87 protein-coding genes, 1 tRNA gene, 2 pseudogenes and 1 riboswitch are annotated in these 87,395 nt (G+C 31.3%); of the genes and pseudogenes, 69 read left to right on the top strand and 21 right to left on the bottom strand.

Translation table 11 applies throughout. The annotated features are described in order from the left end of the window. Positions 1–116: 116 nt before the first annotated feature. The 4 genes from HMPREF3125_RS07250 to graF all read right to left on the bottom strand — a co-directional run bounded on the left by HMPREF3125_RS07250 (position 117) and on the right by graF (position 3,506). Positions 117–923, bottom strand: a complete 807-nt coding sequence (locus tag HMPREF3125_RS07250) for an energy-coupling factor transporter transmembrane component T family protein (protein WP_070452814.1) — start codon at positions 921–923, stop codon at positions 117–119. Then, positions 916–2,319 carry an ABC transporter ATP-binding protein gene (locus HMPREF3125_RS07245; RefSeq protein ID WP_070452811.1) on the bottom strand — a complete coding sequence of 468 codons (1,404 nt, stop codon included), beginning with the start codon at positions 2,317–2,319 and terminating at the stop codon, positions 916–918. Before HMPREF3125_RS07245 ends, HMPREF3125_RS07250 begins: the two co-directional genes overlap by 8 nt. A 12-nt stretch (positions 2,320–2,331) precedes the next feature. Then, complete coding sequence (locus tag HMPREF3125_RS07240; RefSeq protein WP_017637047.1) at positions 2,332–2,907, bottom strand: ECF transporter S component; 576 nt, start codon at positions 2,905–2,907, stop codon at positions 2,332–2,334. 86 nt (positions 2,908–2,993) lie between these two features. Next, positions 2,994–3,095: riboswitch (TPP riboswitch) on the bottom strand. Between the two features lie 276 nt (positions 3,096–3,371). Continuing rightward, positions 3,372–3,506, bottom strand: coding sequence for a glycopeptide resistance-associated protein GraF (gene graF / locus HMPREF3125_RS12895; RefSeq protein ID WP_017637048.1), 135 nt, complete (start codon positions 3,504–3,506; stop codon positions 3,372–3,374). A 154-nt stretch (positions 3,507–3,660) separates the two neighbouring features. On the opposite strand from graF, the gene auxA reads away from it, so the two are divergent. From auxA to ptsP, 5 genes are all read left to right on the top strand, one after another. Next, on the top strand, positions 3,661–4,959 hold the full coding sequence (gene auxA / locus HMPREF3125_RS07235; protein ID WP_029055534.1) for a lipoteichoic acid stability factor AuxA: 1,299 nt from the start codon (positions 3,661–3,663) through the stop codon (positions 4,957–4,959). 270 nt (positions 4,960–5,229) lie between these two features. Further along, entirely contained in the window at positions 5,230–6,402 is a 1,173-nt protein-coding gene (locus HMPREF3125_RS07230; RefSeq protein WP_070452807.1) for a class I SAM-dependent rRNA methyltransferase, read from the top strand. A 57-nt stretch (positions 6,403–6,459) separates the two neighbouring features. Next, on the top strand, positions 6,460–7,002 hold the full coding sequence (locus tag HMPREF3125_RS07225) for a hypothetical protein (protein ID WP_017637707.1): 543 nt from the start codon (positions 6,460–6,462) through the stop codon (positions 7,000–7,002). A gap of 155 nt (positions 7,003–7,157) precedes the next feature. Further along, on the top strand, positions 7,158–7,424 hold the full coding sequence (locus tag HMPREF3125_RS07220) for a phosphocarrier protein HPr (protein WP_017637706.1): 267 nt from the start codon (positions 7,158–7,160) through the stop codon (positions 7,422–7,424). A 1-nt stretch (position 7,425) separates the two neighbouring features. Further along, the gene (gene ptsP, locus HMPREF3125_RS07215; protein WP_070452804.1) at positions 7,426–9,144 is read left to right on the top strand and encodes a phosphoenolpyruvate--protein phosphotransferase; all 1,719 of its coding nucleotides are present in this window, start codon (positions 7,426–7,428) and stop codon (positions 9,142–9,144) included. Between the two features lie 67 nt (positions 9,145–9,211). Here ptsP and HMPREF3125_RS07210 read toward each other — a convergent pair whose 3' ends face one another. Further along, positions 9,212–9,442: a glutaredoxin family protein gene (locus HMPREF3125_RS07210; RefSeq protein ID WP_017637704.1), complete on the bottom strand. Its 231-nt coding sequence runs from the start codon at positions 9,440–9,442 to the stop codon at positions 9,212–9,214. Between the two features lie 199 nt (positions 9,443–9,641). Here HMPREF3125_RS07210 and HMPREF3125_RS07205 point away from each other — a divergent pair, with 199 nt between their 5' ends. From HMPREF3125_RS07205 to HMPREF3125_RS07195, 3 genes are all read left to right on the top strand, one after another. Continuing rightward, a complete protein-coding gene (locus tag HMPREF3125_RS07205) occupies positions 9,642–10,997 on the top strand; it encodes a cytochrome ubiquinol oxidase subunit I (protein ID WP_070452801.1) in 1,356 nt (451 codons plus the stop codon). Further along, complete coding sequence (locus HMPREF3125_RS07200; protein WP_017637702.1) at positions 10,994–12,010, top strand: cytochrome d ubiquinol oxidase subunit II; 1,017 nt, start codon at positions 10,994–10,996, stop codon at positions 12,008–12,010. The genes HMPREF3125_RS07205 and HMPREF3125_RS07200 overlap by 4 nt, the downstream gene beginning before the upstream one ends. 117 nt (positions 12,011–12,127) lie before the next feature. After that, positions 12,128–12,787 carry a potassium channel family protein gene (locus HMPREF3125_RS07195; protein WP_017637701.1) on the top strand — a complete coding sequence of 220 codons (660 nt, stop codon included), beginning with the start codon at positions 12,128–12,130 and terminating at the stop codon, positions 12,785–12,787. Positions 12,788–12,964: 177 nt separating this feature from the next. On the opposite strand, the gene rnjA is transcribed toward HMPREF3125_RS07195, so the two are convergent. The 3 genes from rnjA to def all read right to left on the bottom strand — a co-directional run bounded on the left by rnjA (position 12,965) and on the right by def (position 15,978). Continuing rightward, positions 12,965–14,653 carry a ribonuclease J1 gene (rnjA, locus tag HMPREF3125_RS07190; protein ID WP_070452798.1) on the bottom strand — a complete coding sequence of 563 codons (1,689 nt, stop codon included), beginning with the start codon at positions 14,651–14,653 and terminating at the stop codon, positions 12,965–12,967. Continuing rightward, positions 14,653–14,871 (bottom strand): DNA-dependent RNA polymerase subunit epsilon, encoded by a 219-nt coding sequence (locus HMPREF3125_RS07185; RefSeq protein ID WP_017637699.1) that lies wholly within the window; start codon positions 14,869–14,871, stop codon positions 14,653–14,655. The genes rnjA and HMPREF3125_RS07185 overlap by 1 nt, the downstream gene beginning before the upstream one ends. 555 nt (positions 14,872–15,426) lie before the next feature. After that, on the bottom strand, positions 15,427–15,978 hold the full coding sequence (gene def, locus HMPREF3125_RS07180) for a peptide deformylase (RefSeq protein WP_017637698.1): 552 nt from the start codon (positions 15,976–15,978) through the stop codon (positions 15,427–15,429). A 311-nt stretch (positions 15,979–16,289) separates the two neighbouring features. Here def and HMPREF3125_RS07175 point away from each other — a divergent pair, with 311 nt between their 5' ends. From HMPREF3125_RS07175 to HMPREF3125_RS07115, 13 genes are all read left to right on the top strand, one after another. After that, a complete protein-coding gene (locus HMPREF3125_RS07175) occupies positions 16,290–16,916 on the top strand; it encodes a YkyA family protein (RefSeq protein ID WP_029055529.1) in 627 nt (208 codons plus the stop codon). A 172-nt stretch (positions 16,917–17,088) separates the two neighbouring features. Next, positions 17,089–18,201: a pyruvate dehydrogenase (acetyl-transferring) E1 component subunit alpha gene (gene pdhA, locus HMPREF3125_RS07170; RefSeq protein WP_017637696.1), complete on the top strand. Its 1,113-nt coding sequence runs from the start codon at positions 17,089–17,091 to the stop codon at positions 18,199–18,201. 3 nt (positions 18,202–18,204) lie between these two features. Next, positions 18,205–19,182, top strand: coding sequence for an alpha-ketoacid dehydrogenase subunit beta (locus HMPREF3125_RS07165; protein ID WP_070452795.1), 978 nt, complete (start codon positions 18,205–18,207; stop codon positions 19,180–19,182). A 63-nt stretch (positions 19,183–19,245) separates the two neighbouring features. Then, positions 19,246–20,559: a dihydrolipoamide acetyltransferase family protein gene (locus HMPREF3125_RS07160; protein WP_070452792.1), complete on the top strand. Its 1,314-nt coding sequence runs from the start codon at positions 19,246–19,248 to the stop codon at positions 20,557–20,559. Positions 20,560–20,563: 4 nt separating this feature from the next. Further along, a complete protein-coding gene (lpdA, locus tag HMPREF3125_RS07155; RefSeq protein ID WP_017637693.1) occupies positions 20,564–21,970 on the top strand; it encodes a dihydrolipoyl dehydrogenase in 1,407 nt (468 codons plus the stop codon). A gap of 166 nt (positions 21,971–22,136) precedes the next feature. Beyond that, positions 22,137–22,412 carry a UPF0223 family protein gene (locus tag HMPREF3125_RS07150; RefSeq protein WP_017637692.1) on the top strand — a complete coding sequence of 92 codons (276 nt, stop codon included), beginning with the start codon at positions 22,137–22,139 and terminating at the stop codon, positions 22,410–22,412. Positions 22,413–22,540: 128 nt separating this feature from the next. After that, a complete protein-coding gene (locus tag HMPREF3125_RS07145; RefSeq protein WP_017637691.1) occupies positions 22,541–23,080 on the top strand; it encodes a helix-turn-helix domain-containing protein in 540 nt (179 codons plus the stop codon). A 13-nt stretch (positions 23,081–23,093) separates the two neighbouring features. Beyond that, positions 23,094–24,188, top strand: a complete 1,095-nt coding sequence (locus tag HMPREF3125_RS07140) for an ABC transporter ATP-binding protein (protein ID WP_070452789.1) — start codon at positions 23,094–23,096, stop codon at positions 24,186–24,188. Beyond that, positions 24,181–24,984 carry an ABC transporter permease gene (locus tag HMPREF3125_RS07135; RefSeq protein ID WP_017637689.1) on the top strand — a complete coding sequence of 268 codons (804 nt, stop codon included), beginning with the start codon at positions 24,181–24,183 and terminating at the stop codon, positions 24,982–24,984. The genes HMPREF3125_RS07140 and HMPREF3125_RS07135 overlap by 8 nt, the downstream gene beginning before the upstream one ends. A gap of 5 nt (positions 24,985–24,989) precedes the next feature. Continuing rightward, on the top strand, positions 24,990–25,802 hold the full coding sequence (locus HMPREF3125_RS07130) for an ABC transporter permease (RefSeq protein ID WP_070452787.1): 813 nt from the start codon (positions 24,990–24,992) through the stop codon (positions 25,800–25,802). After that, the gene (locus tag HMPREF3125_RS07125) at positions 25,799–26,872 is read left to right on the top strand and encodes an ABC transporter substrate-binding protein (protein WP_029055524.1); all 1,074 of its coding nucleotides are present in this window, start codon (positions 25,799–25,801) and stop codon (positions 26,870–26,872) included. The genes HMPREF3125_RS07130 and HMPREF3125_RS07125 overlap by 4 nt, the downstream gene beginning before the upstream one ends. A gap of 72 nt (positions 26,873–26,944) precedes the next feature. Then, positions 26,945–28,078, top strand: a complete 1,134-nt coding sequence (auxB, locus tag HMPREF3125_RS07120; RefSeq protein ID WP_070452784.1) for a lipoteichoic acid stability factor AuxB — start codon at positions 26,945–26,947, stop codon at positions 28,076–28,078. 137 nt (positions 28,079–28,215) lie between these two features. Further along, positions 28,216–28,719: a DUF4064 domain-containing protein gene (locus tag HMPREF3125_RS07115; protein WP_017637685.1), complete on the top strand. Its 504-nt coding sequence runs from the start codon at positions 28,216–28,218 to the stop codon at positions 28,717–28,719. Positions 28,720–28,873: 154 nt separating this feature from the next. Here the strand turns inward: HMPREF3125_RS07115 and HMPREF3125_RS07110 are convergent, their stop codons facing one another. After that, positions 28,874–30,220, bottom strand: coding sequence for an Nramp family divalent metal transporter (locus HMPREF3125_RS07110; protein ID WP_017637684.1), 1,347 nt, complete (start codon positions 30,218–30,220; stop codon positions 28,874–28,876). 137 nt (positions 30,221–30,357) lie between these two features. Continuing rightward, positions 30,358–30,972 carry a YktB family protein gene (locus HMPREF3125_RS07105; RefSeq protein WP_017637683.1) on the bottom strand — a complete coding sequence of 205 codons (615 nt, stop codon included), beginning with the start codon at positions 30,970–30,972 and terminating at the stop codon, positions 30,358–30,360. A gap of 166 nt (positions 30,973–31,138) precedes the next feature. On the opposite strand from HMPREF3125_RS07105, the gene HMPREF3125_RS07100 reads away from it, so the two are divergent. Next, positions 31,139–31,957 carry an inositol monophosphatase family protein gene (locus tag HMPREF3125_RS07100; protein ID WP_070452782.1) on the top strand — a complete coding sequence of 273 codons (819 nt, stop codon included), beginning with the start codon at positions 31,139–31,141 and terminating at the stop codon, positions 31,955–31,957. Between the two features lie 153 nt (positions 31,958–32,110). On the opposite strand, the gene HMPREF3125_RS07095 is transcribed toward HMPREF3125_RS07100, so the two are convergent. Further along, entirely contained in the window at positions 32,111–32,302 is a 192-nt protein-coding gene (locus HMPREF3125_RS07095; RefSeq protein ID WP_070452779.1) for a DUF5325 family protein, read from the bottom strand. 99 nt (positions 32,303–32,401) lie between these two features. On the opposite strand from HMPREF3125_RS07095, the gene typA reads away from it, so the two are divergent. Continuing rightward, complete coding sequence (typA, locus tag HMPREF3125_RS07090; protein WP_017637680.1) at positions 32,402–34,249, top strand: translational GTPase TypA; 1,848 nt, start codon at positions 32,402–32,404, stop codon at positions 34,247–34,249. Positions 34,250–34,329: 80 nt separating this feature from the next. On the opposite strand, the gene HMPREF3125_RS07085 is transcribed toward typA, so the two are convergent. Continuing rightward, on the bottom strand, positions 34,330–34,509 hold the full coding sequence (locus HMPREF3125_RS07085) for a DUF2197 domain-containing protein (RefSeq protein WP_017637679.1): 180 nt from the start codon (positions 34,507–34,509) through the stop codon (positions 34,330–34,332). Further along, entirely contained in the window at positions 34,510–34,992 is a 483-nt protein-coding gene (locus HMPREF3125_RS07080) for a hypothetical protein (RefSeq protein WP_017637678.1), read from the bottom strand. A 148-nt stretch (positions 34,993–35,140) separates the two neighbouring features. On the opposite strand from HMPREF3125_RS07080, the gene HMPREF3125_RS07075 reads away from it, so the two are divergent. From HMPREF3125_RS07075 to HMPREF3125_RS07065, 3 genes are all read left to right on the top strand, one after another. Then, the gene (locus tag HMPREF3125_RS07075; RefSeq protein ID WP_070452776.1) at positions 35,141–35,416 is read left to right on the top strand and encodes an Fpa/YlaN family protein; all 276 of its coding nucleotides are present in this window, start codon (positions 35,141–35,143) and stop codon (positions 35,414–35,416) included. 310 nt (positions 35,417–35,726) lie between these two features. Then, complete coding sequence (ftsW, locus tag HMPREF3125_RS07070; RefSeq protein ID WP_017637676.1) at positions 35,727–36,950, top strand: cell division peptidoglycan polymerase FtsW; 1,224 nt, start codon at positions 35,727–35,729, stop codon at positions 36,948–36,950. A gap of 319 nt (positions 36,951–37,269) precedes the next feature. Beyond that, positions 37,270–40,722 carry a pyruvate carboxylase gene (locus HMPREF3125_RS07065; protein WP_046466560.1) on the top strand — a complete coding sequence of 1,151 codons (3,453 nt, stop codon included), beginning with the start codon at positions 37,270–37,272 and terminating at the stop codon, positions 40,720–40,722. A 54-nt stretch (positions 40,723–40,776) separates the two neighbouring features. On the opposite strand, the gene HMPREF3125_RS07060 is transcribed toward HMPREF3125_RS07065, so the two are convergent. Beyond that, positions 40,777–41,694 carry a COX15/CtaA family protein gene (locus tag HMPREF3125_RS07060; protein ID WP_017637674.1) on the bottom strand — a complete coding sequence of 306 codons (918 nt, stop codon included), beginning with the start codon at positions 41,692–41,694 and terminating at the stop codon, positions 40,777–40,779. Positions 41,695–41,940: 246 nt separating this feature from the next. Between HMPREF3125_RS07060 and cyoE the strand changes: the two genes are divergently transcribed. The 12 genes and pseudogenes from cyoE (at position 41,941) to hisIE (ending at position 51,268) form a co-directional block, all read left to right on the top strand. Then, positions 41,941–42,852, top strand: coding sequence for a heme o synthase (gene cyoE, locus HMPREF3125_RS07055; protein ID WP_017637673.1), 912 nt, complete (start codon positions 41,941–41,943; stop codon positions 42,850–42,852). A 27-nt stretch (positions 42,853–42,879) separates the two neighbouring features. Next, the gene (locus HMPREF3125_RS07050) at positions 42,880–43,341 is read left to right on the top strand and encodes a DUF420 domain-containing protein (protein ID WP_029055516.1); all 462 of its coding nucleotides are present in this window, start codon (positions 42,880–42,882) and stop codon (positions 43,339–43,341) included. Positions 43,342–43,537: 196 nt separating this feature from the next. After that, positions 43,538–44,581, top strand: a complete 1,044-nt coding sequence (locus tag HMPREF3125_RS07045) for a CAP-associated domain-containing protein (protein ID WP_046466562.1) — start codon at positions 43,538–43,540, stop codon at positions 44,579–44,581. A gap of 19 nt (positions 44,582–44,600) precedes the next feature. Then, a complete protein-coding gene (locus tag HMPREF3125_RS07040; protein WP_017637670.1) occupies positions 44,601–45,035 on the top strand; it encodes a YlbF/YmcA family competence regulator in 435 nt (144 codons plus the stop codon). Between the two features lie 246 nt (positions 45,036–45,281). Then, positions 45,282–46,100 carry an ATP phosphoribosyltransferase regulatory subunit gene (locus HMPREF3125_RS07035; RefSeq protein ID WP_046466563.1) on the top strand — a complete coding sequence of 273 codons (819 nt, stop codon included), beginning with the start codon at positions 45,282–45,284 and terminating at the stop codon, positions 46,098–46,100. Between the two features lie 30 nt (positions 46,101–46,130). Then, positions 46,131–46,745 carry an ATP phosphoribosyltransferase gene (gene hisG, locus HMPREF3125_RS07030; RefSeq protein WP_070452773.1) on the top strand — a complete coding sequence of 205 codons (615 nt, stop codon included), beginning with the start codon at positions 46,131–46,133 and terminating at the stop codon, positions 46,743–46,745. Further along, positions 46,738–47,976, top strand: a complete 1,239-nt coding sequence (hisD, locus tag HMPREF3125_RS07025; RefSeq protein WP_029055512.1) for a histidinol dehydrogenase — start codon at positions 46,738–46,740, stop codon at positions 47,974–47,976. Before hisG ends, hisD begins: the two co-directional genes overlap by 8 nt. Before the next feature lie 59 nt (positions 47,977–48,035). Next, positions 48,036–48,614, top strand: a pseudogene (gene hisB, locus HMPREF3125_RS07020) (imidazoleglycerol-phosphate dehydratase HisB). Next, positions 48,611–49,189 (top strand): imidazole glycerol phosphate synthase subunit HisH, encoded by a 579-nt coding sequence (gene hisH, locus HMPREF3125_RS07015; protein WP_070452770.1) that lies wholly within the window; start codon positions 48,611–48,613, stop codon positions 49,187–49,189. The pseudogene hisB and the gene hisH overlap by 4 nt, the downstream one beginning before the upstream one ends. Then, complete coding sequence (gene hisA, locus HMPREF3125_RS07010) at positions 49,182–49,886, top strand: 1-(5-phosphoribosyl)-5-((5-phosphoribosylamino)methylideneamino)imidazole-4-carboxamide isomerase (RefSeq protein WP_029055509.1); 705 nt, start codon at positions 49,182–49,184, stop codon at positions 49,884–49,886. The genes hisH and hisA overlap by 8 nt, the downstream gene beginning before the upstream one ends. Beyond that, positions 49,883–50,641 (top strand): imidazole glycerol phosphate synthase subunit HisF, encoded by a 759-nt coding sequence (gene hisF / locus HMPREF3125_RS07005; RefSeq protein WP_070452767.1) that lies wholly within the window; start codon positions 49,883–49,885, stop codon positions 50,639–50,641. Before hisA ends, hisF begins: the two co-directional genes overlap by 4 nt. Then, positions 50,638–51,268, top strand: a pseudogene (gene hisIE / locus HMPREF3125_RS07000) (bifunctional phosphoribosyl-AMP cyclohydrolase/phosphoribosyl-ATP diphosphatase HisIE). Before hisF ends, hisIE begins: the two are co-directional and overlap by 4 nt. 73 nt (positions 51,269–51,341) lie before the next feature. Here hisIE and HMPREF3125_RS06995 read toward each other — a convergent pair. Next, on the bottom strand, positions 51,342–52,262 hold the full coding sequence (locus HMPREF3125_RS06995; RefSeq protein ID WP_029055507.1) for a glycerophosphodiester phosphodiesterase family protein: 921 nt from the start codon (positions 52,260–52,262) through the stop codon (positions 51,342–51,344). Positions 52,263–52,532: 270 nt separating this feature from the next. Between HMPREF3125_RS06995 and HMPREF3125_RS06990 the strand changes: the two genes are divergently transcribed. Further along, positions 52,533–52,784 carry a YlbG family protein gene (locus HMPREF3125_RS06990; protein WP_017637661.1) on the top strand — a complete coding sequence of 84 codons (252 nt, stop codon included), beginning with the start codon at positions 52,533–52,535 and terminating at the stop codon, positions 52,782–52,784. Positions 52,785–52,810: 26 nt separating this feature from the next. Here the strand turns inward: HMPREF3125_RS06990 and HMPREF3125_RS06985 are convergent, their stop codons facing one another. Next, positions 52,811–53,200: a DUF7147 family protein gene (locus HMPREF3125_RS06985; protein WP_017637660.1), complete on the bottom strand. Its 390-nt coding sequence runs from the start codon at positions 53,198–53,200 to the stop codon at positions 52,811–52,813. Between the two features lie 68 nt (positions 53,201–53,268). Between HMPREF3125_RS06985 and rsmD the strand changes: the two genes are divergently transcribed. Together rsmD and coaD are read left to right on the top strand one after the other, a co-directional pair. Continuing rightward, positions 53,269–53,811, top strand: coding sequence for a 16S rRNA (guanine(966)-N(2))-methyltransferase RsmD (rsmD, locus tag HMPREF3125_RS06980; protein ID WP_029055506.1), 543 nt, complete (start codon positions 53,269–53,271; stop codon positions 53,809–53,811). A gap of 1 nt (position 53,812) precedes the next feature. After that, complete coding sequence (gene coaD / locus HMPREF3125_RS06975) at positions 53,813–54,298, top strand: pantetheine-phosphate adenylyltransferase (protein WP_017637658.1); 486 nt, start codon at positions 53,813–53,815, stop codon at positions 54,296–54,298. A 59-nt stretch (positions 54,299–54,357) separates the two neighbouring features. Here coaD and HMPREF3125_RS06970 read toward each other — a convergent pair whose 3' ends face one another. Next, positions 54,358–55,500, bottom strand: a complete 1,143-nt coding sequence (locus tag HMPREF3125_RS06970) for a nucleotidyltransferase (protein WP_070452764.1) — start codon at positions 55,498–55,500, stop codon at positions 54,358–54,360. Between the two features lie 126 nt (positions 55,501–55,626). Between HMPREF3125_RS06970 and HMPREF3125_RS06965 the strand changes: the two genes are divergently transcribed. Both HMPREF3125_RS06965 and rpmF read left to right on the top strand, forming a co-directional pair. After that, positions 55,627–56,187 carry a YceD family protein gene (locus tag HMPREF3125_RS06965; RefSeq protein ID WP_070452761.1) on the top strand — a complete coding sequence of 187 codons (561 nt, stop codon included), beginning with the start codon at positions 55,627–55,629 and terminating at the stop codon, positions 56,185–56,187. 78 nt (positions 56,188–56,265) lie between these two features. Beyond that, entirely contained in the window at positions 56,266–56,439 is a 174-nt protein-coding gene (rpmF, locus tag HMPREF3125_RS06960; protein WP_017637655.1) for a 50S ribosomal protein L32, read from the top strand. 57 nt (positions 56,440–56,496) lie between these two features. Here rpmF and HMPREF3125_RS06955 read toward each other — a convergent pair whose 3' ends face one another. Both HMPREF3125_RS06955 and HMPREF3125_RS06950 read right to left on the bottom strand, forming a co-directional pair. Further along, positions 56,497–59,034, bottom strand: a complete 2,538-nt coding sequence (locus tag HMPREF3125_RS06955; RefSeq protein ID WP_070452759.1) for an NEAT domain-containing protein — start codon at positions 59,032–59,034, stop codon at positions 56,497–56,499. A 160-nt stretch (positions 59,035–59,194) separates the two neighbouring features. Then, entirely contained in the window at positions 59,195–60,385 is a 1,191-nt protein-coding gene (locus HMPREF3125_RS06950; protein ID WP_070452756.1) for an NEAT domain-containing protein, read from the bottom strand. Positions 60,386–60,592: 207 nt separating this feature from the next. Here HMPREF3125_RS06950 and isdC point away from each other — a divergent pair, with 207 nt between their 5' ends. From isdC to pheT, 9 genes are all read left to right on the top strand, one after another. Then, the gene (gene isdC / locus HMPREF3125_RS06945) at positions 60,593–61,240 is read left to right on the top strand and encodes a heme uptake protein IsdC (protein ID WP_017637561.1); all 648 of its coding nucleotides are present in this window, start codon (positions 60,593–60,595) and stop codon (positions 61,238–61,240) included. Then, positions 61,240–62,274: a hypothetical protein gene (locus HMPREF3125_RS06940; RefSeq protein WP_070452754.1), complete on the top strand. Its 1,035-nt coding sequence runs from the start codon at positions 61,240–61,242 to the stop codon at positions 62,272–62,274. Before isdC ends, HMPREF3125_RS06940 begins: the two co-directional genes overlap by 1 nt. Then, the gene (gene isdE, locus HMPREF3125_RS06935; protein ID WP_070452751.1) at positions 62,271–63,152 is read left to right on the top strand and encodes a heme ABC transporter substrate-binding protein IsdE; all 882 of its coding nucleotides are present in this window, start codon (positions 62,271–62,273) and stop codon (positions 63,150–63,152) included. Before HMPREF3125_RS06940 ends, isdE begins: the two co-directional genes overlap by 4 nt. A 12-nt stretch (positions 63,153–63,164) precedes the next feature. Then, a complete protein-coding gene (gene isdF / locus HMPREF3125_RS06930) occupies positions 63,165–64,142 on the top strand; it encodes a hemin ABC transporter permease protein IsdF (RefSeq protein ID WP_070452748.1) in 978 nt (325 codons plus the stop codon). Positions 64,143–64,179: 37 nt separating this feature from the next. Continuing rightward, a complete protein-coding gene (gene srtB / locus HMPREF3125_RS06925; RefSeq protein ID WP_017637650.1) occupies positions 64,180–64,908 on the top strand; it encodes a class B sortase in 729 nt (242 codons plus the stop codon). A gap of 16 nt (positions 64,909–64,924) precedes the next feature. Further along, positions 64,925–65,248, top strand: a complete 324-nt coding sequence (locus HMPREF3125_RS06920; protein WP_017637649.1) for an antibiotic biosynthesis monooxygenase — start codon at positions 64,925–64,927, stop codon at positions 65,246–65,248. A gap of 228 nt (positions 65,249–65,476) precedes the next feature. Next, positions 65,477–66,217, top strand: a complete 741-nt coding sequence (locus tag HMPREF3125_RS06915; protein ID WP_070452746.1) for a TrmH family RNA methyltransferase — start codon at positions 65,477–65,479, stop codon at positions 66,215–66,217. 435 nt (positions 66,218–66,652) lie between these two features. Further along, positions 66,653–67,711, top strand: coding sequence for a phenylalanine--tRNA ligase subunit alpha (gene pheS / locus HMPREF3125_RS06910; RefSeq protein WP_070452743.1), 1,059 nt, complete (start codon positions 66,653–66,655; stop codon positions 67,709–67,711). Then, positions 67,711–70,113 (top strand): phenylalanine--tRNA ligase subunit beta, encoded by a 2,403-nt coding sequence (pheT, locus tag HMPREF3125_RS06905; RefSeq protein ID WP_070452739.1) that lies wholly within the window; start codon positions 67,711–67,713, stop codon positions 70,111–70,113. Before pheS ends, pheT begins: the two co-directional genes overlap by 1 nt. 336 nt (positions 70,114–70,449) lie before the next feature. Here the strand turns inward: pheT and rnhC are convergent, their stop codons facing one another. Beyond that, positions 70,450–71,388 (bottom strand): ribonuclease HIII, encoded by a 939-nt coding sequence (gene rnhC / locus HMPREF3125_RS06900; protein ID WP_070452736.1) that lies wholly within the window; start codon positions 71,386–71,388, stop codon positions 70,450–70,452. A 375-nt stretch (positions 71,389–71,763) separates the two neighbouring features. Between rnhC and zapA the strand changes: the two genes are divergently transcribed. From zapA to HMPREF3125_RS06830, 14 genes are all read left to right on the top strand, one after another. Continuing rightward, positions 71,764–72,030, top strand: coding sequence for a cell division protein ZapA (zapA, locus tag HMPREF3125_RS06895; RefSeq protein WP_017637644.1), 267 nt, complete (start codon positions 71,764–71,766; stop codon positions 72,028–72,030). Continuing rightward, complete coding sequence (locus HMPREF3125_RS06890) at positions 72,031–72,552, top strand: CvpA family protein (protein WP_017637643.1); 522 nt, start codon at positions 72,031–72,033, stop codon at positions 72,550–72,552. It abuts the gene before it with no gap. 75 nt (positions 72,553–72,627) lie between these two features. Further along, positions 72,628–74,340: a DNA polymerase/3'-5' exonuclease PolX gene (polX, locus tag HMPREF3125_RS06885; RefSeq protein WP_046466580.1), complete on the top strand. Its 1,713-nt coding sequence runs from the start codon at positions 72,628–72,630 to the stop codon at positions 74,338–74,340. Between the two features lie 9 nt (positions 74,341–74,349). Continuing rightward, positions 74,350–76,698 (top strand): endonuclease MutS2, encoded by a 2,349-nt coding sequence (locus HMPREF3125_RS06880; protein WP_029055494.1) that lies wholly within the window; start codon positions 74,350–74,352, stop codon positions 76,696–76,698. Positions 76,699–76,870: 172 nt separating this feature from the next. Further along, on the top strand, positions 76,871–77,185 hold the full coding sequence (trxA, locus tag HMPREF3125_RS06875) for a thioredoxin (protein WP_070452734.1): 315 nt from the start codon (positions 76,871–76,873) through the stop codon (positions 77,183–77,185). A 131-nt stretch (positions 77,186–77,316) separates the two neighbouring features. After that, positions 77,317–79,101 (top strand): excinuclease ABC subunit UvrC, encoded by a 1,785-nt coding sequence (gene uvrC, locus HMPREF3125_RS06870; RefSeq protein ID WP_070452732.1) that lies wholly within the window; start codon positions 77,317–77,319, stop codon positions 79,099–79,101. A 410-nt stretch (positions 79,102–79,511) separates the two neighbouring features. Continuing rightward, positions 79,512–80,126 carry a succinate dehydrogenase cytochrome b558 subunit gene (locus HMPREF3125_RS06865; protein WP_029055492.1) on the top strand — a complete coding sequence of 205 codons (615 nt, stop codon included), beginning with the start codon at positions 79,512–79,514 and terminating at the stop codon, positions 80,124–80,126. A gap of 53 nt (positions 80,127–80,179) precedes the next feature. Beyond that, a complete protein-coding gene (sdhA, locus tag HMPREF3125_RS06860; protein ID WP_070452729.1) occupies positions 80,180–81,946 on the top strand; it encodes a succinate dehydrogenase flavoprotein subunit in 1,767 nt (588 codons plus the stop codon). Next, a complete protein-coding gene (gene sdhB, locus HMPREF3125_RS06855) occupies positions 81,946–82,779 on the top strand; it encodes a succinate dehydrogenase iron-sulfur subunit (RefSeq protein WP_017637636.1) in 834 nt (277 codons plus the stop codon). Before sdhA ends, sdhB begins: the two co-directional genes overlap by 1 nt. 173 nt (positions 82,780–82,952) lie before the next feature. After that, the gene (gene racE, locus HMPREF3125_RS06850; protein WP_017637635.1) at positions 82,953–83,750 is read left to right on the top strand and encodes a glutamate racemase; all 798 of its coding nucleotides are present in this window, start codon (positions 82,953–82,955) and stop codon (positions 83,748–83,750) included. 15 nt (positions 83,751–83,765) lie between these two features. After that, positions 83,766–84,353, top strand: a complete 588-nt coding sequence (locus tag HMPREF3125_RS06845) for an XTP/dITP diphosphatase (RefSeq protein ID WP_070452726.1) — start codon at positions 83,766–83,768, stop codon at positions 84,351–84,353. Then, entirely contained in the window at positions 84,346–84,864 is a 519-nt protein-coding gene (locus HMPREF3125_RS06840) for a YfcE family phosphodiesterase (protein WP_070452723.1), read from the top strand. The genes HMPREF3125_RS06845 and HMPREF3125_RS06840 overlap by 8 nt, the downstream gene beginning before the upstream one ends. A 110-nt stretch (positions 84,865–84,974) precedes the next feature. Then, entirely contained in the window at positions 84,975–85,412 is a 438-nt protein-coding gene (locus tag HMPREF3125_RS06835; RefSeq protein ID WP_029055488.1) for a MarR family winged helix-turn-helix transcriptional regulator, read from the top strand. Next, positions 85,409–86,233, top strand: coding sequence for an N-acyl homoserine lactonase family protein (locus tag HMPREF3125_RS06830; RefSeq protein WP_070452720.1), 825 nt, complete (start codon positions 85,409–85,411; stop codon positions 86,231–86,233). Before HMPREF3125_RS06835 ends, HMPREF3125_RS06830 begins: the two co-directional genes overlap by 4 nt. Positions 86,234–86,396: 163 nt before the next feature. Here HMPREF3125_RS06830 and HMPREF3125_RS06825 read toward each other — a convergent pair. Beyond that, positions 86,397–86,470 (bottom strand) — tRNA-Arg (locus tag HMPREF3125_RS06825). A 362-nt stretch (positions 86,471–86,832) separates the two neighbouring features. Between HMPREF3125_RS06825 and HMPREF3125_RS06820 the strand changes: the two genes are divergently transcribed. From HMPREF3125_RS06820 to HMPREF3125_RS06810, 3 genes are read left to right on the top strand one after another with little or no spacing between them, the layout of a single operon-like run. After that, positions 86,833–86,967: a beta-class phenol-soluble modulin gene (locus tag HMPREF3125_RS06820; RefSeq protein ID WP_070452719.1), complete on the top strand. Its 135-nt coding sequence runs from the start codon at positions 86,833–86,835 to the stop codon at positions 86,965–86,967. 49 nt (positions 86,968–87,016) lie between these two features. Beyond that, on the top strand, positions 87,017–87,151 hold the full coding sequence (locus tag HMPREF3125_RS06815; protein WP_017637180.1) for a beta-class phenol-soluble modulin: 135 nt from the start codon (positions 87,017–87,019) through the stop codon (positions 87,149–87,151). A gap of 49 nt (positions 87,152–87,200) precedes the next feature. Continuing rightward, on the top strand, positions 87,201–87,335 hold the full coding sequence (locus HMPREF3125_RS06810) for a beta-class phenol-soluble modulin (protein ID WP_070452716.1): 135 nt from the start codon (positions 87,201–87,203) through the stop codon (positions 87,333–87,335). Positions 87,336–87,395 lie beyond the last annotated feature (60 nt).

Here is an 87,395-nt window from a genome sequence, read left to right as displayed (position 1 = left end):
GATTTTTAGTCCAACTTTTGGGGTGCACATCAAAATAGATCACCTTAGTGCTATTATTTTGGGAGTTATTTCCCAGCCTAGTTACTTTTTTATGTGAATTGAATGGATAAAATAAATTATTCTAATTTACCTATACGAACATCATGAATGCCTGTGATAGGAAATGTAGTAGATAAATAATAAGATAGCCCAATAATGACTAATAAACTCAATATAAATATAAGATCTTTATATGAGAAAGGTGCTCTATAGTAATATGTTCTAGGCCCATCTTTAAATCCTTTAGATTCCATTGCAACAGATAATTGATGGGCACGTCTAATATTCTGACTTAATAATGGAATAATTAAATGTTTTAATCGTTTAAATCCTCGATAATTTGATTTATCGATAATTTGGTATCTCATTTTTAAAGAACGTCTTAATTGAATTAATGAACTAATAATTAATGGAATCATTCTTATTGCAGCCATAAATGCATATGCTACTTTAGGTTTGACTTTTAAATGTTGCATTAAACTATAAAAAATCATAACAACTTGTGAAGTTAATGCAATTAGAATACCAAACATAGATACTGTAATCGTACGAAGTGATAAATGAATACCGCGAACAATACTTTCTGTACTAATTTGAATAATTCCAAATTTAAACAATATGTGATTTCCATCACCGTATAAAATCATAAATAATGATGATAGTAAGGCAAAGAATGTAGTTACTAATATAAAAGTACCAGTTATTTTAAATTCAGTTCCATTAAATATAATTAAAAAAATGAACATAAGTGTTACGATATATATCATGAAATCAAAGTTATGAATAAAAATAATAAAGAAAAATAACAGAACACCTAATATAAGTTTGGTAATAATACTAACATCATCTACGAAGGTATGTCGGATTTTCCAGTGTTCAAACATGTTGTTCACCTTCAATCTCTGTTAATTGCTTATTATTAATCGCCCATCTCCTAGTTGGATAGCGCTTAATGATTTCAGGGTCGTGCGTTACCATAATAATGCTTTGTCCTTTAGAAACTCTTTCTTGAAACAGTTCGATTAATTGGAAAGTATTATGGCTATCTAATCCAAATGTAGGCTCATCAAGTAAGATGATGTCTGCATCAGAACTTAACGCTGTTGCAACGCTTAATCGACGTTTTTGTCCCATTGAAATTTCATAAGGGTGTTGATTTTTTACATTAGTTAAATTAAGCAATTCTAATATTTGTAATGTTTTCTCATCTGCATGAGTTGAATCTAAATGATTATAATGAATAAAAATTTCTTCATATACTGAATTAGTAATAAATTGTAGTTCTGGATTTTGATATACAAGATACATATGTTGGGATGCATCTTTGATTTTACGTAATTCTTGATTTTGGTATGTCATTATACCTTTGTATTTAATTAACTGTAATATTGACTCTAATAAAGACGTTTTACCAGTACCATTTTTTCCAGTAATTGTAATCCATTCCCCAGAATTTATTGATAATTGGTCTACTTTAAATAAAGTTTTCTTACTACGAAGTATTTCTCCATCATTAAATTTAAATAATTGTTGTTGTGTAGATGGCGTTATTTTTTTCGGTTCTGGGGCATAATTCCATGCTTTAGGATGCCATACTCCATATTCACTTAGCAGATGTTCAAAATGTTGTAAAATATGTTCTGGACTACCATCAGCGATAATTTGACCTTCATAGTTCATCAATAGGACTCTATCTACATGTTGCCAAATATGTTCTACTTTATGTTCTACAATCAGAACTGTTTGATCTTGCCATAGGTCTATTAGTCGCTGCCATAAATCTTCTGTAGCTTCTACATCTAACATAGCAGTAGGTTCATCTAAAAATAGGGTATCAGCTTGTTGCAAAATTGTTTCTACAATTGCTAGTTTTTGTTTCATGCCGCCACTTAGATGATTAATTTGTGTTGTTTCATTTACATTTAAGTTTACTGAGTTTAATGCATTTTCAATAGCTTCATCCATATCTTTTCTAGGAAGTTGTCTATTCTCTAATACAAAAGCTAATTCTTCATAAACTTTAGGCATACAAAATTGTGTATCTGGATCTTGAAAAATAACGCCATTATGGTCATTGATTTCTAAAGTGTCATATTTCATAGGTAATTCAATTAATTTTGGTACGATGCCACTTAATACATGGAGTAGTGTACTTTTACCAGAACCAGAAGGGCCGAGCAATAATACTTTTTCTTTGTCTTTAATTTCTAAATTAAGATCATCGAATATTTTTCGGTGACCATTTGGGTACTTCAAACGTAAATTTGTAACTTTTAGCACTTTAAAATCCCCTTATAATGAATCGTAGTCATCTTTAGATGCGGGTCTAAATAATTTAGTTACACCAGTTTGATCCAATGCTTTTACTAATAAGTAAGAAAGTAAACCAGATATAATGATGCCACTAAGTGCACGAAAAACAATAAATAAAATTAAATTCCATCCGGCAACTTCGTTTAAATATCCGTAATAGTAATCGACAGGGAATGAAATAAGTGCTGTAACCAATCCAGCTAAAATAGCAACCATAACTGAACGAGATTGATATTTAAAGATAGCGAATACAATTTCGCATGCTAAACCTTGTAAAAGTGCATATACGATTGTCGGAATATCAAATTTCCCCATAACAATTGTTTCACCAGCACCAGCTGCAAATTCAGCGAGTAAGGCGATACCTGGTTTAGGTATAATTAAATAACAAACTACTGCAGCCATAAACCAAACGCCATACGTTAATTGTTCAAGATGTAAGCCAGCAACTTGAGCAACATTGTAAAACAACCACCATAAATTATAAATGATTGCAAAAATAACAGAGATAAGCACTGTCACTAGTATCTCAGAAAGTTTTAAACCTTTTGACATAAAAAACATCCTCCTAAAAAACGCACAACCTTCTCTAGGAAAGTTGTGCGCAAAACATAAGAATATGTCTAAACATACGTTTATATCTTCTGTTAGTTACACTTTCCTACGCTAGTATCTAGCTAGATCAGGTTCAAAGGGTTTGAGGGTTAACCTCATCTCAGTTCAAAACACCCCTAGTGCGTTCATTAATTTAATTTGTCTTTAATGTAAGTTTTTTCGTGAAGAATGTCAAGGCGGTATAGAATATAAAAGTATAAATTGATGTTAATTTAATATACTTTTAGACAACAAATACAATTCAAGAAAAATGAAGATTTTAGAACAATAATTTTAAAAGAAAGGGTATTTCAAATTAATTTATCAAAATAAAAAAAACTATGTAAATAGTATAACCTATCTACATAGCTTTATTTTTAATTCACTACACGTGCCTATCTGTATAATTAAAATTTAGTCAACTATTAGTTTAATGCATCGTCGATATCTTTTTTAGTTTGCTCAATATCATCAGATTTATTTTCTTTTTGCTCTTTTAATTTTTCTTCTGCTTCTTTTGCTTTTTCAGCTGATTTTTTATTTAATTCTTCGTTACTCATAATAAATCCACCCCTAATTGTGTTTTATTTGTTTACATACTACTTTTACCCAGTTATGCTAATATTAAACTTTTCTAGGTCTATAGATGTATTTAGTGATTTATTAAAGACAAGAAGAAGTTCTTCATATATAATAACTTTTGAGGTGAATAGTATGTCTTTTCTTAAGAAACACACCGAGATTATATTTAGTTATATTATCGGTATCGTTTCACTTTTCACAGGACTCATTATATTAATCAATTTACCACTTATTAAACAATTAAATGGTGATAAGAAGGTAAATACTCATGTACATAATATATGGGAATTCCTGAATGCATTTTTCGCTGAAATCATAAAAGTGATGAGTAGATTTATAGGGAGCTTCCCAATAATAAGTGCCATTATCATTATTTTATTTGGTATCTTAGTTATGTTACTCGGTCATACATTATTTAGAACAATTAAGTATGACTATGATATTTCTATTTTCTTCTTAGTTATAGGGATTATGTATTTCCTAATAACTTTAATTCTAATGATGCAAGTATATGGTTTCTTCGGTATCGTATTTATTATTCCATTCATCATTCATATCGGTTATATCGTTTATAAAGATGAATTAAATAGTAATAATCGAAAAAGTCACTATATGTGGATAATCGTATCTTATGGTATCAGTTATCTAATTACACAAATTGCACTGCATGGTCGTATTGACTCAAATGAAATTGAATCTATTGATATTTTAAGTGTGAATACATTCTTTATCATCATGTGGTTATTAGGACAAATGTCTATTTGGAACTTCTTATTCTTAAGACGAGCTTTACCGCTAACGAAACAAGAATTAGGGGAAGAAGAACCAGAATTATCAAGAACAAGTAAAGGTAACGTTTCAAATCAAACTAAAGTTCACTTAAAACAACTTCAAGATAAGACAACAGAATATGCACGTAATACTAGAAGAAGTGTCGATTTAGAAAAAATTAGAACTAAAAGAGATAAGTTTAAAGAAAAAGTTAAAAATATTGTTGATATCCAGGAAGATGATATTCCAAATTGGATGAGAAAACCTAAATGGATTAAACCAATGTATGTTGAAATATTCTGCGGTGTAGTTATTTTCTTCTTTACATTTTTAGAATTCAACAACAGAAATGCCTTATTCTTATCAGGTGAGTGGGAATTATCTCAAACACAATATGTGATTGAATGGGTAACATTGTTACTGCTGTTATTTATTATCATTGTATATATTGCGACAACATTAACTTATTTCTTAAGAGGTAAATTCTATTATCTTCAATTATTTATGGGAAGCATTTTATTCTTCAAATTATTAACCGAATTTATGAATATTATGGTTCATGGATTATTATTATCAGTGTTTATTACACCGACGCTATTACTAATGTTAATTGCAATCATAATTGCATACTCATTGCAATTAAGAGATAAACCAAAATAATACAATTGAAGTTATGCATGAAATAGATATGTATCGTTAACAATAATAATACGTATTTTTGAGCGGGTTACAGTTCCTTCTTATTAAAGATTGAATTGTGATACCGCTCTTTTTTTGTTAGAAAATAGGAGTAAGATGAAAAATTTGTTAAAATAGCGATTGAATTAAAATATTTACTTGTTAGCTTATAAAAATTAAAGTATAAGGCTTAATTGTGAATTTAAATTAATTTCCCGTAGAAATATATTAAAAGAGAGGTAAGTTAAGTATATGAAAATAGCAACTTTAAATAGAGGAAAAGAAACAAAATACCATAATCAATATCCACTAATAGACGAAGATGATATTTATGCACATGATCACCTGAAAGAGGGGGATTTATTCAAATTAGTAGATGGTAGGGAGCAATATATCGCAACCGCTTATGTAGGTCGACAACATAAAGGTTTAGGATGGGTGTTAAGTTATAATCCTTCTGAAGATATTAATACTGCTTTTTTCAAAAGACTATTCGAACAGGCATTGACTGAAAGAGAATATTATTACCATATTGATGGAACAAATGCTTTTAGATTATTTAATGCTGAAGGCGATGGTGTCGGAGGATTAACAATTGATAATTATGATGGGAACTTGTTAATTCAATGGTATTCAAAAGGAATTTATAAGTATCGTTACTATATTTTAGAAGCAATAAAATCAACATTTGAGTATCAATCTATCTACGAAAAAATGCGTTTCAAAGATACAGAGTATACTGGTGGATTTGTTGAAGGAGAACGTCAGACATTCCCAATTGTTATAGAGGAAAATTTCACATTTTATAATGTTGACTTAGAAGATGGATTAATGACTGGTATATTCCTAGATCAAAAAGAAGTAAGGAAAAAATTACGTGATCAATTTTCTGAGGGACGTCATATTTTAAACGTGTTTAGTTATACTGGTGCATTTTCTGTGGTAGCTGCACAAAATGCTTTATCAACAACAAGTGTAGATTTAGCTAATCGTTCAAGAGGATTAACAGAGGAAAACTTTGGACTAAATGCGATGGACCCTAAATCTGAATATATTTATGTTATGGATACATTTGATTTTTACAATTATGCCAAAAGACATGGTCATCAATATGACACAATCGTTATAGATCCACCAAGTTTTGCACGTAACAAGAAAAAAACATTTTCTGTTCAAAAAGATTACGATAAATTAATTGACGGTGCTTTAGACATCTTATCTGAAAAGGGAACATTATTGTTATGTACGAATTCTAGTGTATTTTCACTTAAAGCATTTAAAAATGTAATTAAAACGACTTTAGATAATGCTGAAGTTGAATATGAAATTAAAGAAGTTATGGGATTACCTAAAGACTTTAAAACACATCCTCACTACAAACCTTCAAAATATTTAAAAGCGATTTTCGTAAATATTGAGCATTAATTATTTGTAAACTGGGTATATAGTCTTATTGAATATGATTCTGGGAAGGTGAATTAGATGAGTATTAGAAATAAAATGACTAATAAAGTTACTAATACTGTTGGTAACAGAGTTTTAAATATTGAAGAAATTAAAGAAAAAAGTAATTTACCAGTAACTCAAAGTGAATTACAAGATAGACGAGAATCAGCAGAAAACCTCGTTAAGAAGAAATCTATATTATCATCTGGTATGAGTATTGTACCTATTCCAGGTTTAGATTTTGGTGTTGATATCAAATTAATGAGAGATATCATAAGTGATGTTAACAAAATCTATGGATTAGATCATAAACAAGTTAATTCATTAAGTGATGATGTTAGAGAACGTATTATGTCAGCGGCAGCTATCCAAGGTAGTCAATTCATTGGTAAAAAATTGACAAATGCTTTGATGAAAGTAGTTATCAGAGATGTTGCTAAAAGAACAGCTGCTAAACAAACGAAATGGTTCCCATTTGTTGGACAAGCAGTTTCAGCATCAATTAGTTATTATTTCATGAAAAAATTAGGCCAGGATCACATTGAAAAATGTGAAAAAGTCGTCAAAGATTTACTTTAAAGACTATAAATTGTTATAATTTTGTAGAAATATACTGAAACCGGTTTTAAAGAAATTGAATTTAACTATTGGTTTTGGTAAAGTTAAAGTATAAAAATTTATGTTAGATTGTAAGTATATTGAAGATTCTAACTTATAGAAGGAGAAATAAATTTATGGAACAAAAATCATATGTAATTATCGACGAAACAGGAATTCACGCTCGCCCAGCAACAATGTTGGTACAAACAGCTTCAAAATTTGATTCAGATATTCAATTAGAATACAACGGTAAAAAAGTTAACTTAAAATCAATTATGGGTGTTATGAGTTTAGGTGTTGGTAAAGATGCTGAAATTACAATTTATGCTGACGGTAGCGACGAAACAGAAGCAATTGAATCAATCAGTGATGTCTTATCAAAAGAAGGTTTAACTAAGTAATATGTCTAAATTAATTAATGGTATTGCGGCATCTGACGGTGTAGCAATCGCTAAAGCATACTTAATAGTTGAGCCAGACTTAACTTTTGACAGCAGTGAAACAATCACTGATGTTGAAGGTGAAACTAGCAAATTCAATAACGCTATCGAAGCATCTAAAATTGAATTAACTAAAATAAGAAATAATGCAGAAGTTCAATTAGGCGCTGATAAAGCAGCTATTTTTGATGCACATTTACTTGTTTTAGATGATCCAGAATTAATTCAACCAATCCAAGATAAAATTAAAAATGATAAAGTTAATGCTGCGACAGCATTAAGTGAGGTTACTACTCAATTTATTACTATTTTTGAATCTATGGATAATGAATATATGAAAGAACGTGCTGCTGATATTAGAGACGTTTCTAAACGTGTTTTAGCACATATTCTTGGTGTTGAATTACCAAACCCAAGTATGATTGATGAAAGTGTTGTTATTATTGGTAATGACTTAACACCTTCTGATACAGCACAATTAAACAAAGAATTCGTTCAAGGTTTTGTTACGAATATAGGTGGTAGAACAAGCCACTCAGCAATTATGAGTCGTTCTTTAGAAATCGCTGCTGTTGTAGGTACAAAATCAATCACTAAAGAAGTGAAACAAGGTGATATGATTATTGTCGATGGTTTAACAGGTGATGTTATTATCGACCCTACAGAAGATGAAGTAATTGCTTATCAAAATAAACGTGAACGTTTCTTTGAAGATAAACAAGAATTACAAAAATTACGTGATGCAGATACTGTATCTGTAGATGGTGTTCATGCTGAATTAGCAGCTAACATCGGTACACCAAATGATTTACCAGGTGTAATTGAAAATGGTGCACAAGGTGTTGGATTATATCGTACTGAGTTCTTATACATGGGTAGAGATCAATTACCTACTGAAGAAGAACAATTCGAAGCTTATAAAAAAGTATTAGAAACTATGGAAGGTAAACGTGTCGTTGTTCGTACATTAGATATTGGTGGCGATAAAGAATTACCTTACTTAGACTTACCTGATGAAATGAATCCATTCTTAGGTTACAGAGCGATACGTCTTTGCTTAGCACAACCTGATATTTTCAGACCACAATTACGCGCGTTATTACGTGCCTCTGTTTATGGTAAATTAAATATTATGTTCCCAATGGTTGCAACTATCAAAGAATTCCGTGATGCTAAAGCTATGTTATTAGAAGAAAAAGAAAATCTTCAAAACGAAGGTTATGATGTATCTGATGACATTGAAATTGGTATCATGGTTGAAATTCCAGCAACTGCAGCTTTAGCTGATGTATTTGCTAAAGAAGTTGATTTCTTTAGTATCGGTACAAATGATTTAATTCAATACACATTAGCTGCAGACCGTATGTCAGAACGTGTATCTTATTTATACCAACCATACAACCCTTCAATTTTACGTTTAGTTAAACAAGTTATTGAAGCTTCTCACAAAGAAGGTAAATGGACAGGTATGTGTGGTGAAATGGCAGGAGATGCAACTGCAGTGCCATTATTATTAGGTTTAGGATTAGACGAGTTCTCAATGAGTCCTACATCTATTCTTAAAGCTAGAAGACAAATTAATGGCTTAAGCCAAAACGAAATGTCAGAATTAGCAAATCGTGCTATTGATTGTGCTACACAAGAGGAAGTTATCGAATTAGTTAATAACATTTCAAAATAATATATATTAAAAAGCAACTAGGCCAATTAATTTTGCTCTAGTTGCTTTTTTGTTTGTTCATTCAAGATTATTTAATATTAAAAGCATCATTAATTTTATCCATATCAACTTGATACATAGGTTGGTTATCTAACAATATAAATGGGGTAGCAAACGCATCATAATCCATCATTTCAATACGATATTGATTATTTTTAATGTTTTTTTCTATAAAATCAACATTATTTGCTTTTAGATGATTTTTAACAAATGTACAAGGTGGACAATCGTCTTGAGTATATAATGTTATCTGTGACATCGAAAATTTCCTTTCTCTTAAATTTGTATAGACTTATCTTATAGATAAATTCTTAAAATATCAATGGTGTGAACATTGTGTGTCTTTTAATAAATTTTATATCAAAATTGTAAGCAGATGTATTTTGTTTGTGATACAGAAGATTTATAATTTTAAGTATTGTAAAATATTTAAAATTATAAGTACAAGGTGATTATATATGGAATCAGTAGAAATAAGCCGATTGCTTACAGGTATGACATTAGCAGTACATATCATATTTGCAACAATCGGTGTTGGTATGCCATTAATGTTTGTTATTGCAGAATTTCTTGGTATACGTAATAATGATGCGAATTATATAGCATTAGCAAGAAGATGGTCAAAAGGTTATACAATAACTGTTGCAGTCGGTGTTGTAACAGGTACAATTATTGGCTTGCAATTGTCACTCGTTTGGCCAACATTTATGAAAATGGGTGGTCACGTTATAGCCTTACCATTGTTTATGGAAACATTTGCTTTCTTCTTTGAAGCAATTTTCCTAAGTATTTATCTTTATACATGGGATAGATTCAAAAATAAATGGATTCACTTTTTCATTGGTTTACCAGTGATTATCGGTGGGTCATTCTCAGCATTTTTTATTACGTCAGTAAACTCATTTATGAATACACCTGCTGGCTTTGAAATGAAGAATGGCCGAATGGTGAATGTTCAACCATTAGAAGCAATGTTTAATTCATCATTCATTGTAAGATCATTTCACGTCGTTGCAACAGCTGGTATGACAATGGCATTTGTTCTTGCAGCAATTGCAGCATTTAAGTTATTAAAAAATCGTCACCCAGAGGATAAAACATATCATTTAAAATCTTTAAAAATGACTATGATTGTTGGTTTTATATCAACATTATTATCTATGTTAGCAGGGGACATGTCTGCAAAATTCTTGCATAAAGTGCAACCTGAAAAATTAGCAGCTTATGAATGGCATTTTGATACGCAGTCACATGCTAATTTAGTATTTTTGGGTGTGTTAAACGACAAAACGAAAGAAGTATCTGGTGCTATTGAAATACCTGGGATGTTAAGTTTTTTAGCTGATAATAATACAAAAACAGTAGTAAAAGGACTTAATGATTTCCCTAAAAATGAATTACCACCATTTATCGTCCATTATTTCTTTGATTTAATGGTATCTATGGGTGTATTTTGTTTTATTATTTCTGGAATATACATGTTATTTTTAATCATTAAAAAATTACGCAAGTTTACAACGCATAAAGCAATGCTATACGGTATTTTATTAACTGGACCAGCTTCTATGTTAGCTATAGAGTTTGGTTGGTTCTTAACTGAAATGGGACGTCAACCATGGATTGTCAGAGGATATTTAAGAGTTTCACAAGCAGCGACACAAGCTGGAGGTATAACGCTAGTAACAATTCTATTTGGATTATTATATTTAGTACTTTTAGTAACTTCAGCTTATGTTTTACTAAGAATGTTTAAAAATAAACCGGCAATCAATGATGTTGATCGAGTAATTAAAGAAAGAGGTGATAGCAAATGATGTATTCATATATAGGTATTACAGTGTTATGGATATTTTTATTTTGCTATATCATCGTAGCCTCAATTGATTTTGGTGCAGGATTCTTTGCACTCCACTCTAAAATTACTGGTGATGAAAAGAAAATTAATCACCTTATTGAAAGATATTTAAGTCCAGTTTGGGAAGTAACCAACGTATTTTTTGTATTTTTCTTTGTCGGTTTCGTCGGTTTCTTTCCGGATTCTGTTAAGTATTTAGGAACAGTGCTACTTGTTCCCGGTTCACTTGGAACGATATTGATTTCAATTAGAAATAGTTTTTACGCATTTGAAAATTATGGTCAAGATACTAAATTACCATGGATTGTCTTATATGGTTTAACAGGTTTGTTGATTCCGGCTGCATTAGCGACTGGATTAACGATTTCAGAAGGTGGCTACATAAAAGAAGTTGGTAATCATGTTGATTTGGAATGGGTTCAATTGTTATTAAGTCCTTTCGCATGGTCCGTAGTATTTTTAGCCATTATATCTGTACTTTATATATCTTCAGGATTCCTAACGTTTTATGCTAATAAAGCGAATGATAAACCAGCATACGATTTAATGAGACGTTGGCATATATTTTGGGGACCACCAATGATGATTATTTCATTATTTGTCTTTTTATCACTAAGAGTTCAAAATTCATATCATTTTAATAATGCTGTCTTTAACTATTGGTGGATGTTTGTTATTAGTTTTATATTTTTCTTAATTGCTGGTGCATTAACAATATTTAAGAAAAATCATGGCTTGGCATTTATTATGGTTATTCTACAGATGTTATTTGCCTTTTTCGGATATGGTATCAGTAAATTGCCATATTTATTACAACCATTTGTGAAAATTTCAAGTTCCCATGTCAATGATGAAATGGGTCTAGCACTAGTAATAGCATTTATTTTAGGTTTACTTTTATTAGTTCCATCGTTAATATTATTATTGAGATTATTTGTTTTCGATAAAGATTATGTTGAGGGCAAAAAATAATTTATAAAAGTTTATCAATATATAACAACGGTATTGAATCAATTTTTAAAGTGTTACATTAGTAAGGATTGATTTAGCCGTTGTTATTTAAATGTGTATATATTACGGAGGACAATTATGGAAAAGGAATACGTTGTAATTGGTTTAGGTCGTTTCGGTGGCAGTATTGTTCGTGAACTTAACGCCTTAGATATGGATGTTATGGCTATTGATAGTGATGAAAATAGAGTCAATGAATATAGCGATATTGCAACACATGCAGTTGTTGCAGATACAACAGATGAAGCAGTAATGAAAAGTTTAGGTATAAGAAACTTTGATCACGTTATTGTTGCAATTGGTGAAAATATTCAATCTAGTACCTTAACAACACTTATTTTAAAAGAATTAGGTGTAAAAAAGGTTACTGCCAAAGCACAAAATGATTATCATGCCAAAATATTAAATAAAATAGGGGCAGATACTGTTGTACATCCAGAACGTGATATGGGAAGACGTATTGCACATAATGTTGCAAGTGCCAGTGTATTAGATTATTTAGAATTAGCAGATGAACATTCAATCGTTGAATTAAAAGCTACAGAAAAAATGACTGGACAAACTATCATAGACTTAGATATCCGTGCTCAATATGGAATTAATATTATTGCTATTAAAAGAGGTAAGCAGTTTATAGTTTCACCTGATCCATATTTAAGTATTGAAATCGGGGATATACTGATTATGATTGGACACGATAATGATTTAGGTCGCTTCGAAAAGAATATCGTTAAATAAATAATATTAGTATTAAGTAGGGGTATACTTTACAATTCTAGCACTCAGATGAAGTAGATTAATTTCGATTCATCTGAGTGCATTTTTGTGTTCTAATATTTTATTTTTCCAATACAAAAACTCCCATAAGTAAAATTATCGAAGGATAATTTTTACTTATGGGAGTTTATTATAGAATTATTGATTTTTATTTTCATTAACTTTCATAATAACCGGTAAGATCATTGGTCTACGAGCTGTTTTTTCAAATAAATATGGTTGTAATGTTTCAATAATTGAAGATTTAATTTGATGCCACTGTATATCTTTATTTTGATTTAATTTGGAGATAACATCTGTTTTAATACGACGTTGTGCATCATATATTAATTGACCAGATTCACGCATGTAAACAAAACCTCTTGATATGATATCTGGACCTGAAAGTAATGTATTAGTGTTAAAGTCAATACTAACTACAACGATTACTAAACCTTCTTCAGATAATAATTTACGGTCTCTAATAACAACATTACCTATATCACCGATACCGCTACCATCAACAAGGACATTACCTGAAGGGATTCTACCTGCTTTACGAGCCGAATCATGTGTTAAGGCAAGTACGTCACCTATATCAAAGATAAATACATTCTCTTCATCTACACCACAATCAACACCAGTTTCACCATGTGCTTTCAACATACGGTACTCACCATGAATAGGTAAGAAGTATTTTGGTTGAATTAAACGTAGCATAAGGGACTGGTCTCCACGTGAACCGTGTCCAGATGTATGAATATTAGAAATTTTACTATGAATGACATCTGCACCAGCTTTGTAAAGTGCATTGATTGTACGGTTAATACTTTTTGTATTACCTGGAATAGGTGATGAACTAAATACCACTGTATCTTCTGGGATAATTTTAATTTGTTTGTGTGTACCATTAGCAATACGAGATAATGCTGCCATTGGTTCACCTTGAGATCCTGTACATAAAATAAGTAATTCGTGTTTAGGAATACTATTAATTTTACCTGGTTCTACAAAAGTTTCAGGTGGAGCTTTAATATAGCCTAATTCCATACCAATTTTAATATTATTTTCCATTGAGCGTCCGAATGTGACAATTTTTCTATTGTGTTTAACAGCGGCTTCTACTGCTTGTTGTACACGATAGATATTCGATGCGAAGGTAGCGAATATGATACGACCTTTGCAATTACGGAAAATTTTATCGACATTTTGACCAACTTCACGTTCACTAAGTGTAAAATCTGGTACTAAAGCATTTGTTGAGTCAGATAGGAGACAAAGCACACCTTCTTCACCAAGTTTAGCCATTTTTGCAATGTTAGCTGGTTCACCAACAGGTGTGAAATCAAACTTAAAATCTCCAGTATGAACAATTTTACCTTCTGGAGTATCCACAACAACACCGTATGCTTCTGGGATACTATGAGTAGTAAGGTAGAATGAAATTTCAAAGTGTTTCGATTTAATGACACTATCTTCATTAATTTCGTTCAGTTGAGCAGTACGTAATAAGTTATGTTCTTCTAATTTGTTTCTAATCAATCCTAAAGCTAATGGACCACCGTAAATAGGTACATTAATTTGCTTTAATAGGAAGGGCACACCACCTATATGATCTTCGTGTCCATGTGTTATGAACAGACCAACAATTTTATCTTGGTTCTGTTCTAAGTAAGTGTAATCAGGAATGACATAGTCAATTCCTAAAAGATTATCATCTGGAAATTTAATACCAGCATCAATAATCACGATTTCATTTTTGTACTCAATAGCATAAGTGTTTTTACCAACTTCACCTAAGCCACCAAGTGCATATACACCTACTTCATTTTGATGTAATTGTTTCATTATTCAGCTTTCTCCACACTGAAATGATCTGAAGTTTCTTTTTCGTAATCTAAATGTGCGCCCTCTAATTTAGTGATAAATTCGATATTAAAATTACGGTCTTTTAAATAACGTCTAACTTGTTCTTCAGTTTGTGCTTCAACATAAATTGTTTGTGTGTTTTCACGCACGATTACTTCATCTTTATTATGTTGATAGAATACTTTAAATACTGACATTGATATAATTCCTCCTAAGGGTTGTTTTAAATATTTATTCAAGTCCCTTGGTTTACAACTCGGGTTATTAAAGATAGAAACAATAAAATTCTAATTGATATAACTCTTCAATAAAGCATGCTTCCTTATTTAAAATAAAATACATACCAGCTCAATCTAAATAGATATACAATGATTCTATTTAATTTCACTACCGAGTATGTTTTCCAGGGAAATATTGTCGTTCAAATTTTGAAAAATAGCATTAGTTCACTAAGTTTTCAGTTAATATATATTTTACATGATGTATAAGAAGAAATAAAGCAGTTTTATCTTTAAGTAAAGTGATAAGAAGTGTTTTAAGCGAGAATATTTAAATAATGACTAGTTTTCAAATGGAATTGTTCCACTTTTACTATTAGATATTCGTTTAAATTATAATAGACAGGTATTTAGATACGATGAAGAAATACATAAAATGAGGAGTAGTGGAGTTAAGACTCGTAATAATATTTACAGAAGTTCAGAAATAAAAACTCGTAAGTAAATAATACTTACGAGTTTTAAAATTTCATATTAAACTTCTACTGCATCATTATGTGGTGTTAAAGGATTAGCTTCGTCGATATGATCGTAAAACATTACACCATTTAAATGATCAATTTCATGTTGGAAAACGATAGCAGGGTAACCTTTTAAACGTAATTTAATATCATTACCTTCGATGTCTTGAGCTTTTATTGTTACTCTATTATGACGATGTACCAATCCAGGAATTGATTCGTCAACACTTAAACATCCTTCACCAGTTGGTAAATAAGCTTCTTGGACACTATAACTCATTACCTTTGGATTCACTAACATATAATCATAAGATTTCCCATTACCATCATCAGGTAAATAAACTGCAATCATTCTTTTTGAGACATTAATTTGTGGTGCTGCTAAACCAACGCCTGAGCGTAAACCATATTTATTAGCGATGTCATCATCTTGACTATTAATTAAAAACTCACGCATAGCTTTTAATGTTTCTTTATCTTCATTAGATAAAGGGAAACTTAATTCTTGAGCTTTTTCACGTAGTGTTGGATGACCATCTCTAATTATATCTTTCATTGTTAACATGTTTGACACCTTCCTTAATATAAATATACCAAATTAGATAGGTAGAAGTACATTGATGTAAATTAGATTATTAGTAGAAATACTAAATAAAAGTTAGAATAACATCATAGTCGACAAACTTCTATAAGTAGAAGGTGTAAATTCAAAACTCACTGATACTATATAGTATAATAATTTTATATTATAATATAAACAAAGGCATACTCGTTATATACATGAATAGTTTAGACGGTTTATAATATCGATTTCGTTGATTTATAATGTAGATTTATTTATTATAACAAGCGTACAACTTTGAGGAGGAAACAGAAATGAAATTTAACAAAACGATAGCAGTAGTAGCTACATCGGCTGTTTTGTTAGCAGGATGTACTACAGATAAAAAGGAAATTAAAGCATATGACGATCAAGTACAAAATGCTTTTGATAAAGAAAAACCAGTTACAGATGTAAGTAAAAAAATAAATAAGTTAGAAGAAGAAAAACAAAAGCTATTTAAAAAAGCTAATGATAAAGATCAGCAAACTAGAGAGAAAGCTGCTGATGATATTGTCGAAAATGCAGAAAAACGTGAAAAAGAATTTAAAAAAGAAGAAAAAGCGCTTAATGAGTCTGAAAAAGAATTTAAAAAAGCAGAATCACACATTGATAATATAGACAATAAAGATAAGAAAAAAGAAGTTGAAGAACTAGATAAAGCGATAAAAGATAAATATAAAACACATAGCGACTATGCAAAGGCTTACAAAAAAGCTTTAGGTAAAGAAAAATCACTGTTTAGTTTTATTAATAAAGATGGTGCAACACAAGAACAAGTTGATGAAAAATCAAAAGAATTAAGTAAAGCCTACAAAGATATGAATAAGAAATTTAAAGCGTATTCAAAAGCTATGAACAAGGTAAATAAGGAAAAACAAGACGTAGATCAATTTAAATAATTTGACGATTGATACAGATGTAGGGGAAGTATTAGTACAGTCCTCACATCTGTATCTTTTTATAATAAAACAGAACTTTATGAAATCGTTTAACAGGGTTATTTTTTTGTGATACAATTGTTATGGATAAAATGAATTTCTATTTATAAATGGGAAAGGTATGGTGAATTGAATGGCTCCTAAGTTACAAGCCCAATTCGATGCGGTAAAAGTACTAAATGACACACAGTCGAAATTTGAAATGGTTCAAATTTTAGACGTAGATGGTAACGTTGTAAATGAAGACTTAGTACCTGATTTAACAGACGAAGAATTAGTAGAATTAATGGAAAGAATGGTATGGACACGTATTTTAGACCAACGTTCTATTTCTTTAAATAGACAAGGTCGTTTAGGTTTCTATGCACCTACAGCAGGACAAGAGGCTTCTCAATTAGCTTCTCAATACGCTTTAGAAAAAGAAGACTTTATTTTACCAGGGTATCGTGATGTGCCACAAATTATTTGGCATGGTTTACCTTTAACTGAAGCTTTCTTATTCTCAAGAGGTCACTTCAAAGGAAATCAATTCCCTGAAGGCGTTAATGCATTAAGCCCACAAATTATCATCGGTGCTCAATATATTCAAACAGCAGGTGTAGCATTCGGTCTTAAAAAACGTGGAAAAAATGCAGTTGCAATTACTTATACTGGTGATGGTGGTTCATCTCAAGGTGACTTCTATGAAGGTATTAACTTTGCTTCAGCATACAAAGCACCAGCAATCTTTGTTATTCAAAACAATAACTACGCGATTTCAACACCACGTAGCAAACAAACTGCAGCAACTTCATTAGCTCAAAAAGCTATTGCTGTTGGTATCCCTGGTATCCAAGTTGATGGTATGGATGCGTTAGCAGTATATCAAGCTACTAAAGAAGCTCGTGAACGTGCAGTTGCAGGTGAAGGTCCAACATTAATCGAAACTATGACATATCGTTATGGTCCACATACTATGGCTGGTGACGACCCTACACGTTACAGAACTTCAGATGAAGACGCAGAATGGGAGAAAAAAGACCCATTAGTACGTTTCAGAAAATTCTTGGAAAACAAAGGTCTTTGGAATGAAGAGAAAGAAAATGAAGTTATTGAACGTGCTAAATCAGACATCAAAGCAGCTATTAAAGAGGCTGACAATACAGAAAAACAAACTGTTACTTCTCTAATGGAAATCATGTATGAAGAAATGCCTCAAAACTTAGCAGAACAATATGAAATTTACAAAGAGAAGGAGTCGAAGTAAGCCATGGCACAAATGACAATGGTTCAAGCGATTAATGATGCGCTTAAAACTGAACTTAAAAAAGACGAAGACGTATTAGTTTTCGGTGAAGACGTTGGTGTTAACGGTGGTGTATTCCGTGTTACTGAAGGTTTACAAAAAGAGTTTGGTGAAGATCGTGTATTCGATACACCACTTGCAGAATCTGGTATTGGCGGTTTAGCTTTAGGTTTAGCTATTGAAGGTTTCCGTCCAGTAATGGAAATCCAATTCTTAGGATTCGTATATGAAGTATTTGACTCTGTAGCAGGACAAATCGCACGTACTCGTTTCCGTTCAGGTGGTTCTAAAACTGCACCTGTAACAATTCGTACCCCATTCGGTGGCGGTGTGCATACTCCTGAATTACACGCAGATAACTTAGAAGGTATTTTAGCTCAATCTCCTGGATTAAAAGTTGTTATCCCTTCAGGTCCATACGATGCTAAAGGTTTATTACTTTCTTCTATTAGAAGTAACGATCCAGTAGTATATTTAGAGCATATGAAATTATATCGTTCATTCAGAGAAGAAGTTCCTGAAGAAGAATATACAATTGATATCGGAAAAGCTAATGTTAAAAAAGAAGGTAACGACATTACTATAATCGCTTATGGCGCAATGGTTCAAGAATCATTAAAAGCGGCTGAAGAGTTAGAAAAAGAAGGTTATTCTGTTGAAGTAATTGATTTACGTACAGTACAACCAATTGATATTGATACTTTAGTAGCTTCAGTTGAAAAAACAAATAGAGCAGTAGTTGTACAAGAAGCTCAACGTCAAGCAGGTGTTGGTGCACAAGTAGCAGCTGAATTAGCTGAACGTACAATTTTATCATTAGAAGCTCCAATCGCTCGTGTTGCAGCAGCTGACACAGTATATCCATTTACTCAAGCTGAGAATGTTTGGTTACCAAATAAAAATGATATTGTTGAAAAAGCAAAAGCAACTTTAGAATTTTAATAAATGAATAAAATTTATATTAAATAGTGATTTTTATTATAAAATCTTAGGAGGAAAAAGACCGTGGCATTTGAATTTAGATTACCCGACATCGGGGAAGGTATCCACGAAGGTGAAATTGTAAAATGGTTTGTAAAAGCTGGAGATACAATTGAAGAAGATGATGTCTTAGCAGAAGTTCAAAATGATAAATCTGTTGTAGAAATTCCATCACCAGTTAGTGGTACAATTGAAGAAGTATTAGTTGATGAGGGTACAGTAGCAGTTGTTGGTGATATCATCGTTAAAATTGACGCACCAGATGCTGAAGAAATGACATTTAAAGGTCATCACAGTGATGAATCATCAAGTGATGCACCTAAAGAAGAAGCTCCTCAAGAAGACAATGCTTCATCTCAAGAAAGTCAACCAGCAGCAACTAATGCTCAAGACGTTGAAGTTGATGAAAATAGAACTATTAAAGCAATGCCTTCAGTACGTAAATATGCACGTGAAAATGGCGTGAATATTAAAGCAGTTGCAGGTTCAGGTAAAAATGGACGTATTACAAAAGAAGATGTTGATGCATACTTAAATGGTGGATCAGCTCAAACTACATCTAATGAAAGTGCAGCATCAGATGCTACTTCAGAAGATAGTAACGTTGCAGCAACTCAAACAGTTCCAGAAGGCGATTTCCCAGAAACAACTGAAAAAATCCCAGCTATGCGTAAAGCAATTGCCAAAGCTATGGTTAATTCTAAACACACAGCGCCACATGTTACATTAATGGATGAAATTGATGTTCAACAATTATGGGATCACCGTAAGAAATTCAAAGAAGTTGCAGCTGAACAAGGAACAAAACTTACTTTCTTACCATATGTAGTGAAAGCACTTGTTTCTGCACTTAAAAAATACCCAGCACTTAATACTTCATTTAATGAAGAAGCTGGCGAAATTGTACACAAACATTATTGGAATATTGGTATTGCAGCAGACACAGACAGAGGTTTATTAGTTCCTGTTGTTAAACATGCTGACCGTAAATCTATTTTCCAAATTTCTGATGAAATTAATGAACTAGCTGTTAAAGCACGTGATGGTAAATTAACTTCTGATGAAATGAAAGGTGCAACATGTACAATCAGTAATATCGGTTCAGCTGGTGGACAATGGTTCACTCCAGTTATTAATCACCCAGAAGTAGCTATCTTAGGAATTGGGCGTATTGCTCAAAAACCGATTGTTAAAGATGGAGAAATTGTAGCAGCTCCAGTTCTTGCATTATCATTAAGCTTTGACCACAGACAAATCGATGGTGCAACTGGACAAAATGCTATGAATCACATTAAACGTTTATTAAATAATCCAGAATTATTATTAATGGAGGGGTAAAAAGATGGTAGTTGGAGATTTCCCAATTGAAACAGATACTATTGTAATCGGAGCAGGTCCTGGAGGTTATGTTGCAGCAATTCGTGCAGCACAACTAGGTCAAAAAGTAACAATCGTTGAGAAAGGTAATTTAGGCGGCGTTTGCTTAAACGTTGGTTGTATTCCTTCTAAAGCTTTATTACACGCATCTCATCGTTTTGTTGAAGCACAACATTCAGAAAATTTAGGGGTAATTGCTGAAAGTGTTTCTTTAAACTATGAAAAAGTTCAAGAATTCAAATCATCAGTAGTTAACAAATTAACTGGTGGAGTTGAAGGATTATTAAAAGGTAATAAAGTTGAAATCGTTAAAGGCGAAGCTTACTTTGTAGATAATAACAGTTTACGTGTTATGGATGAAAAAAGTGCTCAAACTTACAATTTCAAACATGCTATTATCGCAACTGGTTCTAGACCAATTGAAATTCCTAACTTTGAATTCGGTAAACGCGTTATCGATTCAACAGGTGCGTTAAACTTACAAGAAGTACCTGGTAAATTAGTTGTAGTTGGTGGCGGTTATATCGGTTCAGAACTTGGTACTGCATTTGCAAACTTCGGTTCAGAAGTAACAATTCTTGAAGGTGCCAAAGATATTTTAGGCGGCTTTGAAAAACAAATGACACAACCAGTTAAAAAAGGCATGAAAGAAAAAGGTGTCGAAATCGTTACTGAAGCTATGGCTAAATCAGCTGAAGAAACTGAAAATGGTGTTAAAGTTACTTATGAAGCTAAAGGTGAAGAACAAACAATCGAAGCTGATTATGTATTAGTAACTGTAGGTCGTCGTCCAAATACTGATGAATTAGGCTTAGAAGAATTAGGTCTTAAATTCGGAGAACGCGGTTTATTAGAAGTTGATAAACAAAGCCGTACTTCAATCGAAAATATTTTCGCAATTGGAGATATCGTTCCAGGTTTACCACTTGCTCATAAAGCTAGCTACGAAGCAAAAGTTGCTGCAGAAGCTATTGATGGACAAGCTGCAGAAGTTGATTACATTGGTATGCCAGCAGTATGTTTCACTGAGCCAGAATTAGCTCAAGTTGGATATACTGAAGCGCAAGCAAAAGAAGAAGGTTTATCAATTAAAGCTTCTAAATTCCCTTACGCTGCAAATGGCCGTGCATTATCTTTAGATGATACTAATGGTTTTGTTAAATTAATTACACTTAAAGAAGATGACACAATCATCGGTGCTCAAGTTGTTGGTACTGGCGCATCAGATATTATTTCTGAATTAGGTTTAGCAATTGAATCAGGTATGAACGCTGAAGATATTGCTTTAACAGTACATGCTCACCCAACATTAGGTGAAATGTCAATGGAAGCAGCTGAAAAAGCGATTGGTTACCCAATCCACACAATGTAATTTAACGAATTAGTTAAATGAGACTGGCAACATAATTGTTGCCAGTTTTTTTATGTTGTCAAAACTATATACAATCTTAGTTTAAAAATATTAAATCAGTTGTTTGTTAAATGCTTGTTCGATAGACTGAATATATATTCTATTAAACATATTGGAGTGAAAAAACATGGAATATCAATATCCCTTAGATATAGACTGGAACAATGAGGAAATGATGTCAGTCATTCATTTCTTTAATCAAATTGAAAATTATTACGAATCATCTGTTAAAGGCGAAGATGTCAAAAATGCTTACAAAACTTTTAAACAAATAGTCCCTGGTAAAGCAGAAGAAAAACAAATATTTAAAGAATTTGAAAAAAGTAGTGGATATAATAGCTACAAAGTTGTTCAAGAAGTGACTAAAAATCCCGATCAACAAGTCTTTTCTGCAAAGTCATAATCCATAATACAAATCATTTATTTTAAAAAGTATTGATTATAAAGTTATATTTTGGTATTTTTATTAAGCGTTAAACAAAATGTTTGATAAAAGTAAACTTAATATAGCTTTTTTTAGGTGGTTTCAATATGGATATAGGTTATAAACTTAAGAATCTTAGGAAAATAAAAAATTTAACTCAAGAAGAATTGGCAGAAAGAACTGATCTTTCAAAAGGATATATTTCCCAAATAGAAAGTCAAAATGCATCACCAAGTATGGAGACATTTTTAAGTATCTTAGAAGTCTTGGGTACTTCAGCAAGTGATTTCTTTAAGGAATCAGAACAACAAAAGGTCATTTATAAAAAGAAAGATCAGGTCATTTATGATGAATATGATAGGGGCTATATATTAAATTGGTTAGTAACTAAATCTAATGAATTTGAAATGGAACCACTTTTATTAACATTAAAACCTGGTGCGTCTTATAAAACATTTAATCCATCAGAATCTGATACATTTATCTATTGCTTGCAAGGTCAAGTTACACTTCAATTAGGTAATACTTGTTATCATGCTAACAAAGAAGATGTATTTTATTTTAAAGCGAACGATGATCATCGTCTATTTAATGAAAGTCATGAAGAAGTGAAAATATTAATTGTTGCAACAGCATCATATTTATAAGGAGTTGTAGAAATTGGCACCATTATTATCATTTAAGGGAGTAAGTAAAGGATATGATGACGTTCAAATATTAAATGAAATTGATATTGATATAGAGTCTGGACACTTTTATACATTGTTAGGTCCTTCTGGATGTGGTAAAACAACGATTTTAAAATTAATAGCTGGATTCGAATATCCTGATAAAGGTGAAGTTATATACCAAAATAAACCAATCGGCAAGTTACCTCCAAATAAGCGAAAAGTGAATACAGTATTCCAAGATTATGCATTATTTCCACACTTAAATGTATATGATAATATCGCATATGGATTACGACTTAAGAAAATGAGTAAATCTGCAATAAAAGATAAAGTAGAAGAAGCTTTACGATTAGTAAAACTTTCAGGATATGAAGAACGCAATATCAATGGTATGAGTGGTGGTCAAAAGCAACGTGTTGCTATAGCACGAGCGATTGTTAACGAACCAGAAATACTTTTATTAGATGAATCATTATCCGCTTTAGATTTAAAATTACGAACTGAAATGCAATATGAACTACGTGAATTGCAATCAAGATTGGGTATCACATTTATTTTCGTAACCCATGATCAAGAAGAAGCTTTGGCTTTAAGTGATTACATATTTGTAATGAAAGATGGTAAAATTCAACAATTTGGTACACCTAATGATATATATGATGAGCCAGTCAATCGATTTGTGGCAGATTTTATTGGTGAATCTAATATTGTAAAAGGAAGAATGGTCGAAGATTTCGTTGTTAATATTTATGGTCAAGATTTTGAATGTGTAGATATGGGAATTCCTGAAAATAAAAATGTAGATGTAGTGATTCGTCCTGAAGATATTTCTTTAATCGAAGCAGATAAAGGCTTATTCCAAGTAAAAGTTGATTCAATGCTTTTTAGAGGGGTACATTACGAAATTTGTGTAGTTGATAGAAAAGGATATGAGTGGGTAATTCAGTCGACACGTAAAGCAGAAGTTGGTAGTGAAGTTGGTTTATATTTTGAACCAGAAGCTATTCATATTATGGTACCTGGAGAAACGGAAGAAGAATTTGATAAACGAATTGAAAGTTATGAGGAAGTTGATAATGCGTAATACAAATCGTTTATTACTCATCCCATATTTAATTTGGATGGTACTTTTTATTATCATCCCAGTGGTACTTCTTGTTTATTATTCTTTTCTCGATAATCAAGGACATTTTAGCTTTACTAACTATGAACATATCTTTACATTTAGTTATTTAAAAATGTTTACTGATTCAATCCTTTTTGCAGCTATTATAACAATTGTAACGCTCGTGATAAGTTATCCAGCTGCTTACTATATTGCACAATCAAAATATCAAAATTTACTATTAATGATTATGATTATACCAACTTGGATTAACCTATTATTAAAAACATATGCATTTATTGGTTTATTAAGTCATGATGGGTTAATTAATCAATTATTAAATATATTTCATTTATCTCCAATAAACATGTTATTTACAGCAGGTGCGTTTATTGTGGTGGCTAGTTATATCTATATCCCATTTATGATACTGCCTATATTTAATAGTATGAAAGCTATACCTAATAATTTACTACAAGCATCTAGTGATTTAGGTGCCAGTCCATTAACGACATTTAGAAAAGTGATTGTACCATTAACAAGAGAAGGTGTAATGACAGGTGTACAAGTTACCTTTATACCAGCATTATCATTATTTATGATTACTCGTCTTATCGCAGGTAATAAAGTTATTAATATTGGTACAGCAATTGAAGAACAATTTTTAACTATTCAAAACTATGGAATGGGATCTACGATTGCATTATTCTTAATCATCTTCATGGCATTTATATTAATTATGACAAAATCTAAATCTAATCATAGGAAAGGGTGAGAAATGTGAAATGGTATGGCAAGCTTTATATAAGTATTTTAATTGCTGTGTTATATATACCTATTTTGTTTTTGATGGTATATTCATTTAATTCAGCAGGTAATATGATTCATTTTGAACATTTCACATTAGAACACTATCAAACCTTGTTCCAAAATGATAAATTAATGTCTGTCATTTTTAATACGGTCGCAGTCGCATTAATTGCAGCTGCTGTCTCAACTTTAATAGGTACTTTAGGTGCAATTGCTATTTATTATTTAAGAAATAAACAATTTAAAGTAACCTTATTAACTTTAAACAATGTATTGATGGTATCATCTGACGTTGTAATTGGTGCTTCTTTTTTAATTATGTTCACTGCTATAGGTCATTTTACTGGATTAGGACTTGGTTTTTGGACAGTTTTGGCATCACATATTGCATTCTGTATACCGATAGTTGTTATCGTTGTATTACCTCAATTATATGAAATGAATGATAGTATGTTGAATGCAGCTAGAGATTTAGGAGCTACAGAATCACAACTATTGAGTAGTATTGTGATACCTAATATAATGCCTGCAATCATCGGTGGCTTTTTTATGGCATTAACGTATTCCTTAGATGATTTCACAGTGAGCTTTTTCGTAACAGGTAACGGATTTAGTGTGCTTTCTGTAGAAGTCTATGCCATGGCTCGTAAAGGTATAAGTATGGAAATTAATGCTATATCAACAATATTATTTGTCGTTATAATGATAGGTGTCATTGGTTATTACGTGATTCAGCACATCGTTCAACGTAAAAAACACACGAAACGAGGTGTGAATACATGAAGCGATTTTTACAATTAATTTTAATCTCTATCATTATTGGTGCTTTATGTTTAGCAGTCAGTCATTGGTTTAAATCAAAAGAGAATACAGATACCAATCAGAAAATTTATGTATATAACTGGGGAGAATACATTGACCCAAGTTTAATTAAAAAGTTTGAAAAAGAAACAGGTATACAAGTAGTATATGAAACATTTGATTCTAATGAAGCTATGGAAGCAAAAATTCGTAACGGAGGTACGCATTACGATGTAGCGTTTCCAAGTGAATATACAGTACAAAAATTAAAACGTGCACATCTTTTAGAACCACTTGATCATAAAAAAATACCTAATATTAAAAATTTAGATTCAGATTATATGAACATGCCATATGACCGCCATAATAAATATTCATTACCTTATTTCTTTGGTACTGTTGGCATTTTATATAATAAAGATAAGTATCCAAATGATTCTTTTAATAGTTGGAAAGATTTATATAAACCAAAATATAAAAATGAAGTACTTTTAGTAGATGGTGCTCGAGAAATTATAGGTTTGGGTCTCAATAAACTGGGATATAGTTTGAATGATAAAAATCCACAACATATTAAAAAAACTGAATCAGATTTACAGAATTTAGCACCACAAGTAAGAGGTGTCGTAGGTGATGAAATTACAATGATGCTTCAACAGAATGAAGGTAATGTGGCCGTTGTTTGGAGTGGGGTCGCTGCTCCATTAGTACAAGAAAGTGACAAATATAATTACGTTATTCCTAAAGAAGGGTCTAATCTATGGTTTGATAATATGGTTATACCAAAAACAGCGCAAAATAAAGAGGGCGCATATAAATTTATGAACTTCTTATTAGATGCAAAAAACAACAAACAAAATACCGAATGGGTAGGCTATGCGACACCAAATAAAGCTGCAAGGAATATGTTACCAAATGATATTAAAAATGATCATAGATTTTACCCTAATAAAAAGGAACAACAACGTTTAGAAGTTTATCAAGATTTAGGTCAAGATACATTAAGTGAATATAACGAAAGTTTTTTAAATTTTAAAATGTCGTTAAAGTAGAATGAAAATGGTAGTTATTTTATGTTATTTTCGATATAATAACTTGATAAGTAAAGTAAGGAGTTGTAACGAATGACAGGAGAGCAATATACTCAAATCAAACGTCCAGTCAGTCGACTAACAGAAAAAGTATTAGGTTGGCTTAGTTGGGTATTCTTACTAGTGTTGACAATTGTCACGATGTTTATAGCTTTAGTGTCATTTAGTAATGATACATCAATTGCTAACTTAGAGAATACATTAAATAATAATGACCTTATTCAACAAATGTTGGCAAATAATAGTTTAAGTACTACGCAATTTGTAATTTGGTTACAAAATGGTGTATGGGCTATTATAGTGTATTTCATTGTTTGTTTACTGATTTCATTTTTAGCATTAATATCTATGAATATTAGAATTTTATCTGGATTTTTATTCTTATTATCAGCAATCATTACGATACCATTAGTGTTACTTGTTGTAACTTTAATTATTCCAATTTTATTCTTCATCATAGCAATTATGATGTTTGTAAGAAAGAACAAGGTAGAAGTCGTACCAAATTATAATAACGGTTATGGTTACCAACCTTATAATGAAGTTCCAGAGCAAGATACACATCAATATGAACCTGAACAAGAAGAAAGAATTGAGAAAACAAGTCAACGTAGACGACCATCACGTCGTAGTATGGAACGTAAAGAACAAGCATATGAACCAACTCAAGATGCTACAGCACAAAATGAAGAAAATAATGAAACATATGATGATAAATATGAACAATTTCCTAAGCGTGCTGTTGAAAGTGAATATCGTTCAGATGATGATGAACAAGAAGAAGAACCTACAGTATTATCTAGACAAGCTAAGTATAATAAGAAATCTAATTCTAATAACGAAGTACAAGTTAATCCAGAGGCTTATAATGATAGTGCATATGATGAAGCACAAAATAATTATAATGATGACCCTCATATTGATCCAAAAGAACTAAAAGCTCAACAAAAGAGAGAAAAAGCAGAAATTCGTGCTAAGAAAAAAGAAAAGCGTAAAGCATATAATCAACGCATGAAAGAAAAACGTAAAAATCAACCAAGTGCTGTAAATCAACGTAGAATGAATTACGAAGAACGTCGTCAAATGTTCGGTGAAACTGAACAAAAAATGAGAGATAACGTTAAGCAAGATAATCAAAATATTGATGAAGAAAACAACTCTAAATAATAATTTAAAGACCAAAAATGAAAGTTTAGTATTCATTTTTGGTCTTTTTTTCTAGAGTATTAAAATTTTAGTGTATTAATTAGCAAGAAAAGACAGTTTTTAGTATTATTAAGGTAAGGATTTAAGGAGGTACCGAAATGAAAAGAAAAACAGAACTTATTTTAGCTTGGATTGCTAATGGATTGAGTAGTTTATATTTATTATTAGTAATCGTAGGTTATTTCGCTATGAAGTCAGGAAGCGGTGCATCTCAAAATGAAGAAATGGTAAGCAAAATGATGGGAAGTAATCAAGATATGTCTATGGACATGCTTGCAACATCAATTGCTTTATCAATGGGTGTGTTAGCTTTCTCTACTATATTAGGAATTGTTGGTGCGCTAACTGTTAAAGGAAGACGTAAATTAGGCGCTAGTTTATTAATTGCAGCTGCAATTGTTGGTATTATGGCAACTAATATTATTGCGATGGTATTATGGTTAATTTCTGGTATCATGCTACTTGCGAAATCAGATAAACAAGGACCAACTAATCAATTCCAAAATAATAATTCTTATGATGATTCAACCAAGAGACAAGAGTGGAATCCAGAAGAAGAATTAAAAGAACGTCAACAAAGCAAAAAACCATATACTTATTAGACAAAATATATTGTAATAACTATTGATTGAATGAATTAAAATATGGAGCAACTTCATAAAATATCGTAAAGTAAAACAACCTTTTGGGATTTTCAAATAATCTCAAAAGGTTGTTTTGTTTATATTTAATCTCAGTGAATATTGTTAGCTTCATTTACAATTCTTGGAATGTTTGAATAATAAGATAAACATTCAAAATACTTAAGATAATAATAAGTGACCAAGAAATCACATTTACCCATCTTTTATTAATAAATGGACCCATTAATTTTTCATTACTTGTCGCTAATTGTAATGGTATTAATGTAAATGGTAATGCAATACTTAAGAATACTTGTGAAAATACTAGTAATTGTTCAATTTTAGCTTCATTGCCATTAAAAATAATTAAGCAAATAATAACTGGAATAATTGCTAGTGATCTTGTAATTAATCGACGAAGCCAATTTGGTAATCGGAATCTTAAGAAACCTTCCATTACTATTTGACCTGCTAAAGTACCAGTGATTGTTGAATTTTGCCCTGAAGCAAGGAGTGCTACCGCGAATAATGTGCTCATAACACCACCTAATGTTGCACCAAGTAATGGTTGAGTTTTTAATGCATGATATAAATCATAAAATCCACCTAATTCATCTGCATTTGAGCCAAAGAATAAAGCAGCGCCCAAAGTTAATAATAAGCAGTTAATTACAAATGCAATTGATAATTGGATGTTTGAGTCAATTGTTGCATATTTGATTGCTTGAGCTTTATCATCATTATTATTTCTATCATACTTTCTTGATTGAACGATTGAAGAATGTAAATAAAGATTATGTGGCATAATTGTTGCACCAACAATACCTAAAGCAATATATAAAATACCTTGATTAGTAACAATTTCTTTATGAGGTAAAAATCCATTTAATAAGTTAATGACATTAGGTGATGATATATAAACTTCGAATATAAAGATAGCTAATACTGTAAAGATAAGTGTACCTACAATAGCTTCAATTTTTCTAAAACCAAATTTCATCATAAATAAAAGTATAAACACATCACATACTGTAATTAGTGCACCAACAATTAATGGAATATTGAATAATAAATTAAGTGAAATGGCACTTCCGATTACTTCAGCAATATCTGTCGCGATAATAGCTAGTTCTGCAATTATCCAAAAAATAACAGCAACAGGCTTAGATAAATAGTGGCGTGTCATTTGAGCCAAATCTTTCCCTGTGGCTATCCCTAATCTAACAGTCATACTTTGTAACAACATAGCAGCTAGACTAGAAATCAAAATGACAAATAGCAGTGTATAACCGAATTGTGCGCCACCCTGCATTGAAGTAATCCAGTTGCCAGGATCCATATATCCAACAGCAACTAATAGACCTGGTCCAATAAAAGCTAATAGTTTTTGACTGGCATTACTTTTGTAGTCAAAATCTATCGTATTATTAATTTCTTCTAAGCTTTTTTGATGTTCATGATTGTCTGATTGCTTATTCATAAATTAAATCACCTCTAATGTAAAATCATAATGATATATTAACCTAATTATATTTTTAGGTCAACCTAAAAATATTTTACACTATTAAAAAATACCCGGACATCATTTCAATGTATCAGGTATTTTATAACAAATTATTATGCGTGATAGAATTTTAAAAACTGGTCAAATGTTTCTTCTACAAATTGAATAAATGATTTGTCAGACGTTAAACGATTATCGTCAGGTGAGATTGCTCTAGCAACGAAAAATTCACCTTTTTTAACATTTTTAACGCGGTCTATGGCTTCATGTAATTGATCATCTGTAAAATCTTTAATTAGTGGTTTTTCTGGTTTCATATGGTCAAGACACACACTATAATCTGAAGGGAGATGTCTTAATGTGTCGAAATGCTTATCAAATGTTTTAACACGTTCAGCTTTGTCTTTAGCTTCATGCATAACACCAAACATTACAAATAATTGGTCTCTAAATAATCCAATTTGAAAGTGGGGCAGCATTTTGTAACCACGTTTGTTTGGAGCAAATGCAACCCAGGTATCTTTAGGTGGGTTAACACTTCTTCTGGCATGTTTTGCGACGTGAGGATAGAATGTTTCCCCAGTTTGAGTACTAAAATACTCTGTGAAATAATCACCTAATTGATGAAGTTGAGGTCTAACATGTTCATTAAGTGCTTCCATACGTTCATCAAGACCATCTACGTCAAAGGCTTTAAAATTTTCAGGTGTAAATGTATATTTTGTCATAACTTGCCTCCTAGGGTAATAATTAAAGTTATTGTAGCATAACCATGACTAGAAATTCTAAATTGTAGTTTCAATTTTATACATAATTTCATGTAAAAAGGGGAATCTAACATTATAAAAAAGGGATAGTTATCGTGTATAATAGATATTAATAGGAGATGATACCATGGCACTTTACGATTTTGCTAAAGGATTAGTTTTAGAAGCGGGTAACAAAGTCCGTTTAATGATGAAAGAGGATTTAAATATAGAAACCAAATCCAACCCTAACGACTTAGTGACTAACGTAGATAAAGCAACAGAAGATTATATATTTGAAACGATTCACCAAAATTATCCGGAACACAAAGTGATAGGTGAAGAAGGTCATGGTCACGATTTAAAAGATATCAATGGTGTGGTTTGGGTCGTTGATCCAATTGATGGCACTTTAAATTTTGTTCATCAACAAGAAAATTTTGCGATTTCTATTGGTATTTACCACGAAGGTCAATCATACGCTGGATTTGTATATGACGTAATGAGAGATATTTTGTATCATACTAAAGTTGGTGAAGGTGCTTATGAGAATAATCATCCATTGGAAAAATTAAAATCTACGCAATTAAAAACAAGTATTATTGGTATTAATCCTAATTGGTTAACTAAACCTATTATGGGGCCTATATTTACACCAATTGTTGATGATGCTCGAAGTGCTAGAGCATATGGTAGTGCAGCGCTAGAAATTGTTAGTGTAGCAAAAGGGCAATTAGACGCTTATGTAACGCCAAGACTACAACCGTGGGATTATGCTGGCGGTTTAATGATACTTAATGAAGTAGGCGGTAAAGGTACTAATTTACTTGGTGACGCTTTAACAATTAACCAACCCAATTCTATTGTTATGGCAAATCCTTCATTACACGATGAACTATTAAATAATTATTTAAATGAGTTTGAAGAAACGTTACGAAAACATCATAAAAGAAGATTTGGTCGATAATACCTACAATGATAAAAATAAGTCCATGGAAGACTCTAATGCCTCCATGGACTTTTACAATTTTATTTTGAAAATATATTGTTAAAATAAAATTAAATGATGGTGAATTCGTGTTAAAAGAAGTTTTAATTCGTTTTTAAGGGGTTATATCATTTATAACCAATTATTTTCACGATATTTCTTTTTTACTGTGAAACCGACACCAAATGTTGCAACGAGTAATATAAATGTTAAAATCATCATTGGAACATTTGCAGCACCAACACTAAAACTAAAAAGCAATAAAAAGATTACAGCTAAAATTGAGAATACCCAAAATATGCCTTTAGATTTTTTTTGTTGCATCCCATACCCCACCTTTTACTTATTTTTTCTCTAATCTATGATATAATAAAAAAGTTGTAATTAAAAGTGGGAGTTTACTTAAGAAAGGAAATTTATAATATGACGAATATAAGAGAAGATGTACGTAATATAGCAATTATTGCGCACGTTGACCATGGTAAAACGACGTTAGTTGATGAATTATTGAAACAATCAGGAATCTTTAGAGAGAATGAACATGTTGACGATCGTGCTATGGACTCTAATGACTTAGAAAGAGAACGTGGTATTACGATATTAGCGAAAAATACTGCGGTAGACTATAAAGGAACAAGAATTAACATTTTAGATACGCCAGGACATGCTGACTTTGGTGGCGAAGTTGAACGTATCATGAAAATGGTTGATGGCGTAGTCTTAGTTGTAGATGCATATGAAGGTACTATGCCTCAAACACGTTTTGTACTTAAAAAAGCATTAGAACAAAATTTAAAACCAGTTGTAGTAGTAAATAAAATTGATAAACCATCAGCAAGACCAGAAGGTGTAGTTGATGAAGTGTTAGATTTATTTATTGAATTAGAAGCAAATGATGAACAACTTGATTTCCCAGTTGTATATGCTTCAGCTGTTAACGGAACTGCAAGTTTAAATTCTGAACAACAAGATGAAAACATGCAATCACTATACGAAACAATCATTGATTACGTACCAGCACCAATAGATAACAGTGATGAACCATTACAATTCCAAGTAGCATTATTAGACTATAATGATTACGTTGGTCGTATCGGTATTGGCCGAGTATTTAGAGGTAAAATGCGTGTTGGTGACAACGTATCACTTATTAAATTAGATGGCACTATTAAAAACTTCCGCGTAACTAAAATCTTTGGTTACTTTGGATTAAAACGTGAAGAAATTGAAGAAGCACAAGCTGGTGACTTAATCGCAGTATCTGGTATGGAAGACATTAACGTTGGTGAAACAGTAACACCACATGATCACCAAGATGCATTACCAGTATTACGTATTGATGAGCCAACACTTGAAATGACATTCAGAGTCAATAATTCACCATTTGCTGGTCGTGAAGGTGACTTTGTAACAGCGCGCCAAATTCAAGAACGTTTAGATCAACAACTTGAAACAGATGTATCATTAAAAGTAACACCTACAGATTCACCTGATGCATGGATCGTTGCGGGTCGTGGTGAGTTACATTTATCAATCCTAATTGAAAATATGCGTCGTGAAGGTTATGAATTACAAGTTTCTAAACCTCAAGTAATTCTTAAAGAAGTAGATGGCGTGATGTGTGAACCATTTGAAAGAGTTCAATGTGAAGTGCCTCAAGAAAATTCTGGTGCAGTAATCGAATCTTTAGGTACACGTAAAGGTGAAATGTTAGACATGATGACAACAGATAATGGTTTAACTCGTCTAATCTTTATGGTACCTGCACGCGGTATGATTGGTTACACTACTGAATTTATGTCAATGACTCGTGGTTATGGAATTATTAACCATACATTTGAAGAATTTAGACCTCGTATTAAAGCAAAAATTGGTGGCAGAAGAAATGGTGCATTAATTTCAATGGATCAAGGAACTGCTAGTACTTATGCTATTTTAGGTCTAGAGGACCGTGGTACTAACTTTATGGAACCAGGTACTGAAGTTTATGAAGGTATGATTGTTGGTGAACATAACCGTGAAAATGACTTAACAGTTAATATCACAAAAACAAAACATCAAACTAACGTACGTTCAGCAACTAAAGACCAAACTCAAACAATGAATCGCCCACGTATTTTAACGCTTGAAGAGGCTTTACAATTTATTAATGATGATGAATTAGTAGAGGTAACTCCTGAAAGTATTCGTTTGAGAAAGAAAATTTTAAATAAATCAGTTCGTGAAAAAGAAGCTAAACGTGTTAAACAAATGATGTCTGATGAAGAATAATTTTTAATTAACATGAATAAAATATAAGCAAAAAAACCACTCGCTAGTTGATAATACAACTAGCGAGTGGTTTTATTATGTTAATTTTCTTTTGAATCGTGATACGTAAAAGGTTGAGGTTGTTTAGGTGTATCTAAGCGACTTTTACAATCATCACACATAAAAGTACGAATAGGGTTGTTTCTAAGCCGTTTTGCTTCTACAGTGTTTTCATCAATATGAACTGTAGTATCACAAATGATACATTTAACAGGAACCAATTAAATCACCTCAATATATTTTACATACTTAAATTCGTAGCTGTATCCATTTTCTGTATCGTATACAAAACTATCAACTGAATTATCGTCATACATACGTTTTCCATCTTTAGCAAATTGGAAGAATAAGTATGGTAATAAATCTAATGGAACTTCAACTGAATCTTCATCATTAAATAATTTAATTGCAGTTGCGTTTGATTGTGGTTCTGCTGTTTTAAAGAATGGTGTCATGTTAATCACAAATGAACCTTCTAAAACAGAACGTTTTTTATATTTTATTTCAGAATTAAGCGTTGGCGGATTAGTTTGTCCTTCAAGAATAGCACGATTCCATTCTCTATTGTCTTCAAATCGAACTGGTTTAGTACCGTCAAAGACACCTTTTTCTAAGTCTTCAATACTTACCTTTCGATCGTCAAATATCCAAGTTGTACTATCTAATGTGATGGGAAATTTTACCGCACCTTTAATTTGAATCATCTTGCCCACTCCCTAAATTTTTATCTCATATTATTTTATCATAAAATAGGTTATACTTATTTTAAAGATACTTGCTTTTTAACATTTAGTAAGATAAAATTTTAAGTATTGAAGATATTTAATGAAATGATAGGGGGGAGTGTGTGTCATGGCTAATCAGTCGAAATTAAATAATGCGGCATATGAGCAATTGAACAAAGATGCTGATAGAATTTTACAGCTAATCAAAGTTCAAATGGATAACCTATCAGTACCTTCTTGTCCGCTTTATGAAGAAGTTTTAGATACACAAATGTTCGGTCTTCAAAAAGAAGTAGATTTTGCTGTACAACTAGGGCTAGTTGACAAAGAAGTCGGCAAAGAACTTATGTTAAGACTTGAAAAAGAACTTTCAAAACTACACGAAGCTTTTACAAATGTTTAATTTTATAGATTTGATTTAATCTAACGTTATTATTTATATTAATTCAAATTTGTATAGATATAACATAGTTTGAATTCATTTTGATATAAACGTGAAATGCAACTTACACATTGTATAAATGGTGGCTGAGATAGTATCATAATTGATATTTTCTCAGTCATTTTATCTTTTTGTAAAATCATTATGTTTATATTTGTTTTGTGATACATAAGAAGTTTATAATAAAAAAGATAGGTTTGTGGGAATGATTAATATTCGATTAATTCCCTTTAAACAAATCTTAAAAACATTGAATTGGATGAACTGATATATGAAAAACTTTAAAAATATAATGCGGTATATTGGGAAAACATCTAAATTTATCGATTATCCATTGTTAGTCACATATGTGATTCTATGTTTAATTGGTTTAGTTATGGTTTATAGTGCCAGCATGGTGGCTGCTACTAAAGGTACATTAACAGGTGGCGCTGAAGTATCCGGTACATATTTCTATACGAGACAGTTACTTTACGTCATTATGAGTTTTGTTATAGTCTTTTTTATGGCATTTATAATGAATGTAAAGATATTGAAAAAGCCTAATGTTCAAAAGTGGATGATGATAGGTATATTCGCTTTGTTATTAATAACACTTGTAATTGGTAAAAATATTAATGGTTCAAAAAGTTGGATCAATTTAGGATTTATGAATTTACAAGCGTCAGAGTTATTAAAAATTGCTATCATCTTATACTTACCGTTTATGATAGAGAAGAAAATGCCTCAAGTACGAAATAAAATTAAACTTATTGCAGCACCGATTATTTTAGTTTCAAGCTGTGTTGCGCTAGTACTTTTACAAAGAGACGTGGGGCAAACATTATTAATTTTAATTATTTTCTTTTCAATAATTTTTTACGCTGGTATAGGCGTACAAAATCTTTTGAAATACGGTATTATGGTAGTCATTGCAGGTATAGTGATATCCATTTTAGTGCTTGCTTTAGGATTATTACCAAGTTACCTTGAAGCTAGATTTAGTACCTTAACTAATCCATTTAATGCAGAAGCTGGTACAGGTTACCATATATCTAACTCACTTATGGCTATAGGTAATGGTGGATTATTTGGTCGGGGACTTGGAAATAGTATTATGAAACTTGGCTACTTACCAGAACCACATACCGATTTTATATTTGCGGTTATATGTGAGGAATTAGGACTTGTAGGTGGTTTATTTGTCATCCTACTAGAATTTTTCATTGTTTACCGTGCATTCCAACTAGCTAATAAAACGAATTCATATTTTTATAAATTAGTATGTGTAGGAATTGCTAGTTATATCGGAAGCCAAACATTTGTAAACTTAGGTGGTATATCAGCAACAATTCCATTAACAGGTGTACCATTACCGTTTATTAGTTTTGGTGGTTCGGCTATGATTAGTTTAAGTATAGCAATGGGATTACTCTTAATTACTGCAAAACAAATTAAAATGGATGAAATTAGAAGTAAACAACGAAAAATCGATATTAGACGTCGTTATCAATAACTATTTAGCTAATCTCTCTTTAGTGAAATTCTGTACAGTGAATTTTCTAAAGGTAAGGGATTAGCTTTTTTATTTGTAAATTATTTTAAACTGGAAATACTTTCAACATAATGATAATATAAAGTTATTGTTAATGATAAGTTTATTTGATTATAAGTGAATCATTAAAATAAAATAATTTGTTTTGGTTTTATGACACTTAAGTTAAAGAATTATGACTAATATATATTAACTATAGAAAATAATTGCTATATAGGATAAAATTTTAATATATAAGTAGTTAGAAAATTCTAAATATTTAAAAGGGGTGTTTTTACTCTTGAAACACATCAAGAAGTTATTAGTAGCCAATCGTGGTGAAATTGCTATCAGAATTTTTAGGGCAGCAGCAGAGTTGAATATTAGTACAGTAGCAATTTATTCTAATGAGGATAAATCATCATTACATAGATATAAGGCAGATGAATCTTATTTAGTAGGTAGTGATTTAGGACCAGCAGAAAGTTATTTAAATATCGAAAGAATTATAGAAGTAGCTAAAAGAGCAAATGTTGATGCTATACATCCAGGATACGGTTTTTTAAGTGAAAATGAACAATTTGCACGTAGATGTGCTGAAGAAGGCATTAAATTTATTGGACCTCATCTAGAACACTTAGATATGTTTGGTGATAAAGTTAAAGCAAGAACAACTGCACTTAAAGCTAACTTACCTGTGATACCAGGTACAGATGGACCTATTGAAAGCTTTGAAGCGGCAAAGGCCTTTGCAAGTCAGGCTGGATATCCGTTAATGATTAAGGCTACAAGTGGCGGTGGCGGTAAAGGAATGCGAATTGTTCGTGAAGCCAGTGAATTAGAAGATGCATTTCATCGCGCTAAATCAGAAGCTGAAAAATCATTTGGTAATAGCGAAATTTATATCGAACGCTACATCGATAATCCTAAACATATAGAAGTACAAGTTATCGGTGATGAATATGGTAATCTTGTTCATTTATATGAACGTGATTGTTCGGTTCAAAGACGTCATCAAAAGGTAGTGGAGGTAGCACCTTCTGTAGGGTTACCTGAATCATTACGCTTAGAAATATGTGATGCGGCAATCCAATTGATGTCACATATTAATTACGTTAATGCAGGAACGGTCGAATTTTTAGTGTCTGGGAATGAATTTTACTTTATTGAAGTTAACCCTCGTGTGCAAGTAGAACATACGATAACTGAGATGATAACTGGAATAGATATCGTTAAAACGCAAATATTAGTTGCAGACGGTGGCGAATTATTTAGCCAAGAAGTTGGTATGCCAAAGCAAGAAGATATTCAAACATTAGGATATGCAATTCAATGTCGTATTACTACTGAAGATCCTTTAAATGACTTTATGCCTGATTCAGGAACCATTATTGCATATCGATCAAGTGGAGGCTTTGGTGTACGATTAGATGCAGGTGATGGTTTCCAAGGTGCCGAAATATCACCGTATTATGATTCTTTATTAGTAAAACTATCTACACATGCTATGTCATTTAAACAAGCAGAAGAAAAGATGGAACGTTCTTTAAGAGAAATGAGAATTCGTGGGGTTAAAACCAATATTCCATTTTTAATTAATGTTATGAGAAATGACCAGTTTAGAAGTGGAGATTATACTACTAAATTTATAGAAGAAACACCAGAATTATTTAACATTCAACCAACATTAGATAGAGGAACAAAGACTCTTGAATATATTGGGAATGTAACAATTAATGGATTTCCTAATGTTGAAAAGCGACCTAAACCGTTATATGAAACGGCTTCTATTCCTAAAGTATCACAAGCAAAGGTAGATACATTTTCAGGAACGAAACAGTTACTAGATCAACAAGGTCCAAACGGAGTAGCGAAATGGGTACGAGAACAAGATGATGTACTCATTACAGATACTACTTTCAGAGATGCACATCAGTCTTTATTAGCTACTCGAGTAAGAACAAAAGATATGTTAAATATTGCATCTAAAACTGCAGAAGTATTTAAAGATAGTTTTTCATTAGAAATGTGGGGCGGTGCTACATTTGATGTAGCGTATAATTTCCTGAAAGAAAATCCATGGGAACGTCTAGAACGTCTACGTAAAGCTATTCCCAATGTTTTATTCCAAATGTTATTACGTGCTTCAAATGCAGTAGGATATAAAAATTATCCAGATAATGTAATACAAAAATTTGTAAAAGAAAGTGCAGAAGCTGGTGTCGATGTTTTTAGAATTTTTGATTCTTTAAACTGGATTGATCAAATGAAAGTAGCGAATGAAGCGGTACAACAAGCTGGTAAAATTTCTGAAGGAACAATTTGTTATACTGGTGATATTTTAAACTCAGAAAGATCAAATATTTATACACTTGATTATTATGTCAAATTAGCTAAAGAATTAGAAAGAGAAGGTTTCCATATTTTAGCTATTAAAGATATGGCAGGATTATTAAAACCGAAAGCAGCATATGAACTAATCGGTCATTTACGTGCAGCGGTTAATTTACCTATACATTTGCATACTCATGATACAAGTGGCAATGGTTTACTAACATATAAACAAGCGATAGATGCTGGCGTAGATATTATTGATACTGCTGTAGCATCAATGAGTGGTTTGACAAGTCAACCAAGTGCCAATTCATTGTATTATGCGTTAAATGGATTCCCACGTAACTTGAGAACAGATATAGAAGGACTTGAAGAAATTAGTCATTACTGGGCTACAGTTCGTCCATATTATACAGATTTTGAAAGTGATATTAAGTCACCGAATACAGAAATATATCAACACGAAATGCCAGGTGGACAATATTCTAATCTAAGCCAACAAGCTAAAAGTCTTGGTCTAGGTGAACGTTTTGATGAAGTAAAAGATATGTATCGTCGTGTTAATTTCCTATTTGGAGATATCGTTAAAGTAACACCTTCTTCTAAAGTAGTAGGAGATATGGCACTATTCATGGTTCAAAATGATTTAAATGAAGATGATATCATTAATCAAGGACATAAATTAGATTTCCCAGAATCTGTAGTATCCTTCTTTAAAGGAGAAATTGGGCAACCAGTAAATGGATTTAATCCACAGTTGCAAAAAGTCATACTTAAAGGTCAAAAGCCATTGGAAAATAGACCTGGAGAATATTTAGAATCTGTTGATTTTGAAGAAGTCAGAAAAGAATTAGCAAACATTCAAAATACAGAAGTAACAGAACAAGATATCATTAGCTATGTCCTATATCCTAAAGTCTATAAACAATTTATTGCTACTAAGGAACAATTTGGGGACCTATCATTGTTAGATACACCAACATTTTTATTCGGTATGAGAAACGGTGAAACAGTTGAAATAGAAATTGATACTGGTAAACGATTGATTATTAAACTAGAAACAATTAGCGAACCCGATGAAAATGGGCAACGAACAATTTACTATGCAATGAATGGACAAGCAAGACGCATTTATATTAAAGATGAAAGTGTAAAAGCTAATGTAAATGTAAAACCAAAAGCAGACAAAACCAATCCAAATCATATTGGGGCACAAATGCCAGGTTCTGTCACAGAAGTGAAGGTAGCTGTTGGAGATAAAGTGAAAGCAAATCAAGCTTTACTCATTACAGAAGCAATGAAAATGGAAACAACGGTACAAGCACCATTTGACGGTACTATAAAACAAATCACAGTATCGAATGGAGATGCTATAGCTACAGGAGATTTATTAATTGAATTAGAAAAAGATCCATCTTAATAAATATTAAAAAAGCCGAAACATTCAATATTCAAGAATGTTTCGGCTTTATAATTAAGCTTTGTTTTTAAGACTTCTTGTCGTTCTCAACATTAATAAGATGAAATAAGCAATCATACCGAATAGGTAAGTAATAAATAAAGCATGCAACAATGCAATAAATAAATTTACATTAGTAATAACAGATAAAGCACCAGTTACTACTTGTAAAATAACTAAAATAAATGCAGCTGTATAGCCATATCTTACAGTACGATTATCACTATAGTTTTTAATTGCATGAATAAACGTAATCATAATCCACATAAAAGTAATAAATGCCATACCACGGTGTGCAAATTGAACCCAGTCATGTACATTATGTGGAACAATATCATCAAAAGGTACTGGCCAAGCACCATAAGCTAGACTTGATTTAGTATGTCTTACTAAAGCACCAGTGTATATAGTTAAATATACGATGATTGCCATTAACCATGTTAACGTACGTAATGGTTTTTGAATCATTAATTCGTCAGCTTCATACTTTTGATCAATTGAGAAAATAATTAATGTCATTAAAAATACTGATGAAAAGCTAACTAAAGAGATTCCAAAATGTAATGCTAATACATATGCATTTTGTTGCCAGATTACAGCAGCAGCACCAACTAAGGCTTGTAATAATAAGAAACCTATACTTATGATAGATAATGGTTTAATTTCTTTTATATACCCTATGTGTTTCCAAGCGGTAATGACTAGCCATATTACGACAATTAATGAAAGTCCTGAAACTGCTCTATGGCTTAATTCAATAATTGTTTGTATTGGTAAGTTTTGTGGAAGAAGTGCTCCATTACATAACGGCCACGATGAACCACAACCATCTTCCGAACCAGTTTTAGTTACTAGCGCACCACCTAATTGTACGAATGTCATAATAATTGTTGCTAAGACACTTAACCATTTAAGGTTTCCTTTTCTAAACAATGATAAACACCCCATCATTAAAATAAAATCTAACAACTATTCTCATTAAAAATGGTCATTTTGTAATTTATTTTAACGTATATATTTTTCTTTTACATTATATCAATGATACCATTTTTAATTACGTTACAAAATCAACTATTTGGAATGTCGTTAAAGTGTCACAATTTAATTTTTTAAAACCTAGTCTTTTATGACTATTTGCTATATCATTGTATTATATGAAAAAATTCTAGGAGGGGAATTATGAGTAAAGAACAAACATTGTCACAGGAAACGGGCCAAGTGACATTTAAAGAATTACAACAGATTATTAAAATGGGCCTTGTTCAAGGGAATTTAATCCCTGCATTTGCTGGTTCTTGGTTGGCTGTTGTAATGACAAATCACTCCTTCCTATCGTCAATACCTCAAATTTTATTAATGATTATAGGTTCTACATTAATAATGGGTGGTGCATGTGCACTTAATAATTATTATGATCAAGACATAGATCAAATTATGCCTAGTAAACAGAATAGACCCACTGTAAATGATAGAATTTCAGATAAGCACTTATTAATTTTAAGCTTTGGTATGATGTTAATAGGTGAAGGTTGTTTATTTTTATTAAATATACCATCAGGTGTTTTAGGATTATTTGGTATCATAGGATACGTATCATATTATTCAATCTGGTCAAAGCGACATACGACTTGGAATACAGTTGTAGGTAGTTTCCCTGGAGCTGTACCGCCATTAATTGGTTGGGTAGCTATAGATGGATCAATAAGTGTTGCAGCAATAGCACTATTTTTAGTAGTATTTTGTTGGCAACCAATACATTTTTATGCGTTAGCAATTAAACGTAGTGATGAATATTCATTAGCTAATATTCCAATGTTACCATCTGTAAAAGGATTCAATAGAACACGAGTAAGCATGTTTATTTGGTTAGTATTACTATTACCACTTCCCTTTATGTTATCTAGTTTAGGCACAACATTTATTGTTTTAGCTACTTTATTAAATTTAGGGTGGATGGCACTAGCTTTTACATCATTTAAAAAGAATACTGATCAAAATAAATGGGCAACTAAAATGTTTATTTACTCATTAAACTATTTAGTAGTATTTTTCGTACTCGTTGTAGTCGTATCACTTATTAAAATGATATAAATACAAAATTAAGTAAGGATGAAACATATGAACGTACCTATTTTACCTACAATAAGTACTTCGTGTATTGTCATTAGTGCGATATTAGTGGCAATTGGATGGAGACTTATTTGGAAAAGACAAATTGATCAGCATAAAAAAGTAATGTTATGGGCTGCCGTTTTTGCCGCAACATTCTTTATTATTTATGCTAGTAGAACAATCTTTATTGGTAATACCGCATTCGGTGGACCAGATAGTGTTAAAATTTATTATACTATTTTCTTAATTTTCCATATTAACTTAGCAACAATTGGTGGGATTTTAGGAATAATACAAATTGTATTAGCTTTTAAAGAGAAATTTAAAATTCATAGAAAAATTGGACCTATTGCTTCAGTAATATGGTTTTTCACAGCGATTACTGGTGTAGCAGTTTATGTACTGTTATACATCTTGTATCCAGGTGGAGAAACAACATCATTAATTAAAGCTACTTTAGGTTTATAATTGAATAAATAAGATTGTGACTGATAAAACTTTCTGTGTAGTTTTATCAGTTTTTTTATATTAAGAATCTAATCCAATGTAAGACACCATTTTGTAAAATTGTGCTTCGTAATTTTAGAAATAACAATAGACTTATCTTGATTATGAAATAAGTAATTATGTACAATAGTAATAATTCAGTTAAGGTGGGTGAAAGATGAAAAAATTAGTTATACGAATTTTAGGAGTTGTTTTTTTAGTATCATTTCTAATCTATTTATTTTACTCACCACGGCTAAAATTTGATGTATTAGAAAATCCAAATAAAAGCCAAAAAAGTGATAGAACGGAACAATTCAAAAATTCAAATAAAAATATAGAAAATCCAAAACCTAAAAATGGTGTAGGAACATGGATTGGTAAGGACATTGATCAACTTACCAAAAAATACGGTCAAGCTAACCGAACATATCCATATAAAGATGGCTATAAAAATTATGTATTCAAGAAAACAAATCAATATTACATTGTCAGTGTAAAAGACAATAAAATAAAATCTGTTTATGCAACTGGAAAAGATGCTCATATTAACCCTTTACATATAGATGAAAGCAATTCAAAAATATTCGAAAATACAAGCATCAATCCCGAACCTACAATCAAATCAAATAATAAAAAATATGAATTTGAATTATCAGATGAAGATTTAAAAACACAAACTTTAATTAAATATGGTAATATATATGCGCAAGTTTATTCAGACCAACAAACGAATAAAATCATGGCAATACGCTTTTTAGATAAAGATGCATTAGCTACATTGCAACCATATAAAACGAATGAATCTCATTCTACAGCGAATTTAAAAAATAAAGATATACCTTATGAACAAAATACAAATCAATTAGTGACACTTTATGAGGTAACTAATGAAATGAGAAAACTAAAGGGATTAAAACCGTTAAAGGTAAATAATGATATTGCACATATTGCTTCAATAAATTTATTTGACGCGACTAAAAGTGGTTCTGACTCAGTAGAATTTACTGAAAATGCTTTAAAACAACAATTAGATGAAAGAGATGTTAGTTATAAATCGACAAGTCAGAATGTAGGTTACGACTTTGATGATGTCCCAACATTAATCCATAGTTGGATGAACTCCGATATTCATCGCTCTAGAATGTTAAATACGAAATATGAAGAAATGGGCGGAGAAGTAATGAAAGATTATTATTCGTTAATTTTCTTAGAAAAATAAATGAAGGGTAGAATGACAAATGATAAATGAAGAAACATTGTCAATTTTAGATGACGTCGAAGCCTTATCAGATATGATAGTTAATTCAGAAATTTATGATGAATATATTAAAGCGAAAGAATTATTAAACCAAAATGATGAAGCACACTTATTATATTCGGCTTTCCTAAAGACCAAAGATCAATACGACGATGTAATGCGATTTGGTAGATATCATCCTGACTATAAGACAATTATGATGGAAACACGCCAACGTAAACGAGCATATGAAATGTTACCAGTGGTAATGGACTATAAGTCAAAAGAAGTAGCATTACAGAACTTAATTGATGAAGTTATTAGTAAAATTGCTTTAGCTGTTTCGGATAATGTAAAAATTGATACAGGCAATCCATTTTTTCAAACGACTGCACAAGGTTGTGCTTCAGGTGGATCATGTAACTGTTCTTTATAAAATGATTTAAATTTTACCAAATTTATAAAACATACAAGATATCTCTCCAATATTGATTAAACTCAATATTTGGGGAGTTTTTTAATTCATATAAACCCTTATGTTTAAAGATGGAGATCATATTAATTTTAATTATCAGCAAATTATGAATAAACATTGTTTATTATTTGTCTTTATGGTAACTTATAATACAACTATAACTTTACTACAGTAAAGCATTAAAGTCGGAAGTAAAGGAGGTAGAGTATGAATAAGCAAAATCAGATAATAAAAATAAAAGAAATTGAATTAGCATTCTTAAAGTACTTTTCAAATAAAAATTACAAACTTGTAGATATAGATTTAATTGAAAAATTAGATTGGAGTCATTTGACGAAAGAGGACTTATTACAAATGAAAGAAAGGAATTTTTGGCAAAATAACAATCACATTTATAGTTTAAGACACGATTTTACTGATCAATTACTACGTTATCATTCAATATTTCCAACAGATTTTAAGAAGGTTGCTTATTCTGGACCTATTGTCAGAAATAATGAGGTCATATCACAAATAGGTATCGAGAATTATTTGCCTATATATAATCAATTCAATGATAGTTTTAATGATTTCTACCATTTTATTAAAACGTATTTAAAAGATGATATTCAGCTAATTATTTTAGGTCATTATCAATTATTGAATGAATTATTAGAAGAAAAATATAGAACTTTAGTTATTAAAAACATGATTGAAGAGAGAAATCTATCGGGATTAAAACATCAATTACCGCATAATCATCCTATCTTAAAATTACTATCAGAAAGCACACGTCATCAATTATCAAAATTAAGTCAATATTTGGACCAATCATCTCAAACATTACTTACGTTAAAAAGTTGGGAAGAGCAACTAATCAAACAAGGTTTGACCAATATTCATTTAGATATTTCGGCACAACCATCAAGATCTTATTATAAAGGTGTTTTTATCAGATGTTATTTAAATAAACATGATACTAGCATACTAACTGGTGGATTTTACTCTGGTGACCTCCAAGGATACGGTATGGCTTTGACTTTATAATCAGCATATTCAAAGAATAGGGGTGACAATATGATTAGAGTGGCTTTAGCGAAAGGGAGATTATTAGAAAGTTTTATCAACTATTTAGAGGCAGAACAACTATTTTTATTATCAAATGGACTAAAGCATAGACACCGTCAATTATTAGTTACGATAGATGGTATTGATTTTATTATAGTAAAGGGAAGTGATGTACCAATATACGTGGAACAAGGCATTGCAGATATAGGTATTGTAGGTAGTGATATCTTAAATGAAAATAAATATAATATTAATAATTTATGCGACTTACCATTTGGACACTGTCATTTTTCCTTAGCAGCTAAACCTGTTACAAATGATTATAAAAAAATTGCTACGAGTTATGTTCAAACAACTTCACGTTATTTTAAAAACAAAGGAATAGATATTGAAATTGTAAAATTAAGTGGTTCAATAGAACTCGCATGCATTGTAGGAATGGTAGATGGAATTATTGATATTGTTCAAACAGGTACTACATTAAAAGCAAATGGTCTTGTTGAAAAAGAAAAAATTACTGATATTTCAGCAAGATTGATTACAAATAGAACACAGTATTTTAAAAAGGGTGAAGAAATAGAATCATTTATTAATATGTTAGGGGTGCAGATGATAAATGCTTAAAGCACAACAATTTTTAGAACTTTATTGTAACAATCAATCATTAGATGAGTCCTTATACCTGTTAGTTAAAAATATTTGTGATGATGTTAAAGTCAATGGTGATGCAGCCTTGAAAAAGTATAATTTAACTTTTGATCATGTAGACACAACATCTCTAGAAATTTCAAAGCAAGACATACAAAAGGCCTATGATGAATTAAATAAAGATACACTTAATGCGTTACACCAAAGCTATGAAAGGATTAAATCATATCAAGAAAAGATAAAGTATTCCTCTACTAAAAAGGGAGAATGTTATGAAGTTTACCATCCAATAGAACGCGTTGGGATATATGTTCCAGGTGGTAAAGCAAGCTATCCTTCTACTGTTCTAATGACGGCTACACTTGCACAAGTCGCGAACGTTGAAGAGATTGTTGTTGTGACACCTCCAAAAACAAATGGCGTTTCTAAAGAAGTTTTAGCTGCCTGTCACTTAACTGGCGTAAATCATGTCTATCAAGTTGGAGGTGCACAAAGTATAGCGGCGCTTACATATGGTACAGAAACTATTAAACCTGTTGATAAAATAGTTGGTCCAGGTAATCAGTATGTTGCGCTTGCAAAAAAATATGTTTATGGAGATGTAGGCATTGATCAAATTGCCGGCCCTACTGAATTAGCTATGATTATTGATGAGACTGCTCAAATTGACGCCATTACATATGATATTTTTGCTCAAGCTGAACATGATGAAATGGCTCGTACATTTGTTATTAGCGACAATGCTCAAATATTACAACAACTTCAGTTAAATATTGATAATAAATTAAAAACAATAGATCGTCATTCTATAGTGTCCAAAAGTATAGCCAATCATCATTACTTAATTGAAGTAAGTGATATGGAAGAGGCCTGTCATATTTTGAATAAAATTGCACCTGAACATGCATCCATTCAAACTAAACATCCAGAACAGTTTATTGATCAAATCAAATTTGTAGGTGCATTATTTTTAGGGCATTATGCTCCAGAAGCAATTGGTGATTATATTGCTGGACCAAGTCATGTTTTACCAACAAACCAAACTGCTAGATTTTCGAATGGTTTATCAGTTAATGACTTTATGACACGTCACAGTGTGATTAATCTATCAAAATCAACTTTTAAAAAGGTAGCATATTCTGCAGAAAGGTTAGCATGTGTAGAATCACTTAATAATCATCAACAATCAATACATATTCGACATTGACATATGGTAAAGCCATATTTAAAAGTGATTTTCAGAATTAACAACAAGGAGGAAGTTCAATGAACTATCAAAAATCACGTCAAACCGCTGAAACTTCTATTTCAATTGCTATAAGTAAAGAAAAGGAAAAATCCAATATACATACAGGCGTAGGATTTTTAGATCATATGTTAACACTTTTTGCTTTTCATAGTGGCTTATCATTACAAATTGAAGCTAAAGGAGATACATATGTTGATGATCATCATGTGACAGAAGACATTGGTATAGTTTTAGGACAGTTGATATTGGAAATGGTTAAGACTCAGCAAAGCTTTAAAAGATATGGTACAAGTTAAATACCTATGGATGAAACGTTAGCAAGAACTGTAATTGATATTAGTGGCCGTCCATATTTTTCATTTAATATTCAATTAAGTAAAGAAAAAGTCGGTCATTTTGATACAGAATTAGTAGAAGAATTTTTTAGAGCACTTATTATTAATGCGAGGTTAACTGTGCATATGGACTTAATTAGAGGTGGAAATACCCATCATGAAATTGAAGCTTTATTTAAATCTTTTGCTAAATCATTACAAGAGGCATTAACACCAACTCTTGAATTTGTAATACCTTCGTCTAAAGGTGTGATTGAATGATAGCTATAGTTGATTACGGTCTAGGCAATATTAATAGCTTGAAAAAGGCAATTGAATTCTTAGGCTACGAGACAATATTGACCGACAACGAAAGTATTATTTATAAGGCAGATGCAGTTGTATTACCTGGTGTTGGACATTTTAAAGATGGAATGACAGAAATTAAAAATAAAAGATTAGACACTATCTTAAACCAAATTAAAAACCAACCTATCATTGGTATTTGCTTAGGAATGCAATTGTTATTTGAATATAGTGAGGAAGGTAATGTAGAAGGACTAGGACTGATACCTGGACGAATAGTGCCAATCCATACAACACAACCTATCCCGCATTTAGGTTGGAATTTATTGAAAAGTGATCATCAATTACTTCAATGTGATGTGTACTTTATACATTCTTATCAAGCGATAATGAATAATCATGTTGTTGCATATGCAGATTATGAGTGTCAAATTCCTGCAGTAGTACAATATAACAATTGTATAGGAATACAATTCCATCCTGAAAAAAGTGGTGAACAAGGATTGGCAATTTTAAATCAGGCATTGAAAGGCGGTTTTATAAATGATTAACATATGGCCGGCAATCGATTTGATTGACTCAACGAGTGTAAGACTAACTGAAGGTAAATATGAATCTAAAGAGCAAATGACAATGACAGCTGAGGAAAGCATCCAATTTTATAATCAATTTGATTGTGTTTCACGTATACATATTGTGGATCTTATAGGAGCAAAATTAAAGCAAACTCAAGAATGTCATTATATTAAAAAGCTAAGATCATTATCTCAAAAACCTATAGAAGTAGGTGGAGGGATTCGCTCACAAGAAACTTTAAATCATTATTTTGATATAGGTATAGATTACTGCATAGTTGGAACTAAAGGTATTCAAGATTTAACTTGGTTGGAAAGAATGTCATATCTATTTCCTAAAAAGATTTATTTGTCTATAGATGCATACAAACAAGATATAAAGATTAATGGTTGGCTAGAAGATACACAACTCAATTTGTTTGATGTTGTTAAACAAGTGAATCATTTACCTTTAGGTGGCATCATCTATACTGATATTTCAAAAGATGGGAAGTTAGCTGGTCCTAATTTTGAATTAACAAGACAATTAGTACAACAAACTGAATTAAGTATTATTGCTTCTGGAGGTATTAGAAATCAAGAAGATTTAAACCAATTTGAAAAATTGGGTGTTTATGCTGCGATTATCGGTAAAGCTGCACATAATCCCAGTTTTTGGGAGGGGTTATCTTGATTAAAAAAAGAATCATTCCTTGTTTAGATGTTAAAGATGGGCGTGTTGTTAAAGGGATACAATTTAAGGGATTAATCGATATAGGTAGTCCACTTGAATTAGCACAATACTATAATGAAGCGGGAGCAGATGAACTTGTATTTTTAGATATTTCTAAAACTGAAAAAGGACATGACTTAATGTTGGAAGTTATCGAAACCATTTCTAAACAATTGTTTATACCATTGACTGTTGGAGGCGGTATTCAAACTTTAGATGATATTTCGCAATTACTTAATCATGGAGCAGATAAAGTGTCATTAAATTCTAGTGCACTTCAAAATCCTAATTTAATTAAAGAAGCTAGCCAAAAATTTGGAAGTCAATGTATTTGTATTGCTATTGATAGTTATTATAGTGCGGAACAAAATGACTATTTTTGTACTACACATGGAGGTAAACAATTAACCTCTATAAGAGTATATGATTGGATTCAACAAGTTGAAGAACTTGGTGCTGGAGAATTACTTGTAACCAGTATCCATCACGATGGTATGAAAACTGGCTTTGATATTGAACATTTATCAGATATTAAATCAAAGGTGAATATACCAATCATTGCTTCAGGTGGTGGTGGAAATCCTCAACATTTTCTAGACTTATTTAAAGAAACAGATGTATCTGCCGGTTTAGCTGCTAGTATTTTACATAGTAAAACATATACAGTAGCTGATATTAAGCACACATTAAGAAATGGTGGTGTGCCAGTAAGATGACAGTCACATTAGATTTTAGTAAAGGTTTAGTACCGGTCATATTACAACATTATGTAACGAAGCAAGTATTAATGCTCGGGTTTATGAACGAAGAAGCATTTAATAAAACAATGGAAGAGAACGTAGCAACTTTTTATTCAAGGTCTAAACAAAGATTGTGGACTAAAGGGGAATCATCGGGGCATACGCAACAAGTCGTTACGATACATACAGATTGTGATAATGATGCAATACTAATCGAAGTTATTCCTAATGGTCCAACATGTCATACTGGGAATCAAAGCTGTTTTAGTACAAAGACACAATTTGCAGTTCAATTATTGGAACATACAATAAAAGAACGATCTAGAACTAATCAATCTAAATCTTATACCAATTATTTGTTAGAACAAGGTATAGAAAAAAATCACTAAGAAATTTGGAGAAGAATCGTTTGAAGTTGTAATAGGAGCTATGAAAAATGATAACAAAGAAGTTATCAACGAGGCGGCGGATTTAATATATCATTTATTTGTCTTATTACATTCGTTAAATATTTCTTTTTCAGCAATTGAAAAAGTATTAGAACAACGTCATCATAAAAGTAACAATTTTAAAGGTGAAAGAGATTCTATAGAAAATTGGTAATACACATCGGTGTCTGTAAAAGTAAAAATCCTTAACGAAAAGGTGATTATTCGTTAAGGATTTTTGCTATTTATTATTTTAATGTCTCTTTAAATTGTTGTGCTAAATCAGGTCGATCTGTTACAAGTGTATGCACACCTTTTTGGTATAAATCTGTCATTAAATCAATACTATTAATGCCATAAAATCCTGGTACAATATTTAATACTTTTAACCATTTAATAAATCTAGAAGAAGTAAGCTTGATTCCTTTAAATTCGGTTGGCATTTGGAAAGTATTAGCTTTCGGATGGAATTTATGTCCTCTAAACGTATTAAACTTAATAAACGCATCTGCTACTTCGTTTTGACTCGCACCAATTGCTACAGTACCTTTACTTAATTGATCAAAGCGTTCAATTTGTTCTTTATGGAAACTTGTTACTAATACACGATGTTCTGCATGATGTTTAACAATTTGATGATAAATGACTTCAGGTGCAATAGAACCTTCATAACTGTTTGGATGATCTTTCAAATCAACATTAATATACATCTCTGGATAAAGCTCTAAAAGTTCCTCAAATGTTAAAATTTTAGCATCTTCATGTCCACGAAATGGATATTGACGATTTATATCTGTGAAATAATATCCAGCGTCTAATTTTCTTAATTCTTCTAAAGTATGTTCACTTACTTTACCTGAACCGTTAGTTGTTCTATCAACAGTTGCATCATGGAATACGATAAGTTCCTTATCTTTAGTGAGCCTTACATCTGTTTCGAATCCATCTACGCCATATTGTACTGCATTATCAAATGCAAGCTTTGTTTGTTCAGGTCTAACAGCCATGCCGCCTCTATGCGCAAATAAATATGGTGCTACACCTGTGAAAAATGGAGGGATTGCATTAATTTCACGTGGTTTTTTATTTTTATTTACATAAATCACACTTCCAACAATACTTGCAATTGCGAATGAACCATTGATGAACCACTTATTTAGTTTAACCATTTGATATCCTCCGTTGGGTATTAAAGTTATATTAACAGATATCCTTCATATTTGAAAAATGAAGTGCGTGAAGAACGGAATATTATTTTATTTTTTATAGACAAATATTTACTTGACGAATTAAGTATAGGAATATCCCATTATGAAGATTGGTTTTGATTTAATAGAATAATATAAATAGGGATGGAATATATGGAAGTGATTGTTATTTCATAAAATTTAAACTCATGATATGATAAAAACTGTGTATATTAAATGGAGTGAGCAAAGATGAATTTAGTTCAAAGAGTGAGCCTTATTGTTTATTTAAAACATATCAAACATGAAAGACAAATTAGAAAATATGGACACATCGTTCATTCTAATCGTCAACGTAAATTCGTTATCATGTATGTTAATGAAAGTGAAGCGGACGATGTCGTTAATAAACTAATGAAATTAAAATATGTTCAACATATAGATGGTTCACCATACAAATTTTTAAAGAAAACGTATGAAAAAGAAAAACACGAAGTCATATAACTCGTGTTCGTTAAGAAATGTGTTTCCTATTGTAATGGTGGTATCCAACGTTGTAATCGTAAAACGCTAATTAAATAGTTAAAATATAAGTCATTGTCATGGAAAGCTTCTGGAGGTTGAACATCTATACCTAATACTGGGATATCGTATTCCTCTGCTTTCTGGTTAATCATGTCAAATTTCTTATTACTATTTGGATATGGATATTTTAATGCATTAATCATCATATACATTGCTTGGAAATAATTACCTTCAGTCGGTTGCATAATGATAGCTACTGATGATAATTGCTTTTCAGTTTGTGGGGAATGAAAATAGATTATTTTATCAATTCTAGTATGGTTGTAGTCGATGAGAGTGGTGAATTCGAATAAATCTGTTAAACCCTCACCTAAAACAATAAATGATTGTTTCATTTGTTTAATCAATCTCCTTTTATCCCAAATTATATTAAATTATATTGTGAAATGGAAGTGTGAAAGTGATGCGTGTCATTGCGGGAATACATAAAAGTAAGGCATTAGAAAGTTTGGAAGGTCGAAATACTAGGCCAACTATGGATAAAGTTAAAGAAGGCATCTTTAATAGTTTACATGAAGTATCAGGTATAGCTTTGGATTTATTCGCTGGAAGCGGCGCATTAGGGATTGAAGCATTATCTCGAGGTATGGATAAAGTAATCTTTGTCGATCAAAATTTTAAAGCAGTTAAAGTGATTAAATCAAACCTTAAGCAACTTGATTTATTAGCACAATCTGAAGTGTATAAAAATAATGCTGATCGTGCGTTAAAAGCTTTAGCTAAAAGAGAGATTCAATTTGATTACATATTTTTAGATCCGCCATATAAAAAAGGTCTTATTGATGAAGCATTAAAAAGCATTGATGAGTTTAATTTGCTTAAAGAAAATGGTATTATCATTTGTGAGTTTAGTAATGAAGAACATATTCAAAGTGCACCGTTTAAAGAAATAAAAAGATATCATTATGGTTTGACAGATACATTGCTATTAGAAAAAGGAGATTAATATGAATAAGACGAAAGCAGTCATTCCCGGGAGTTTCGATCCAATTACATACGGTCATCTAGATATTATTGAAAGAAGTGCAGATCGTTTTGACGAAATACATGTCTGTGTTTTGAAAAATAGTAGTAAAGGCGGCACGTTTAATATAGAAGAACGTATGGATTTAATTAGGGGCTCTGTAGCACATCTTTCCAACGTGGAAGTACATCATTTTAATGGTTTATTAGTAGATTTTTGCAAACAAGTCGGTGCGAAAACGATTGTACGTGGATTACGTGCGGTAAGTGATTTTGAATATGAATTACGCTTAACATCAATGAATAAAAAGTTGAATAATAATATTGAAACTATGTATATGATGACTAGTACGAATTATTCATTTATTAGTTCTAGTATCGTTAAGGAAGTTGCAGCTTATAAAGCAGACATTTCGGAATTTGTACCTCCTAATGTTGCTGAAGCATTAAAAGAAAAATATTATAAATAAATAAGCAGACCGTACTATGCGACTCTTTTAATAGTCATCATCGATAGTACGGTCTTAAATTATGTTTGAATCACTGGTGTATTAAAATCATTTTGAGATTGTTGGCTTAATAAGTTGTATACATTTGTTGCTTTAATTTCGATAGGGAAATATGTAGCTGAAGATTTATTGATATTGGTTATAAAACGACGTTCTGGATATTGTTGCTTTAAATATTTTAAATAAGCGCGACCTTGTTCATTCATACCTAAAATTCTAATTGCTCGTATATCGTTTGTAATATCATGTTGATGAATATTGAGCAGGATATTCATTAGGATACGTTGTATATGTGTATAGGTATATCGTTTGGTTTTCGTTTTACTTAGTAATTCTTTAAACGAATTGACATCTTTGATGATTGTTTTTAATCTGTTTTCGAACCCTTCACTGACAGTATATATAGTGTTTAAAGTATTAGTGTCTTGTGTTAACAATTGATGTTTGATGTAAGGGAAAGTATCTTCAACTGTAGTCATTTGATTTTGATACAGTGATTTAATATTTTGAGGTACTACTTTATACCAATCAGTTTCTTGATTGATTAAAGATTGGCGGATGGAAGACCCACTCGCAAATTGTTGATGCTTTATTGTGTTATCACGATGTTGTGCTGACTCACGGTAAATCGTCATTGCTTCAATATGTGGTGCATATTGCTGGATTGCTTTAAGATATCCTATACTTAAGATGTTGTTAGGTGATTGTAAAATATTTAAAGTTTGTTGGTCTTTAATCAGTTCACTGATAATTCTTGGATAACTTTTACCTTCTTTAATTTTGGACTTGAATATAGGATTATTTTCTAATTCAAGCACGTGATTGACTGCATTTTGTAACTCAACTATATTACCATGCTCACTACCAAAAGATATTGTGTTAATATCGATATAATTCGCTACTTTAATAGCCATTTTTCCAAAGAAGTCTCCAGAAGATAAACTTGCGATAGTAGGTAATTCTACAACTAAATCAACAACAGAAAGTGCCATTTGAGTACGAATGAATTTATTGAATATAGCTGGTTCGCCACGCATTACAAAGTTGCCACTCATTATTGCAACAGAAACATCTGCTTGAGAATTTATTTTAGATTGTTGAGCATGATATAGATGCCCATTATGGAAAGGATTATATTCAGTAATCAAGCCAACACTTTTCATTTGCATTTCTTCCTTTCAGAATTCATTATTAGTATTGTAACAGAAGTACGTATGTTAAGAAAAAATCTTGACATATTATACTGAGAAAGTTAAAATAAATTTTGTGCTTGTTAGAGGTGAAGCCATATGAAATGGTCAATAACACAATTAAGAAAATATCAAGGTAAGCCTTTTGAATTTAATCAAACGGCGAATTTTGAGCATTTAAAAGAATCATTAGATCTCATTGATCTTTCTGAAATCAATGTTGACGGTAAATTAACTATCAAATCAAATGAAGTTATTGCTGACATACATGTCACTGGGACATATACGATGCCGTGTGCTCGTACTTTAGTTCCTGTAGAAGTGCCATTGGATGTAGAAACTGCTGAAATATTTGATTTAGAAGGTAGTGATTATTATACCGATGAAGAAGAGCAGGATGAACATTATCATCTAGCTACTGACGGTATGATTAATATTAAAGATATTGTTGAAGATTTAGTTATCATCGAAAAACCGATGCGTGCTTATTCAGACAACAGTGATCAAATGTTAACCGAAGGCAATGGTTGGGAAGTGATTGATGAAGATGAATTCGTTGAACTTGTCCAAGAACAAGATCAAGAAGACGATGGTTCAAATAGTAATCAAGTTGATCCAAGGCTTCAGAAATTACAACAATTATACGATAAAGAACAATAACGGTTTAATTAATGATATAATATTGTTAAATAAACTGATATCATTTAATTATGTGTTTAATTTTAAGGAGGATAAATCATGGCAGTACCTAAAAGAAGAACGTCTAAAACTAGAAAAAACAAACGCCGTACTCATTTCAAAATGTCAGTACCTGGTATGACAGAATGCCCAAGTTGTGGCGAATACAAATTAACTCACCGTGTTTGTAAAAACTGTGGTTCTTACAATGGTGAAGAAGTAGTATCTAAATAATTTTAGATATTATTAAAAATCCCGTCTGAAATTAATTTTCAGACGGGATTTTTTGTATTATTTTTTAGAATATTTAATTCTCTTTGGCAGAATAAAAGTTAAACCAGTTAACGCTAACAATAATGACCATGTCAATTCTTGAGATGAAGATTGACCAGTTTCTGGAAGAGATGTTGTTTTTTTCATGTCATGCTCTTTTGATTTTTGTTTATCACTATCTTTTACATTATCTTTACTCTCAGTTTTGGTTTCAGTTGTTCCTTTTTTCTTAACATGTTCTTTATCAATATCTTCATCTGTTTTGATATCTTTAGTAACACTTTCAGGTATTATTATATCGTCGTCTTCATCAACTTTTTGAGTTACTTCATTATTTTCGTTTTTATCGACATCGTGATCTTCGACAATATCTGCAATATCATCAACATTATGATCAGGGATTGTTGTATTATCACTATTTGATTCATTATTATCTACATTTTCATCTGTTTGATTATCAGTGTTGTCATCTTTAACTATATCAGTTATTTGAGTGTTTTCGTTGTTAGTTGTTGTAGTTGGGTCATTTTGATTATTTTCAGCATCAATTACTGGATTGTCTACATTTGTAGAAGATGTATCTTCAACTGGGACATCTTTATTTATAATTCTTACGTGATATTGACCATCGTAACCGATAGAAGATACTACGACTTTAACTATCGCGTTGTAAACTGCTTTATTAGGGTCATAAGGGAAAATTAATGTTCTAGTGTTTTTTTCTTTATCTTTAGAAATAGTTGTCACTCGTTCACCTTCGACAATAAAGTCTTTCCAATAACTATCTTCTTTAGTACGCATAATTACATATTGCTTACCATTTAATGTACCAATTTGGAAAGGATGTTCAACAAATCCATCCATTACTGACTCATTATTTTCTTCACTTTCAAATACAACAAAATTAGCATCATGTACATCCGTTAATTGATCGTTAGTTGGTTTTGCATTTTCAAACTCAACAATTGCTGATTGAACTTGTTGTTTTAAAGCAGCTTTTGTCTTTTCTAATTTGAATTTATATTCTTCTTTATATTTATCAGGTAAAGTTTTTTGTAACTTTTCTAATTCATATACTTGTCTTTCTAGTGTCTTCGCTTTGCGATATGGTGCTAATAATTTATCTACAGTATAAGTTTCATCATCTTTGTAATCATTAGGGTTATTAGTTATCGGTTGTTTGAAAACCATTAAAGTATAATCATAATTTTCGACTTTATTTTCACCAAGTTGAATAGATGATACAATTTTAACTTCTTTTGTGCCTACAGAAACTGGGAAACGGATATAAGCATAGTCTTTATCTGAATCATAAGATACGAGCGTAACAGGAAGTTTTTTGTCTCCTTCATAAATTTCAAAGTTTCTCCATGTTTGTGCTGTTTTTAATCCTAATTCAATTTCTGGTTGAGATTTAGTAAATATCACAGTTGCTGGATCTAATGTGCTTGCATAATGATAAAATTGTCTGTCACCGTCTTCTTTTTTCATTTCAAAATCAATAGGTCGTGTAACGGGTGCACTATGATCTTTATCTAATACTGCTGGGTTTTTAATAGCATCTTTTATTGATACATCAGCAGGAGGATAGACTGTATCAATAGCTTGTGACTGGTTTTGGTTAGTTTGATTTTCTTCATTTTTGTTTTGGCTATTATTTGGTGTTGTACCTACAGATTGGTTTTCATTTGGTTGATCTTGACTATTATTAGTTTGATTACTAACGCTCTGATTATTATCATTTGTTGAGTTTACATCGTTATTATTTGATGTTGAATTTACATTATTATCTGAATTGTTGATAGTGTTTGTTGGCGTTGTGTTTTCAGTTGCATTTTCCGAAGCATTATTACTGCTATTATCATTTAAAACGAGTGATGGGTCATTATAAATAGGTCGTGCGAATTCTAATTTTGTATAATCATAATTTGTTTCAGGTTCATTATCAATTTGTGTAGACGACACAATTTTAAGTTCTTGTGTACCATCAGTCACAGGGAAACGAATATATGCATGATCTGTGTCTGGATTATAAGACACTAAGTTAACAGGAAGTTTTGTGTTTCCTTCATAAACTTCAAATTTCTTCCAAGTTGAACCTGTATCAAGATCAAGTTCAACGTTTGCTTTAGTTTTTGTGTAATAGACATCAGCAGGGTTCTTAATACTAAAATAGTGATAATATTGTGTTTCATTATTTTGATCAAATAGTTGGAAATTAACTGTCTCTCTTGGACCAATATCATGAGGTTGGTTTTCAACTGCAGGGTTTTTAATAGCATCTTTTATAGACTGATCCGCTGTTTGTGTTTGATTATCATTATTTTCAACTGGTTGAGTTACAGGTTGAGATTGGTTTGATTGATCAGTATTCGCAGTAGATGCCGATTGATTTTGTACATTATTGTCATTTGAATTTTCGGCAGCTTGTGCTTGTTCATGAGAAGTAAAAATGAAAAGTGTACTTACTACTATCGAGGCTACACCAAGTGTAGATTTACGTATTGAATAAAAAGACCTTAATTTTGGGAAGTTATGCTGTTGATGTTTGTTCATGTTGTAAACAACTCCTATAGTTTTAATACAGATTGATAATCATTATCAATCGTTCACATGTATTGTAACTCAAAGTATAAATATATTGCAATCCGTTTTATAAAAAAATAATAAAACATATACTGAGAGATATCAACTTCTCAATATAGGTTTCATATGATTATTTAGAGTGCTTTCTTCTGAAAACAAACATTGTAATAGATGTGAATAGGGCAATCGTAGCCATAGCTAATTCATTAAAGTAACTATGTGAAGCTACTTTACCTGTATCAGGTAATTCTTTTGATTTGTTGTCGTCGCTATTTTGTGAGTTTTTAGCATCTTTATCCCCGTTATTTTGATTAGATTTGCTATCTTTACCTTCATCTTCTTTTTTGCCTGTTTTGCCACCTTTACCATCTTTACCATCTTTACCGACATTGTCACCAGTGTTTGTATTAGTTCCATTATTATTATTGCCCCCAGCAGCTGGAGTAGTTGGTACATTATTGTTGTCCCCATTAGCTGGAGTAGTAGGTGCATTGTTGTTGTCCCCATTAGCTGGAGTAGTAGGTGCATTGTTGTTGTCTCCAGTATTTGGAGTAGTAGGTGCATTGTTGTTGTCCCCAGAAGCTGGAGTAGTAACTGTATTATTGTCGTCCCCATTAGCTGGAGTAGTAGGCACATTGTTGTTATCTCCAGTACTTGGAGCAGTAGCACCGTTGTTATTGTCTCCAGTAGCTGGAGTAGTTACTACATCATTGTTAGGTTGAGATGCTGTATTACTATCACTATTAGTATTAGTTTCGCCCAATGTTGGAATAGGTTTCGCAAATTCCAAATGCGTTGTATAAGTATGATCATACTTTAAGTTTGGAATAACGATATGTATTCTTGATGTGATATTTGTATATCCTGGTTCTACTGAAATATCTAACGTTTTTGTATCGTTTGCTGTGTCATCATTAACAACATTGGTAGTTAATTCTTGATTGTTTTTATCGAAAAATTTATATTCTTTCCACCATGAAGCATTTGTTAATGTAGCTTGGAAATAATATTGATTATCTTTTTTAATTACTTTACCAGGATGCTTCATATATTCATCCATGTGTGACACTTCATTTGAACCATCTCTTTGAACTTGGAAATTCAATTCTTCAGATACAGTATTATTTTGTGATGAAGAAGGTGATACTGCTGTATTTTGATTATTATTTTGATTTGTTTCAGTAGCCTGCGCATGATTTTCTCCATTACTTGCATAAAGTAATACACTTAATAAAAGAGTTGCACTTCCAATTGTAAATCTTCTTAATGATGCATGTTTATTCTCCTTATAAACCTTAGGATTTAGATAATGTTTGTTCATGATGTTTTCCTCCTAAAAATGATTGTGCTATGTCATTAAAAGTGATTAACCAATTTAATTGAAAATGGTTATCAATAATAGTACCACAAGTATATCGTTATAACAATAATATAATTTTATTATAAAATAAATATTGACTTTGATAATCGTTATCATTTATTATTTTTGTAAAGACGTAATATTCGTCTTAAATGGGAGGTATATATTTTGAAAAAATTACATAAAATTTTTAGTGTAGCCGTATTGTCTTTTATATTGTTTTTTGCGACAACTGTTAATAATGCTTTTGCTGAAGATAGCGGAACGTTCAATTATGAAATCTTAAAATATAATACTAACGATACATCTATTGCCAATGATTATTTTAATAAACCAGCTAAATATGTTAAAAAGAACGGTAAGTTATATGTTCAAATTACTGTTAACCACAGTCATTGGATTACAGGTATGAGTATCGAAGGCCATAAAGAAAAAATTATTAATAAAAATGCTGCGAAAGATGAACGTACTTCTGAATTTGAAGTAAGTAAAGTGAGCGGTAAAGTCCAAGGTAAAATTGATGTATATATTAATGAAAAAGTAAATGGCAAACCTTTCTTATATGATCACCATTACAATATTACTTATAAATTTAATGGACCATCTAATGTAGTTGGTAATGGTAGTAGCAGTGCAAGTACTACTGGTAATGATACTACAGGGGGTACTACAAACACTGGTACTGGTGGTGTAGAAAACCCACAAACTAGTGCTGGTATTCCAGGATATATTTATATCGTTCCTGCAGTTGCATTGATGTCATTCGTTTTCATTACATTTTATGCTAAAAAGGTTAACAAAGGTAATGTGAAATAATGAATGTATCATTACAAACTAGCTTTAAAACGTTAATCATTTATTGTTGTGTATCGACATTTATGATTTTAAATAATAAAGATGCATTATTATTGGCTGATGAGATGAATAGTCCATCAGCCAATTCTTATAATACACAGCAAGATAACCCTCAGAAATTAGATGAAGCTATTTTTAAAGAATTACCTATAAAGACTAATAATATCTATCTAGATGTAAGAGATAAAGATGATAAGAAAGTAGAAGTATTTGATAAAAAAGGTCGACTTATTGTTAATAGTAAAAATCAAGTTTACCTAGAAATCAAATTATCTCTACATACTAAGATTGAAAATTATCAATTTTTGACATCCAATTCTCAGCCATTACCTTTTGTAACTAAAAGTAATGATAATACAACAATGATAAGAATATTATTAAAGCAAAATATACAAACCTTGGAAATGCGTTATAAACAAAATCTCCATGATAAGGAAGACAGTGTACTATTCATTCATTTAAAACAAAATAAAGATGATAAAGAAGACCAAAAAGATAAAAATCAGAATCAAATAATAGTTCAACAAAATAAGAATAATAATCAACAAACACGAACTACAGATAAAGATATATCTAAAAATAAAAAGACTGGTCAAAATAAACCAAAAGAATATAAGAATAGTACTCAAGAACAAAAAAACAAATCAACTACAACAAATATAAATGTGACTAAAAATAGTAACAGCAGTCATACTCAATCGTCTGGAAATTCAAATAATAATGATCAAAGTTTGAAAAATAATGTTGATTCACAATCAACTAAAATTCAAAGTACTAGGGACAATATTAAAAAGGAAAAAGATAAAACATTACCATCATTCAATAGAGATGATGATGTAAAGAAACATAAACCAAATAATAAAAAATATGAAAATAATCAAAAAGCAAAAAGTCATAAAAAAGAATATGCGATATTGGGCGTAGCTATAGTATTAGCAATGTTACTCCTAGTTGTATCTCATTTATTAATGAAAAAGCGAGGTAAAAAAGATTGAAACATGTAAAAACAATAATTTTAGGAATTATATGTGCTATTTTATTAGTCGCTTGTGAATCATCATCGAAATCAAAAAAAGAAGAAAAAGCTGAAAAATATAGAATTGTACCTACCACTGTTGCATTGACAATGACACTAGACAAACTGGATTTACCAATCGTTGGGAAACCAACATCTTATAAAACATTACCGACACGATATAAAGATGTTCCCGAAGTGGGACAACCGATGCAACCAAGTGTAGAAGCAGTTAAAAAATTAAATCCAACTCACGTATTAAGTGTGTCTACAATCAAAGATGAAATGAAACCTTTTTATAAACAGCTTAATATGAAAGGTTACTATTATGACTACGATAGTTTGCAAGGTATGGAAAATTCAATTACAGAATTAGGTAAACAGTTTAATAGAACTGAAAAAGCAAAAGAATTAAATGATCACTTAAATAAAGTGAAAAAGGAAATTGAAGACAAAGCTGCTAAACAACGTAAACACCCTAAAGTACTAATTCTTATGGGTGTGCCAGGAAGTTATTTAGTTGCGACAGATAAATCTTATATTGGCGACTTAGTGAAAATTGCTGGTGGAGAAAATGTAATTAAAGTAAAAGATAGACAGTACATTTCGTCAAATACTGAAAACTTACTCAATGTAGACCCTGATATCATTTTACGTTTACCACATGGCATGCCAGATGAAGTGAAAAAAATGTTTAAAAAAGAATTTAAACAAAATGATATTTGGAAGCATTTTAAAGCTGTTAAAAATAATAAAGTTTATGATTTAGAAGAGATTCCATTTGGAATTACAGCGAATGTTGATGCTGACGAAGCAATGAAACAGTTATATGACTTATTTTATAACAATAAAAAGTAATGGAATGATTGTATGATAAAGAACCATAAGAAGTTATTTTTAATAATATTTATACTATTAACTGTTTTAACAGCATATTTATCATTTGTTACTGGTACTTTAAAAATTACATTTAATGATTGGATAGATAAATTATCAACTGGTGAAAATAATGCGGTGGATGCGATATTAGATTTGAGATTACCTAGAATATTAATAGCAATGATAGTAGGGGCTATGTTGGCAGTATCAGGAACACTTTTACAAGCGTCTCTTCAAAATCCATTAGCTGAAGCGAACTTAATTGGCGTTTCGACTGGCGCTTTAATTATGAGAACGCTATGTATGATGTATATTCCTCAACTATATAATTATTTACCATTTTTAGTTTTTATCGGAGGATTGATTCCATTTATAATCATTATATTTTTACACACTAAATATCAGTTGAATGCGGTAAGTATGATTTTAGTAGGTGTAGCATTATTTGTGTTATTAAATGGTGTATATGACATCTTAAGTCAAAATCCATTACTGAAAATGTCTCAAGGTTTAACTATGAAAACATGGAAAGATGTATATATTATAGCGACTTCTGCAATGATAGGATTAAGTTTAAGTATTTTACTATCTCTTAAGTTGAATTTATTAAATTTAGACGATATGCAAGCTAAGAGTATTGGTTTTCAAATAGATACGTATAGATGGATAATTGGCTTATTAGCAGTATTTTTAGCAAGTGCAACAGTTGCGATAGTAGGTCAAATGGCCTTTTTAGGGATTATTGTACCTCATATTGTAAGAAAAATAGTAGGTGTTAATTATAAAGCAGTTATACCATTTTCAATAGTCATAGGAGCTTGGTTCTTACTTTTAGCTGATTTAGCAGGACGTACAATACATCCACCATTAGAAATACCTGCCAATGCTATTTTAATGATTGTAGGTGGACCTACATTGATTTATTTATTATGTAAGGGTAAACGTCAACGTAATTATAAATCTATGTAAGGCTTAACTAATGAAGAATAAAGGATTATCACATTATATGAAACACATAATAAGAATAATACAAATTATTTTAATCGTTGTTATTGTCGTTTTTACTTATCAAATAATTAAAATTTATGTTCAAGATAAAGATGAACAAGAAAGTTATGCCAAAATACAAAAGAAATTTAAAACACTATCAAATGAACATCAATCATCAGTAAGACCACAATTTGAATCCTTAGAAAAAATTAATAAAGACATCGTTGGTTGGATTCAATTAGAGGGAACATCGCTCAATTATCCTATTTTACAAGGTAAAACAAATCATGAATATTTAAATTTAGATTTTGAAAGAGAACAACGTCGTAAAGGAAGTATTTTTATGGATTATCGAAATTCATTGAATCCTTTAGATAAAAATACGGTGATATATGGTCATCATATTGGTGATCAAACTATGTTTGATGTACTTGATGATTATTTAAAACAATCATTTTATGACAAACACAAATCAATCCACTTTGATACTAAATATGGTAAATATCAATTACAAATTTTTAGTGCATTTAAAACAACAAGTAATGACAATTATATCCAAACGACTTTTGATAATGATGAACAATTTAAAGCATTTTTAATCAAAACAAAGAAGCGTTCATTGATTAAAACGAATGTAGATGTCAATGAAGGAGATAAAATTGTGACATTATCGACTTGTGAAGATGCATTTAGACAAACAGCAGGCAGAATAGCAGTTATTGCCAAATTAACTAAAATTAACTAAAAGGATGAAGACAATCATGAGATTTATGGCTGAAAACAAATTAACGCTAAACAAAGGGACAGCAACAGAAATTGTTGAAAGATTTTATACTAGACATGGTATTGAGACATTAGACGGGTTTGAAGGTATGTTTGTTACTCGTACATTAGAAAAAGAGGATTATGATGAAGTTAAAATTTTAACTTTATGGAAAGATAAACAAGCTTTTACAGACTGGTTGAAATCAGATGTATTTAAAAAAGCACATCAAAATGTTCGCAGTCAATCTGATGATAAAAGTAGTCCGATTATTAAAAATAGCGTTCATACATATGATATTGGCTATCATTATTTAAAATAAATATTTGTTTAAAAAGCAATTAGCTTCCGATTAAAAATCATTAAAATTTAGTCGGAAGCTTTTTTATTTTAATATTGTGAAGGTGTTTCTAAGTAGAACACATTAGCTAAAGCTAATGCGTATGTAACACTAAACTATTAAAATAGTAGTAATACTTTATTTTCAATTTATAACTTAATCATATACAATTAAGGATAATTAGAAATTATCATATTGGAGATTAATTATATGGAACAAATTACGTCGGCTCAAAATAATAAAATTAAAAATGCGAATAAACTTAAGAAAAAGAAAGATAGAGATAAAACAGGTTTAGCACTTATCGAAGGTATACATTTAATAGATGAAGCATATCAAAGTGGTTTAGACATTGAACAATTATTTGTTGTTGATCCTAGTAGAACAGATGAACAATTAATTGAGTATGCTTATGAAACATTTGAAATTAATTTAAAAGTTGCAGAAGCGTTGTCTGGAACTGTGACACCTCAAGGCTTTTTCGCAGTGATAAAAAAACCAGAATATGATATATCAACTGCGAAGCAAGTATTATTAATTGATAGAATACAAGACCCAGGTAATTTAGGAACGTTAATCCGCACTGCAGATGCAGCAGGTATTGATCTAATAGTAATGGAAAAAGGCACTGCAGATCCATATCAAGATAAAGTATTACGTGCGAGTCAAGGTAGTGTATTTCATATTCCTGTTATGTCAGAATCATTACAGATATTCATCGATACATTTGATGGACCCATTTATGGTACAGCATTAGATGAAGCTGTAAGCTTTAAAGAAATTGAAGCACAAGACACATTTGCACTTATTTTGGGTAACGAAGGTGAAGGTGTAAATGAAACACTATTAAATAGTACAACTCAAAATTTAACTATTCCTATTTATGGAAAAGCTGAAAGTTTAAATGTTGCAATTGCTGGTAGTATCTTACTTTACCAATTAAAAGGATAAAATATTTGTCTACATTTAGGTGACTTTAAAATTTATAAATGATATTCAAAACGGTTATTGCCGGTTGACCCTATATCAATCAATCGTCTATAATAAATAATGAATTCATAAATAATCAATGATATGGTCTACAAGAGAATTAATAGCCTATAAAAAGACGTAAACTAACATGTGAAATTGTTTAAGGGAGAATAACCGCGACTGAAAGTTATTCCAATTTTGATTAGTTTTTTTCATCTTTTTGGCTACTTAAAGAGATTTAAGTCGGAGTACGTCTTCGTTAACAACGTATACAAGTGTATGCATAAGCATAAATTTGGGTGGTACCACGGAAGGCTTTCGTCCCAGTTAGAGGGGCGAAAGTCTTTTTTGTTTAAAAAAATAAATAATTAATTGATTAATATATTGTTGATGGGATAAAAGGAGGAAAAACGTATGACTCAAAATGATCATATGGGTGAATTAAAGAAACAAGCATTGGTTGATATAAATGCTGCTAATGATGAAAGAACTTTACAAGATGTGAAAGTTAAATATTTAGGTAAAAAGGGTTCGGTAAGTGCATTAATGAAAAATATGAAAGACTTACCAAATGAAGAAAAACCAGCTTATGGACAAAAAGTCAATGAGCTAAGACAAACAATTCAACAAGAGCTAGACGAAAGACAAACGATTTTAGCTAATGAAAAGTTAAATCAACAATTAGCAGAAGAAACAATCGATGTTACTTTACCAAGTCGTCAAATTGAAATAGGTTCTAAACATCCATTAACTCGAACTATTGAAGAAATTGAAGATTTATTCTTAGGATTAGGTTATGAAATTGTAGATGGATTTGAAGTAGAACAAGATCATTATAATTTTGAAGCTTTAAACTTACCTAAATCTCATCCAGCACGTGATATGCAAGATAGTTTCTATATTACTGAAGAAATTTTAATGAGAACGCATACGTCACCAGTGCAAGCAAGAACAATGGAACAACGAAATGGTCAAGGTCCAGTTAAAATTATATGCCCTGGTAAAGTTTATCGTCGTGATTCAGATGATGCGACACACAGCCACCAATTTACTCAAATTGAAGGATTAGTAGTGGATAAAAATATTAAAATGAGTGACTTAAAAGGGACATTAGAATTATTAGCGAAAGAATTATTTGGTGCTGATAGAGAAATTCGATTACGACCAAGTTATTTCCCATTTACAGAGCCATCTGTGGAAGTGGATGTGTCATGTTTCAAATGTAAAGGTCAAGGTTGTAATGTTTGTAAACATACTGGATGGATTGAAATTTTAGGGGCAGGTATGGTACACCCTAACGTTTTAAATATGGCTGGTTTCGATGCAAATGAATATTCTGGGTTTGCCTTTGGTATGGGACCAGACCGTATCGCTATGTTGAAATATGGTATTGAGGATATTCGTCATTTCTATACAAATGATGTACGTTTCTTAGACCAGTTTAAAGCTGTAGAAGATAGAGGTGAGATTTAATGTTAATTTCAAATGAATGGTTAAAAGATTATGTAGACGTGAATCAAAATGTTCAAGATTTAGCAGAAAAAATAACACGCACTGGTATTGAAGTTGACGATATTATTGATTTTACAAAAGACATTAAATACTTAGTAGTAGGTTATGTCGTATCTAAAGCGTCTCATCCAGATGCAGATAAATTAAATATATGCCAAGTAGATATTGGTGAGGAAGAGCCTGTACAAATCGTTTGTGGTGCACCTAATGTTGATGAAGGACAATATGTCATTGTTGCTAAAGTAGGTGGACGTTTACCAGGTGGTATTAAAATTAAGCGTGCCAAGTTACGCGGGGAGCATTCTGAAGGCATGATTTGTTCATTACAAGAAATAGGTATCTCAAGTAATGTTGTACCAAAAGCATTTGAAAATGGCATTTTCGTATTTTCTACAGAGGTAACACCCGGTACAGATGCATTAGATGCATTGTATTTAAATGACCAAATTATGGAATTTGATTTAACTCCAAACCGTGCAGACGCATTAAGTATGGTAGGTACTGCATATGAAGTAGCAGCGTTATATCAAACTCAAATGACTAAACCACAAACTGCTAGTAATGAGTTAAATGAATCCGCTACAGATGAATTATCTGTTACCGTTAAAAATGAAAATAAAGTACCTTATTATAGCGCGAGAATAGTTAAAAATGTCACTATTGGTCAATCACCAATATGGATGCAATCACGTTTAATGAAAGCGGGAATTAGACCAATTAATAATGTCGTTGATATTTCAAACTATGTTTTATTAGAATATGGACAACCTTTACACATGTTTGACCAAGATCAAATTGGTTCTAATCATATTGAAGTTCGTCAAGCACAAGAAAATGAAACAATGACGACATTAGACGATCAAGAAAGAACACTACTTGAGTCAGATATTGTCATCACTAATGGACAAACACCAATTGCATTAGGTGGCGTGATGGGCGGAGATTTTTCAGAAGTGAGTGATCGAACAACTAATGTTGTTATAGAAGGCGCTATTTTTGATTCTGCTTCTATTCGTCATACATCTAGACGCTTAAATTTACGTAGTGAAGCTTCTAGTCGATTTGAAAAGGGCATTGCGACAGAATTTGTCAATGAAGCTGTTGACCGTGCATGTTATTTATTAGAAATGTATGCTTCTGGTAGTGTCCTTAAAGATAGAGTTTCTGCAGGCGATTTAGGTGAATTCATTACACCAATTCACATTACAACTGACAAAATCAATGAAACAGTCGGATTTAATTTATCTGCAGATGAAATTACAAAGAATTTCGAACAATTAGGTTTTGAAACAGAAGTAAATCATAATGAACTTACGGTATTTGTACCATCTCGTCGTAAAGACATTTCTATTAAAGAAGACTTGATTGAAGAAGTCGCACGTATATACGGCTATGATGAGATTCCATCAACATTACCAGTGTTTGAAGAAGTAACTAGTGGTACTTTAACTGACCGTCAACGTAAAACACGAATAGTGAAAGAAACAATAGAAGGTGCAGGTTTGAACCAAGCTATCACATATTCACTTGTATCTAAAGAACATGCTAAAGATTTTGCATTACAAGATAGATCAACAATTGAACTACTTATGCCAATGAGTGAAGCACATTCAACATTGCGTCAAAGTTTACTACCACATTTAATTGAGGCAACAACGTATAATGTTGCACGTAAAAATAGAGATGTGAAATTATATGAAATTGGACGAGTATTTTTCGGCAATGGTGAAGGTGAATTACCTGAAGAAGTTGAATATTTAAGTGGTATTATGACAGGTGATTATGTTGTAAATCAATGGCAAGGTAAAAAAGAAGAAGTTGACTTTTATTTAGCTAAAGGTGTTATTGAACGAGTTGCTGAAAAACTTAATTTAACATTGGATTATCGTGCAGCTAAAATTGAAGGTTTACATCCAGGTAGAACTGCAATTGTCTCTTTAAATGGCAAAGATATTGGTTTTATCGGTGAATTACATCCTTCTGTAGCGGCTGATAATGACTTAAAACGCACATATGTTTTTGAATTAAACTACGAAGAAATGATGAAAGTTTCTGTTGGTTATATCAATTATCAACCAATTCCAAAATATCCAGGTGTTTCACGTGATATTGCATTAGAGGTAAATCATGATGTACCAGCATCTGAACTTATCTCAACAATTCATGATAATGGTGCTGATATTCTTCAAGATACACAAGTATTTGATGTGTATGAAGGTGAACATTTAGAAGAAGGTAAAAAATCAGTTGCAATCAGATTAAATTATTTAGATACTGAAAATACTTTAACTGATGAGCGTGTATCAAAAGTACATGATCAAATTATCGAAGCATTGAAAGAAAAAGGAGCAACAATAAGATAATAAAGTAAGTAAAAGGCAAGTATCATTCCTTAGAGGTTGATACTTGCCATATTTATAGACAAATCTATCTTGGCGATAGGTTTGTCTTTTTAAAATCATCTCATTGTTAGATTATTTGAGGAATAATGAGCTGTATTTATGCGCTGACTCCAGAGGTAACAGTATTAGTTGAAGACCATAGAAATTCCCACAGGTTTATCTGTGTAGAATTTCTGGCTGAAACTGTACCCTGGGAAAGCATGGGTATAAAAATTGCCAACAAAGTCATGGACTTTACGGACAGTCTAATATAATTACTAATCAATATAAATAGTACTTACTTGCATTGGATTGCACTTATAAATATTTCTTTTTAATTAAAGCCTGAGCTTTGTCTCTATTCTTGAAATGTTTTTTAGAAATACTGTCTAATTTATCAATACCATATTTTTCAATTATTTTTGCAGCGAATAAGTCAACTTTATTACTTGCGCCTTTAGGAACTTCCATTTTTAATGATTTAGATATATGATTCATATGTTTTACAAAGGCATATCGAGAGATAATACTGGCAGCCGCTATGGCTAAAGATTTAGATTCGCCTTTTGTTTCAAATTTTGTTAATTTCGGATAAGGCAAATCGGATAAAGCATAACGTTGATATACGCCACGTTCTGCAAATTGGTCAATGACAATATAATTCAAATCATTAGTTTCAATTTTTTGGACAACATTTGCAATAGCTTGATTGTGTAATACAGCTTTCATTTTAACTTGTGACCATCCAGCACGTTGTCGATCATTATATTTAACATTATCAAGTGTAAGTAATGAATGGGGAATAAAGTTAACAAGTTGTTCTGCTATTTCTACTATTTTAGTGTCGGTTAATTTTTTAGAATCATCAACACCTAATTCTTTTAAAATTTTCACATGCTCTTTTGTAACATATGCGGCACATACTGTTAGTGGGCCAAAATAATCACCACTGCCAGCTTCATCACTACCTATACAATTATATTGATTGTATTTAATATAAGATGCCTGTGACTTAGAAGATTTGGAAGAATTTAAACTAGTAGTGTTACTTTGTTTTTCAGGTAGTAATTGTTGTGCTACAGTTTCGGCATTATTGCCTTGAAACATGACTTTTCCAGAATTATATATATTGATAACAGCACCGTTATGTTTCGTGCGAGCTTTCATACCTTGGGGCAACTGTACTGTATCAAATTTTATTTTAGACATTAATGTATTGATTTCATTTGTTGTTAATTTATGGACTATATTAGCCATACTTTGTTAAACCTCTCTTTATTCATACTATTGTGGTACATTAATCAAATCATATCATAACATTATCTTTTATATCATAAGTGAAAATCAAAAGAGATTAGATACTTAAATTACATTTGAAGTCTTTGAGTATGGATTTTTCTAAAATGTATAATACTAAAAATTAAAAAGGTAATCATAATTTTCTAAAGAAAAAGATTGACTTTATTAAACCACATACTTACAAAATAATTATGACTCATGTATAATGTTTAATGATAAGTAAAAAGAATAAAACCAAAAATTAATATTATGTACAAATAATATAGAAACATGATTTTGGTTAAATTAAATAGAGATACGGAATAATTTAATTAAAAGTCAGGAGATATAATTATGGGTGATTTTAAGAATAGAATAAATGTAACAATTAATGACCAACATTTTACAATAATTGGTGATGATAGCCCAGAGCATATACGACATGTTGCTCATTTAGTAGATGAGACAATGAGAGAATTAGGGCAAAAATCAGCTGGACTAGATACAACGAGGAAAGCTATTTTAACAGCCGTCAATATCATGCATGAAAAAGTAAGCTTAGAGGAAGAAAACCGTCGATTACAACAAGAACTTAATCAATTAAAACAACGAGAAGATTAGATGTTATTAGACATTGTTATATTAATCATTTTACTGTATTTTGCAATCGTTGGATTTCGACGAGGATTGTGGCTTACAAGTTTACATTTTATTTCTTCAATAGTGTCGTTATGGATTGCAATGCAATTTTATCGAGACATCGCAAAACGTTTAATCGTGTTTTTACCTTTTCCAAAGACTGTTGCATATGATACCCAATATGCGATATCTTTTGATCACTTACAATATCGTTTTGAATCTATAGTAGCTTTTATTTTAATTGCGCTATGCAGTAAGTTGATTTTATATCTAATCATCGTCACATTTGATAATATAGTTGCATATCAACCTTTAAATATCATTAGCCGTATCTTAGGTATTATATTAAGTTTAATAATGGGTATTATATTTATTCAAATCATGATGTATATTTTAGCTTTATATCCTAATGTAATGATACAAAATTCATTAGGTCATTCATTATTAGCTAAGCATATTCTATTGCACACACCTTATGTTTCACAATTAATTTTAAATTTATAAAAAATGATGTTGAGGTCAGGACAGACAATTTGAAATAGTAATATGTCCTGGTCTTATTTTTATGGAGAGATGTATATGACTAAAAAAGATGTTATTCAATTATTAGAAAAAATAGCTACTTATATGGAGTTAAAAGGAGAAAATACCTTTAAAGTGTCTGCGTATAGAAAAGCAGCTCAAAGTTTAGAAGTAGATGAACGACCACTAGATGAGATTGAAGATGTAACTGAATTAAAAGGTATTGGAAAAGGAGTCGGTGATGTCATTAATGAATATCGACAATCTGGACATTCAACTGCATTAGAAGATTTACAAAAAGAAGTTCCTGAGGGACTAGTTCCTTTATTAAAAATACAAGGGCTAGGTAGTAAAAAAATAGCTAAATTATATAAAGAACTAAATATTACCGATAAAGCGTCATTACAAGAAGCGTGTGAATCAGGTAAAGTAAGTGAATTAAGTGGTTTCGCTAAAAAGACGGAACAAAATATTCTAGAAGCAGTTAAAGCATTAGGTGCTAAAAAAGAAAGTTATCCAATTGATCAGATGAGAGGTCTTAATCACCAAATTATAGATTATATTAGTCAATTAGACGATATCGATCAATACTCTTCAGCGGGAAGTTTTAGAAGATATAAAGAACAAAGTAAAGATTTAGATTTTATTATTAGTACGAATGAACCAGAAAAAGTACAACAACAATTATTAAATATTCCTAATAAAGTTAAAGATGTAGCGATAGGTTCAACTAAAATATCAGTAGAACTAGAATACGATGATGAAACAATTGGCGTAGATTTTAGATTGATTGAACCTTCTGCTTTTTATCATACATTGCAACATTTCACTGGATCTAAAGATCATAATATTCGCATTAGACAATTAGCCAAAGCTCAAAATGAGAAAGTTAGTGAATATGGTATTGAAAAGGATAATGGGGAAGTATTGCAATTTAATAGCGAAGCGGAAATTTATGAACATTTTGGAGTTTCTTGGATTGAACCTTCAATGCGTGAAGATGGAAGTGAATTTGATAAAGATTTAAGCCAAATTATTCAATTAGATGATATTAAAGGTGATCTTCATATGCATACCACATATAGCGATGGTGCATTTTCAATAAGAGACATGATAGAAGCCAATATCGCTAAAGGATATGAATTTATGGTTATTACTGATCATTCACAAAGTTTAAGAGTGGCAAATGGTTTACAAGTGGAACGTTTGTTACGTCAAAATGAAGAAATTAAACAATTAAATGAAGAATATGATGAAATTGATATTTATTCAGGTATTGAAATGGACATATTACCCGATGGTTCATTAGACTATGATGATGAGATTCTTGCACAATTGGATTATGTCATTGCAGCGATACATCAAAGTTTTAATCAATCTGAAGAAGACATTATGAAACGCTTAGAAAATGCGTGTCGTAATCCATACGTAAGACATATTGCTCATCCAACTGGTAGAATTATTGGCCGTCGTCCTGGATACGAACCAAATATTGAAAAACTAGCTCAACTTGCTGAAGAAACAAATACAATTTTAGAAATTAATGCGAATCCAAAGCGTTTGGATTTAAATGCACAAACAGTACGACAATATCCAAATGTTAAATTAACCATTAATACAGATGCGCATCATACTGATCATTTAGAATTTATGAAATATGGTGTTGCAACAGCGCAAAAAGGATTTGTTACGAAAGATAGAGTAATCAATACAATGTCTAGAGAGGCATTTAAATCGTTTATTAATAACAACATAAAAATGAAGAAATAGAGGGATTGCATGAGACAAAAAACATTAGATGTCTTAGAATTTGATAAAATAAAATCATTTGTATCAAATGAAGCTATCAGTGATTTAGGAAGAGAAAAGGTAGCAGAAATGTCTCCAGCAACAGATTTTGAAACAGTTGAATTTCAAATCAATGAAACTGACGAAATTTCGCAAATATATAATAAACATCGACTTCCAAGTTTGAGTGGTTTATCAAAAGTAGCGCAATATATTCATCGTTCAACTATTGGTGGCGTCTTAAATGTAACTGAATTAACTGCGATTAAACGTTTGATACAAGTTCAAAATCAATTTAAGACATTCTATAATCAATTATTAGAAGAAGATGAAGAGGTTAAATATCCAATTTTAGATAGTAATATGGCACAACTACCAATACTAACTGACCTTTTTAAAGATATTAATGAAAAATGTGACACACATGATTTATTTGATCATGCAAGTTACGAGTTACAAAGTATCCGTAGTAAGATATCAAGTACTAACCAACGTATTAGACAAAATTTAGATAGAGTAGTTAAAAGTCAGGCTAATCAAAAAAAATTGTCTGATGCCATTGTGACAGTAAGAAATGATAGAAATGTTATACCTGTGAAAGCAGAATATAGACAGGACTTTAATGGTATCGTTCATGACCAATCAGCTTCTGGACAAACATTGTATATTGAGCCATCTTCAGTTGTTGAAATGAATAACCAAATTAGCCGATTGCGAAATGATGAAGCAGTTGAACGTGAACGTATTTTAACTGAGTTAACGGGTCAAGTAGCAGCTGAAGCGGATGCTTTGTTAACAGCAGAGTCAATTATGGGTCACCTTGATTTTTTAATTGCAAAAGCGAGATATGCACGTTCTATCAAAGGAACTAAACCAACATTTCATAAAGAGAGAACCGTTTATTTACCCAATGCATACCATCCATTATTAGATCAAAATACAGTTGTAGCTAATACGATTGAATTTATAGATGACATCGAAACAGTCATTATTACTGGTCCGAATACAGGTGGTAAAACAGTAACATTAAAAACATTAGGATTAATTATTGTCATGGCACAATCAGGGATGCTTATTCCTACATTAGATGGTAGCCAATTAAGTGTATTTGAAAACGTGTATTGTGATATAGGTGACGAACAATCAATAGAACAATCATTATCGACATTTTCATCACATATGAAAAATATTGTTGAAATATTAAAAGATGCAGATAAAAATAGCTTAATTCTATTTGATGAATTAGGTGCAGGAACAGATCCTAGTGAAGGTGCAGCACTTGCGATGAGTATACTAGATCATGTAAGAAGTCTAGGAGCTTTAGTTATGGCGACAACTCACTATCCAGAATTAAAAGCTTATAGTTATAACCGTGAAGGCGTGATGAACGCGAGTGTTGAATTTGATGTTGAATCATTAAGTCCAACATATAAATTACTTATGGGTGTGCCTGGACGTTCTAATGCATTTGATATATCTAAGAAATTAGGCTTAAGTCTTCATATTATTAATAGAGCTAAGACAATGATTGGTACTGATGAACAAGAAATAAACAATATGATAGAATCACTTGAGAAAAATTCAAAACGTGTGGATGAACAACGTATTGAATTAGATAGACTAGTCAAGGAAGCACAAACAACACACGACGAACTAGAAAAACAATATCAACAGTATCAAAATTATGAAAAATCATTAATGGATGAAGCGAAAGAAAAAGCGAATCAACGTGTGAAATCTGCAACTAAAGAAGCTGATGCGATTCTTAAAGAATTGAGAGAATTAAGAGATAAAAAAGGTGCAGACGTTAAAGAACATGAACTTATTGATAAGAAAAAACAATTAGATGATCAATATGAAGCGAAATCCATTAAACAACATGTTCAAAAACAAAAGTATGATAAAATTCAAGCTGGCGATGAAGTTAAAGTCTTATCTTATGGACAAAAAGGTGAAGTGCTTGAATTAGTTGGCGATGAAGAAGCGGTTGTTCAAATGGGTATTTTAAAAATGAAACTACCTATTGAAGATTTAGAAAAAATGAAAAAGAAAAAAGAGAAACCAACGAAAATGGTTACCCGTGCGAATAGACAAACTGTAAAAACAGAACTTGATTTAAGAGGTTATCGCTATGAAGATGCACTAATCGAATTAGACCAGTATTTAGATCAAGCAGTATTAAGCAATTTCGAACAGGTTTATATTATTCATGGTAAAGGCACTGGTGCATTACAAAAAGGTGTACAACAACATTTAAAACGACATAAAAGTGTTAAAACATTTAGAGGTGGTATGCCAAGTGAAGGTGGATTTGGTGTTACCGTAGCTTCTTTAAAATAAATCTTCATAATAGATATTTTGTTGAGGCATTAGCCTAAAGTAAGTGGAAAATTGAATGATTTCTTGAGGAAATTTGCCACTTTAAAAAAAGAGCAAGCAGATTGCAATGCATTACCTTATAAATTCTGTTATAATTTGCTCATCATTTAAAAATTAAGGAGGATTGGCAATTATGGCAATCGTAAAAGTAACTGATTCTGATTTCGATAGTAAAATAGAATCTGGAGTTAAATTAGTAGATTTTTGGGCTACTTGGTGTGGACCATGTAAAATGATCGCTCCAGTTTTAGAAGAATTAGCAGGGAACTATGATGGTAAAGCAGACATCTTAAAATTAGATGTAGATGAAAACCCATCAACTGCAGCAAAATACGAAGTAATGAGTATTCCAACTTTAATTGTATTCAAAGATGGACAACCAGTTGATAAAGTAGTAGGTTTCCAACCTAAAGAAAACTTAGCTGAAGTATTAGATAAACACCTATAAGAATATAGACATGAAGACTGGGGCATTTCATAAGAATGCTCCAGCTTTGTTTTGTCTATTCCTATTTAATATTAATATTTTTTCATAAAAGAATTTATCGTAATTAAAACCAACAAGAAAGGAGGAAAAACATGGAAACGTATCAAGAACAAATTAAAACTAAGTTAAATGTCGTACCATTGGAACCTGGTTGTTATTTAATGAAAGATCGTAATGATCAAGTAATTTATGTTGGTAAAGCTAAAAAATTACGTAATCGATTACGTTCATATTTTACTGGTGCACATGATGCTAAAACAACGCGCTTAGTGAGTGAAATACGTAATTTTGAATTTATTGTAACCTCAAGCGAGACAGAATCATTACTTTTAGAATTAAACTTAATTAAACAATATCAACCACGTTACAATATTTTGCTGAAAGATGATAAAAGCTATCCATTCATTAAAATTACTAAAGAAAAACATCCTAGATTAATCGTAACCAGAACAGTTAAAAAAGGATCTGGTAAATATTTCGGTCCATATCCTAACGCTTATTCCGCACAAGAGACAAAAAAATTATTAGACCGGATATATCCATTTAGAAAATGTGATAAAATGCCGGATAAATTATGTCTTTATTATCATATTGGTCAATGTATGGGGCCGTGTGTTTATGATGTAGATTTAGATAAATATGCTCAAATGACAAAAGAAATTAGTGATTTTTTAAATGGTGAAGATAAAACGATATTAAACAATTTACAAGATCGTATGGAGAAAGCTAGTGAATCATTAGATTTTGAACGTGCTAAAGAATATCGTGATTTAATTCAACACATTCATAATCTCACTAAAAAGCAAAAAATTATGTCTACCGATAATACGATTCGTGATGTTTTTGGATATAGTGTGTCTAAAGGATGGATGTGTATCCAAGTATTTTTCATTAGGCAAGGCAATATGATTAAAAGAGATACAACGATGATTCCGATTCAACAAACAGAAGAAGAAGAATTCTATACATTTATAGGTCAGTTCTACAGTTTAAATCAACACATCCTACCTAAAGAAGTTCATGTCCCTAAAAATTTAAATAAAGAAATTATTCAATCTGTTGTGGATACTAAAATAGTGCAACCTTCAAGAGGTGCAAAAAAAGAAATGATAGATTTAGCTAACCATAATGCCGAAGTGTCATTAACAAATAAATTTGAATTAATCGCTAGAGACGAATCAAGAACAGTTAAAGCAATTGAGGAACTCGGTGAAAGAATGGGAATACAAACTCCTATTAGAATTGAGGCATTTGATAACTCCAATATCCAAGGTGTGGATCCCGTATCAGCCATGGTAACTTTTGTAGATGGTAAGCCAGATAAAAAGGGCTACCGCAAATATAAAATTAAAACGGTTGAAGGGCCAGATGATTATAAATCAATGAGAGAAGTAGTCCGTCGACGATACACTCGAGTTCTAAATGAAGGTACCCCATTACCAGATTTAATCATTGTTGATGGTGGTAAAGGGCATATGAACGGTGTTATGGACGTACTTGAAAATGAATTAGGTTTGGATATTCCAGTTGCAGGACTACAAAAGAATGACAAACACCAAACGTCAGAATTATTATATGGTGCGAGTGCTGAAATAGTGCCATTGAAGAAAAATAGCCAAGCTTTCTATTTATTACACCGCATTCAAGATGAAGTCCATCGTTTTGCTATTACATTCCACAGACAAACGAGACAAAAAACAGGTCTTAAGTCAGTACTTGATGATATAGATGGAATTGGAAGTAAACGTAAAACGAAATTATTAAGAACTTTTGGATCAATTAAGAAGATGAAAGCAGCATCTTTAGAAGAATTAAAAAAATCTGGACTACCCGAAAATGTTGCAAAAAACTTACAGCACGCACTTCAATCAAAATAAATTGACAAATTTTGGACATGAGAATTATTCTCATGTCCAAAAGTGCTTTAAATAATGTTACAATATAGTTAACAAAAGGCTATTTTTTTAAAGTTGTTTGGAAGCGTTTTCTAATTGAGAATTGTTATCAATCATGTAGGGTTACATGAATTGCTATAGAATACTCACATATGACGACATCATTATATGAAATCTATAACATGACTAGCCCTTTTCTTTTTTATGAAATACTTTTTTGATTTTAAATTTAACAGGAAGATGCTCCCAAGTATCTTTAAAGTGATTTAATTAAGACGAGTACAAAATAAAGAAGTAAAAGAAGCTAGTATTTTATATGGTTTTTTACGGCAGTTTACATACAACTTTATAATTTTAGTCAATTAATTAAATGTTTACAGGGGGGACTCCTTTTGGCTCAATCAAAAAATGAATTCTACTTAAGACGAATCCATTCGTTATTAGGTATTATCCCAATCGGTGCATTCTTAATTGTTCACTTATTGGTCAATCATCAAGCAACACAAGGGGCGGAAGCTTTTAATAAAGCCTCAGGTTTCATGGAATCAATACCGTTCTTATTGGTAGTTGAATTTCTATTTATTTATATTCCGCTTTTATACCATGGTTTATTTGGTTTACACATTGCATTTACAGCAAAAGAGAATGTGGGTCATTACTCATTATTCAGAAACTGGATGTTCTTTTGCCAAAGAATAAGTGGTATTTTAGCATTCATCTTTATTGGTATGCACTTATGGCAAACACGCTTACAAAAAGCTTTTTACGGTAAAGCAGTTGACTATAATATGATGCACGAAACTTTACATAATCCATTGTGGGCTATTTTCTACATTATTTGTGTAATTGCAGTAGTATTCCACTTTTCAAATGGATTATGGTCATTCTTAGTTACATGGGGTATTTTACAATCTAAAAAATCACAACGTGTCTTCACATGGGTATCGTTAATTGTATTTTTAATTATCTCTTATATCGGCGTAACTGCTATTATCGCATTTATGTAACAAATACAGATTAACTAGTCTTAGTTTTTATATTTCAGGGGAGTGACATTTCTATGGCAGAGAAAAAAATTATTGTTGTCGGTGGAGGACTTGCCGGTCTGATGTCAACAATTAAAGCAGCAGAAAAAGGTGCACATGTAGATCTATTCTCATTAGTACCTGTTAAACGTTCGCACTCAGTTTGTGCCCAAGGTGGTATTAACGGTGCGGTAAATACAAAAGGTGAAGGTGACTCACCTTGGATTCACTTTGATGACACTGTTTATGGTGGCGACTTCCTAGCAAACCAACCACCAGTAAAAGCAATGGCTGAAGCTGCACCTAACATCATTCACTTATTAGACCGTATGGGTGTTATGTTTAGTAGAACTAATGAAGGTCTATTAGACTTCAGACGTTTCGGTGGTACGTTATATCACAGAACAGCATTTGCTGGAGCTACAACAGGTCAACAATTATTATATGCGTTAGATGAACAAGTTCGTTCATTTGAAGTAGATGGATTAGTAACAAAATACGAAGGTTGGGAATTCTTAGGTATAGTTAAAGATGACGACAATGCTGCTAGAGGTATTGTTGCACAAAACATGACAACTTCTGAAATTCAATCATTCGGTTCTGACGCAGTAATTATGGCAACAGGTGGTCCTGGTATCATCTTCGGTAAAACAACTAACTCAATGATTAATACAGGTTCTGCAGCATCTATCGTTTATCAACAAGGTGCAGCATACGCAAATGGTGAATTCATCCAAATTCATCCAACTGCTATTCCTGGTGACGATAAATTACGTCTGATGAGTGAATCAGCACGTGGTGAAGGTGGACGTATCTGGACATATAAAGATGGTAAACCTTGGTATTTCTTAGAAGAAAAATATCCTGACTATGGTAACTTAGTACCTCGTGATATCGCGACACGTGAAATTTTCGATGTATGTATTAACCAAAAATTAGGTATTAACGGCGAAAACATGGTTTACTTAGATTTATCTCATAAAGATCCGCATGAATTAGACGTTAAACTTGGTGGTATTATTGAGATTTATGAAAAATTCACTGGTGATGATCCACGTAAAGTACCAATGAAAATTTTCCCAGCAGTACACTACTCAATGGGTGGTCTATATGTTGATTATGACCAAATGACTAACATTAAAGGTTTATTTGCTGCAGGAGAATGTGATTTCTCTCAACATGGTGGTAATAGACTTGGCGCCAACTCATTATTATCTGCCATCTATGGTGGTACAGTAGCTGGCCCTAATGCTATTAAATATCTTGATGATATTGAAACTTCATACACTGACTTAGATGACAGTATTTATGAAGCACGTGTGAAAGAAGAACAAGAACGCTTTGGTAAATTATTAAACATGCGCGGTTCTGAAAATGCTTATAAACTTCATCGTGAATTAGGTGAAATTATGACAGCAAATGTAACTGTTGTGCGTGAAAATGATAAATTATTAGAAACAGATAAGAAAATCCAAGAATTGATGAAACGTTATGAAGATATCGATATGGAAGATACACAAACTTGGAGTAACCAAGCTGTATTCTTCACTCGTCAATTATGGAATATGCTTGTGCTAGCACGAGTAATTACAATTGGGGCTTATAACCGTAATGAATCACGTGGTGCACACTACAAACCAGAATTCCCTGATCGTAATGATGATGAATGGTTAAAAACAACTATGGCGTATTACCAAGGTAGAACAGAAGCACCTAGATTTGAATACGATCCAGTTGATATTAGCTTAATCCCACCACGTAAACGTGATTACACTAGTAAGTCTAAAGGAGGTAAAAAATAATGGCTGACCAATCAGTAAAAGACACTCCAGAAACTCAAAGTAATCAACAACAACAGCAAAACGATCAACCAAAACAAAAAACGGTTAAATTAATTATCAAACGTCAAGACGATAGTGAATCTAAACCATATGAAGAAACATTTGAAATTCCTTATAAAGAAAATTTAAATGTTATTGCTTGTCTAATGGAAATTAGACGTAATCCAGTTAATATTAATGGTGAAAAAACAACTCCAGTAACTTGGGATATGAACTGTTTAGAAGAAGTATGTGGTGCTTGTTCAATGGTTATCAACGGACGCGCAAGACAATCTTGTTCTGCAATTGTTGACCAATTAGAACAACCTATTCGTTTAGAACCAATGAGTACTTTCCCAGTAATTCGTGACTTACAAGTTGACCGTTCAAGAATGTTCGACAACTTGAAACGTATGAAAGCTTGGATTCCAATCGATGGTACTTACGATTTAGGACCAGGACCACGTATGCCTGAGAAAAAACGTCAAACAGCTTATGAATTATCTAAATGTATGACTTGTGGTGTTTGTTTAGAAGTTTGTCCAAACGTTACACAAAATAATAGCTTCGTTGGCGCACAAGCTATTTCACAAGTTCGTTTATTCGACTTACACCCAACAGGTGCAATGACAAAAGATGAACGTTTAGATGCATTAATGAGCGCAGGTGGTCTACAACAATGTGGTAATTCTCAAAACTGTGTGAATGCATGTCCAAAAGGTATTCCTTTAACAACATCAATTGCTGCAATGAATAGAGAAACTTCATTCCATATGTTCAAATCATTCTTTGGTTCTGACCATAAAGTAGATTAATAATATAAGTGACAGATTTAGCGATACCCAATAAAAGGGGTATCGCTTTTTTATTTAATGATTTACTTTGTATTGGCCATGAATAGATAACGACTGTAACAATTCAAAATAATAAACACATTGAATCGCGTATGATAAAATAAAACTTAATTATGAAATAAGGATGTAAGACTATGAATAGACCAATTGGCGTTATAGATTCAGGTGTTGGTGGTTTAACAGTAGCTAAAGAAATTATGAGACAACTTCCTAATGAAACGATTTATTACTTAGGAGATATTGGTAGATGTCCATATGGTCCAAGACCAGGTGAAGAAGTTAAACAATTTACAACTGAAATTGCACAAAAACTTGTAGAATTTGATATTAAAATGCTAGTCATCGCATGTAATACAGCGACTGCCGTTGCATTAGAACATTTACAGAAAATATTACCGATTCCAGTGGTAGGTGTCATTGAACCTGGTGCTAGGACAGCTATTATGACAACAAGAAATCAAAATGTTTTAATATTAGGAACAGAAGGTACAATTAAATCAGAAGCTTATCGTAAACACATTAAACAAATTAATCCTAATGTAGAAGTATATGGTATTGCTTGTCCAGCTTTTGCTCCTTTAGTAGAACAAATGAGATATAATGATCCGACAATTACAAGTATTGTTATACATCAAACATTGAAACAATGGAGAAATAGTGATGCTGATACTGTTATATTAGGTTGCACACACTATCCATTATTATATCAACCTATATATGATTATTTTGGTGGTAAGAAAACTGTTATTTCTTCTGGACTAGAGACAGCTCGAGAAGTAAGTGCATTATTAACATTTAGTAATGAACATGCTAGTTATACAGAACATCCAGCACATCGCTTTTTTGCTACAGGAGATACGACATATATTGAAAATATTATTCAAGAATGGTTAGGTATGGATGCTGAAGTTGAACGAGTTAATGTTGGATAAATGGAGGGAAAAATAATGGAAGATATCGTTATTGCGTCTAATAATCAAGGTAAAATAAATGATTTTAAAGCTATATTTCCTAATAAAAATGTCATAGGAATAAGTGAATTGATTAAAGATTTTGATGTAGAAGAAACTGGTACAACATTTGAAGAAAATGCTAAATTAAAATCAGTAGCTGCAGCTAAAGCATTAAATAAGCAAGTCATTGCAGATGATAGTGGCCTTGAAGTACAAGCACTTAATGGAGAACCAGGTGTTTATTCTGCAAGATATGCTGGTTTAGATAAAAATGACCAAGATAATATTAAAAAGTTACTTGATAATATGAATAACGAGACTGAAAGAGCTGCACAATTTGTATGCGTTATTAGTATGAGTTCACCAAACGGACAAACTCAGCAATTTAAAGGAACGGTATCAGGAGAAATCACAACTGAACCTATAGGAGAAAATGGCTTCGGTTATGATCCTGTTTTTTATGTTCCGTCACTTGGTAAAACAATGGCACAATTAACAGATGAGGAAAAAGCGAAAATCAGTCATCGTGGAAATGCTATTAATCAATTACAAAAATTTTTAGCAGGTGAGAATAATGAGTAAATGGATTGTAGTAAGTGATAATCATAATGAATCGGGAATTCTTTACGATATTTACGAGAAACATAATGATGCAGATGTTTTTCTTCATTTAGGTGATTCAGAATTTCAATATGATGATACTGAACTTAGCCTTTACAACAGAGTGAAAGGTAATTGTGATTTTTATCCAGAATTTCCTGAAGAAAATACAATCTCAAATAATCGGATCAATGCCTTTTATACACATGGGCACTTATACCAAGTAAATCAAACGAGAATGAAATTAGCTGAAAAAGCTAAAACATTAAACGCTCAACTAGCATTTTACGGGCATACACATGTTGCTAAATATGAAAATATAGCTGATGTACATGTGATTAATCCAGGTAGTATTTCTCAATCAAGAAGTGCTGTTGAAGAAACATATGCCGAATTAATTATTGTAGATGATGAGAACAAAGCAACGTTAAATTTTAGAAATAGAGAGCATAAAGTGATAGATACAATTGAATTTAAACTAAATGATATTTAAAAATATGCATAAGCTTTCTTCAAAGTTGAATTATATATTCAACGGACAAGAAAGCTTATTATTTTTTGACATATAGTACACCTAGGTGTACTATTTTATTGGAGGTACATATGAAAGGTAATGAATTACAACAATTTAATCAATTTCACTTAACATTTATTGAAATAAGTAAAATTATTAACGAAGTTATTGATGAAGAAAATATTGATATTTCAAGAGAACAATTAGGCATTTTTAAATTACTTTTAGAACATAAACAATTATCTGTGAATCAAATAGCTGAAAAACAAGGTGTATATAAAACTGCAATTTCAAAAAGGATTAAGAAATTAGAAACAAAACATTTTGTAGAACGGATAAAGTCTGGAGATAAAAGAGAGAAAGTTATACAACTAACTGAGGAAGGACTTCAATTTTATAATAATAGACAAAACAAGTTGTATGAAGGTTTTAAAAGGAAATTAAATTTAAATAATAAAGAATTAAATGATCTTTTTGATTATACGAACCACATCAACGACATTTTAAAAAAGGATGAAGAACAATGACAAATAAAATTAAAGTTCATGTTTTACACACAGGGAATGTGATTGTAGATGAAGCGTTACCATTTGGATATTCAAATAATAGATTACTTGCATGGACAGGTCTTTTTAGATCTAAACAGCATCAAATTAAGATACCTGTTTCAGTTTATTTAATAGAACATCCTAAAGGTTTAGTATTAATAGATACTGGATGGCATACAGATAATAGAACACATCAAATTAAAAATTTACGTTTTCAATATCCTGTAAATAAAGCTGATTTACCAAAAGGAGAAGCAGTGCATGAACAATTGATAAAACTAGGATATAAACCTAGTGATATCGACTATATATTAATGAGTCATATGCATTGTGATCATGCTGACGGATTAAGATTAGTTAAAGATGCTAAACATATATTAGTTAGTGAAGAGGAATATGAAGCTATACAAAAAGATAAAATGCATTATCTTCCTCATGAATGGAAGGGTGTTCACTTAGAAACATTTAAATTTGAAGATAGCGATTTAGGACCTAAAAAGAAAGCTTTTGATTTATTTGGAGACGGTACTATTAAAATGATATGGTCACCAGGACATAGTAAAGGTCTAAGTTCTACGATTGTAAAATCTTATGATAATGAGAAATTCTTATTCCTAGTATCTGATATTGGTTATGCTTCTAAATCTTGGAAAGAAAATATATTACCTGGAGTATTAGTTGATAAAAAAGATGCTCAACAATCTTTAAATTGGGTGATAGAGATGGTGCAAAATCCTAATTGTATAGAAGCCATTGCTAATCACGACCCAGATGTTAAACCTCATATGGTAGAATTATAATGATAGATAGGAAATCATTTTTTTAAGTTTATTTGTAAGTATTCAGGTCCCTAAAAAGTCCCTATAAATTAATAATCAAAACAGCTAGGCATTCAAAAATGCCTAGCTGTTTTGATGTCATAAAAAAAGAACTGTAATCCAACAGGATTACAGTTCTAGTTAGCGTCCTGGGAGGGATTCGAACCCCCGACCGATGGCTTAGAAGGCCATTGCTCTATCCAGCTGAGCTACCAGGACATTTTTTAACACAAGAATTATTATAGCTAAATTAACTGTAATATGCAATAGCTATGATATAAAAAATGTTTATATTTTTCACTATTGTAGTGTATTGAAACAATATCATAAAGTGTTTTTAAGTTTGAAGAATATTTGAATCTATTGAATTGTGAACAATTCAGTTTTGTATCCCTAACTGTTCAAAACTGAAAACGATTTTACAGTTTTGAAGTGTTTATAGCGAAGTAAGGAAAAGACGCCAAAGTTGGGCATGAAAGTTATATATTATAAATAACAAAACGATAGATAAACAACACGAATCAATTTACCTCAGTTTTTGAAAGTAACTTTTGAACAATAAATATTAAGGAGTGTTTATAGTGGAAGGTTTATTCAAAGCAATTAAAGATACAGTTGAAGCCGGTGTTAATAATGATGGAGCTAAATTAGGCACTAGTATCGTAAGCATCGTAGAAAATGGCGTTAGCGTATTAGGGAAATTATTTGGATTCTAAGTCTTAACAACAATTAAAATAAATTAAAACAGAAAAGGAGATTTTTATAATGACAAAATTAGCAGAAGCAATCGCAAATACAGTACAAGCAGCACAAAATCACGATGGAGCTAAATTAGGAACAAGCATCGTAAGCATCGTAGAAAATGGCGTTAGTGTATTAGGAAAATTATTTGGATTCTAAGTCTTAACAACAATTAAAATAAATTAAAACAGAAAAGGAGATTTTTATAATGACAAAATTAGCAGAAGCAATCGCAAATACAGTACAAGCAGCACAAGGACATGACGGAGCTAAATTAGGCACTAGTATCGTAAGCATCGTAGAAAATGGTATAGGGGTATTAAGTAAATTATTTGGATTCTAAGATTTATCAATTACTAAAATAAATTATAACAAAAGGAGATTTTTATAATGACAAAATTAG

Source organism: Staphylococcus sp. HMSC13A10 (genome assembly GCF_001808005.1).
GTDB lineage: Bacteria > Bacillota > Bacilli > Staphylococcales > Staphylococcaceae > Staphylococcus > Staphylococcus pasteuri.
The sequence above is the reverse complement of the archived record's forward strand: the minus strand, read 5'-3'. Positions and strand labels throughout refer to the sequence as shown.

Coding starts and splice junctions, on each gene's coding strand:
- graF (WP_017637048.1), bottom strand. CDS start 3,506: ATGAGTAACGAAGAATTAAATAAAAAATCAGCTGAAAAAGCAAAAGAA.
- HMPREF3125_RS07175 (WP_029055529.1), top strand. CDS start 16,290: ATGAAATTTAACAAAACGATAGCAGTAGTAGCTACATCGGCTGTTTTG.
- HMPREF3125_RS06955 (WP_070452759.1), bottom strand. CDS start 59,034: ATGAACAAACATCAACAGCATAACTTCCCAAAATTAAGGTCTTTTTAT.
- HMPREF3125_RS07100 (WP_070452782.1), top strand. CDS start 31,139: ATGGCACTTTACGATTTTGCTAAAGGATTAGTTTTAGAAGCGGGTAAC.
- HMPREF3125_RS07125 (WP_029055524.1), top strand. CDS start 25,799: ATGAAGCGATTTTTACAATTAATTTTAATCTCTATCATTATTGGTGCT.
- HMPREF3125_RS06915 (WP_070452746.1), top strand. CDS start 65,477: ATGGAACAAATTACGTCGGCTCAAAATAATAAAATTAAAAATGCGAAT.
- HMPREF3125_RS07110 (WP_017637684.1), bottom strand. CDS start 30,220: ATGAATAAGCAATCAGACAATCATGAACATCAAAAAAGCTTAGAAGAA.
- HMPREF3125_RS07150 (WP_017637692.1), top strand. CDS start 22,137: ATGGAATATCAATATCCCTTAGATATAGACTGGAACAATGAGGAAATG.
- HMPREF3125_RS06995 (WP_029055507.1), bottom strand. CDS start 52,262: ATGGTTAAACTAAATAAGTGGTTCATCAATGGTTCATTCGCAATTGCA.
- HMPREF3125_RS07105 (WP_017637683.1), bottom strand. CDS start 30,972: ATGACAAAATATACATTTACACCTGAAAATTTTAAAGCCTTTGACGTA.
- HMPREF3125_RS06840 (WP_070452723.1), top strand. CDS start 84,346: ATGAGTAAATGGATTGTAGTAAGTGATAATCATAATGAATCGGGAATT.
- auxA (WP_029055534.1), top strand. CDS start 3,661: ATGTCTTTTCTTAAGAAACACACCGAGATTATATTTAGTTATATTATC.
- ptsP (WP_070452804.1), top strand. CDS start 7,426: ATGTCTAAATTAATTAATGGTATTGCGGCATCTGACGGTGTAGCAATC.
- def (WP_017637698.1), bottom strand. CDS start 15,978: ATGTTAACAATGAAAGATATAATTAGAGATGGTCATCCAACACTACGT.
- typA (WP_017637680.1), top strand. CDS start 32,402: ATGACGAATATAAGAGAAGATGTACGTAATATAGCAATTATTGCGCAC.
- HMPREF3125_RS07250 (WP_070452814.1), bottom strand. CDS start 923: ATGTTTGAACACTGGAAAATCCGACATACCTTCGTAGATGATGTTAGT.
- HMPREF3125_RS07230 (WP_070452807.1), top strand. CDS start 5,230: ATGAAAATAGCAACTTTAAATAGAGGAAAAGAAACAAAATACCATAAT.
- HMPREF3125_RS07135 (WP_017637689.1), top strand. CDS start 24,181: ATGCGTAATACAAATCGTTTATTACTCATCCCATATTTAATTTGGATG.
- HMPREF3125_RS07195 (WP_017637701.1), top strand. CDS start 12,128: ATGGAAAAGGAATACGTTGTAATTGGTTTAGGTCGTTTCGGTGGCAGT.
- hisA (WP_029055509.1), top strand. CDS start 49,182: ATGATTAACATATGGCCGGCAATCGATTTGATTGACTCAACGAGTGTA.
- HMPREF3125_RS07035 (WP_046466563.1), top strand. CDS start 45,282: ATGAATAAGCAAAATCAGATAATAAAAATAAAAGAAATTGAATTAGCA.
- srtB (WP_017637650.1), top strand. CDS start 64,180: ATGAAACACATAATAAGAATAATACAAATTATTTTAATCGTTGTTATT.
- ftsW (WP_017637676.1), top strand. CDS start 35,727: ATGAAAAACTTTAAAAATATAATGCGGTATATTGGGAAAACATCTAAA.
- pheT (WP_070452739.1), top strand. CDS start 67,711: ATGTTAATTTCAAATGAATGGTTAAAAGATTATGTAGACGTGAATCAA.
- cyoE (WP_017637673.1), top strand. CDS start 41,941: ATGAGTAAAGAACAAACATTGTCACAGGAAACGGGCCAAGTGACATTT.
- sdhA (WP_070452729.1), top strand. CDS start 80,180: ATGGCAGAGAAAAAAATTATTGTTGTCGGTGGAGGACTTGCCGGTCTG.
- HMPREF3125_RS06830 (WP_070452720.1), top strand. CDS start 85,409: ATGACAAATAAAATTAAAGTTCATGTTTTACACACAGGGAATGTGATT.
- auxB (WP_070452784.1), top strand. CDS start 26,945: ATGACAGGAGAGCAATATACTCAAATCAAACGTCCAGTCAGTCGACTA.
- racE (WP_017637635.1), top strand. CDS start 82,953: ATGAATAGACCAATTGGCGTTATAGATTCAGGTGTTGGTGGTTTAACA.
- HMPREF3125_RS07220 (WP_017637706.1), top strand. CDS start 7,158: ATGGAACAAAAATCATATGTAATTATCGACGAAACAGGAATTCACGCT.
- HMPREF3125_RS07050 (WP_029055516.1), top strand. CDS start 42,880: ATGAACGTACCTATTTTACCTACAATAAGTACTTCGTGTATTGTCATT.
- HMPREF3125_RS07145 (WP_017637691.1), top strand. CDS start 22,541: ATGGATATAGGTTATAAACTTAAGAATCTTAGGAAAATAAAAAATTTA.
- HMPREF3125_RS06920 (WP_017637649.1), top strand. CDS start 64,925: ATGAGATTTATGGCTGAAAACAAATTAACGCTAAACAAAGGGACAGCA.
- trxA (WP_070452734.1), top strand. CDS start 76,871: ATGGCAATCGTAAAAGTAACTGATTCTGATTTCGATAGTAAAATAGAA.
- HMPREF3125_RS06965 (WP_070452761.1), top strand. CDS start 55,627: ATGAAATGGTCAATAACACAATTAAGAAAATATCAAGGTAAGCCTTTT.
- HMPREF3125_RS07205 (WP_070452801.1), top strand. CDS start 9,642: ATGGAATCAGTAGAAATAAGCCGATTGCTTACAGGTATGACATTAGCA.
- HMPREF3125_RS06970 (WP_070452764.1), bottom strand. CDS start 55,500: ATGAAAAGTGTTGGCTTGATTACTGAATATAATCCTTTCCATAATGGG.
- HMPREF3125_RS07210 (WP_017637704.1), bottom strand. CDS start 9,442: ATGTCACAGATAACATTATATACTCAAGACGATTGTCCACCTTGTACA.
- HMPREF3125_RS07185 (WP_017637699.1), bottom strand. CDS start 14,871: ATGTCAGTATTTAAAGTATTCTATCAACATAATAAAGATGAAGTAATC.
- isdF (WP_070452748.1), top strand. CDS start 63,165: ATGATAAAGAACCATAAGAAGTTATTTTTAATAATATTTATACTATTA.
- HMPREF3125_RS06835 (WP_029055488.1), top strand. CDS start 84,975: ATGAAAGGTAATGAATTACAACAATTTAATCAATTTCACTTAACATTT.
- HMPREF3125_RS07095 (WP_070452779.1), bottom strand. CDS start 32,302: ATGCAACAAAAAAAATCTAAAGGCATATTTTGGGTATTCTCAATTTTA.
- polX (WP_046466580.1), top strand. CDS start 72,628: ATGACTAAAAAAGATGTTATTCAATTATTAGAAAAAATAGCTACTTAT.
- HMPREF3125_RS07225 (WP_017637707.1), top strand. CDS start 6,460: ATGAGTATTAGAAATAAAATGACTAATAAAGTTACTAATACTGTTGGT.
- HMPREF3125_RS06890 (WP_017637643.1), top strand. CDS start 72,031: ATGTTATTAGACATTGTTATATTAATCATTTTACTGTATTTTGCAATC.
- HMPREF3125_RS06940 (WP_070452754.1), top strand. CDS start 61,240: ATGAATGTATCATTACAAACTAGCTTTAAAACGTTAATCATTTATTGT.
- HMPREF3125_RS07165 (WP_070452795.1), top strand. CDS start 18,205: ATGGCACAAATGACAATGGTTCAAGCGATTAATGATGCGCTTAAAACT.
- HMPREF3125_RS07075 (WP_070452776.1), top strand. CDS start 35,141: ATGGCTAATCAGTCGAAATTAAATAATGCGGCATATGAGCAATTGAAC.
- hisH (WP_070452770.1), top strand. CDS start 48,611: ATGATAGCTATAGTTGATTACGGTCTAGGCAATATTAATAGCTTGAAA.
- HMPREF3125_RS06990 (WP_017637661.1), top strand. CDS start 52,533: ATGAATTTAGTTCAAAGAGTGAGCCTTATTGTTTATTTAAAACATATC.
- pheS (WP_070452743.1), top strand. CDS start 66,653: ATGACTCAAAATGATCATATGGGTGAATTAAAGAAACAAGCATTGGTT.
- pdhA (WP_017637696.1), top strand. CDS start 17,089: ATGGCTCCTAAGTTACAAGCCCAATTCGATGCGGTAAAAGTACTAAAT.
- HMPREF3125_RS07240 (WP_017637047.1), bottom strand. CDS start 2,907: ATGTCAAAAGGTTTAAAACTTTCTGAGATACTAGTGACAGTGCTTATC.
- zapA (WP_017637644.1), top strand. CDS start 71,764: ATGGGTGATTTTAAGAATAGAATAAATGTAACAATTAATGACCAACAT.
- HMPREF3125_RS07040 (WP_017637670.1), top strand. CDS start 44,601: ATGATAAATGAAGAAACATTGTCAATTTTAGATGACGTCGAAGCCTTA.
- HMPREF3125_RS06845 (WP_070452726.1), top strand. CDS start 83,766: ATGGAAGATATCGTTATTGCGTCTAATAATCAAGGTAAAATAAATGAT.
- HMPREF3125_RS07045 (WP_046466562.1), top strand. CDS start 43,538: ATGAAAAAATTAGTTATACGAATTTTAGGAGTTGTTTTTTTAGTATCA.
- uvrC (WP_070452732.1), top strand. CDS start 77,317: ATGGAAACGTATCAAGAACAAATTAAAACTAAGTTAAATGTCGTACCA.
- HMPREF3125_RS06950 (WP_070452756.1), bottom strand. CDS start 60,385: ATGAACAAACATTATCTAAATCCTAAGGTTTATAAGGAGAATAAACAT.
- HMPREF3125_RS06880 (WP_029055494.1), top strand. CDS start 74,350: ATGAGACAAAAAACATTAGATGTCTTAGAATTTGATAAAATAAAATCA.
- sdhB (WP_017637636.1), top strand. CDS start 81,946: ATGGCTGACCAATCAGTAAAAGACACTCCAGAAACTCAAAGTAATCAA.
- HMPREF3125_RS07115 (WP_017637685.1), top strand. CDS start 28,216: ATGAAAAGAAAAACAGAACTTATTTTAGCTTGGATTGCTAATGGATTG.
- rnhC (WP_070452736.1), bottom strand. CDS start 71,388: ATGGCTAATATAGTCCATAAATTAACAACAAATGAAATCAATACATTA.
- rnjA (WP_070452798.1), bottom strand. CDS start 14,653: ATGAAACAATTACATCAAAATGAAGTAGGTGTATATGCACTTGGTGGC.
- hisG (WP_070452773.1), top strand. CDS start 46,131: ATGATTAGAGTGGCTTTAGCGAAAGGGAGATTATTAGAAAGTTTTATC.
- HMPREF3125_RS06985 (WP_017637660.1), bottom strand. CDS start 53,200: ATGAAACAATCATTTATTGTTTTAGGTGAGGGTTTAACAGATTTATTC.
- rpmF (WP_017637655.1), top strand. CDS start 56,266: ATGGCAGTACCTAAAAGAAGAACGTCTAAAACTAGAAAAAACAAACGC.
- lpdA (WP_017637693.1), top strand. CDS start 20,564: ATGGTAGTTGGAGATTTCCCAATTGAAACAGATACTATTGTAATCGGA.
- HMPREF3125_RS07080 (WP_017637678.1), bottom strand. CDS start 34,992: ATGATTCAAATTAAAGGTGCGGTAAAATTTCCCATCACATTAGATAGT.
- hisD (WP_029055512.1), top strand. CDS start 46,738: ATGCTTAAAGCACAACAATTTTTAGAACTTTATTGTAACAATCAATCA.
- rsmD (WP_029055506.1), top strand. CDS start 53,269: ATGCGTGTCATTGCGGGAATACATAAAAGTAAGGCATTAGAAAGTTTG.
- HMPREF3125_RS06815 (WP_017637180.1), top strand. CDS start 87,017: ATGACAAAATTAGCAGAAGCAATCGCAAATACAGTACAAGCAGCACAA.
- HMPREF3125_RS06810 (WP_070452716.1), top strand. CDS start 87,201: ATGACAAAATTAGCAGAAGCAATCGCAAATACAGTACAAGCAGCACAA.
- HMPREF3125_RS07200 (WP_017637702.1), top strand. CDS start 10,994: ATGATGTATTCATATATAGGTATTACAGTGTTATGGATATTTTTATTT.
- coaD (WP_017637658.1), top strand. CDS start 53,813: ATGAATAAGACGAAAGCAGTCATTCCCGGGAGTTTCGATCCAATTACA.